Here is a 115,343-nt window from a genome sequence, read left to right as displayed (position 1 = left end):
TGATAACTTCGGTAATGACACCGATACTCGACAGCATGCGTAAGCATAAGCAAAGTCCAAGTTCGCAGTCTTTAGAGAGTATCATGCGTGCTCACTATCTGGTCATGAGTAAGGACCCTGAGTTTCCTCGTATGCTCGCGCGTATCATGATGCAACCTCCCTCAGAGGTTCAGCGCCAAGTGACGGAAAAGATGTTTGATCAACTCGTAGGCACGCTTGGTGATGACCTACTCTTTACCCAAGATAAGCAAAATGTATTCCGCTCGGACTTAGATGTTAAGAAGTGCAAGCTGACCTTCATCAGCATGCTGATGTTTCCCTTCATCTCTCCGCCGGCAATACTGGAAAAGCATCAAATTGAGCTCACACCAACTTTTCTAGAAGAGATGCTACAGCACAATCTCAGTGTCATCGCATCAGGAATGATAAATACCAAGGTTCAGAACCAGGACAACACTTAATGAAACTTAACCGAAAACTGCTGTTTTTTCCCGCGCTGGCTGTCGGGATTATCACCCTAGTTGTGATGATTGAAACTCGACCTGATGTACCTACCAAACCTGCAGGAGACAGAGCAAGACCTGTCGAGGTCATGACCATGACTCCAGTATCAATGGCGCCAGAAGCCATCGGATTTGGACAGGTATCCCCCAAGTTTGAGTGGAAGGCGATTGCTGAGGTTACCGGAAAGGTGGTGTATCGAAACCCTGATCTTGAGCGTGGGCGCATTTTGACGGCGGGCACTGAAGTGCTCAGAATTGATCCGTTAGATTATGAGCTAAAGCTGATTCAAGCCAAAGCGGATTTAGGCTCCAGTGAAACTCAGCTTAAAAAGTTGGCTCTGGAGAATAGCAACAGCAAGAGCAGCTTAAAGATTGAAAAGAACCGACTAAAGCTGGCAGAAACAGAGCTCAAGCGTATTCAAGATTTGAGGAGCAAAAAAGTGGCCTCTCAGTCTGATGTTGATGCGCAGCAACAGACTTACCTTGCGCAGCAGAAGCTCGTTCAAGACATTGAAAATCAGATGGCGCTGTACCCTGATGAGAAAAAAGTGGCAGAAGCCTTGGTAGAAGTTAACCAAGCTAAAGTGCAAGAGGCAGAACGCTCCCTTGAGAAAACCAGTATTGTTCTTCCTCGCGATTTGCGCATTTCTTCTGTGGATATCGAGCTTAATCAGGTGGTAAACCTGCAACAAGAGATGATAGTCGCGCAAGGGCTAGACGTAATGGAGGTTGAGGCTCAGCTTTCCATCCATGATATGCAGCTGTTAGTGCAAAGCCTTGAAACGAAAGAGCGTGATGCAGTGGGCTCTCCACTGCCAAGTTTTTCACGCCTTAATGCCGAGGTCACCTTATCTAGCGGCAATTTGAAAGCGACATGGCCGGCTAAGGTAGCAAGAGTGAGTGATTCTATCGACCCTACCCAAGCCACTGCTGGCGTGATTCTTGAGGTTGAACAAGACTACAGCCAACTCTCTCCTAGCGGTACGCCGCCTATGGTCAGTGGCATGCTGGTTCGAGCAAAGATCGAGGGAACAGAGTCTGCGGCATGGGTGATCCCTGAGCGCGCTTTGCACGGCGATAAGGTGTATTTATTCGAAGACAGTAAGTTAAAAATAATGCCGGTAACCGTACTCTATCGACGAGATCAACAGGTGGTAGTTGATGGGGATTTCTCTGACGGGGATACCTTGATCCTTAACGACCTATTGCCGGCGATACCGGGTATGTTGCTGAAGCTTGAAATGCTTGAAGACGAGCCACAAGCATCGGAGGGTGACGCGTGATTCGTTTCTTTGCAAGACACCCAACAGCGGCCAACTTGCTGATGCTACTTATCTTTTTGGTGGGTGTTCTTACCTTACCCACCATCAAGAGAGAAACCTTTCCCGAGTTTTCGCCTCCCTACATTATGGCGACCATCGTCTATCCTGGTGCCTCACCAATGGAGGTGGAAGAGAGCTTGTGTGTCAGGATGGAAGATGCGGTAGATGGGCTGTCCAATATCGAAGAAACCACCTGTGAGGCTATTGAAGGCAGCGCTCGTCTAACGTTGAAGCTGGATAACTCTGCAGACATTGGTCGTATGCTGGTGGATGTGCAAACGCAGATTAATTCGATCAATGACTTCCCAGACGAGATTGAATCTCCAATGGTGCAAGAGCTGGATTGGAACGAGCCTGTGGTAGATGTGGCAATTACTGCAGATACAAGTTGGCCAGAATTAAAGGCTTATGCAGAGAGCCTGAAGCGTACTATGAAGCTGGACTATGGCGTCTCCTTGGTTGATGTGTCCGGTTTCTCTGACCATCAATATCGTGTCGAACTCAATACCTACATCATGCGTCAACTCGGGCTGAGCGTGAATGACATAGCGTCCCAGATTGGCAAGCAGAACGTAAAATTGCCGAGTGGCAACGTAGAGACGCCAGAAAAGAATCTACTGATTCGCTTTGATGAAAGACGAGTCACCCCGCAACAACTAGAGAGTATCGTAGTGGGCTCGGGGCCTAATGGCTCTATTGTGCGCCTTCGTGACGTGGCCACCATTACCGATCGCTTCGAGTTGGATGAACAGAAGGTACTGTTTGATGAAAAGCCTTCGGCCATACTCAAGATCAGTAAAAACAAAGAAGATGATGCTCTTAGGATTAAAGACAATGTCACCCGTTTTGTTGATGATCAACGCGCGATCGCACCTGATGGCGTCACGATTGAAATGACCAACGATCTCTCATCTGTACTGTGGGATCGATTGAGCATGATGGTGCGCAATGGATGGCAAGGTATCGTATTGGTATTCGCCACTATGTGGCTGTTCTTTAGTTTGCGATATTCATTCTGGGTTGCGGCAGGCCTACCGGTTGCTTTCCTTGGTGGCATTTTTATGATGGCTAATCTGGGTATTTCCATCAACATCATGTCGCTGGTGGGTTTGCTGATGGCCATCGGTATCATGATGGATGACGCCATAGTGATTGCCGAGTCGATAGCCGCGCATCTTGATCGGGGGCAAAGCATTGATGATGCGGTAATAAACGGCGTGAAGAAGGTGCTCCCCGGAGTGGTATCTTCATTTCTAACCACAGTGTGCATCTTTGGTAGCTTGCTGTTCTTAGATGGTGAGATGGGTGCTGTGTTAAAAGCGGTACCGCAGGTGTTGATTCTTGTACTGAGTATCAGTCTTATCGAGGCTTTCTTGATCTTGCCTCATCACTTATCACACTCATTGCACAGTGCTAAGAAAGAGCGCCCAGACCTGCGCTTCAAAACGGCTTTTCTCGAGAAGTTTGAAGAGTTTCGTAACGGTCCTTTAGTGCGAGCGGTGGACAAAGCGGTCGAGTATCGTTATCTCTTTATGGGCTCGGTTATTGCAGCCTTGCTCATTTCTATTTCCCTGCTTGCCGGCGGGCATCTTAAGTTTGTGCCCTTTCCTGAGTTGGATGGGGATATCGCAGAGGCGCGAATTATCCTACCTCCAGGTTCTTCATTGAGCCAAACCGAAAAAGTCGTAGAGCGACTGGTTAAATCTGCTGAGAAACTTGATAAAGAGTGGACCGAAAACGTCGAAAATGGCGTTCCTTTAATTCAGCACATTACCGCAAGCTTTAACAGCAATGCGGATGCCAATGAATCAGGTCCGCACATTGCAACGGTGCGCCTAGACTTGCTTGGCGCAGAAGTGCGAAATACCATCCTTGATGACTTTATTGATGCCTGGCGCGAAGATGCAGGGGAGATGGCTGCGCCTATTTCACTGGTATTTAAACAGCCGACTATGGGGCCGGGCGGGCGCGCAATCGAAATCCGCTTGCAACATGATGATCTAGAGTCTCTCAAGGCGGCCTCAATAGAGATACAGTCTTATCTGAATGAGTTTGATGGCGTGCACGGCGTGCTTGATGACATGCGAATGGGTAAAGAAGAGGTCTTGGTTAAATTGCGCCCTGGGGCTGAAAGCTACGGGGTGAATGGGCAGATGATTGCAAGTCAGTTGCGCGCCGCCTTCTATGGTGAAACGGCAGATGAGATCCAGATTGGCGTTGAGAACATTAAGATTGAGGTGCGTTTAGACAAAGAAGAGGCGGGCAATCTTGAGCGTCTGGCTAACTTCCCAATTATCATGCCTGACGGAGCACAGATCCCTCTTGCAACCCTAGCAAGCTTTGATTTCCAGCGTAACTATGTGCGAATACAACGTATCAACGGTATGCGAACCGTGGCGGTGTTCAGTGATTTAGACACCTCAAAGGTAAGCTCTGGGGAGATTATCAGTAAGTTCAAGACTCAAGAACTTCCCAAGCTTCAGCAGAAGTACCCGGGTATTCGTGTTGATTTTGAAGGGGAGTCAAAGGATACAGCAAAGACAGGCTCATCGATGGGTAAAGGCTTCTTAGTGGGCTTGTTTGGTGTGTTTGCGATTTTGAGTTACCAATTCCGCAGCTATCTCGAACCCTTTGTGGTTATGTTGGCGATCCCGCTGGCCTTTATTGGAGTGATTTGGGGGCACTTCTTGCTAGGGCATAACATGAGTATGCCAAGTATTATGGGGTTTGTGTCTCTTGCTGGGATTGTAGTGAACGATTCTATCCTCTTGGTTCAGTACATACGCTTTCATGTGGATGAAGGAGATACAGTGCATGATGCTGTGGTTAAGGCGAGTCGAGAGCGCTTCCGAGCGGTATTTATCACCTCAATGACAACCGCAGCTGGTTTACTGCCATTGCTTTTGGAAACAAGCCTACAGGCTCAGGTTATTCAGCCTCTGGTGATATCGATAGTGTTTGGTATCTTTGCCTCAACAGTGTTGGTGCTGTTTATGGTGCCTTGCGCGTATTCCATATTGGCTGATTTTGGTAAGGTGTCTAAACATGAGAACCTTAATGCCTAACTATCAATGTCCAACTATCAATGGCTTAGTTTGAATACATCAAAACGTGCTTAAAATGTAATCTCAACTCAAACAAAACGTCACCTTCTTGTCATTGAACTTCCTTAGTTTGGGCATTAACCCTTTGGGTACCCATCTGGGAAGTTGATAAGGAAGGCGACATGAGTAGTTTTGATTTAGAAAATCAGGGTGTACAGCGAATAAACCCTATCGTTCGTTTTGATCTGGCATTTTCATTGTTCTGTCTTGAGCATAGATTTGCTTCTCAGGTTGGCTTATTTAGCAGGGCTGTCTCTCACTCTGGAGACGGCCATCTCTACGCAGCAATTGCTCTAATCGCTTGGGTCGCCGATTCGACTATTGGCAGTCTGTTTCTTGCCTGTGGTCTGATTTCATTTGTTATTGAGCTGCCGATTTACTGGGTTGCCAAGAACAGCTTTCGCCGTCGCCGTCCCCATGATTTGTCCTCTCGATTGACCAACTTTATTGAACCGTCGGATAAGTACAGCATGCCCTCAGGCCACACTGCTGCTGCGACCATTATGGCGGTATTAACTTGCGCCTTCTTCCCGAGCTTAGCCGTGATAGCTGTGGTTTGGGCTAGCCTCATTGCACTTTCTCGAATCCTACTTGGCGTTCATTTCTTTAGCGATATCGTTGCGGGTATGATGCTGGGTTTAGCCAGTTCATTCATCGCAATGGCAATTGTGGGAGTCTAATTTGTGAAGATACTCTATGGCGTGCAAGGCACTGGAAATGGGCATATCGCTCGTGCGAGGGCTATGGCTGAGGCGTTTAAAAATCGAGATGGGATACAAGTAGACTTTGTATTTTCAGGCAGAGAAAGAGAAAAGTACTTCTCGATGGAGTCCTTCAACGGCTATCGCTCTTTTTCTGGGCTCACATTCAACTCTCATTGTGGCAAGGTGGACTACCTAAAGACCGCCACCAATAACAACTTGGTGGAGTTGTTCCAAGACATCAACAGCCTAAATGTCAAAGACTACGATTTAGTACTGAATGACTTTGAGCCTATTTCTGCGTGGGCCGCTAAGAAGCATAAAGTGCCTTGTATTGGCATCAGTCATCAGAACGCGTTTCGCTTTCAGGTTCCAAAGAAGGGCTTTGGCTTGATGGATAAAACCATTATTCATCACTTCGCACCCTCAGATTTTCAATTGGGCCTGCATTGGTATCATTTCGAGCAACCTATCTTGCCACCTATTGTGCATACTTGTGCACAAGGTGCAGTAACCGAAGAAGCATTTATCTTAGTCTATCTGCCTTTTGAGGACTTAAAGCAAGTGGCAGATTTACTGCAACGTTTCTCTGATCACTCTTTTCGCTGCTACCACCCTGATGTAAGGGATGCGGATGACATCGGTAATGTGCAGTTTCGTCCCCTGTCGTTTTCTTCTTTTCAGAGCGACCTTTCTCGCTGTCAGGGAGTGATTGCGAACGGTGGCTTTGAGCTGCCATCGGAGGCGCTCTCTCTAGGTAAAAAACTGCTGCTTAAACCCCTCAATGGACAATTTGAACAGCAAAGCAATGTGGCTACTTTGGAGTACCTAGGCTTGGGTTCTGCAATGCTGGAATTGGAAGCAGGAACAATACGAAAATGGCTAGGTGAACAAAAACCGGATCCGATTCGTTATCCAGATGTTGCCGGAGCTATTTCTGATTGGGTTATCGAAGGAGACTGGCATCAGCAGGAAGCATTAAGCCAAAAACTGTGGAAGCAAGTGGACTTTCCTAGCCATATAACACATCTATTGGATTGATCTGAGCGCCTCGCTCGGTCTCTTTTCTGTAGTGGTAAGCGACCATTTACTACGGGTCTCTTACCACTTTTAGTATATACACCTTTCATTAATGACTGCTTTTTGTCTAATTATTCATCACAAAACCTGATTTAGGTTTTTTTACACCTAAATTAAGTGTTTGTTATTTATGGCTAAAATATTGTTGTTGATAAAACGTACTGATTCTTTATCAATTTGCTTGTTCCTTGGTGATGATTTGAAACATATTAGCGCTATTGAATATTCATCCCGTTGATGATTCGCCGGTTGGTTCGTAGTTTCGTAACTCTATATTTTGATACGAGCTATGCAGTAGTACTGACTCGCGGTTGGCTAAATAGAATAAAGAGAAGAGTATATGTTAACTAGCAATTCACATGATTGGCAGCAAGGATTAGCTCACCAAGGAACAACCCTACGTGGAGTCGACTTAAATCTGCTAACCGTGTTTGATGCAGTTATGCAGGAGCAAAATATCACTCGCGCCGCAAAAAATCTGAACATGTCCCAGCCTGCAGTAAGTAATGCAGTAGCGCGCTTGAAAGTGATGTTTAAAGACGATCTGTTTATGCGTCAAGGTCGTGGTATTTCTCCCACTCTTCGTGCGCGTCAATTGTTTGTCCCTGTTCGTCAGGCACTGCAATTGGTTAAGAATGAACTGCCTGGTGCGGTATTTGATCCAGCAACATCGACCAACACATTTTCTATTGCCATAGGGACACCTAATGATGTTCGCTTTGCGCCTCAGCTTATCAAAACCACCACAGAGAAAGCGCCTAACGTTAAGTTGAATCTGGACTCGCATGGTGGGGTTTCATTACATGAGAAGCTTAAGCAGCAAGAGCTGGATTTTGTCATTGATTATACGCGCTTCGAACAACCTGGCTTTGTAAGCACTGAACTATACAGCGATGAGCTTGTGGTGATTTGTGCAAACGATCATCCCCGTTTAGGGAACAAGCACCAGATCTCTATGGAGCAGCTTTTAGCTGAGCAACATGCACGCTTGTCTCCTGCTAGCGATGTGATGGGTTTGAGCGATCGAATCTACAAGAGCTTAGAGGTGACCTCTTCATACCGAGGTGCAACCTTGGGTAACTTGATCGCGGTTTCTGCGCAATCTGAACTTATTTGTGTTGTGCCTCGCTGGGTAAAAGACTTTTTCCCGACAAACCTAGGTATCCATGCATTGCCATTCCCTGGTGAGCTAGCTGAGATTAAGGCATACCTAACATGGCATGAATCGCGTGAAAACGATGAAGCACATGTGTGGATGAGAGAGCAATTAATGACGGTTTGCGGAGAAGTTGTAACAAAAGATCGTTAGGGATCTTTAGCCAAAAATAGCGCATAAAATCATCAAGCACCAAAAACTAGGTTTTTTGGTGCTTTTTTATTAGCCATATGCAATTAATGACTACTCTTACCAGTAAGTAAAAACCGGATTTATGTCCAATTTTGTATGATGAGAAAGCTATTAGAATTGCGTTTTATTTGCCCGACTGTAAACTATGCGCTCACTCAGCTTACACCTGTAAGCCAAAAGGTAGAGGTTTATGACCAGTTCAGAGTTTCACATTGTAAAAAAGGTTCGCCAACAGGTTGTAGATGGAGGAGATCGCGCGGCACTCAAACATAAGTTTGATGGTGCTTGGCACGATATTTCTTGGTCGCAATTTGGACAGCAAATGGATGCTGTTTCTATGGCACTTTTGGCTCAAGGATTGAGTGTTCAGGATAAGGTCGGTATCTATGCCAACAACATGCCAAAATGGACAATGGCAGATATTGGTGCATTACAAGCACGTGTTGTAACCGTTCCTATTTATCCTACTAATACAGCAGAACAGTCTGCTTATGTTATTCAAAATGCAGACGTGAAGGTGTTGTTCGTTGGTGAACAAGAGCAATATGACGCGTCTGTAGGCATCTTCGAACAATGCGAACAGCTAGAGCTGATTGTTGCCATGTGCGACAGCATTAAACTTGAAGACAATAGCTTCAGCCTTTCTTGGGATGACTTCCTTAAGTCTTCAGAGAAAAACGATACCGAAACGCTCAATACTGAATTTGAGCAGCGTCTTGCTGACGCGAACCTAGATGACCTTGTGACGCTGATTTACACCTCAGGTACCACAGGTCAGCCAAAGGGCGTGATGCTGGACTACACGAACTTTGCCTCTCAATTGGAAGGGCACGTTGAGCGCTTGAACCTAACTAAAGACGATGTGTCTTTGTGTTTCTTGCCTCTTTCGCATGTATTTGAGCGCGCATGGACCATGTTCGTTCTGTATACCGGCGCAACCAATGCCTATTTGGTTGATACCATGCAAGTGAAAGATGCGCTAGGTGAGGTTAAGCCTACAGTGATGTGTGCTGTGCCTCGCTTCTACGAGAAGATTTTCTCTGCAATTCACGAAAAAGTGTCTCGTTCTTCTTTTGTTAAGAAAGCGATGTTCACTTGGGCTGTTAACATGGGTGCACGTGTTGCACTTTGTAAGCAGGAAGAGCGTGAGCCTTCTTACTTACTTAAACGCAGCCATGCCTTAGCGGATAAATTAGTACTGAGTAAGCTCAGAGCTCTATTAGGTGGCAATATTACGATGATGCCATGTGGCGGAGCCAAGCTGGATGAAACCATTGGCCGCTTTTTCCATGCACTTGGCTTGAACGTGAAGCTAGGCTACGGCATGACAGAAACAACGGCGACCGTGTCGTGTTGGGATGAGCCAGCATTTAACCCGGACTCTATCGGTACTTCAATGCCGGGCGCTCAAGTTAAGATCGGTGAAAACAACGAGATCTTAGTGCGTGGCCCTATGGTTATGCGTGGTTACTATAAGTTGCCAGAAGAAACAGCGAAAACCTTCGACGAGCATGGTTTCTTGAAGACGGGAGACGCGGGTCAATTTGATGACAACGGTAACCTGTTTATTACGGACCGAATCAAAGAGTTGATGAAGACCTCTGGTGGTAAGTACATCGCGCCTCAAGTGGTTGAAGGCACCATTGGTAAAGACCACTTTATCGAACAGATTGCCGTTATTGCGGACACACGCAAGTTTGTGTCTGCTTTGATCGTACCAAGCTTTGAGGCGCTAGAAGAGCATGCTAAAGAGCTTAACATCAAATACCACGATAAGGTTGAGCTGTTAAAGCACAGCCAAATCGTTGAAATGCTTGAAGCTCGAGTGGCTGAACTGCAACAAAACTTAGCCAAGTTTGAGCAGGTGAAAAAGTTCAAACTACTGCCTAAAGCCTTCTCTATGGAGAAGGGAGAACTGACTCCAACTCAGAAGCTTCGCCGTAAGGTTATCAATGACCGTTACCAAGACGAAATTGATGAAATGTACGATGAAACGGGCAAGAGCAAATCAAAGCCTAAAAAGTAGTGCATTAACGTAAACAATTAGAGCCCGCCACTTTATTAAGTTGGCGGGCTTTTTTTATTTAACGCTATTAAAAACAGATAGTTAAGAATCATGAGTCATATGGGTGTGCTTTTTTGTGATTTTTGTTAATGAAATGTGGTTTTTGCGTGGACAGCTGTAGGTCAAAAACGGTATGGTGGGCAGGTTATCCCACGCCTGCTATGGCCTGTGTGGGGACATAGTTGAATTGTTATTGAGGTACTTAAACGCTCAGTAATGATAAGGATACTTTTAGGCTACGAATAAGCCCTAGCTATGTAAAACCTAGCGGATAAGTGGACCAAACCTATTCGCAATCGGTAAGGAGAGATTTAATGAAAATGTTATCTGGCGCAGAAATGATCGTCCAGTCATTGATCGAAGAAGAAGTAGAGCAGATCTTTGGCTACCCCGGCGGTTCGGTACTTGATATCTACGATGCCCTTCATGCAAAGACTGATAAGATCAAACACGTCTTAGTGCGCCATGAACAAGCAGCAACGCATATGGCCGACGGTTATGCCCGCTCAACGGGTAAGCCTGGTGTCGTGCTCGTGTGTTCTGGCCCTGGTGCGACGAATACCGTTACTGGTATTGCGACAGCGTATATGGATTCGATCCCAATGATCGTCATTTCAGGAAACGTACCCAATAGCCTGATTGGTAATGATGCGTTTCAAGAGTGTGACATTGTCGGCGTATCGCGCCCGATCGTTAAACATAGCTTTTTAGTAAAGCGCGCTGAAGATATCGCCGAAACGGTTAAAAAAGCATTTTTCATCGCCTCGACTGGTCGTCCCGGTCCTGTGGTTATTGATGTGCCGAAAGATGTCATGAATCCTCAGATTAAACTCCCTTACGAGTATCCTGAAAGCATCAAAATGCGTTCTTACAACCCAACCACATCTGGACATAAAGGACAGATCAAAAAGGCGTTGAAGGCGCTTTTAGAGGCGAAAAAGCCTGTGTTGTATGTGGGTGGCGGCGCGGTTATCTCAGAATCAGACCAATATCTAATTAGTTTGGCTGAGAAGCTGAACTTGCCTGTGGTGAGTACCCTTATGGGCTTAGGCGCTTTCCCTGGGATGCATAGCAACTCTTTGGGTATGCTGGGCATGCACGGTACTTACGAAGCCAACATGGCGATGCACAATGCCGATCTTATTTTTGGTGTGGGCGTACGATTTGATGACCGTACCACCAATAACCTAGAGAAGTACTGTCCTGACGCTAAGATCATCCATGTGGATATTGACCCGTCTTCAGTCTCTAAGAATGTCCGAGCAGACCTACCAATTGTGGGTTCTGCCGATAAGGTTCTTGAGTGCATGGTGTCACTGCTGGAAAATCAAAATAGTGACAACGATAAAGAAGCCTTAGACCACTGGTGGAGTGAGATTGCGACTTGGCGTGAGCGTCAATGTTTAGCTTACGAGAAATCGCCAGACAAAATTAAACCGCAACAGGTTATTGAAACCCTGCACAAACTGACAGATGGTGATGCGTATGTGGCCTCTGACGTAGGTCAGCATCAAATGTTTGCGGCGCTTTACTACCCATTCAAACAGTCTCGCCGTTGGATTAACTCAGGCGGTCTAGGAACTATGGGCTTTGGTCTTCCTGCGGGAATGGGGGTTAAGTTCGCACACCCTGAAGAAGAAGTAGTGGTTGTGACTGGTGATGGCAGTATTCAAATGAATATCCAAGAGCTGTCTACGGCGCTCCAATACGGCATTCCAGTAAAAATCATTAACCTAAATAACCGCTTCCTAGGAATGGTTAAGCAGTGGCAAGACATCATCTACGAAGGACGTCACTCTAATTCCTACATGACTTCTGTACCTGATTTCGCAGCTATTGCTGAGGCTTATGGACATGTGGGTATTCGTATTTCCTCGCCAGATGAGCTCGAATCAGGCCTGCAAAAAGCATTAGATATGAAAGACCGCTTGGTATTTGTCGATATCAGCGTAGATGAAACCGAGCACGTGTATCCAATGCAAGTCAAAGGCGAAGGCATGGACAATATGTGGCTAAGCAAGACGGAGAGAACCTAACTATGAGACATATCATTTCCCTACTAATGGAAAACCAACCAGGTTCACTGTCTCGAGTAGTGGGTCTGTTCTCACAGCGTGGCTACAACATTGAATCTCTGACGGTATCACCAACAGACGATGAGACCCTTTCACGTCTGAATATCACAACAGAAACCAATGAACTGCAACTAGAGCAAATTCAGAAGCAACTGCACAAGTTGATTGATGTACTCAAGGTGCAAGAAGTGACTGAGTTTGATCACATTGAGCGTGAGCTTATGATGGTGAAACTAAAGGCATCGGGATTTGCTCGTGCTGAAGTGAAGCGCACCGCTGATATCTTCCGTGGGCAGATCGTTGATGTCACCGCCTCTCAGTACACCGTACAACTGGCGGGCACCAGTGAAAAGCTCGATGCTTTTATTCAAGCGGTATCTGAAATTACCGATGTGATTGAGGTAGCTCGAAGCGGAGTCGTGGGTATTGCCCGTGGCGAAAGAGCGCTGAAAGCATAGTTTTCATTTCAGGTGTGTTGAAAAGCGAACGCTTGCTCACTGGTTTTTTACCTAGCTTAAGCTACTGAAAAATTAAAACTTTGTGCTAATTGTTAAAGTCATCCTTGTCACAGGGATGGCTTTTTTATTGCCTAGAACTTTGAGTTAGTGCAAATAGTATGATTATTGTGATTGCGTGGTGCTTTTTTGAACGATACACTGCGCCCAGTTTGAATGAACACAGCATCGCTGAGTGGGATAGGGATAGCGCAACTCTGTGATCATATCGAGGCGAAGTATGTTAAAGAATGCATTTGTAAGATTAGTGGTTGGTGGTTTATTGATGATGGCGGTGACATTTAACGCTGTTTACTTTTTACCACTAGTGTTGTTGATGAACACACATCGAAGTGAACTGTTCTCCTACTAAAACTTACTAAGAAATAGACATAAAAAAAGAGAGCCGATTGGCTCTCTTTTTTGTATCTGTATCGAACTACAAATTATAGTACGTGTACAGATGCAGTGTTAGTAGTACCTGAAGCAACTAGAGCGCCAGAAACCATAACTACGATGTCGCCTTTCTTACCAAAACCAGCTTCTAGAGCGTACTCTTTGCCGTTTTTGTAGAACTCATCAGTGCTGTCGATAGAATCAACAAGAACTGGACGAACACCTTTAGTAAGAACTAGCTGTGCAGCAGTCTTAGGGTTAGTTGTTAGAGCAACGATGCTTGCAGTTGGGAAGTACTTACGTACAGAACGTGCAGACTTGCCGCCTTCAGTAGCAACGATGATTAGTGGAGCAGCTAGCTTCTCAGCTGTGTCTACTGCGCCTTTACATACTGCTTCAGTGATGCGTAGACGTGGGCTGTCAAGACGAGAACCTAGTTCTGCTTTTAGCGCGCTGTCAGTACGGTTAGCGATTTGAGCCATGATAGCTACTGATTCTACTGGGTACTTACCTTTAGCAGTTTCACCAGAAAGCATTACTGCGTCAGTACCATCCATGATTGCGTTTGCAACGTCACCCGCTTCTGCGCGAGTTGGACGTGGGTTGCTGATCATAGAATCAAGCATTTGAGTTGCAGTGATAACAACTTTACGTGCACGGTTACACTTCTCGATCATCATCTTCTGAGCGAAGATTACTTCTTCAGCTGGGATCTCAACACCTAGGTCGCCACGAGCAACCATGATGCCGTCAGAAGCTTCAAGGATAGCGTCAAAGTTATCAACACCTTCTTGGTTCTCGATCTTAGAGATGATGTGGATGTTTTCGCCACCGTTAGCGTTTAGAAGCTCACGGATTTCTTTAACGTCTTCTTCTTTACGAATGAAAGAAGCAGCAACGAAATCAACGCCTTGCTCACAACCGAACTTAAGGTCAGCTTTATCTTTCTCAGAAAGAGCAGGAAGTTGAACAGAAACGCCAGGAAGGTTAACACCTTTGTTTTCGCCTAGTGCGCCGTTGTTAAGAACTTTACACTTAACTTCAGTTTCAGAAGTAGAGATAACTTCCATTTCGATTAGACCGTCGTCTACTAGGATAGTGTTACCAGCAGTTAGGTCGTTCGCGAAACCAAGGTAAGTTACAGCAACGATGTCTTTGTTACCAACTACAGCAGCATCTGTAGTGAAAGTGAATTCTTGACCAGCTACTAGATCAACGTCATTGCCGTCTTCTAGTTTGATTGTACGGATTTCTGGACCTTTAGTATCTAGAAGGATAGCTAGCTGCTTGCCTACTTTAGACATAACTTCGCGGTAGTTTTCGATACGCGCAGCGTGCTCTTCAAAGTTACCGTGAGAGAAGTTCAGGCGCATTACGTTCATGCCTGCATTTACTAGTTCAGTTAGCTTCTCTACAGATTCAGTTTTAGGGCCAATCGTACATACGATTTTGGTCTTTTTCATGGAAAATACTCTCCGGTAAGTATTACGTAAGTTTAAATAGGGTACTGGCGGCCATATTACTTCATTTGTAATTAAATTACAAAATTTACAGCGAGTCGTTAATTTGTGACTCAAAAAGCATTTATTGGCAACCACGACGACCAATCACACATTATCAGTCAATTTAAGAGCGATAATTGGATTATTTTTCGTCTAATCCGCCGTTAAAGTCTGAATGAACGCTTTAGTCATTCAGGCACTATCAGCAAAAATTCTGTAATAAAGTTTCTTTCTGGTGTCGGATTCTAACACCGAACTTAATGAAGTTCACGATTTAGAATTGTCTTAGAACAAGGTTTTAGCGCAAAATTATTATTTTTAACATTGAAATAAATCCACAGAGCTAAAACTAGGCCGGATCAGGCCTCAGCTGTGTTGTTGTTATCTAAATCTGGCGTTTCGGAACGTGTTATATTCTTCAACTATTGACTGATAGATCATCTGAAACGTTCAAAGAGGAATTGAGATGTTGAAACTGGGTGTTATAGGCTCAAACTGGATTACAGAGCGCTTTATTGATGCAGCAAAGGCAAGCGACTCGTTTACATTGCAGGCTGTCTATTCAAGGAAGATAGAGAACGCGAAGCAATTTGCCGAAAAACATCAAGCAAGTGATTGCTTTGACTCTTTAGAAGCCCTTGCCAACAGCAATGTTGATGCTGTCTATATCGCTAGCCCTAATTCATTGCATGCCCCTCAAGCGATTCAAATGATGAAAGCGGGTAAACACGTTATTGTGGAGAAACCGATTGCTTCAAACTTTGCACTGGCAGAGCAGATGTATCAGGTCGCTGAAGAGCAAGGTGTCATTCTCTTTGAAGCCTACATGTCTAGTTATCTTCCCAACTTCGATATTGTTCGGCAGTCTATCCCCAAGCTAGGAAAGCTTCGTAAGGCGAATATTAACTACTGCCAGTATTCTTCTCGCTATCAAAAGTACTTGGACGGAGAGAACCCTAACACCTTCAATCCTGCATTCTCCAATGGCTCTATTATGGATATCGGCTTCTATTGTATTGCGGCCTGCGTTGAACTTTTTGGTGAGCCTCAATCTATAAAAGCGCACGCCGCTTTGTTGGAATCGGGTGTTGATGGCCATGGCAGTGTCATCCTTAACTATGGGGATTTTGATGCGGTGGTTACTCATTCAAAGGTGAATGATTCTTACCTGCCTTGCGAAATACAAGGAGAGGATGCTGCACTACAAATTGACATGATTTCTTTGTGCCAAAGTGTGGAATGGCATCAAAGGGGGCTGTCGCCTCGGTCTATTGCAATAGAGCAACACGCAAATCCTATGTACTACGAAGCCAAAGCCTTTGCCAAAGTCATAAAAAGCGGGCGAATTCACTCAGCAGACAAAAAAAGAGCCTTGATAACCTCAAAGGTCATTACTGAGATTCGAGCGCAAACTGGGGTGGTTTTTCCTGCCGACCAGTAATTCAATAAATCGAGATATCGATAAATATCAGAGTTTTACACCTAGATGACTGTTGGTAGCGGTATCTTGGTTTATTCTTAGAACTGAGCAAATCTTTGTGGGACAGCATCTTATATGCGAACTAAAAATAAACGCTTCGACCTCAACTTATTAAGAGTCTTTGTGATTGCTTATCGCAGTCAATCTGTCACTAAGGCTGCTGATGAGTTAGATATGACTCAATCCGCGGTCAGTAATGCATTGGCACGGTTAAAAGACAATGCAGGGCAGGAGCTGTTTGCAAGAACGGGCAGGGGAATTAAGCCTACTCGATTTGCTCAGGATCTTTACGAGAGGTTAGCAAGTCCATTATTAGATATAGAGGCTTGCTTGTCTGGTCTTGAGAGCTTCGAGCCTGAACAAAGCCAGCGAACGTTTGTTGTCTATGTGCACGAAGGGCTCATTTATACCTTGCAGCGCGCGCTAGTGAATACCGCGATGCCACCGGGTATTGATGTGGTGACTAAAGAGCTGCCAGCAACTGAAGAAGCGATCTACGATGATCTTAGTAATGAAAAGGTCGATCTTGTTATCGACGTGGTGAAGTCCACCTCTCGAGTGTATACCACCCAACCACTGACCGAAAATAAACTCTGTTGTGTGGTGCGAAAAGGGCACCCGAGGTTTTCTAGTCATTCGATCAGTAAAGATCAATACCTGAGTGAAAAGCACGCCATACTTAACCTGCGTAGAAGAAGCCTGCCGTTCGTGGGTTGGTTCGTTGATGAAGTCTTACCACAGCGAGCAGTGCATTCTCAGCACTCTTCATTAATGGGCATAATGAGTGCGGTGTCATTTAGTGATGCGATCGCGACGGTTCCCTATCATCTTGCGCAGCAGTATCAAGATACCTTTGGGCTTGAGGTGTTGGACTTTCCCTTTGATGTGGATACCTACCAGTCTTACCTGGTTTGGAATAGCCGAATGAATCAAAACAAGGCTAATGTGTGGTTACGTGAGTTGGTCTCTAATCTACTTGCCAAAGATGAGCCGATAGTAAGTACTAACTGATGAGTAGGCTATGAGCATCGTTGGGTAGGTGTAAGATGCCCAAGTCTACAGCTTGCGTTGCGTTTATTTGCTTACTCACAATAGCGCTTAACACATCGACATCAATGATAATGGACTCTTCACTTTCCCCTTGTGGGACTTCATGTTGCTTGATGCTGATCCTAGAATCTGACGCTATGATCTTGTAGTAATGTCCTTTGCTCGATTCAAATAAGAACCACTCTCCCTCATTTTCAGAACTGAGTTGTTGTTGAAGTTGAAACATCAGCATCATCATTCTTTGCTCATAACGGCCACCAACAGCCACCTTTATCTTGCCAGCATTAATCGCTTGAGCGGTTGCTAATTGAAGACTAAAGGTTTGTTTTGGCACCTGATAAAGCGCGCCACTTCCAATGCCATCCATGACACACGCTGTTGCTAGTGATGGAACGAGCAATGTCGCAGATAAAAGCACAGCTATGGTTTTGTTGATAAGGGTAGGCATCTTGAACTCCAATCATAAAAGACATTAGGGTCAACAGACCCTAAGCACTTCCGTGTGCTTAGCTTATCGAGATAAGCTTGCCTCCTAGGACTTTAGCCAACGCGTGTTTTTATTTGATTATCGGTTAATCGGAGACTCACCTGAGGCAGAGTAGCCCACGCTATACTTTGAGTGATCTTGTGGCTCTATCACGTTGAAATACATCTCGAAGTTGTCCAGATAACCCGTTAGTTCACCCAGTTTATCCAGACTGCCTTCCGCCTTAATCTCACCTGATTTGATCAACTCTTGCATGGTCGATTGCTGAGTCAGCAATTGATCGAAGGCTGAGCGTTGCATAGTCAATGTGAAGTTTGGATTGTTGACATCAAAGCCTTCAATCGAGCTCATGCGGCCGTTCTTCACCTCGATGGCAAACTTCTCATTCTCATCGGTAATGATTAAGTTGGCGCGCATTTCAAAGTTGTCTTGCGCTGCCTTTGGTCCATTTAGGCGCACGCCCATGTAGTTCAGAAAATCTGCCGTTGGCATGTTTTGAATCATGTCTGCAGAGGCGGTCTTAGTGGATGCGCCTTTGACAATACCTCGGCGCAGTTCATCAGCGCCCACAAGAAATACGTTACGCTCTCCAGATGATTCACTCTGGTAGCCTAATTGCTCAAGACAGTCTGCTTGCAGGTATCGAGCTTGCTTGTTTTCAGGTTCAGCAAAGACCACCTTATTGACGATCTCAGCACACCAGCGGTAGTCACCTCGATCAAAGGCTTTGCTACCGGCAGCAATAATGTTGTCGGCACCAAAGTCTTCTACATAGCGTTTCGCTGATTCAGTCGTGCTGAGCGGAATCAGACTCGCTGGGTTCATGTCAAAGTAGCCTAGGTACTTATTTAATACCGCTTTTGCATTGCGATGATAAGAACCGTGGTAGCCACGCAAATACCATTCATTCGCTAAGGTTTCTGGGACTTTAAATTCATCTTGGATGTCATTGATGTTGACGCCATGATTTGCCAGACGCAGAGATTCATCGTGCAGGTAGCCATACATATCACGCTGCTTCTCGAGGAAGTTAACCACGTTGTCGTTACCCCAGCGAGGCCAGCTGTGAGAGGCGATCAGCACCTCGGAGTGATGACCAAACTCATACAAGGCTTCGTTGATCACATCTGCCCATTGCAAAGAGTCACGAACAAATGCGCCGCGAAGTGTGTACAGGTTATGAAGGCCGCCCACGGTGGTTTCCGCGCCCCAGTACGTCTTGTACTCTGGGATATAGGTGTTCATTTCTGATGGTGCTTCGGTTTCTGGAGCGTTCTGCATTACCAACTCCAGGCCATCTACAGTCACGCTTTGAATGTCGTCTTGAACCTCTAGAGTAGGAATGATCAAAGACAGTTCTCCAGAAGCCACGGATTTACCAATGGCCGCATCCACTTGTCCTTGAGCGCCTTTGTCTAGTGATGTGCCGTATTGGTACAGCACGCGCCTTGCCATTGCCGTTCCTGCCAGAACGTTTTCTGAGATCGAGTGTTTGGTAAAGCCACGAGGTGCAATGATCTCAACCTCACCAGCATCAACCTGTTGCTGCGAGACAATGCCTTTTACGCCACCAAAGTGGTCAGCATGAGAGTGGGAATAGACCACCGCTTTTATCGGTAGATCGCCATTTGGAACATGCTTCTTAAACAGCTCATAAGCAGCTTCAGCGGTCTCAGGGATGGTCAAAGGATCGAAGACAATCCAACCATTTTCACTGCGCACGAAGGTAATGTTGGCTAGGTCATAGCCACGTACCTGATAAACACCGTCTCGTACTTGGTAAAGACCGTGCTTCATGTTTAGGACGGCTTGACGCTGCATACTAGGGTGAATGCTGTCAAAGTCTTTGCCTTGCAATAGGAAGTCATAGCTACCTAGTTCCCAAGCAACACTTTTGCCATCTTTGTTCATGATCTTAAGGTTGTCTTCACGAGCGATAAATCCTTTATCAGCCAACTCAAAATCCGTTGTATCAGAGAAGTTCAATTGTGAGCGCAGTGAGTTATTAAAGTCAGCGGTGTACTTAGTTGCATTTTTTGACTCAGCATTAAATGCGGGTAGCGCTTCGTTTGCACTGGCACCAGCAAAAGACGCTGTTGCGGTCAAAGCGCTAACAATGACTAAAGATAAAGGAAGAAGGTTCGCTTTCATAATGTCTCTCATAAGTGGGCAAAGTGCCGATGTGGGGTAGCTTATGAGAACTGAATGATTCAATCATTATGGGGAACTTGCTTTCAGATATTTTCAATATAAATATCTAGAGAGGTTGAATTCAGATGTCTGAGAAAATGCAGTTCTCCCTCAGCATGAATAGTTGAAAGATTAGATGTTTTTAATGGAAATATCAGATTTACTGCTTCGGCTATTTTTTGAATGGTTAGATTTGGTTAAATTATCAGCGTTCCCAAACAACACTGACTACTGAGGTTGCCATGACAATGCGTACTAAATCTACTCTACTACTTCTGATTGCTTCTCTGTTTACTGTAACAGGCTGTGCATCAAACGAGGCAATGGATGCTGAGAATAAAAATGCGGGTCGTAACCGTGGTGCTATTGGTGGTGCCTTGCTGGGTGCAACGGCAGGTGCGTTAACTGGCGATGCTAGCTTAGCGGCTAAAGGTGCGGTAGCCGGCGGTGTTGCTGGTGGTGTTGCGGGCTCAATGAAAGATGTGGATGATGCTCGCTCTAAAGATAGAACAGAGATCCAGGCTGATGGCTTAAAGCAGGATAATCGCTCTGATGCTGAGAAGCGCCTTGCGGAGCTAGAGGCTGAGGTGAAAATCAAAGAGCTAGAATCCAAACTGGCTGATATGGAAGAGCAAAAAGACGGCTCTGAAGAGAGCTAATGGTTGGGGCAACTTTGTATTCCATATTAACGCCAAGCAATGCTTGGCGTTTTTGCGTCTATCCGAGTTTTGTTGCTAATCTAAACGCATGTTTATCGTGTGAGCAATTTTATAGTGCTATTTCCAGAGCAGCCTCAATGGTTAGAGGTAGAGCAGGGTAGGCTCTATTACGACCCTAAATTCATGCTACCTAACGAGGCCAATGAGTTATTTCAGTCTTTGCACAATCAACTCCCTTGGGAGCAGCGAGCTATTAAGATGTACGGACGCTCGGTGATGCAGCCAAGGCTACACGTATTGTGTGGCACGCACGCCTATCGATACTCCGGCATTACCCTTGAGCCCTTGCCTTGGCCAGCACTAATACAGCCTATCAAGCAAAGAGTGGAAAGCATTGCCCAGCAAAGCTTTAATACTGCTCTGATCAATCTCTATCGTGATGGGCAAGACCATATGGGGTGGCATAGTGATGATGAAAAATCATTGGGAGATTCCCCCATCATTGCTTCATTAAGCCTAGGTGCTAGTCGGCGTTTCATTCTTAAGCACAAACAGACCAAGCAAAAGATAGAGTACATATTAGAGGATGGCGCTTTACTGGTAATGGCGGGCGATTTGCAAGCGCATTGGCAACACTGTATCCCAAAAACCACAAAAGTCTCACAACCGCGTATTAATCTTACCTTTCGGAGTGTGATAGGCTAGCTCGCATACTCATCTAGAATGGACCACGAGCATGCAACAAACACACACTTATCCAATTGGAACACCCGGTCAAAAGTGGACTCAAAAAGAAGTTCAACAATGGCGTGAGAGTCGCACTTTACAGCGTTCTTATAAAGACGAAGTGCTTTCTAAGATGGATGAAATCGGTGATAGCTTCGAGCGTGTTCAATATGGAGAGCTGGATTACCCATCAGGGCCTTACCCACTGTTTGGCTTTAAATCTAAGCAATGGCATAGCGATAAGCCAACGGTACTTGTCACCGGTGGTGTACATGGTTACGAGACCAGTGGCGTACAAGGCGCACTGCTGTTTTTGAAAGAAGCAGCCTCTCAGTATCAAAGCGACTTCAATCTCATTGTTGCACCCTGTGTGTCTCCTTGGGGCTATGAAATCATTAATCGCTGGAACCCAGAGGCAGTAGACCCAAATCGCTCATTTGTAGAGAACAGCTCAGCCCCTGAGTCTGCGCTAGTGATGCAGTTTGTCAAAGACCTAGGTGTTGAAGTCTTTGCACATATCGATCTGCATGAGACCACAAACAGTGATGAAGAAGAATTTAGACCGGCCTTAGCGGCGCGCGATGGGCTGGAGTACTTTGAGGGTTCAATTCCTGATGGTTTTTATACTGTGGGCGACACTGAAAATCCATGTGAAGAGATGCAGACAGCCATTATTGCTTCCGTGGAAAAAGTCACTCATATTGCCCCTGCAGACCCAGATGGCACCATCATTGGTTCACCGGTAGTACAGCATGGCGTAATTAACTATCCGCTAGAAAAACTGGGCTTATGCGCTGGCTTTAGCAAGGCCAAATACACCACGACAACCGAAGTGTATCCAGACAGTGCTAAAGCGACAGCCGAGGAGTGTAACCGCGCCCAAGTAGCGGCGATTACCGGAATGTTGGATTACCTTAAAGCGCTGTAATTGACGTTAAGAGGTGGCGACGACCGCGTCGGAAATAACCACCTCTTTATTAGTCAGGGCTTGGATATCTTTCCACAACATTGGGGCTACGATCATTGTCAACGCAAGGTTTGACAATGGCACGGCCACCCAGACACCCTCAACACCAAACCATTGAGGAACAAAGAACAGAAACGGTAATTGCACCAGCATGTTGCCCACAGAAACGAACATCGCCTTTCCTGCTTTGCCCACCGCCATAAAGTACACCGAAGCCAAGAATAAGAAACCATCTAGAAATAGTGCTGCTAAGTGCAGTCGCATTCCCGCAACTGTAGTGGCTATCAATTCTGCATTTGAATCCGAGAACCAAGAGATAAAGAACTCAGGAAACAGATTCAATAGCACGACCGTTGCGATGCCCGATATCAATACCACCTTAAGTGCTAATGCCACAGTCCCCTTGATACGGCTATAACGTTTTTCGCCAAAATCGTAGCTCACGGGAGGCTGCATGCCTGATGCTATGCCCTCCGCAAACAAATAGTACATCGTCGCTATATAGCCGATGATGGCAAAGGCACCGACGTGAACCTCAGTGCCGTAGTGCATCAATAAGCGATTGTGTAGCGCGATAACAAAAGAGAAATAAGCAAACATCAGCATGCTGGACGCGCCTAACTGACAGATACGAAACGCTTTTTGAAAATCAAACGCTAGGCTTGTTAAGCGAATCTCGGCTTTATTAGAGACAAAATAGACAAGGCCAAGCACAGTCACAACGAGTTGTGATATTGCCGTAGCAATGGCAGCCCCTTGCAGTCCTTGCTCAAGAACGCCTATGTACAGGTAGTCCAAGATTATATTGAGTACAGCACCAATAATGGTTAATACCGTCGCCACCTTTGGGCTATTGTCGTTGCGGACAAGCATTGGAATAACAGTGGCTGAAATCGCCATAGGTGCACTGTAAACAAAGATACTGATGTAATTGAAACCGTGAGTAAGAGACTCGCCCGCAGCGCCCTGCAGTACCAATAGGTCTCGGCCCCATACACCAATAATTGGCATAGAGATGAGGGAGAACAAGACAGTTAAGCCAATGGCGGTTTGTAAAACATTGGTCGCTTGCTGAGGCTGTCTCTCACCGCGATACATGGAAACAAGGCTTCCTGCCCCCATACCCACGAGGATGCCAAATCCCATAATGGTTGCAATGATAGGCCACGCCATATTGATACCGGCAAGACCCGAATAGCCCACATAATGACCAACAAAAATACCGTCGATGATTTGATACAAGCCACTGATCAGCATTGCCGCTACAGAAGGTATGGCAAAGCGCCAGAATACTTGGCTAACTGATTCGTCTTGTTTTATCGCTTCGGTGGTCATGCTTTTCTATCTGGCTAAATAATTTGGCCCCATTATCTAGTAAAATATGATATATAAAAGTTAGTTACTATCCGTTTAGCGTATAGGTGAAACCATGAACTGGACCCTAGATCAACTGCAGTCATTTGTATATTCAGCTCAATTGGGCTCCTTTTCGGCTGCTGCCCGTAAATTAGGCAAGGCGCAATCTCGAGTCAGTACCGCGGTCGCAAACTTAGAGGCGGACCTAGGCTTTGAGCTGTTTGATCGCTCTCGTAAATTACCTGAGCTCACTCCTCTTGGAAAAGAGATGCTGGTGGAGGCAAAAGGCGTGCTTGAGCAAGCTCAGCGCCTGCAATCACGCGCGTTAAGTGCCTCTAAAAAGGAAGAGATTGAGCTGGTGTTAGCGGTAGATGAGGCGATTCAGGTCATGGCATTTGCCCCAATATTTGTGGAGTTGGGTGAGGCTTTTCCAAATCTAAAGCTCACTATTATCAATGGGTCTAGAGAAGATATTTCGCTGTATATAGAGCAAGGAAAAGCGGACCTTGGGGTATTGTTTAAGTCACGTCAAATTGATGAAGAGTTAGAGTTTACATCCATTGGCCAGTATCGACTGCGACTCATTGCAGGGCAAAACCATCCCCTTACTCGCGTAAAGTCACCGACTATAGTGGACCTGCAGCAATACCGGCAGTTTGTTATCTGCGATCGCAACGGAGAAGGTCGCGATGAACCCTTAGTCGCTCATCATTGGTACATAGACAGCTATTTTGTCATCGGTGATTTAGTGGGAAATGGAATGGGGTGGGCGCTCATTCCTGATCATATTGCTTCAGCTCAGTGGTATCGTGATAGTTTGGTGCAGTTACCCGCAGACAACTTGCCGGTTAGCCTTACCGCTGAGGTGGGGTTGATACGTCGACGAGAAAATGGGATCGGTGTGGTGAGTGAGTGGCTACATCACGCATTGAAGAATATCTTTATTCAACCATCCAGCAATTAGGCCGTGCGCTGGTAAAAGGGACTTTACTGTGTTTTCGGCAGACCTTGCGCGGTAATGCAGTCATCATGTGTTAAATAGGCCACAGTAACCGCCATAAGGGCAAGTATCCCTGTCGGTATCAAATAGAGTGGGGTTTGATAGTTGTAAAAATAAAAGCTCATGCCCGCAAAGATAACGTTCATGCCTACCGCTGACATAGAGGCGGTATTTTTTTTGAGAATGCCCATCGCCATTAGCATTTCTAACACAGCAATAAAGTAGCCGTACCAAGTCGATAAGCACATTTCGCCAAATGGTCGGTGAATCAGTTCCATTCCCGAAAATTTGGCGATACTCGATATCGCAAAAACGAGCGATAATATGATGCTGAATACCTTTATCAGCCTCTTTTCTTTCTGATCCATAGATTTCCCTAGATAGCTCTCACAGTTAACGGCCACTAGACTCAATCTCGGGGGGCGGGAAAGTGATATACAACTGAGTGCTTAGTGTGTGGTGTGAATTGAAACAAATTGTGAACAACAATTATACCGTACAGCTCACAGAATAGTAACATCATGATACAAAAAGATTTTTTGTTGTAGCCAAGATGGAAGCGTTGACGTTGTTAATTGCGCTATTAGGTAAAAGGTAACGCGAACTTACATTTCCTGACATTTCCTTTTTTAGATTATAGAGTAATAGATCTAATTTTAAGTTCTTTTAAAACAATAGGTTAGTGGTGGTTGTTTGAATTGAAATAGTACGGTCATGTTTGTGTCATCGTTTGCTTAAAAAACTGAAACCAGAATGTAATGCAAGCCTCTTAGTTTCCCTAGCCATTAATAACCTAGTAGGGAAACACAACAATGTTACTGTCAAAAAAATCCTTTCTCGCAACTCTAGTTGCCTTAACCTTGGCTGGCTGTAATAGCGGCAGTACCGATTCAGGTAATGATACGCAAAAACCTGATGAGCCGAATATTCCAGAAGCCCAAGCAGAGCTAACCATAGGTTTGCTTCCTGATACCCAGGCTGATGGTATTAAGGTTGCTGAGCATCCAATGAGAGCAGTGCTCGATAAGCATCTTGAGCAAGGGGTTAACATTGTTATTCCTGTTGGTGACCTAACAGATAAAGGCACAACGACCGAGTGGGAAAGCTGGGTTGGAATTGCTCGTGAGTACAAAGCTCAAGGAATGGAGTTTTTACCCTTGATGGGCAACCACGAAGATAGCTTTGCCTATACCACTGAGTGGATTGACTACATGAAGGAGTTCATTCCCGAGGACGCGGTGCACATGCCTAAGCGTGAGTGGTTGAACTACTACGTGATTCGTAAGAACACCCTGATCATCCCACTCGCGTATTGGAACCTGCCAATTGCTTTCCCGTGGATAAAAGAAGTAGTCGCCGAGCATCGTAACAATATCGATCATGTTGTCATTGCCAGCCATGATGGCTTAGTGGGTGCGAAATATGGTGAGACACGCGAGCTTATCGTAGAAGGCACTGAGGGTGGCTACCGCGATGATAAACTGCACAGCCAGTGGGACCAGATCCGTGACTTCTTCTATGAGAATGATGTGGTGTGGGTTCAGGGACATGAGCATCTTTACCAACGTTCAGTGATTAAAGCGCCAGTCGGCACTGAGACTCAATCTTGGACTCCGACTGGGGGCAATTATCGCCTTCCTCAATACACTCAGATCGTCAGCGGTAACGCCTCATACAAGGGCTATGAATTCCGATACGGTGAGCGTGAGTTGGTGCAAAACGTAATTCAGATGAAGATGGGTACATACAACGAGGGACATGACTCGTACGCCTATGATGTGAATGCGGCGCAACTTGCTATTAAGGGTGATCGCATAGATTACACTGCATTCTCTGCGCCACATACCGTCAAGCACAATGACGATGGGGCAAAAGAGCTTGCTGATCCAGAGTGGGTACTAATGGATAAGTTTTCTCGTACTAATAATCGCTGTGAAAAGATCATTTACGCAAACAGCCTACCGGAAGATATGCGCCCAGTGCTGGAGTATACCGCTAGCTACCGCACCAACGAGTGTGTTGCTGATGATGGCTCTCGAGTGAGGGTTCTAGCCGGTGAAAACAACACCTTTAACCGTGTTGATTCAACAGAAAGAACACTAAGCTGGACAGAGGGTTACAGTAAGGCGCAAAGCCAAAATGAGTTGATGCGTATGGCTTATCAGTTCTTATTCCAAAAGCATGCCGCTTGGACACCGAACCTAAATGGTGATGAGCGCATCTATGCAAACGAAGAAAATGAGAACGTTACTGTTCGTGCTACCACAATTGATATGAAGAAACTCTTATCACTGAGTTGGTCTGAGGCAAGCAAAGAAACGGCATCGGACATTGTGATTATCTCTGGCACTCAAAACCAATCAGGTATTTACCAAAATGCTTACGGCGGTGAAAAGGATATTCAGACTGAGCAAGGCATGCCAGGAAGCCAACCTGATGGCTCAGCAAAAGCGCCGCATCCTTTACCTAGCTACGCAACGGCAGACTGGGATTTATTAAAGCAATCATCAGACCCGTATGCCTTCCAATTTGAGGTGGCACCAGGGGTAGACCTTGAGAAGCATCAGCTGGCATGGAAAAAAGGGTGGGGAGAATGGCAGACCATTACCTCTGATGAGTGTGTATTCGAAGGGCGTTTTGAAGACGAGTACCTAGATACACCGCCAAACCGAGTTCCAGGATGCCATGCCGAGCCTTTGGTCGGTAAAGATGCTGCGGAGAATAACTTCTGGGTTGTCCTTCATGGTGATGCAGAAATTGCTCTGATCAAGTAATTCGAAATTAGAGTTATAGGGGTGGCAGAGTCCCACCCCTTATCCTTTCCCCAAACAAGTTTGTACCTTATTTATGTTAAACCGTATCTGTTTACTGTTATCCGCTGTTCTGTTGGTTTGGTTTGTCAGTGGCTGCTCCGAATCAATTACTGAAACCAAGCTACAAAGCCAACAGATTGATTGGCTGGATCTTATTCCTGAAGAGGAGCGACTAGCCCTTTCACAGCAAATTCAAACCTTGCAAGCAATGCCATTACACAATGAAGAAGCACCCGGATTAGACCAGCAATATGGATTGGGAGAGGTAAATTATGCCACTTCTTTAGCGGGTGAGAATATTCGCCTAGCTGGCTTCATGGTCCCACTTGAAGGGGAAAATGGCATGGTGACTGAATTCATCTTGGTGCCCTTCTTTGGCGCATGTATTCATGTGCCTCCACCACCAGCGAATCAAATGATTGTTGTACGTTACGAGACTGGCATTCCAGCGAGCTACTTCTTCGATTCCATTGTGATTGAGGGAGCTTTGGAGATGACAGAATTTGAAAGCAACGGTATTGGCATCGGATACCAAATGACAGCAACATATGTAGGACCCAACGTATAGAATTAGTTAATTATTGAAGGTATTTGACCTATGATGATCAAATAGATCATCATAGGTCAAATACCCTTTAAGCTGTACAACTATAAAAATGCTGCTTGCCATAAATTCAATATAAAGTTGCATAAACACAGCTATGCAATAGGACTGATGAGGAGTAGATTCTGCGTACTCTTTAACCTTTATCTATGTGTGAAATTGCGTAATGGCAGATACAACCCCCACTCCTTTTGAATCTCTTCTTCCTCCAGAAATGGCCGTACGTGCCGCTGATGTAGGTGAAAGCAAAGCAACTAAAAAGCCAATAAAATCATTTATGTTAGCGATTGCTGCTGGCATGCACATTGGCATCGCATTCGTTTTTTATACTGTGGTGACGACGGGCGCAGCGGAAATGCCCTATGGTATGGCGAAGTTGATGGGCGGGTTGGCGTTCAGCCTTGGCTTGATACTTGTGGTTATCACAGGCGGTGAGCTGTTTACCAGCACAGTGCTGACGCTCGTTGCTAAGGTGAGTGGTCGAATAACATGGGGTCAACTGGCCAAGAACTGGTGCGTTGTCTACTTCGGTAATTTTGTTGGGGCCATGATGCTGGTGGGTATCATGATGGTCACTAAAGAATATATGAGTGATGGCGGGCTGATGGGGCTCAATGCCATGGCCATTTCACAGCATAAGCTTCACCATACTTTCTGGCAGGCCGTTGCGTTGGGCTTGATGTGTAACCTTTTGGTTTGTTTGGCTATTTGGATGACATACAGTGCCCGCTCTCTTACAGATAAAGTGATTATCTTGATTTTGCCAGTGGCAATGTTTGTGGCGTCGGGCTTTGAGCACAGCATCGCAAACATGTTCCAGGTGCCTATGGCGATTGCCATTAAAAACTTCGCACCAGCAGAATTTTGGCAAATGACAGGGGCAAACATTGCTAACTATGCCGATCTCAACGTTCTGGATTTTGTTATAAACAACCTAATCCCTGTCACTATTGGCAATATCATTGGTGGTGGTTTGTTTGTGGGTATCTACTTTTGGATGATCTATCTAAAAGACTAAGGGGTTATTTTTCCTCGAATATTGTGCCTATCACCTTTCCATAGGCGCAATATGTTGTATGGATTTAAGTGATTGGTCATAATGATGAGAGCATTATTAGGACTTATCGCTTTTTATGACGCAAACCCCAAAGAAGAACAGACCCACGCTACAGGACGTAGCCGATCTGGTTGGCGTAACCAAGATGACGGTATCGCGTTATTTACGTAATCCAGATTCCGTAGCCGAAAAGACACGCCACAAGATATCAGCAGTATTAGAAGAGGTCGGTTATATCGAAAACCGAGCTCCGGCCATGCTTTCAAAATCGTCTAGTAAAGCTATCGGGGTATTGCTTCCATCTCTCTCCAACCAAATCTTTGCCTCTTTCGTTCAAGGAATTGAAGCGGTTACAAAAGAACACGGTTATGAAATTCTCATTGCCCACTTTAGCTATGATGAACAGGAAGAAGAGCGCAAGATAGCGTCTTTGCTTGCCTATCAAGTTGACGGCTTAATTCTAACCGAAAGCCATCACACCAAGCGCACTTTGCAGATGATAAAGAACGCCAATGTGCCTGTCGTTGAAACTATGGAGCTTCCCGAGAATCCGATTGATATAGCCGTTGGTCTCGATCATGTTGAGGCTTCTTATGTCGCGGTCAAAAAACTGATTGCTGCGGGTAAAACCTCCATCGCCTATTTTGGTGCTCGTCTTGATACTCGTACTAAATTGCGTATGCAGGGCTACGATAAAGCATTGCTAGAAGCTGGATTGGAACTAAAACACATACTGACCTCAGAGCACTCAAGCTCGTCGCTGGGGCATGCGTTGTTAGACAAAGCCTTGCAAACCTATCCTGATCTCGATGGTGTATTTTGTACCAACGATGATATTGCAATCGGTACTGTATTAAGCGCTCAGCAACGCGGTATAGAAGTGCCTAAGCAGATTTCGGTGATTGGTTACAATGCCTTGGAAATGGGGCAAACCATCCGCCCAATATTGACCAGCATTGATACCCCTAGATACGACATTGGTGCGAAAAGTGCGGACCTTCTTATTCAGCGCTTGCAGGGTACATTGACGACTAGCCCACAAGTCGACATGGGTTATAGCTTTACTCAAGGCGAGAGTGTATAGGGATAAAAAAGGCCAACGAACGTTCGCTGGCCTTAGATTCCTCACATCTATTTGTAAGATGTAAAATAGATTAGATGATAAAGCTTGCGCCTTCTTCTGCGCTGGTGACAGTCTGGCGAATCGTCTTAAACAAGTTACGTCCCCAAGTCATTTGATCCGCTTCAGTATCGATCTCTAGCATCGTTCGACCGCTAGAGTCAGTAAGGTTGTTCAGCTCTGATGTTTGACAGTCCAAACGAATCATATCGCCGTCTCTAACTAAACCAATGGCGCCACCGCGAATCGCTTCAGGAGAAATGTGGATTGCTGATGGGATCTTGCCTGATGCGCCAGATAAGCGGCCATCAGTGACCAGTGCCACCTTATGGCCAGCCTTTTGGATATTCCCGAGAATTGGCATGAGCTTGTGAAGTTCAGGCATGCCGTTTGCCGCTGGACCATTGTGGGTGACCACCACAACGCAGTCTTTATTCAGCTCTCCGCGCTGGTACGCCGCTTCAACATCGTGCTGAGACTGAAAGACAATTGCAGGTGCTTCAATCACGCGTTGATCTTCTTTTACTGCAGACACTTTCACCACAGAACGGCCTAGGTTGCCATCTAACACTCGAGTGCCACCAGTCGCCTGGAATACCTCATCGGTTGTTGAGATAACTTCTGCATCGACACTGCCTTGGCAGTGATGCCAAACCAATTCTCCATCACTCAAGCTTGGCAGTGTCATCTGCTCTTCGAAGCTTCCAAAGGTTGGGGTTACATCACGATGCAATAGGTTGGATTGATCCAATCTATGTAGCAGAGCAGGAACGCCACCGGCTTCTTGGAAGGCATTCATGTCCGCAGGGCCATTTGGATAGACTCGAGCCAGCAAAGGAACAGTATTAGAAAGATCGCTGATGTCTTGCCAGGTGAGTTGAATACCTGCCGCGCGTGCCACAGCCAACATATGAATGGTGTGGTTGGTACTGCCACCAGAAGCGAGCAAGGCAATAACGCCATTGATAAGGTTCTTCTCGGTCACAACATCAGAAAGAGGGCGGAAGTTACTTGAACCTGCGGTCATTGACGCAACCTTCTTAGCCGCAAAGTCTGTTAGCGCGTGTCGAAGTGCAGAGTTTGGTTGGATAAACGCTGAACCCGGCAACATCAAGCCCATAGCTTCAAACACCAGTTGATTGGTGTTTGCAGTGCCATAGAAAGTACAAGTGCCCGGTGAGTGGTATGCCTGACATTCCATTTCAAGAAGGGCATCTTTACCGACTTCACCCGCAGCATATTGCTGACGAACGCTGACCTTCTCTTCGTTGCTGATGCCCGTTGGCATTAGCCCGGCTGGTACGAATGCCGTTGGTAGGTGCGCGTAGGCGAGCGCACCCATCAGTTGTCCTGGGGCAATTTTGTCACAAATACCCAGTAGCAAAGTGGCATCAAACATATTGTGGCTTAGAGAAAGGGCCGTGGATTGCGCGATTAAATCACGAGAAAACAAAGACATATCCATGCCAGCCTGGCCTTGGGTCACTCCATCACACATAGCAGGGACGCCGCCGGCTACTTGCGCTGTGTGGCCTAGCTCGGCAAGAGATTTCTTTATTTGATCTGGGTAATGCTGATAAGGCTGATGCGCACTTAGCATGTCATTGTAAGAGGTAATCAGCGCCACATTTGAGCGTGTAAAATCTAGAATCTGGCTCTTTTCAGATGAGCATGACGCAGCGACAGCATGGGCGAGGTTGCCACAGGACAAATGAGCACGCACCTTGCCTTGCTCGGCTTGTTGCTGAGTTTGCGCCATAAAGGCAGCACGACTTTCAAGGCTGCGTTCAATCAAACGTTCTGTTACTGCTTGGACGGTTGGATGAATCATGCAAGGTTCTCACTTTTTTCTGTAATGGCAGCGGCAGAGCGCTCAACAACTTCTGCGATACTGCAGTCAATATCAACGACAATGGTCTTTGGTTCAGCGTCTGGTCTTTCTAAGGCTTCAAATTGACTGGTAACCATATTCAGTTTCATAAAGTGGCCTTTACGTTGCTTCATACGCTCCATGATGAGGTCCATGCTACCGTCCAAGAATAAGAAGGTAACGTTGCCATTGCCTTCACGAATTTGATCGCGATATTTCTTTTTCAGAGCCGAACACACGATAACCCCATGTTCATTTTTGCTCTCTAGGCTATAGGCAGCATCACGAATTCGTTCTAGCCAAGGTGTACGATCGTCATCATCTAATGGCATTCCTGACGCCATTTTCTGAATATTTGCTCTAGGGTGAAGGTCATCACCATCGATGAACTTGTACCCTAATTTCTGTGCTAACTGAGCGCCGATAGTGCTTTTTCCACTCGCACATACACCCATTACGATAATGCTACTGCCCGCCATAATTGTTCCTTTCGATAAAGTTTGCGCGTGATCTCAATTTTCGACACCACTTCAAAATATAGGTTTATCTTATTATTGTTACGGGTAACATGTTACCCGTAACTTAGTTAGATGTGAACCAACACACAAATATTTTAATTCTAAAGGTGAGACCATGGAGCAGATCGCTCAAGCCGCAGATCCTACATTTCTGTTAACTATTGCGGGGTTAGCTATAGCAGCATTGCTAATCCTAATCATTAAATTAAAAGTTCATGCTTTTGCTTCTCTGACCCTTGTGAGTCTGGGTACCGCGATTGCAACAGGCGTTAGCACAGACCAAGTGGTGCCTACCATGATGGGCGGCTTCGGAGGCACACTAGCCTCAGTGGCTTTGCTTGTTGGTCTTGGCGCTATGATAGGTAAAATACTTGAGGTAACCGGCGGTGCTAAGGTGCTTGCGGATACCTTGATAGGGCGCTTTGGTAAAGAGCGCGCACCTTTAGCTCTGGGTATCGCCTCCTTGCTATTTGGTTTCCCTATCTTCTTTGATGCTGGCCTTGTGGTCATGATGCCAATCATCTTTAGCGTCGCTAAGCGCTTTGGTGGCTCTCCACTTAAATATGCTCTGCCTTCAGCAGGTGCGTTCGCGGTTATGCATGCCTTTGTACCACCACATCCAGGTCCAGTAGCCGCGGCTGATTTGCTTGGCGCAAACATCGGTTTACTGCTGTTTGTTGGTATCCTAGTGGCGATTCCGACGTGGTACTTTGGTGCTTACCTATTTGGTTTGTACGCTGGTAAGAAATTTGATATTCCACTATCAAAGGCCTTCTTTAATAGTGACGCGATTGTTGATGAATCTAAGTTACCTAAGTTTGGTACGGTAATGGCGATCTTGGTGTTGCCTGTTGTCCTTATCTGTCTTGATACTGGTCTGAATACACTAGCGGTTGCGGGGGTGATTGACGGTAAATCAGCGGTGGTAGAATTCCTGCGTATGCTAGGTAAAACCCCGATTGCACTTCTGATTACCTTGCTAGTTTGCTTGTGGGTATTTGCCAAAGATTACGGCATGGCAAAACTTGAAAAACTGTGTGGCGACTCCCTTGCTCCTATTTGTGCCGTGATTCTAGTAACCGGTGCTGGTGGTATGTTTGGCGGCGTACTTCGCGCAAGTGGTATTGGTGATGCACTAGCGGGAGTATTGGCTGATACGGGCATGCCAATTGTGGTAGCCGCGTTTGTTATCTCTACGTGTCTGCGTGTAGCGCAGGGTTCTGCAACGGTCGCTTTGACTACAACTGCTGCATTGATTGCTCCAACAGTTGCTGCGACAACCGGCCTTTCTGAGCTAGACCTATGTTTCATCGTTATCTCTATCGCAGGTGGTGCAACAGTACTGTCTCACTTCAACGATTCTGGTTTCTGGCTTGTTTCTCGTCTTATGGAAATGGATGAGAAAACCACACTTAAAACTTGGACAGTAATGGAGACGCTACTAGGTAGTATTGCCTTCATTATTGTGGCAACTCTTAGCTTCATTCTTTAGAGGTCGACATGTCGAATATTGAACAGCAACTACGTGAGATTAAGGTAGTTCCGGTCATTACTATTAACAACGCGCAGCAAGCCGTGCCTTTGGCAAAAGTGCTGGTAGAAAATGGCTTACCGTGCGCTGAGGTTACCTTCCGCACCGAGGCAGGTGCAGAGTCCATTCGTCTTATGCGCGAAGCCTACTCTGAGTTGCTTATTGGTGCAGGTACAGTGTTAAGCACTGCGCAAGTTGACCAAGCAATAGAAGCGGGCGCCGACTTTGTAGTAAGTCCTGGCTTAAACCCTAAAGTCGTGACCTACTGTCAGCAGCGCGGCATGCCGATTGTTCCTGGGGTAAATAACCCAAGTTTGGTGGAACAAGCAATGGAACTGGGCTTGAAGACATTGAAGTTCTTCCCTGCTGAGCCATCTGGTGGTGTACCTATGCTCAAGGCACTCACGGCGGTTTATCCAGTGAGCTTTATGCCTACGGGTGGGGTCAGCCCTAACAACCTACAAGACTACCTTGCGATTGATGCGGTAGTGGCTTGTGGTGGTACTTGGATTGTTCCAACTAAGCTTGTCGATGAACAGGATTGGGATGCAATAGCGCAGTTGATCAAAGCTTTATAACTCAATGACTTATAAATAGTGAAAAGCCGATAGGGAAACCTATCGGCTTTTTTTGTGTGAAAAGCGGTTAGTGCGTTGCTATTTTCAGAGTGTCATCGGGTGTGTCGCTTTTTTCACCCTTATTAGCTTTGATGATGAATAGTAAGCCAATAAGTGGCACAACCGCCGCTGCGTAGGGGATCATGCTCGCACCAAGGTGCCCATCTAACACCATGCCACCAAGGAAGCCGCCAAACGCATTCGCTAGGTTAAACGCTGAGATATTGGCTGTAGCTGCCAGCTCTTGACCCTCACCACCGTGATTCATCACACGCAATTGCATTGCTGGCACGTTAGCAAACGAAGCAATACCAAAGATAAACAGTGAACCGACGAACAGTATTTTGCTACCTGTAAACATACCCACTAATAGTAGCGATGCAATGAGAGCAACAGCCCAGAACAAAGAAGCCTTGGTTAAGCTTTTATCTGAAGAGCGACCACCTAATGTGTTACCGATTATTAAGCCAACGCCAACCAATACCAGAATCCAAGTAACCGAATCTTGTTCAAAGCCAGTCACATGCATCGCGATAGGAGCAATGTAGCCGTACAGCGTCATAAAGCCTGACCATGCAAAGGCGGTAATGGCTAGACTTATCAATAGCATAGGGTTCTTGAAGGCTTGTAGCTGGGTCTTGATATCTTTTGCCTCACTGTGTCCTGAAGAGTGGATAGCGAGCATGATAAACACAAGTGCAACCGCGCCAAACGCTGCCACAGTAAAAAAGGTATTACTCCAACCAAAGGTTAGGCTTATCCAAGTACCTGCTGGCACACCCAGTACGTTTGCTAGGGTTAGGCCTGCAAACATTTGCCCTACCGCTCTACCTGCCATCTTTTCAGAAACAAGGTTTGTCGCAACCACCGCACCAATGCCGTAGAAAGGTCCCTGCACAAGACCGGCGATTACGCGACTCGCGAGTAGTAAAGTGTAGTTAGGTGCCAGTGCTGAGAGTACGTTGCCCAAGATAAACAGCCCCATTAAGCTAATAAGCACGTTCTTCTTATTAAATTTTGCAAGATAGATGGTTAGGATGGGGCCGCCGACAACGATAGCCAGTGCATACGCACTGATTAGGTATCCCGCTTGTCCTTCAGTGATTGAGAGTGACGTGGCAATCTGTGGAAGAATACCTGCGATAACAAATTCTGCAGTCCCTATGGCAAACGCGGCTAGCGTTAATATCCAAACCTGCATTGGCATTTTTTGTTGAGTCATAATGTTTTCCATTGATTCGTTTCAATGACGCTATTATTATCCTCTATTCATATTTTGATAATTGACTGAAAATTGAATACATTATTTACTTGAAGTTAATGGTGGGGTGATTATGGATAAACTGTCTGATATGGCTATGTTTGTTTCGATAGTGAAGCAGAAAAGCATGGCAGGCACAGCGCGAGAGCTTGGGGTTTCAGCCGCCTCCATAACCACTCGACTGCAAGCGCTAGAAGAGCGCTATGGGGTTAAACTGCTAAATCGTACCACGCGACATCTGTCACTTACTGAGGCAGGAGAGCTCTATTATCGCTCTTGCTTAGATATTCTGGACAGTGTGAACGAAACTGAAAGCCTGATTAAACAAGGCACTCGGCTTACCCAAGGGCCAATAAAGATAGTGGCACCCAAGGACATCAGTAAGCAGATGCTTCTGCCGATCATCTCTGAGTTTACTGAGCGCTACCCTGAAATCACGCCATCCCTTTACCTCAATGATCACGTGCACAACATCGCAGACAGTGGCGTCGATCTGGTGATTCGCTATGGGGAACTGCATGACAGCAACATCATATCCAAAAGACTGGGTAAGAGTGAGCGAGTATTGTGTGCCTCACCTCAGTACTTAAAAGATCATGGTGTTCCAAATGCTCCAAGGGATCTCATGGAGCACAATGCCTTGGTCATGTTAAGCGGCGAACAAGAACTCAAAACTTGGTATTTCAGAAAGAATTCAAAGCTAGAATCGGTAACCGTCAAGCCAAAGATGTTATCCGATGATGGTGAGATAATTAAACAACTTGCATTAAACGGGCAAGGAATTGCCATGAAATCGCGCTTAGATGTGCAATCTGAGATTAACAGTGGGCAGTTGGTGACAGTGCTGGGTGACTACACAGTAAACTTCAATTCAGCGACCACAGACACCAGTACAGACTTGAAGGTGTATTACCTAGATAAGAAGTATCAGCCCAAGCGTATTCGCCTGTTTTTGGACTTTTTGTATGAGAGGTTTGCGGAAATCTAGCAACAAAAAGGCCTGATAACATCAAATGCTATCAGGCCTTCGATTGTAAGAAGAAGAAAAAACTAGCTCGCCTTTATTTCTTCTTTCTCGTCTTTTTCTTCTTTATCAGAGAAGATATCTGCAACTTTCTCTTTTTCGAGGGTGCCTTCTAATTCACCGTCTTCGTTGATTACTGGTAGAGAGTAGTCAGATGAAATGGCTTCGGTGAGAACCTCTTCAATTGCAGACTCCGAAGAGATGGTTGGCACGTCTTCATACAAGCTAGGCTCTATGTTATCGATAGCATCATCTTGTGAGGCTTCTTCTAGAGTCTCCTCCGTGATCAGGCCTTGGTAGCCATCTTCGGTAACATGGTAGCCGTAGTCGTGTTCGGACTTTCTCATCTGTCTTAACGCACCCTCGATAGTGCTGGTGGTAATACGCAAAGAAGGCTTTTGCATTACGGTTTCAACAGTCAGAGCGCGGGCGCGGTTCACATCTTTAACGAAAGCTTCAACGTAATCGGTCGCAGGGTGCAATAGGATCTCGTCTGGCGTACCTTGCTGTACCAATTCACCGTCTTTCAAGATAGCGATCTTATCACCAATGCGTAGCGCTTCATCTAAATCGTGGGTGATGAAGATGATGGTCTTGTGCAGTTTCTCTTGAAGCTCAATTAACTGATCCTGCATTTCACTGCGAATCAATGGATCGAGGGCGGAAAAGGCTTCATCCATTAATAGGATTTCGGCATCTGTACACAGGGCGCGAGCCAAGCCAACACGCTGCTGCTGTCCGCCAGAAAGCTGTGATGGGTATTGGTCTTCGTAGCCTTTCAGGCCTACGGTTTCTACCCATTCGGTGGCCTTTGCAAGACGCTCGGTTTTATCAAGGCCTTGGATCTCTAAACCATAGGCGACGTTGTCGATCACCTTGCGGTGAGGGAGCAGGCCGAAGCGTTGGAATACCATCGACATCTTATGTCGGCGGAACTCTTCGAGCTCTTTTGGGGCGAACTGCATGACATCAGTGCCTTCGACGTCTATTCGACCTTCTGTTGGGTCGATAAGGCGGTTGAAGTGACGAATCAAGGTGGATTTTCCTGAGCCAGATAAGCCCATGATTACAAAAATCTCACCGTTATTGATCTCTAGGTTGATGTCTTTCAAGCCCACTGTGTGACCGGTTTTGGCCAGCACTTCGTCCTTGCTAAGCCCTTCTTTTACCAGTGGCAATACAGACTGTGGCTTAGGGCCAAATATCTTATACAGGCCAGAGATTTTGATCAGAGGTTTAATCATGTCTTAAATCTCCTAGGTGAGCCTGAGTCCGCTTAGCGTAAGCTTGAGTCGAACGGTCGATAAGAATGGCCAATACCACAATCGCCAAGCCATTGAGTAGGCCCAATGTGAAGTATTGGTTGGTGATGGATTTAAGTACCGGTTGGCCAAGGCCTTTCACGCCGATCATCGATGCGATAACGACCATAGATAGCGCCATCATTACGGTTTGGTTAATACCAGCCATGATAGTCGGCATTGCTAAAGGCAGCTGCACGCCAAATAAGCGCTGGCTGCGGCTTGCGCCAAAGGCTGTGGCGGCTTCCATCACCTCTTTATCAACTAACCTGATACCTAGGTTGGTCAGGCGAATAACCGGTGGGATAGCATAGATAACAACGGCGATTAACCCTGGGATCTTACCGATGCCTAACAGCATGACCACAGGTATCAAATAAACGAATGCGGGCATGGTTTGCATGATATCGAGAATGGGTGTCACGACACTCTGAACTCGATTAGAGCGTGCCATTGCGATGCCAATAGGGATGCCGACAACGATGGCGAGTAGGGTACAGACGGTAATGATACTGAGCGTACGCATCGTATCTTCCCACATGCCTAAATACCCAATAAAAATAAGCGCAATTACTCCGCCAATAGTCAGTTTAATTGAGCGACTGGCAAGGTAAATAAGGGCGGTAATAACGGCTAAAACAATAAACCAAGGAGTGGCGAGTAGTAATTTCTCAAACCACACCAAGAATGAAAGAAGTGGATCAAATAGGGATTCGATTAAGTCGCCATATTCTCTCGAAAAATCTTTGTAAGCACCGTCTAACGATTTGCGAATATTTCGCATAGTAGAGCGGTCTATTTCGGGAAAACTGGACAACCAACTGCTATCGAACATATATATTCCTTTATATAGTCGAAAGGGCAACTGGCTAGCTGCCCTTAATTAATGGTTTAGATGGGGTTATAGATTGGCAGTGATTTTTTCTGCAATTTCAGGCGATACCCATTGCTTCCAAATTTCTGGTGAGGTTTCAAAGAAGTGGTACATAGTGTCTTCTGAGCTTGCTTGCTCATCTTCCATCCATGCTAGCAACTTGTTCATATCGCTGTTCTTGAAGCCACGCTTAGAAAGGTACTCCATAGCCATTGGGTTCTTATCCGCAAAGGTTGCAGCAACCACAGTGTTCACTGGCGATGGTGGGTACATAGATACGGTTGGGTTTTCACAGCTCTCTAGAGCGATACAGTTAACGAACTCTTCTTCGTTAACACCGCTACCAAAGTCAACCTTAACCATCTCATACTTACCAAGAACGGCAGTTGGTGCCCAGTAGTAACCGAACCAACCTTCTTTGCGCTCATAGGCTTTTGCAATAGAGCCGGATAGACCTGCGCTTGAGCCTGAATCAATAAGCTCGAATCCTGCTTCTTCTAGCTCAAGTGCTTCAAATAGGTTGCCACCTGAGATTTGACAGCCCCAACCTGCAGGACAGCCGTAGAAGCCTGCCATATCTGGGTCTTCAGGGTGTTTAAATAGTTTCGCGTGTTTTTTAACGCCTTCGATTGTTGCTAGCTCTGGATACTCTTCAACAAGGTAGGATGGCACCCAGAAACCTTCTTCACCGCCATCAACAAGGGCTTTACCTGCGTAGGCTAGACGGCCTTCTTCAACGCCTTTTTCAACGGCGTCTTTAACAGAGTTTGTCCAAAGCTCTGGAGCGATATCAGGTTGGCCTTTTTCAATCATTGAGGTTGCGGTTGGCATGGTATCGCCAGGAGTAAGTTCTGCGTCACAACCGTAGCCATGCTCTAGTATGAAGCGGTCAATGTTGGCAATGACACTGGCTGAGTTCCAGTTCATATCTGCAATGGTAACAGTGCCACATTCTTCTGCTTGAACGTGAGTTGAAACACTAGCGATGAATGCTAGTGAGGCTAGTTTCCATTTCATCATAAATCCTTTTATATGGTTTAGTCTCCATTTAAGGTTACATTATATCGGATAGTTATTGTACCCCCGTCTCTTTAGAACCAAAAATAAGCACTTGAAAACTAACTTATTTCTCTTTTTTAATGCAAAATGACGCCTGAATATAAAAGTTAAAAACGCACTGAATTGAAGTGCATATTCAGTATTTAATTCTTATATATCAGGAACTAAGCAGTAATTTAATTTGGTGAATTAAGTTATCTCTTATTTTGTTTGGTTATTATAATTTTTTTATTCTACGATTTTGCTATAAGCGTAGAGAGAAGAGAGTCACAGGCTTATTTACGTGAGATTAAGTAAAGTATTGCGTATAACAGCAAAGAAAATAAGGATACTAATTGCGATGTTATTTCCTTTATATCAAAAAAGGCATCGAAATTTATATGTATCGATGCCAATATTTTAGTGCGTTAAAATTAGAGTTTTTCGGAAACCCCAAAAAATTGCTCAGGAGTTTTTTCTCGACCATTTTTGACCACGTATTCCAGTTCCTCCGCCAAAGGTGAACCCATCTGTATGAGTGTTTGGTAATCTTTTAAAGCACGCTGTTTATCACCCATTTGCACATACAGTACACCTCGATACATATAGGGTTCGGGCAATTTCGAATCGAGATAAATCGCCTTATTGTAATGGGTAAGCGCAGCTTTGTAGTTTTCCGACCCTTGCTTCCTCAAGGTGTAGGCGAGGTTATTGTGTGCCTCAGCTAGTTCAGTATCCTTCTTAATAGCGCTGCGAAACTTCTTCTCTGCCTTAGCATACTTCTTGTCCATCATCAGTTTGACGCCTTGATTGTAGAGCTTCTCTGCACTGCTAGAGGAATTAGAATGGTATGAGCCAGAGCCCGCAGCAAAGGCCGAAGAGACAACAAGCGACGAACTAAGTAGCAAGGTGAGTAGAGAACCCAATACCTTTGACATAACGAACTCCTGTTCTAAATTTGTGATGATGTGTCAGTTACCTACGAACAAAGTTAGAGTTAGGTTCAATGTACGAGTGCAGGTACTTGGCTACTTGAGAACTATTGCTTTAAATTGTCATCAAATGACCTATCTCTTGAGTTCCTCAATCCTTACTTTTGAATCTTTTCTCAAGGGGTAAGATTATGCATTCAGTACTCAGTAGATTATCCAATAATCAGCTGTGTTTATGGTCACAAATCAGAGTGTCTGTCATGTGGCTCAATGTGATTCTATATGCCGTTATTATGGCCGGATGGAAGGTCTATCAACAGGAACTCTTTGTTTACAATGAAGACGCTGTGCACTTCACGCCAATTGGAATCAGCTTATTAATTTGGGCGCTTTCTTTGGTGGTAATCAATGTGCTTGTGTCGAAGGAAACCGTAAGGCGTATAGACATGCATGCCTTGTCAAAGGCTGAGCTAAATGAAATGGCTAAACCATTGAGCCTTCGCTCAATGTTAAAGAAGATGGCTGAGTAGCCGATTTTTAATCTGCTAGAAACGACAAAGGCTCGTAGATTTCTCTACGAGCCTTTTGTATATGGTGGCCCCTCGCAGACTTGAACTGCGGACCAATCGATTATGAGTCGACTGCTCTAACCACTGAGCTAAGGGGCCATATAGGGTGAAGATTATATGAGAAGGATAGGGGAGTGTCTAGGTGAAGAGCGAGGAATGCTACTGATTTGCGTATAGTTTTTATGCGATCAAACCACTAGATACAAAAAAGGTGAGCTAGTGCTCACCTTTTAAACTCAATTGCTGCCGATTACTCGTCTAGGAAGCTGCGCAGAGTTTCTGAGCGGCTTGGGTGACGTAGTTTACGTAGTGCTTTTGCTTCGATCTGACGGATACGCTCACGAGTAACGTCGAACTGCTTACCTACCTCTTCTAGAGTGTGGTCAGTGTTCATGTCGATACCAAAGCGCATGCGCAGTACTTTCGCTTCACGAGGTGTTAGGCCCGCTAGAACGTCTTTAGTTGCAAACTTAAGGCTAGTTGCCGTTGCAGAGTCTAAAGGCAGCTCTAGAGTCGTATCCTCGATGAAATCACCTAGATGCGAATCTTCGTCGTCACCGATTGGTGTCTCCATAGAGATTGGCTCTTTAGCGATCTTAAGTACTTTACGAATCTTATCTTCAGGCATTTGCATGCGTTCTGCCAATTCTTCTGGCAGAGGCTCGCGACCCATCTCCTGAAGCATCTGACGAGAGATACGGTTCAGTTTGTTGATGGTCTCGATCATGTGCACAGGGATACGAATAGTACGCGCCTGGTCAGCGATAGAACGAGTAATGGCCTGACGAATCCACCAAGTCGCATAAGTAGAGAACTTGTAACCACGACGGTATTCGAACTTATCAACCGCTTTCATCAGACCAATGTTACCTTCCTGGATAAGGTCCAAGAACTGTAGGCCACGGTTGGTGTATTTCTTCGCGATAGAGATAACAAGACGTAAGTTCGCTTCTACCATCTCTTTCTTCGCACGGCGAGCTTTAGCTTCACCGATAGACATACGACGGCTGATGTCTTTAATAGACTGAACCGTTAGTGATGTCTCTTGCTCAATGCTCTTAAGCTTCTGGATAGAGCGACGGATGTCTTCTTCGTTACGACGGATCTTCTCTTTGTAAGGTGCGTCTGAAGATAGAGTTTGGTCTACCCATGCATCGTTTGATTCGTTGCCGGTAAAGAGCTTAACGAATTCTTTCTTCGGCATGCCACCGTATTCTACGGTTTGGCGCATGATCAAACGTTCTTGTGTACGAACGCGCTCCATAGAGGTGCGAAGTTGCGTTACCAGATGGTCAAACTGCTTTGGCGTAAGACGGAATTCACGGAATACGTCATTGACCTTAGAGGTTGCAACCTTAAAGGCTTTGCTATCGCGCCCTTCAGTGTTAGAAACCAACTGCAGATCTTGGTACGTTTTGCGAAGTTCAGTAAATCGTTCTAGAGCAAGCTCTGGATCGATGCCTGTATCTTCTTCTTCGTCTTCATCATCATCTGCATCATTTGAATCTTCTTCTTTAAGATCAGTTTCAGCTAGCTCTGAACCAACGTGTGTTGCTGTTGGTGCTGTTGTACCGTCATCATCTGGGTCAACAAAACCAGAAATGATGTCTGTTAGGCGAAGTTCTTCAGCTTGAACTTTATCGAACTGCTCTAAAACATACGGGATTGTGCCAGGAAATTCAGCAACTGATGCTTGAACTTGATTGATGCCATCTTCGATACGCTTAGCGATATCGATCTCGCCTTCACGAGTTAGAAGCTCAACAGTACCCATCTCACGCATGTACATGCGGACTGGATCGGTTGTACGGCCAATTTCACTTTCAACGGTACTAAGAGCGGCAACGGCAGCTTCTGCTGCATCCTCATCGACTTCTTCATTTTCGTCGTTGATAGTGTCGTCATCAATTTCAGTAGCATTTTCAACTACTTTAATGCCCATGTCGTTGATCATCTGAATGATATCTTCAACCTGTTCAGAGTCGACAATCTCAGGTGGAAGATGGTCGTTCACTTCAGCATATGTGAGATAGCCTTGCTCTTTGCCTTTTAGAACAAGTGCTTTAAGCTGTGACTGCTTATTTTGATCCATAGATGGTATCCAAATCCTGGTCTGGTGAAGTAACTAGTTTGCGAAATGCAGACCGCTAATTATAGCAAAGTTTTTACAATACAAGCGTTGAGGGTCTCATGCTTTTAATTCTAGCATTAAAGCCAGTAGCTCCCTTTTCTCATCGACTGATAAGCCGATACTTCTTTCTTTCGCTTGTAGGGTTTCAATTTGCCTTTCGATACACTGATAAATCACCTTATCGAGTGAATCGCAAAAAATATCGTCATGATTGTCTTCTTCTTTATAAGTGGGAAGATCCCAACTTGCGAGAAGTGACAAAATTCTTTCTTCTTTCTGATCACGCCAGTGCTCTAATAACTGGCCTGTGGTGATATGGGGATGATTTATACACTTATCAACCACATCGAGTAATAAACTTAGTCCAGGCAGATTAGTTTGCCTAATTGAATCTAAGTTTGGCATTAACTCTACGTAATGCGGGTTTTGTAGCAATAATGCTATGACCACTCGCATAGGGGTTCGCTCAATCTTTTTATGTGGTGCAGGGCGTGTTGCTTGTTCATCTGATTTTGCTATCAGCTGCTGCAACTGCCTTTCGTCAACTAAGCCGAGTTTTCGCCCTAGCAATTCACGTAAATACATACGAAGCGTGCCGCCGGGTACCTTGCTAATCAGAGGGATAGCTAAGGTACTTAGCTTGGCCATGCCCTCTTTACTGCTGGTATCTACCTGCTGCATCAAGGTTTGGAACATAAACTCAGATAAGGTTGTTGCGCTGGCAACTTGTTCTTCAAAGGCCTGTTTACCGTGTTGACGAATATAGGTATCAGGGTCTTCACCATCAGGTAAGAACATAAACTTAAGCTGGCGGCCATCGTTCAGATAAGGAAGCGCATTTTCCATCGCTCTCCATGCTGCATCACGACCGGCTCGGTCACCATCATAACAACAGACAATACTGCTGGTTTGACGGAACAGCATTTGCAGATGATCGCCAGTGGTAGATGTACCAAGGGAAGCAACCGCATAATCGACGCCAAATTGAGCCAGTGCCACGACGTCCATATACCCTTCGACCACCAGAATGTGTTCTGGTGAGCGGTGAGTTTGCAACACTTCATATAAACCATACAGCTCTTTGCCTTTATGGAATACAGGGGTTTCCGGTGAGTTGAGGTACTTAGGGGTACCGTCACCTAAGACGCGGCCACCAAAGCCAATCACTCGACCTCGTCGATCACGAATTGGGAACATGACACGACCACGGAAGCGGTCATATCGGTTACCCTTATCGTTTTCGATAAGCATGCCTGCGCTGACTAGCGCATCTTCTGTTGGCTTTTGTTGCCCAAATTGTTTTCGTACCGAATCCCATTCATCCGGTACGAAACCAATCTCAAATTTTTGTGCTATTTCGCCACTAAGACCACGATTTTTCAGGTACTCAATAGCGGTTTTTCCCGCACTTGTTTTTAATTGCGAGCGATAGAAATTCGCAATACTACCTAGTAGGTCGTATAGGCTACGTTTCTGCTCTGTATTCGCAGTTGGGCCTTTGCTAAATCCACCCTGACGTTGCTCTCGAGGCACCTCAATACCAAGGTGTGAGGCAAGTTCTTCGATCGCTTCAACAAACTCAAGACGTTCGTATTCCATCATAAAGTCGATGGCATTACCGTGCACACCACAGCCAAAGCAATGGTAGAACTGTTTTTCTTGGCTAACGCTGAAAGAAGGGGTTTTTTCGTTATGGAATGGGCAGCAAGCGCCGTAGTTCTTGCCTTGTTTCTTTAGTTTTACTCGTGCGTCAACGATATCGACAATATCGAGTCGAGCAAGTAGATCATCAATGAAGGTACGTGGGATATGTCCAGCCATAGATCCTAAAGAAAGTGCAAGTTGCGAGATACAAACAAGCCGTGCATTCAGAGAATAGCACGGCTTGCTTTAATTTTTATGTGGGATTAAGCCAGTTTAGAACGAACTAAACCACTTACTTTACCCATATCTGCGCGCCCTTGAATTTGCGGCTTAAGAACGCCCATTACTTTACCCATGTCTTGCATGCCCGCCGCTTCAGATTCGGTAATTGCACTATCAACTAATGCAGCAACTTCTTCTTCAGTCAGTGGTTGAGGCATAAAATCCTCAAGTACTGTAATTTCAACTTTCTCAGCATCAGCAAGGTCTTGACGACCAGCAGATTCAAATTGAGCGACAGAATCGCGACGTTGTTTAACCATTTTAGTCAGCACAGCAATGATATCGTCGTCTGTGAGAGTAATTCTCTCGTCAACTTCACGTTGCTTAATTGCTGCTAGAGCTAAACGGATAGTGCCAAGGCGCGCTTTGTCCTTGGCTCTCATCGCAGATTTTTGCTCTTCTTTGAGATTATCAATAAGAGCCATTACTAATACCTAATTAAATCGGTTATTAGTAAAGACGAACGCGACGTGCGTTTTCGCGAGATAGCTTCTTAGCGTGACGCTTTTGAGCTGCTGCTTTAGCGCGTTTGCGAACTGTTGTTGGTTTCTCGTAGTGCTCACGACGACGCACTTCAGAAAGAATACCTGCTTTTTCGCAAGAGCGCTTAAAGCGACGTAGAGCTACGTCGAACGGTTCGTTTTCACGTACTTTAACTACTGGCATATGCCTTTCACCTCAGGGGTTATTCGTTAATACTGGATTCCACTTTCCGGGCAAATAAACTTGCAGGGGGAAATACCAGTTTGATCAAAAATGGTGCGGAATTTTAATCCGAAGTGACTGTGTTTGTAAAGCACTTTATTGCGGAGAAAACGATCAATTATTTGTTTGAACAAATAGGACAAGGTAAACTTGCCGCACATTAAAGAAGTCGCGAGAAATTTATGCGTATTTTAGGTATTGAGACCTCCTGTGATGAGACAGGAGTTGCTATTTATGATGATGAGAAAGGCCTACTGTCACATCAACTGTATAGCCAAGTGAAGCTGCACGCCGATTACGGTGGCGTCGTTCCAGAATTAGCTTCTCGCGATCATGTAAAGAAAACCATTCCTTTGATTAAAGAAGCACTGAAAGAGGCTGATTTAACCTCAGATGATATCGATGGTATTGCTTATACAGCTGGCCCTGGTCTTGTGGGCGCACTTTTGGTTGGTGCAACCATAGGCCGCAGTATCGCTTACGCGTGGGATGTACCCGCTGTGCCTGTTCACCATATGGAAGGGCATCTACTAGCGCCTATGTTAGAGGACAATCCACCGCCGTTTCCGTTTGTTGCCCTGTTGGTTTCTGGTGGTCACACCATGCTAGTGGAAGTTAAAGGCATTGGTGAGTATCAGATTCTAGGTGAATCTATCGATGATGCCGCTGGTGAGGCCTTTGATAAGACCGCTAAGCTAATGGGTTTAGACTACCCTGGCGGTCCATTGCTTTCTCGTTTAGCAGAAAAGGGTACTCCAGGCCGATTTAAGTTCCCGCGTCCAATGACAGATAGACCAGGGCTGGATATGAGCTTTTCAGGCTTGAAGACCTTTGCGGCAAACACTATTTCTGGTAATGATAACGATGACCAGACTCGTGCTGATATCGCGTATGCCTTCCAAGAAGCGGTTTGCGCTACCTTGGTTATTAAGTGTAAGCGAGCGCTGCTACAAACGGGTATGAAGCGTATTGTTATTGCTGGCGGTGTCAGTGCCAATAAGCAGCTAAGAGTTGAGTTAGAAGCTCTAGCTAAGAAAATGGGTGGCGAGGTTTACTATCCGCGTACAGAGTTTTGTACCGACAACGGTGCCATGATTGCTTATGCAGGAATGCAGCGCCTGAAAAATGGTGAAACCTCGGATCTAGGTGTTAAGGCTCAGCCTCGCTGGCCGATCGATCAGCTAAAGCCTATCGCTAGCTGATTGCCCGCTAAGGGAAGAAACTAAGCGTCCTCATCGTAGGACGTTTTTTTATGTCTGGATGGTGGGATTAAAATATATTTTAAAGATTAAAATTAATTTTAATTAAAGCTTGATCTAGATCAATTAAGTTGTATATTGAATGTATCTTATTTATGAGAAAGGCGAACACCACATGACGGGATTCAAGATCACTCATCGAACTGCAACAAAAGCCAGTGACTACATTGCTTATAAGATCACTCAGGTCTTAAAGTTTACGCTGAACATTTTCTATGGCAACAAATACGCGAAGCGTGCGGTTATCCTTGAGACCATTGCAGCAGTACCAGGAATGGTTGCAGGTATGTTTAACCACCTTAAAGCGCTGCGTCGCATGAAAGATGATGAGGGCTGGATTCGAGAGTTGTTGGACGAGGCTGAAAACGAACGTATGCACTTGATGATCTTTCTCGATATTGCCAAACCTAGCTGGATCGAGCGTTTGCTTGTGTTGCTTGGGCAAGGTGCATTCATTGTGGTGTATGGAGTACTTTACCTTTTATCGTCAAAAATCGCCCATCGCATTGTGGGTTACTTTGAAGAAGAAGCCTGTAAAAGCTATACCGAGTACCTAGAAAAAATTGACAGTGGAGCCGTCGAAAACGTTGCCGCTCCAGAGATAGCCATTAAGTACTACAACTTGCCTACGGATGCGCGATTAAGAGATGTGATCTTGTTGATTCGTGAAGATGAAGCAAAACACAGAGATAGAAACCATGAATTTGCCGATTCCTATCAAGCCAAAGAGTTACCTGCTCATCAAAGCTAATCAGCATTAACTTATCAAAAACCAGCCTAAAGGGGCTGGTTTTTTGCTTCAATGGTTACTTTTTTTTTGAGCCAACCTTAGGTTCATTCCCCGCCATCAAGCGCTTGATATTCTCCTGATGACGCCAAATGATAAGGCAACACAACATAGCTACAGGTAAGGTGTACTGTGGTTTGATAAGCCAGGTATAGAACGGAGCGACCAGTGCAGTCACAAGTGCAGCTAACGATGAATATCGCGAGATAACAGCGGTAACCAGCCAAGTCCCCATTAACATGCCCGTTAAATCAAAGCCGATGGGTGCAATAGCGCCAACAGCGGTTGCTACGCCTTTGCCCCCTTTAAAGTGAAAAAAGATGGGGTAGATATGGCCAATACAAGCGGATATACCGATTAGTCCCAGCATAACGGGTTCTATGTCCAAGTAATAAGCAGACCAGACCGGGATGGTTCCCTTAGCCATGTCACTCACGAGTACCAGTGCGGCAGGTAGCTTCCCGCCAATTCGCAGCACATTGGTAGCGCCTGGGTTATTGGAGCCGGCAGTGCGGGGATCTGGAAGCTTAAATACACGGCAAATCAAGACGGCACTCGACACCGAGCCTAACAGATAGGCCAAGATGATCATGAGTAGAACCGTTGCAGACATAGAGATCCTTTACACTTTGTAGCGATTACCGCTTTATTCAGGATGATAGTTGGGTATTTGATGTAGTATATTACGTTTTTTTATACTTTTGGCTTATCCGACCTCAATCTTTGCAATTGCGCTAAGTTTACGTGCATAAGTTGCAGAAAGAGGCACTAAAGGAATCGAAATCATGAATCAGGACAGAGTCTTCATTGAACAGCTTGAGGTAATTACTACCATTGGCGTGTATGACTGGGAGCAAGAGATCAAGCAGAAGCTAGTGCTTGATATAGAGATGGCCCATAACAATCAGCCCGCTGGTAATAGTGATAATGTTGAAGACGCTCTGGATTACTTTTCGGTAAGCCAAGCGGTGCTCGCTCATATTCAAAATGGCCGCTTTCTATTAGTAGAGAGAGTTGCAGAAGAAGTCGCTGCATTAATCATGAATCAATTTAATGTACCTTGGCTGAGAATCAAGCTGCGTAAGCCTGGCGCGGTTCCACAAGCGAGTAGCGTTGGTGTGGTTATTGAGCGAGGCACGCTGTGACCCAAACCTACTTAGGTATTGGGACAAACATAGAGCGTGATAAACACGCTCATGCGGCGATCATAGAGTTGCAACGTTTAGGTGCTAACCTTCAAGTCTCAACGATTTACCGATGCCCAGCCGCCGGTTTTGAAGGGGCGGAGTTTTATAACTTCGTGATCGGCATTGATACAGATTTGGCATTGCCTGAATTCTCACGTCGATTGCGAGCCTTAGAAGTGGCCTATGGCCGACCGGAAAATGCGGCAAAAAAGCAAGATCGTACACTTGATATCGATATTCTTTTATTTGGCGAGGAGACATCACAACAGTCTCCTCAGTTGCCAAGGTGCGATATCTTCAAGTTCAATTTTGTACTTCAGCCCCTATATGAGCTTTGCCCTGACCTGATCGTTCCTTGTGATGGACGTTCTGTAAGGCAAATTTGGCAACAAGAATTTAAATCTATAGGCGGTATGTCCAATCTTACCGCTACATCTTTAAACCTAAGTGATGATTATCAATGAGTTATTTTGAAGCCTTTGCGCTGGCCTTAATTCAGGGCCTAACTGAATTTTTACCAATCTCGAGCTCTGCTCACCTTATTTTGCCTTCAGCGGTCTTAGGCTGGGAAGATCAAGGGTTAGCCTTTGACGTAGCGGTGCACGTGGGTACCTTGTTGGCTGTGGTTCTTTACTTTAGAAATGAAGTGGTGACTCTGTTACGTGCATTCTTTGGTTCGGTGTTTAAGCAGCAACACAACAAGGAGTCTAAGCTCGCATGGATGATCATCCTTGCCACTATCCCTGCAGGTCTTGCCGGATTATTCCTAAACGATCTTATTGAGCTTTACCTGCGCAGTGCTTGGGTTATTGCTTGTACCACGATTATCTTTGGTCTTTTACTGTGGCACGCTGACAAATCATCAAGCTTTGAGATTGATGAGTACCAAGCGACCTGGAAGAAAACGCTGGTTATTGGTATCGCTCAGGCGATGGCGATGATCCCGGGTACTTCTCGTTCAGGGGCAACGATTACCGCAGCTCTATACCTTGGCTTTACTCGTGAGGCTGCCGCTCGTTTCTCTTTCTTGATGTCTATTCCTATCATCACCTTGGCGGGTGGATACCTTGGTACTAAGCTAGCGCTTAGCCCTGAGCCAATGCACTTAGGTGTACTGGGTACTGGTATTCTGGTGTCGTTTATTAGTGCTTATATCTGTATCCACTACTTCTTGAAGCTGATTTCTCGTATGGGTATGACCCCATTTGTGATTTACCGATTGCTATTGGGTGCAGGCCTGTTTGCATTCCTGCTAAGTCAGTAGACTCTGATTTCATTATGAAAATCCCCGCTTTGAGCGGGGATTTCTTTGTCTGTGTTTTGTGGTTGGAAGAAGAGAACTAATCCCAAAGCCAGCCTTGTTTTATCTCATCAATAGCATCCACTCTGCGCCTGTTAAGCTCCTCACGAATCTCTTTTCCTGAAAAACCACCCTGAATTACTTGCTGCACGTTAACCGATATAGCGGATTGATAGGCCGCCTTAACGTAATCTCGCTGCGGATACGGCGTAGATTCATGCCCTAGGCGGCCTTGTGAGTCTGCTTGGCAGGTAATCAATACTTGCTCGAGTACAGCGGGTTTGCGCCACACATCAAAGCTATCCAGTACTCGAAGCAGGGTCGAGGCCTTGAGCTCTTGAGCTCTATGGATATTGGAGTGTTGCTTGCAGACATGCAGTGCCAGTTCTTTATATTGATTGGGAACTCGAAGGCGCTTGCTGAGTTTCTCTATGATCTTTAACCCAGTATGGCAATGCATTTTGTGGCTTGGCCACTCCTGCTCTGGTGTCACGCCCTTGCCCAGGTCATGCATTTGAGCGGCAAAGCGGATCTCTGGCTCTGCGGTGAGCTCAGAGGCGCGCTTGGCCACCATGATGGTATGAATGCCCGTATCAATCTCAGGGTGCCATTTTTCTGTTTGCGGAACCCCAAACAAGCGGCTCAACTCTGGAATGACAACCTCTAGTGCGCCGCAATCTTGTAGAACCTGAACAAATATTTGAGGGTTTCGGGTCAGCAACGATTTTTGCCACTCTTGCCATACCCGTTCAGCAGTCAGGGTTTCCAGCTCTCCAGATTTTACAATCTCGCTCATGAGCGTTTGTGTTTCCTCGGCAACGCTAAATCCAAGATGATGCAGTTTTGCGGCAAAACGAGCCACTCTAAGCACTCGCAGAGGGTCTTCTACAAAGGCATCAGATACATGGCGAAGCAGTTTGTTTTGAATATCTTGTTGCCCACCATAAGGGTCATAGAGCTCGCCACTGCTATCTTGCGCCATGGCATTGATAGTGAGGTCACGGCGAATTAGGTCTTCTTCAAGGGTGACGTCCTCGGCAAAATGGCAATCAAAGCCCGTGTAGCCAGTACCTGATTTTCGCTCGGTTCTAGCGAGCGCGTACTCTTCATTGGTTTTTGGGTGTAAGAAGACGGGAAAGTCTTTGCCCACCGCTTGATAGCCTAGGCTCAACAGCGTTTGTGGTGTAGCACCAACCACCACCCAGTCTTGGTCGTAGTTGTCGATATTCAGTAGCTTATCTCGGACAGCGCCACCCACTAGATAGGTTTGCAATTGATTTCCCTCTTTTTACGGCATATTCGAGCAAATGATGTGAATAGTATATCTAGAACCCAATACACCGTCATTGGTATCACTTGCCTACAAAGGTTTACTTTACTTTCTTTGTTTCAATGGTAGCTTGGCCGTAATAGAAAAAGAAGTGTCGATAGAAGTTCTGAATGTATAAGGATTATTTTGGCTTTGTAGAAGAGCCGTTTTCAATTGTTCCCAGCTCAAAGTACCTGTTTTTGAGTGCACGTCACCGTGAGGCTTTGTCTCACCTGCAGATTGGCCTCAATAGTGGAGGCGGTTTTGCTATGCTGACGGGCGAGGTTGGAACAGGGAAAACTACTGTATCTAAGGCGATGTTAGCCAACCTTGAGGGTAACTGGGTCGCAGGCCTAATCCTTAACCCCACCTTTTCTGAAATAGAGCTCCTTGAAGCGATTTGTGATGAGTTCTCGCTTTCTTATGAGCAGCCCACAAGCCTCAAACAGCTTTCTCAAATCATCAATCACTACCTTTTAGATAATCATCAGAAAGGCTTACAGACTTTGGTGCTAATTGATGAAGCGCAACACCTGTCTCGGCAAGTGCTGGAGCAATTGCGTTTGCTGACCAACCTAGAAACGGACAGCCATAAATTACTCAAGGTGTTGCTGGTGGGGCAACCTGAGCTGCAGCATAAGCTGCAAACCATAGAACTGAGACAGTTGGCGCAGCGTATTACCGGGCGCTATCACTTGCTACCGCTAGTCGAGAAAGAAATAGCGGATTACATTGGATTTCGCCTGCGCATATCCGGCGTGAACGATGCACTATTCTCTGATAAGGCGATTCGAATTATCGCCTCTCACTCACAAGGCATTCCGCGCCTTATTAATTTAATCTGTGATAAAGCCCTGCATTACGCGATGCTGACTCAGCAGCGATCTGTTGACCATAAGGTAGCGATAAAAGCGAGTGAGGATGTGTTGGCTTATCAGGCCCCTGCGCTTCATCAATCACAGCCTATAAAATCAAGTTCGAATAACTGGCTATCAGCGACTTTACTCGCGCTAATAGTAGCGGGTAGCTCTTATGTCGGTCTAACGGCTTGGCAACAGTGGCAGGATTTGCAGACTGAGCATCAAGCGCAACAACTACAGGCTCAGCAAGTGCAAAGCGAGATGAACGAGCTAAATCAGCTAGCCAATGCAAAACAGCAACGTTTTGTTCAGTTGATAGAGCAGAGCCGCTCTCCAATGAGCGCCATGCAGTCCCTGTATCGCTTGTGGGGGTACAATGCCTCAATTGTTGATGCAGATTGCGAGTATGGTACTCAGCCTCCATTTCATTGCTTTCAGGGCGCAGCAGACCTTCCAGAAATCGTCGCGTCCAACAGACCCGTTGTGCTGACCCTATATGAACAGCAGCAGCCTTACTTTGCGGTATTAAGAAGTATTAATAGTGACAGTGTGGAACTGTTGCTTGCCGGAGAGCGAGTCCAGTTGCCGATCACATGGTTAGATGAGCACTGGAAAGGGCAGTTTAGGTATTTGTGGTACAGCGAAATACTGCAAACTCTAAAACTGAATAGCTCAGGGGAGCAAGTTCAGATTCTTGATGAGCTTCTGGCCAAAGTGTTAAATGCAAAACCTTTAAACACGGCAGTCTACAACGATGCTATGCAAAAGCGAGTTTCAGCATTTCAATCCTGGCAGGGGCTTGATGCTGACGGAGTTGCAGGAAATCGAACCTTGCGTCAACTCGATAGATTGACCAGTGAAAATGCTCCTAGGTTACTGGGTGATGTCAGGGAGGGATTGTAATGTCACAAGTATTGAAGGCTCTTGAGCAATCTCAAAAGCAATTTGAACAGACTTCTACATTGACGAATATGCCTAACGTTACGCTGAGAACCCAATCGGGTCTCGGCAAAGCACGATTGGTGGTTGCGATAGTCGCTGGGCTAGGTTTAGGTGCCACAGGGCATGCTATGTTAGCAGATTCTTCACTGACTCAAGGGTTGGCAGAGAGTCTGACACCATCTCTTAGTCGCTTCATTGGTGATGACCGCTCTTTGGACAGCGAGGTAACCCGAGTTATCGAGCCTAGTTTGGATGTGACCTTTCTTCCGGCAACAGCGCCAATTGCGCTTATGCCTTTGCCTAGAGTTGAGCTACAAACTCAGGTAGGAGCATCTCGCCCTGCGCCTCAGCCAGTAATGACAGTAGATAATACGCCCCTACCAGAGCCTGTGAGGACAGAAGGGGAGTGGAGCTTACCTGAGTTAGACCTTTCCGGGTTATCTCCAGAGCTTGCCAGCAGCGTCGCCAGTGTGCTTGATAATCCTTCCAACTATCAAGTGGATGAAATTAATGACGATGAGCTGAGCAATGTTCGAGTGACAGAGCTAGACAAAGACAGTGAGCGCTTTAGAGGACGCTTACCTGCGCTGAACCTACAAACTCACATGTACGCCAGTAATCCAAAGCATCGCTGGGTGAAAGTGAATGGTAGTGAAGTTCAAGAAGGGGATTCCATTGATGGTGGTATCAAGATAGTAGAGATAGCACCACGTTATATCGTGGTTGAGTTCTCTGGGGAGAAGATAGAGATCCCCGCCCTTTACGATTGGCAAGGGTAAGCAAAAATAAAAAAAGCTGCCAATGGCAGCTTTTTTTGTGTGATTGGGTTTATACCAATCACACTAAGTAAGTGTTCAGAAATAGCGAAGGAAAAATACTCGAGAACAAGGCAGAATTTTTCTATAAGTAGTTATTCTACAATCAAAAATTCTAACGCAGTTATCGAGTGTTTTAACCAGCTAGGGTGATCAGTTATTTAGTACGATTGGTATTATGCCCAGCCGTTAGGAGACTTCTTACGACGAGGAATAACGTGTGGAAGCAATAGACCAAACAGTAGACCTAGGCCGGCTACACCGCCACCGTACATGAAGTATTTCAACAGAAGGTCTTCTTTTTGAGTGTCTAAGCGAGCGCGAAGTTCGCGAACTTCAGTTTGCGCAGAAAGCAGCTGATCACTCACCTTTTTGTAATTCACTTCCATTTCAGAAATCTGCGAGTTACGCGTTTCTAGAGAGCGCACTAAGCCTTCTTGCTCTTGCTCTGCTTGCTCATTAAAGCCTGCCAGCTCAGCTTTCACTTGTGCAAGCTCTTTCTCTAGACGAGGCATACGTGTTGCCATGCCTTCTGTGTTGGTTACGTACTTTGATTCTACCCAGCCTTTACGACCACGCTGATCAACGACTTCAGTGTAACCACTGTTCTTATTAGTTTGAACTAGAGTGACTGCTGCACCCGCATCTACGCTACCAATGATTCGGTACTGTGCATTCGGGCCCGAGTGCATGTAGGTAAATAGGTTGTCAGAGATATAGCGAGTCTGAGCCCACGCCGCTGGTGCTGTCATCACAGCAGCAAGAGCGATTAAAAAAAGTTTTTTCACTGTGCGTCCTTCAGAAAATCAAATTCAGGTGAGGAATGGCATTCCGTCAATGCCTAAATAGTAAGTAGATTCGAGGTTGCCTGCAACTAAAAGAGGGGGCAATGCCCCCTCTCTAACGTAAGTTTGTCAAAATATGACAGACACTTGACATTTTTCCTAGACGAAAATCATCAACATGATTTCGTAGAAGACGATAGCAAGCAATGCACCGGCTGGAAGCGTCACTACCCAAGACACTACGATGTTGCGAACAACGCCAAGGTTAAGGGCTGCGATACCACGAGCAAAGCCAACACCTAGTACCGCACCCACTAAGGTTTGTGTGGTTGAAATAGGTAAGCCGGTACCTGAAGCCAGTACTACAGTACTTGCAGTTGCAAGCTGAGCTGCAAAGCCGCGGCTAGGGGTAAGTTCAGTGATACCTGTACCTACCGTTGACATTACCTTGTGACCCATAGTCGCAAGACCTACCACGATACCAACGCCACCCAGTGGTAGAATCCACCAAGCGATTGTCGTCTTCTCTGCAATTTCGCCCATGTTTTCAATGGTAGAAACGATAGCCGATAGTGGACCAATCGCATTTGCAACGTCGTTTGAACCGTGAGCAAATGCCATCGCACAAGCGGTGATTACCATTAGTGTGCTAAATACCTTCTCTACACCCGTAAAGCTGTGTTCATGATTTTCATCATCAAGCTGGAAGCGTTTTTGAATGTATAGATAACCGATGAACATAACCAACAAGGATACCGCAACTGACCAGAACCAAGCTTCACCATTTGATAGGTGTAAGCCCACGTGTTTTAGGCCTTTCTTGATCGTAACTAGTGCAATAACGATCGTGGTTAGGAACATGTATACAGGCACATATTTCTTCGCGTTTTGCAGAGGTTTATCGGTGTTAAATATGAATTTCTGCGCACTGATAAAAATAAAGTAGGCAAATAAACCTGAGATAAATGGTGTAATAACCCAGCTACCCACAATACCTTGTACTGATCCCCAATCTACCGCTTCAGAGCCCACTGAAACCATAGCAAAACCAATAATGGCACCAATGATGGAGTGAGTAGTTGATACAGGCCAGCCCATGTAAGAGGCAAGTAATAGCCAAGTACCTGCTGCCAGCAACGCTGACATCATACCAAATACCAGTAAATCAGGACTATTGACGAATAGAGTGGTATCAATAACACCTTTTCGAATAGTGTCAGTTACTTCACCACCGGCAAGATAGGCACCGGCGAACTCGAAAATCATTGCGATGATGATGGCTTGTTTTACGGTTAACGCCTTAGAACCTACCGAGGTACCCATTGCGTTAGCGACATCGTTGGCACCGATACCGATAGCCATCATAAAACCGAATACGGCAGCAGCAATCAAAAGTATTGTGCCGTAGTTAGCTAGAATATCCATTAAATATCCTTTGATATTAATTAGTTAAATGGGGTGGAGAATGATTAGCTACGCGCAATCATCAATTCTAGACGAGCACAAACACGCTGTGCTTGGTCCGCTATTCCACCAACCCACTCGAGGATTTTGTACAAGAACATCACATCAATTGGATTGTATTGATCTTCAATATCTCTGAGGCTTCGGCGCAAATCTATTTGCATTTGGTCGGTATCGTCTTCAATACGATCGAGTTCATCGATCATAGACTCTACCAAATCCACTTCACGTCCCTTGAAGCCTGTCTCTAGCAATTCATCTAACTCGTTAATTACCTTGTGCATTTGCCCTACAGCATCCAAGCAACGTTTTACGTACACTAAGAATTCTTCGTGCAAAGCTTCAGGTATAAGTAGATTTCGGCCTAGAACACGGCCACAGATGTCTTTAGCAATGTTGGCTACTTTGTCTTGTTGGGTTAACAACTCCAACAGGTCACCCCTATCAAATGCCATGAATAGGCCAGTAGGTAGGTGCAAACGAATCTGACGCTTGAGGGTGTCAGCTTCTTTTTCTAATGTAGATATTTGTTGACGGTAATCGGCCGCCTTTTCCCAATTATTGGCATTAGAGGCAGCAAAGAATTCAGGCAAAAGTGAAGCACACTCGTAAACCTTCGCTCCGTGTTGTTGCAACGGTTTTATTGGCGATTTTGCGAATAAACCCATGATGGTATTGACTGGCATATTTGTATTGTCATGTGATTGTCATGCTGGGGTGTAACTATAATAGGTTTTTTTCGTATTAAAAGGGTTTCCGTGACTTAAAAGTGCACAAATGTGCTTTTTTTCGTGATTTAGATCAGGGGAATGTCACTTGCTGATAAACTCTTTTCGACTTAATCTGCAATAGACAGTCGATTATGAGTGAATTATGGAAACTGAAATAGAGCTGAAATTTTTTGTTTCACCACAATTCTCAGAAGTTCTGAGAGAGAAAATTCCGCACAACAAAATTCTTCAACATAGTAGCCGAGAACTCGGCAATATCTATTTTGATACTCCAGATAACTGGTTGCGTGAACACGACATAGGAATGCGCATTCGCCGCTTTGATGATGTCTATGTGCAAACGGTGAAAACCTCAGGCCGAGTCGTGGCCGGTTTGCATCAGCGCCCCGAGTATAACGCAGAGCACACCAGTGATGATCCTGACGTATCCTTACACCCAGAAGAGATCTGGCCTGAAGGCCGCAGTGTGCAAGAGCTTGGCGAACAGCTACAGCCTTTATTTGCGACCAATTTTACCCGTGAGCTATGGCTGGTGGGTATGGCTGATGGTAGCCAGGTAGAGGTTGCATTTGACCAAGGTGTCGTTGTAGCTGGCGAAAAGCGATCTCCTATCTGTGAGGTAGAGCTTGAGCTTAAGTCAGGTCAAACCGATGCTTTGTTTACTTTAGCAAGACAGCTGTGTGAAGACGGCGGTATGCGTCTTGGTAACCTCAGCAAGGCCGCTCGCGGCTATCGTCTCGCTCAAGGGTTTACCGGTAGTGAAACTAAGGCTCTGGGCTTGGTAGAGGTGACTCTGCAAGACAATGTAGAAAGTTGCTTCATTAAATCGTTGGAATACGCGCTGGCACATTGGCTCTATCATGAACAAGCTTATGTAGAATCGCCTTCTATGGATTGTCTGCATGAGATTTGTTATTCATTGAGCTTTGTGAGACAAACCCTTGCTGTGTTTGGTGGCATCGTTCCGAGGCGCGCCAGTGCCATTTTGAGGCAAGAACTCAAGTGGCTAGAGCAAGAGCTGGATTGGATAAAGTCGGCAGATTATCTGGATGACCTAACAGAAGACAGAGGCCATGCCCTGCGTAAACTGGATGCTCAAAAGGCACTGGTTAAGCAACTAAAAGTTATGCGCAATGACTTGCCGTCTGAGGACGAGGTTTTACAGCTACTAGAGTCGGCTCGTTATACGGGCATTATTCTCGACTTAAGCCGATGGGTATTAACCAAGGGCTGGCAGCCGTTCTTGGATGAGAAGGCGAGCAATGCGATGTCTGGCAATCTAGTGAGCTTTTCTCAAAACCAACTGGATCGCACCTGGGCTGAATTAGTCAGTGCTTTCCCAGTTGAGCAAACTCTTACACCAGAAGACTATATCGATGAGCACTACCATCTCAATAGAAGCCTGTTTTCGGGGATCTGCTTTGCAGCGCTCTACGATCAGGAAATGCGTCAAGCCTTTCGCTTACCATGGGCGGACCTATCACAAGGGATAGATGAACTTCTTACTCTAGCGCCAGTGCGTGAGTTGGTAGGTCAACTTGAGGGTGAAGAGCAAGAGCAGTTGCAGCGTTGGTTAGAGCGTCAGCAAGCTTCTATATTGCATGCCATGGAGCAAACCAGAGCCATGTGTATGGAAGTTCAGCCTTACTGGAAGTCATAGATTCCACAGTTTCCTATGTATTGAAACACATTTCAGTGTCACAGCGCTTGCTCTAGGGTAAGCGCTTTTTTATGCTCTAGTTAATATTGCTTGGACGCAACAATGGAGCCCTCATGCATTCCCATCTAGAACCAGTCGAAATAAATAGATATCAACAGCTTAGCGAGAAGTATCCTTCTGTTATGGAACAGTGGTCATCGCAAAGGCTAGAAGAATTGCAAAGGGTGGTTGAGTTTAGCTCGTTTATCTATGAACGACTGCTGTGTGATGAGTCCTTACTGCAGCTACTTCCTGAGATGCTCGATAGTGATGAGCGATGCGATCACTATCGAGATGACCTTCAACAACGCTTGGCCGAATGCCATGATGAAAATGCGGTGATGAAGGTGCTTAGATTCTTTCGTAATCATGAGCTTATCACTATTGCTTGGCGCGATATTGTGGCAAGTTGGTCGGTTGAGCAAAGCCTTTCCCATGTCTCTATGTTGGCAGAAGCGATGATCTTCGAGAGTTACGCTTGGCATTATGCAGACTGCGCTCGCCTATGGGGCACGCCCAAAAATGCACAAGGCATTGAGCAACCTATGCTGATCATCGGTATGGGTAAACTCGGTGGAGGAGAGCTGAATTTCTCTTCCGATATCGATCTTATCTTTACCTATCCCGAAAATGGAGAAACTGAAGGAGCTAGGCGCTCAATTGCCAACGCACAATTCTTTACTCGCCTTGGGCAACGCCTGATCAAGTCTTTGGATCAAATCACTATTGATGGTTTTTGTTATCGCGTAGATATGCGACTGCGCCCCTTTGGTGAGAGTGGTCCACTAGTGATGAGCTTTGCCGCTTTGGAAGACTACTACCAAGAGCAAGGGCGTGATTGGGAACGTTACGCTATGGTCAAAGCTAGGGTCATGGGCCGTGAGATGTATCCTCAGTATCAGGAACTAAGACAGATGTTGCGTCCATTTGTGTTTCGCCGATATATCGACTTTAGCGCTATCCAATCACTACGCCGCATGAAGGCGATGATTCGCAGCGAAGTACGCAGACGTGGCCTCACCAACAATATCAAGCTAGGGCCTGGTGGCATTCGTGAAATTGAGTTTATTGCTCAGGTCTTCCAGTTAATTCGTGGAGGACGAGAGCCAAGCCTGCGCGGTAGAGGCCTACTTGAAACCTTGGAAGCAATAAAGATACAACACCTACTTGAGCCAAGCGATGTCGATGGCATGACGTCGGCCTACAAGTTCTTGCGTCGCCTTGAGAACCTCATCCAAGCGATGGAAGATAAGCAAACGCAAACCCTTCCTGATGATGAAGAGAGCCAGAAACAATTAGCGGTTGTGATGGGCTTTAGTAGTTATCTTGAAATGCAGACCGAATTGAATGCGCACATGGCAAATGTCCACCAAGTATTCGAGTCGTTAATTGGCGATGAAGAAGAGCAGGGTCAGGAAGTAGACTCTGTTTACGCGGAAATGTGGAGCTTAGCGAAAGAGCCGGAGCAGGTAATCAACATCTTGCAAGAGCTGTCTATCGATGTAAAAGAAAAGCAGTTTTCTGAGCTTTCTACTAGCTTGTGCAACTTTAAAACCGACCTTGGTAAAAAGACCTTAGGCCCTAGAGGGCGAGAAGTCCTAGGGCATCTAATGCCTAAGTTACTGCACGCAGTATTGAATCACCCTGAGGGGGAGTTCGGTTTAGAGCGGGTATTGACTGTACTGTCTAAGATCGTCACTCGAACTACCTACCTCGAGCTACTTGATGAGCATTCAGCGGCCCTTGACCAATTAGTGAGGCTTTGTACGGCAAGCCCAATGATCACAGAGTTATTAGGCCGTTATCCTATATTGCTTGATGAACTGCTAGATCCTCAGCAGTTGTATAAGCCTGTTGAGCTAAGTAGCTATAAATCAGAACTAAGAGATTATCTTGCCCGTATCCCCGAAGAGGATATGGAGCAACAAATGGAGGCGTTGCGCCAGTTTAAGCAAACCTGCATTTTGCGCATTGCTGCCGCAGATATTGCCGGTGTATTACCGGTTATGCAGGTGAGTGATCACTTAACCTATCTAGCCGAGGCGATTGTTGAGCAAGTTGTCAATCAAGCGTGGCATCAGATGTCGGCAAAATATGGCGAACCCAATCACTTACAAAATCGTGATGGTCGTGGGTTTGCAGTACTTGGCTACGGAAAGGTCGGCGGATGGGAGCTAGGGTACAACTCTGATCTTGATATTGTGTTTGTCCACGACTGCCCACTGTCCGCTTATACCGATGGAGAAAAGTCTATTGATGGCAGACAGTTCTATCTTCGCCTTGCGCAGCGCATAACCCATCTGTTCTCAACTCGAACCGCTTCAGGAATCCTCTATGAAGTGGATACGCGTTTAAGACCTTCAGGAGCATCGGGCTTGATGGTAAGCCCCATAGAGTCTTATGAAGAGTATCAACTTACAGAGGCGTGGACTTGGGAGCATCAAGCCATTGTTCGTGCTCGCCCTATTTATGGTGATGCGACCCTGGTCGATTCCTTTGCTAAAGTTAGAAATAAAGTACTTTGCTTAGCTCGTGAGCAGAGCCAGTTGCGAGACGAGGTGGTCAAAATGCGTGAGAAAATGCGCGATCACTTAGGTGGTAAAAAGAAAGATAGATTCATGCTTAAGCAAGACCCTGGTGGAATCACTGACATTGAATTTTTGGCTCAATATTGGGTGCTCAATTACTCCCATCAGCACCCCAGTTTGGTGAAATGGTCTGATAATGTACGAATCCTTGAGAGCTTGGTTGATGTCGAGATACTTTCACTTGAGCAAGCTAAGTACTTAACTGATGCTTATACGTCGATGCGCAATGAAACTCATCGACGCAATCTTCTGAATCTTGATGCTGATGTTGCTTTAGATAAGTTTGTTGAGCAGCGTCATTGGGTGATTGATATGTGGTGTGAATGGATGAAAGAAGCGCAACAAAGTTAAATCGCTCAAATGGTTAGCGCCACTTTGATATATCCCTAGCTATGCTAGAATTGTAAACAAAAATTCTTAACGGAACCTATATGAAGCCTATTCTTCCCGACTACAGTACATCGGGCGTTCTAATTGTCGGTGATGTCATGTTAGATCGCTATTGGTATGGTCCTACTGGACGTATTTCTCCAGAAGCACCTGTACCTGTGGTTAAAGTCGAAAACAATGAAGAGCGACCTGGTGGTGCTGCGAACGTTGCAATGAATATTGCAGCACTAGGAGGAAGCACTCATCTTGTAGGTTTAACGGGTATCGATGAGCCAGCACGAGTGCTGACTGAGAAACTGAATGCGCTTAAAGTGCAGTGTGACTTTGTTTCTCTTCCTGAATATCCAACGATCACCAAGCTTCGTGTGATGAGTCGTGGTCAGCAGCTGATTCGTTTAGACTTTGAAGATAAATTTGAGCTGGTCGATTCACAGCAGATCTTGTCCCGTATGGACTTATCTTTAAGTACTGTGAAGGCGGTGATCTTGTCTGACTATGCAAAGGGTGCTTTAGAGCATTCACGTGCAATGATAGATAAAGCAAACAATGCAGGCGTACCTGTATTTGTCGACCCTAAAGGCGCTGATTTTGAGCGCTATCGTGGTGCGACTTTGCTTACACCTAATATGTCTGAATTCGAGCACGTTGTCGGCTCGGTGAAAGACGATGAAGAATTGGCTGAAAAAGGGTTAGCGTTGATCGAGCAGTTTGATCTGCAAGCCCTATTGGTTACTCGCAGTGAGCATGGCATGACGCTATTGCGCCGCGGTGAGAAGCCATTCCATCTTCCAACTCAAGCTCAAGAAGTGTATGACGTTACTGGTGCTGGAGATACGGTAATTTCTGTATTGGCTGCTTCTGTAGCAGCAGGTAAGCCTCTAGACGAAGCCTGTGCGCTTGCTAACGCCGCTGCGGGTGTTGTTGTCGGTAAGCTAGGCACTTCAACTCTATCTACTATCGAGCTTGCAGAGGCTGTACATGGCTCGCAGGATACTGACTATGGAGTGATTGGCGAAGCTACGCTGATTAAGGCAGTGAAAAAAGCACAAGCCAAGGGTGAGAAGGTTGTGATGACCAATGGCTGCTTTGATATCTTGCACGCCGGCCACGTTTCATACCTCAACCATGCTGCCGAGCTTGGTCAGCGCCTTATTGTCGCGGTGAACACTGACGATTCAGTTAAACGCTTGAAAGGCCCTGCTAGACCTGTGAATCCAACGGATCGACGCATGGCGGTATTGGCAGGCTTGGGCGCGGTAGACTGGGTGGTCCCATTTTCTGAAGACACTCCACAGCGCATCATCTCAGAGATCCTCCCTGACTTATTGGTTAAGGGCGGCGACTACAAGCCGGAAGAGATTGCGGGTGGCAAAGAAGTGATCGAAGCGGGTGGCCGAGTAGAAGTACTCAACTTTGAAGATGGTTGTTCGACAACGGAAATCATTGAAGCGATTAAAGGTGGGAAGGAATAACTCTTTTTCGTTATAAACTAAAAGGGCTGGTCAATGACCAGCCCTTTTTAATTTCAATCACTTACTAGCGTTAGATTATGATGCTAGTGGATCTTTTTTTGAAGCAATCAAGCCGTTATTTATCTCAAGAATGTCTTGTTCGTTAAGAGTGCCGACTGCTTGTTTTAGCTGCAGAACACTGATGATGTAGTTGTAACGAGCGTCAGATAGGTTACGTTGGGCTTCAAACACACGGCGAGTGAAGTCTAGGACGTCAACGATAGTACGCGAACCAACCTCATAACCAGTTTCAACTGCGGCCAACGCCGATTCAGCAGAGATTAAAGACTGCTCGAATGCACGAATAGAGCCAATTGTCGCATCGATGTTGTTGTTTGATGCACGTACAGTTTTCACTACTGAACGGTAAGAGGCTTCTAGGTCTTCACTGACTGCTACGTAGTTGTACTCAGCTTGTTTAACCTGAGAACTCACGTTGCCACCAGTATAAAGAGGTACAGAAAGGTTAATACCTAGATTGTAGTTAGTATCATCAACATCAACACCACTAATATCGCCATTACCGTATCCAGCATCAGCGTTAAAGGTTAGGGATGGCAAATGACCTGAACTCGCTAAACGAATATCATCACGAGCGATGTCTTGACTGATACGAGCTGCGAGTAAGCTTAGGTTTTGCAGTTGAGCCTGCTCAACAAGTGCATCGGTTGACTTATCTGATTTAGATGCTGAGAAGCGCTCGATATCAAGAATGTCTAGGTTTTTATGGCCGATACCTGTGATTTCACGCAGTGTTTCGTAGCTGTTGACTAGGTTGTTTCGTGCGATAACTTCTTCTGCTAAAACGCTATCGTATTCCGCTTGCGCTTCATGAACGTTTGTAATGGCAGATAGGCCTACTTCAAAACGTTGCTTTTCTTGGTCAAGCTGGCGTTCAACCGCACTTTTTTCGGCTTGAACAAACTCTAGACTGTCTTGGGCACGCAGTACTTCAAAGTAAGCTGTTGCTACTCGTAGAATAAGGTCTTGCTGTTGCGCTGCGTATGCAGAGTCAGACTGGCGTGCATTTTTTTCTGCAGTTTCGAGTGTTACCCAGCTAGAGCGTTGATAAAGCTCTTGGCTAAGGCCGATACCTGCAGTGAAGGCATTGGTTTCAGCGCCAGTGTAGGACTCTCCTACGTTGTATCCTGCTGTAAGGTTAATTTGAGGTAGCAAGGTACTGCGCGATGAGGTGACGGACTCAAAAGCTGCGTCACGTTGAGCTGCAGAACGTAAAAGCGTTGGGTCGCTATTCTTGGCTTGGTTGTATACGTCAGCTAGATTCTCCGCCATGACGGGTAAAGATAACCCACCTAGTGAAGCTGATACTAAAATGGACAGCGCTTTCTTCATTGTCGTAACTCTTCCTGCTACTTAAATTCGTGTTTAATAACTAGATTATAGTTCTGTGTTTCTATGTGAGTCGATTTTACACAGTCTTGTATAGAGTACTACAAAAACGAATAAAAACCCTATTGTTACATGCCTTAGCTCAAAACTTTCATGATCTTATATAAGGCTGCGGTAATCTTTCTGAAGACGTGGGAGTAATTTGATGGTCAACGCTGTCTACACTTGATAGGTTTGTTCAATTACTTACTGCAGAGAACCTTTATGTCCAACGATAGCTCCTATCCTACATTTCACAATGATGACGTTGAAATCCTTGCGACTGACACCTTGTTTAAAGGCTTTTTTAGCCTAGTCAAAGTGAAGTTTCGCCATCGTTTGTTTGCTGGTGGATGGAGTGAAGAGATTGAGCGTGAGCTGTTTGAGCGGGGGCATGCCGTTGCTATGTTGCCTTACGACCCGGTGACTGATCAGGTGGTCATGGTAGAGCAGATTCGAGTGGGCGCTCTGGGAGAGGCAAGACCTTGGCAGTTAGAAATCGTCGCTGGAATGCTAGATAAAGAGGGTGAAGACCCTATAGATGTGGCGAAACGAGAAGCGGTGGAAGAAGCTGGCCTTGATGTGACCCATATACAGCACATTAGTGGCTATTATCCATCCGCCGGTGGATGCTCGGAGCGATTGGAGCTGTTTATCGGGCAGGTCAAAGCACCCACATCAGCAGGTGTGTTTGGATTAGAGTCAGAAGGTGAAGATATTCGTGTTCATATTTTGACCAGAGAGGAAGCTTATGAGATGGTTAAAAATGGTACAATTGAGAACGCAGCATCAATTATTACGATTCAATGGCTGATGCTGAATCACCAACAACTGAGGGCGCAATGGGCAGTTCAAGGCTAGTGGGTTCAAATTATCATGTTGATTTTGCAGGGCTCATGCGACTGTACGAGACCAACTACGCCAAATTAAATGCTCTGCTTCCTCGTCAACCTGAAGTTGGAAACAAGAGAACCTATCAGGTTCAATCTCAGATTTATCAGATAAATGTGCTCGAGATAACGCGCTATACGACCTTAGTTGATGTGTTTCAGTGTGATGAAGCTCCCACTTTTCCACTTCCGCACATGACTGTGCGCTTATATCACGACGCAAGGGTTGCAGAAGTGTGTGCAAGTGAAAAAATGAGGGTAATTCATGCAAGATACGATTACCCCAACAAAAAAATGATGCAGAAGGATGAAAAGCACCAGCTCAATCAATTCCTTGGAGACTGGCTGACATTCTGCCTAAAAATGGGTATCAGTAGAGAGCCCTTACTGTGAGCTCAGGCAAAAATAATATTGGAAAGACAGATTGTGGAACCACAGATAGTTGCGACGGAAGAGACCGTCCAATTAGTACAGATTACAGATACACACTTATTCGCTGATGACGAAGGATGTCTGCTAAGTGTTAATACAGGCCAGAGCTTCATTGCAACTGTAAACGATATCGTCGAACGAAATGTTGAGTTTGACGCGATTGTGGCGACAGGAGATATCTCTCAAGATCACTCTGCAGCTTCCTATACTCGCTTTGCTGATGGAATCAAACCCCTTGAGAAGCAATGCTATTGGCTGCCTGGCAACCATGACCAAAAGTCGAATATGGTCACTGTATTACCGTCACCTCAGATCCAAGAAGTAGGACATGTGCTCGCTGGCGAATACTGGCAAATTATCATGCTAGACAGCCAAGTTGAGGGCCTACCGCACGGCTATCTTGAGACAGATCAGCTCGAATTGCTCGACAATAAACTGGCTGAATTTCCAGAGCGACATACTCTAGTATTGCTGCACCACAACGCACTGCCGATTGGTAGCGCTTGGTTAGATCAGCACAAACTGCAACGCGCTCATCAATTTTGGGAAGTGCTAGGACGACACCAAAATGTTCGTGCAGTATTAGGCGGGCATGTGCATCAAGACTTTGAAAAAGAGCACAATGGTGTTCGAGTGTTGGCGACCCCTTCAACGTGTATCCAATTTAAAGCAAACAACGATGAATTTGCTCTCGATACCTTGTCTCCAGGCTGGCGTCACTTGCAACTGCATAAAGATGGTCAATTAGAGTCACAAGTGCATCGACTTGAAGAGGGGTGTTTTATCCCTGATTTCGAGGCTGAAGGGTACTAAATGCCCATTCAGCCCAAGCCAGCACTACTTCTTTATTTGCACGGCTTCAATAGCTCTCCGCAGTCTTTAAAGGCGCAAGTAATGGCTGAGTTCTGCGCTGAGTATCGGCCAGATATTCGCTTTGTCGCCCCTCAATTGCCCGTTTATCCTGAGTCTTGTGTTCAAATGCTCGAGCAGTTGTGTGATGAACTGACCTTAGACTATCAAGTGGGCCTAGTGGGAAGCTCTATGGGGGGCTACTTATCGACGTGGCTCAACAAAAAGTACGGCTTCAAAGCGGTATTGGTAAACCCAGCAGTTAAGCCTTATGAACTGTTGCAAGATTTTCTTGGACCACAGCTGAACCCATATACTCAAGAAAAGTACCTGTTAGAACCTGTGCATGTTGAGCAGCTTCGAGCTATAGATGTGCCAGAGATCAACAACACGTCTGATTTTTGGTTGCTACAGCAACAAGGGGATGAAGTTCTGAACTACCAGCAGGCGGTAGATAAATACCGCGGGTGCAAACAGACCGTCGAAGAGGGCGGCAATCATAGCTTTGTGGGGTTTGAGCGCTACCCAAGCGCGATAGTAGAGTTTCTTCAACTCTAGGCTAAACCTTAAACTCATTGCATGTGAATTGCCTGAATAGCACACAATCATCATGCTTTTTAATCAGGAAGTCAGTGCAAACTTGACATAACTGCCACAGCGCCAGACTATGTAATGTAGCCAAGTTGTATCGCGGTTTGTGGAAGACTTACGAACACTCCAAACTCAATTCATCTACATTCAACGCTAAACAGCTATTTGCACCCGATGTGGTGCGAGTCAGGGTTTCTGAGTTTCGATACACAGAAACACTCCAACCAAGTAGGTTGCGACTTTTCTCATTGATGAGAAGCGATGTTTAACAACGCCAAGAGTAAATTTTCAAATTATGACTGAACAATATAACGCTGGGGCGATAGAGGTCTTAAATGGCCTAGAGCCAGTCCGCCGTCGCCCGGGCATGTATACCGACACTGTGCGTCCCAACCACCTTGGGCAAGAAGTTATCGATAACAGTGTCGATGAAGCGTTAGCAGGGCATGCGTCTAAGTTACAAGTTATTCTTCATCCTGATCAATCTCTAGAAGTCATTGATGATGGTCGTGGTATGCCGGTAGACATTCACCCGGAAGAAGGCGTGTCGGGTGTTGAACTTATTCTATGTAAGCTGCATGCGGGTGGTAAGTTCTCCAACAAGAACTACCAATTCTCTGGCGGTTTGCACGGCGTGGGTATCTCTGTTGTAAACGCACTCTCTAAGCGCGTTGAAGTGAATGTTCGTCGTGACGGTCAGGTCTATCAGATTGCTTTTGAGCATGGCGACAAAGTACAGGACCTGACCGTGGTTGGCACTTGCGGTAAACGCAACAGTGGTACAAGCGTTCACTTCTGGCCTGACAGCAAATACTTCGACTCGGGCAATTTCTCTGTCACTCGATTGATCAACAATCTAAGAGCGAAAGCGGTTCTGTGCCCAGGTCTTGAAATCACTTTTAGCGACAAAGTGAACGGCAAGGATCATAAGTGGTATTACGAAAGTGGTCTAAAAGATTACCTAGCCGAAGGTGTTAAAGGGTACACACTGCTACCAGAAACCCCATTTACCGGTCAGTTCTCTGCAGAAACTGAGGCCGCGGATTGGGCGATTATCTGGCAACCAGAGGGTGGCGAACTCATCACCGAGAGCTACGTTAACCTGATCCCGACCTCTCAAGGTGGTACTCATGTTAATGGTCTACGTCAGGGACTACTGGATGCGATGCGTGAATTTTGTGAATTCCGCAACCTGCTTCCTCGTGGCGTAAAACTGACCGGTGACGATATCTTTGAGCGCTGTTCTTACGTGCTATCGATCAAGATGCAAGACCCGCAGTTTGCAGGACAAACCAAAGAACGTCTCTCTTCACGTCAATGCGCAGCGTTTGTTTCTGGTGTGATAAAGGACGGATTCAGCCTTTGGTTGAATGAAACTCCGCACATTGCTGAACAGTTAGCTGAGGCGTGTATTGCCAATGCGCATCGCCGCATGCGAGCAAGCAAAAAAGTGGTGCGTAAGAAGGTAGCCTCTGGCCCTGCACTTCCTGGTAAATTGACCGATTGCTCAGTACAAGATTTGGCTCGTACTGAACTCTTCCTGGTGGAGGGTGACTCTGCGGGTGGCTCAGCTAAGCAGGCCCGCGATCGCGAGTTTCAAGCCATTATGCCCCTGCGCGGTAAGATCCTTAATACGTGGGAAGTCAGTGCTGATCAGGTACTGGCCTCGCAAGAGGTACATGATATTTCCGTGGCTCTTGGTATCGACCCAGATACCGAAAGCCTAGATGGTCTGCGTTACGGTAAGATCTGTATCCTAGCGGATGCGGACTCTGATGGACTGCATATCGCAACCTTGCTTTGTGCTCTATTTACTCGTCATTTCAGCTCGCTAGTGCGTGCTGGTCACGTATACGTTGCCATGCCACCGCTATTCAGAATTGATTGTGGTAAAGAAGTATTTTATGCCCTTGATGAAGACGAAAAAGAAGGGGTACTTGAGCGTTTAAGTAAGAAGCGAGCCAAGATCAATGTGCAACGATTTAAAGGCTTGGGTGAAATGAACCCACTGCAACTTCGCGAAACTACGATGGACCCTAATACTCGTCGTCTAGTGCAACTGACGATAGATGATGATGAGCAGACAATGGAAATGCTGGACATGCTGTTGGGCAAGAAACGCGCGGACGATCGCCGTCATTGGCTGCAAAGTAACGGCGATATGGCCGAGGTATAAGAATGTCGAACGAGATTACATACGATGGCGTAGAGCAGCTTCCGCTGCGAAAATTCACCGAAGACGCCTATCTAAATTATTCAATGTACGTGATTATGGATCGTGCATTGCCATACATCGGTGACGGCTTAAAGCCGGTTCAACGCCGTATTATTTATGCGATGTCAGAGCTAGGCTTATCGGCTTCAGCTAAATATAAAAAATCAGCACGTACCGTGGGTGACGTACTCGGTAAATACCACCCACACGGTGATTCAGCGTGTTATGAAGCCATGGTATTGATGGCGCAGCCATTTACCTATCGTTATCCGCTCGTCGACGGGCAGGGTAACTGGGGTGCTCCAGATGACCCGAAATCCTTCGCTGCAATGCGTTACACTGAATCTAAGCTTTCTAAGTTTGCAGAGGTGCTACTTGGCGAATTAGGTCAAGGCACGGTTGAATGGCAGCCGAACTTTGATGGTTCTATGAAAGAGCCGCAAATGTTGCCTGCACGCCTGCCGCATATTCTGCTTAACGGCATTACCGGTATTGCCGTTGGTATGGCAACCGACATACCGCCACACAATGTGCGCGAAGTGGCCGATGCCACCATGGCCTTGATTGATAATCCCAAAGCAGAATTGCCAGATGTTATGCAATTTGTGCAGGGGCCAGATTATCCAACAGAAGCCGAGATCATCACGCCGAAACCGGATATTGAGAAGATCTATCGTACTGGGCGCGGCAGCATTAAGATGCGTGCGGTATGGCATAAAGAAGCCGGTGATGTCGTCATTACCGCTCTGCCACACCAGGTTTCGGGTTCTAAACTGCTTGAGCAAATAGCGAATCAAATGCGTGCGAAGAAGCTGCCTATGGTAGACGATCTTCGTGACGAATCTGATCATGAGAACCCAACCCGAATTGTTATCGTACCTCGCTCAAACCGTGTGGATTGTGATCAGTTAATGAATCACTTATTCGCTTCAACGGATTTAGAGAAGAACTACCGCGTTAACCTGAATATGATTGGTCTAGACAAACGACCACAGGTGAAAGGCCTTGTTCAGATTCTGAAAGAGTGGATTGAGTTTCGTCGTGCAACCGTGCGTCGCCGCTTGCAGTATCGCCTTGATAAGATCATGGCGCGTTTGCATATTCTTGAAGGCTTATTAGTTGCCTACCTGAACATCGATGAAGTGATTGAGATTATCCGTACACAGGATGATCCAAAAGCAGTATTGATGTCTCGCTTTGAGCTTTCTGAGATTCAAGCCGATGCCATCTTGGACACCAAATTACGTCAATTGGCGAAATTGGAAGAGTTTAAGATCCGCGGTGAGCAAGATGAGCTAGAAAAAGAGCGTAAGCAGTTAGAACTATTACTGGGTTCCGAACGACGCATGAATACCCTTCTTAAGAAGGAGCTTCAAGCGGATGCTGATAAATTTGGTGACGATCGCCGCTCTCCAATCGTTGAGCGTGCAGAAGCAAGAGCACTGACAGAGAAAGATCTACTACCAAGTGAACCTATCACTGTAGTCTTGTCAGAGAAGGGCTGGATTCGTCATGCCAAAGGTCATGAAGTTGATGCTTCTACCCTGAACTATAAGTCTGGTGACAAATTCCTTACTTCAGCAAGAGGTAAGAGTAATCAGCAGGCGGTGTTCCTAGGCTCTGATGGGCGAAGCTACTCATTAGAATCGCATTCACTGCCTTCCGCAAGAAGTCAGGGTGAACCGATTACTGGGCGTTTGAATATCTCCACTGGAACGAGTATTCGACAGGTTCTGATGGGGGATGATGACCAGTTATGGCTAGTTGGCTCTGATGCAGGTTATGGATTTGTTTGTCGCGGTAGTGACCTATTGTCGAAAAACCGCAGTGGTAAGGCGTTAGTTAACTTACCGCAGGCCGCAGAGGTCATGTCACCAAGTGCGATATCAGACCTTGATAGTGATGAAATCTTAGCGATCACTAACCTTGGCCGCATGCTGATCTTTGCAATAAAAGATCTGCCGCAACTGGGTAAGGGTAAGGGCAATAAGATCATCAATATCCCTTCTGCAAAAGCGAAGAGCAGAGAAGAGTTCGTTACTCAGCTGATTTCTATACCTGCTGACGCAACCATTACTCTGTACGCAGGCAAACGTAAGCTTGGTTTGAAACCGGCTGACCTTGAAAACTTCAGGGGCGAAAGAGGGCGTCGTGGTGCAATGTTGCCGCGCGGTCTGCAGCGAGTGACCGAGATCGAAGTGCAAACCAAAGAGTAAGCTGCTCTGGTTTTACTTCATTAATAAAAAAACCGCCGAGGCGGTTTTTTTATTGGTTACTGTTTTTGGGGAGTGAAGTTTCTGGTGTCTTCGCCAATCTCAACGGTTAGCTCTATTTGTTTTCCATCTCTCACCACCACCACTTGTACTTCAGCGCCAGGGCGAGCATCCGTCACCGCATCCATCACATTCTGTCTATTGTCTGCAACCATATCACCAATTTTCACTATGATGTCTTGTGCTTTGATGCCGGCTTTATCTGCCGGTCCTCCAGGCTCAACACCAAGGACAATGATTCCACCAGTGAAGTTTCCAGCCAGTAAGCGATTGGTCATAGAGCTGATGTCTTGTCCATCAACACCAATATAACCGCGGATGACTCGGCCATCAGCAATGATTTTATTCATGATCTTCGAAGCAAGTTTTTGCGGAATGGCAAAGGAGATGCCGTAGGTTTCAAGATCGGTGGCTTGCTGGAAGGAAGCGGTATTGATTCCGACGAGCTCGCCTTGAGAGTTCACTAGAGCTCCACCTGAGTTACCTTCATTAATTGCTGCATCGGTTTGAATGAAGGCCTGTCTTCCATCGGTACTAATAGACGAGCGTCCAGTGGCTGAGATAATGCCAAAGGTGGTGGTTTGCCCAAGGTTATAGGGGTTACCTATGGCAAGCACAATATCGCCGACCTTTGCCGTATAGTTTGGATTTAGAGGTATGACGGGGAGATCTGACATAGAGATTTGTAATACCGCAATGTCGGTTCGTCTGTCTTGGCCAATCAATTGAGCACTGGCCACTCGACCATCTTGTAGGGCAACGATTACCTGATCGGCACTGGCGACCACATGGTAATTGGTAATGATATAACCCTTGTCATTCACTATCACGCCGGAGCCCAAGCCTTGGGTTTTTAACTTACTGCGATTGTCTTCAGAGTATTGGCGACTGTAGATATTGACCACCGCAGGGGCAGCACGCCTCACTGCTTGGTTGAATGAAATTGGGCCAGATGCGACTAGCGCTTCATGAGGTTCGGTTGGCGCTGGTATGATTTTACTACGCAGGTCAGGTACTACAGCAATTACCAAGGCGGCTGCAACCAACCCAAGTAAAATAGAGCGTAATAATAATCTCAGCATGTTTCCCTCAAAAGTGCGATGTATTACAGCAAAGCATAACACTCAATTTTGAGTAAAGAAAAGGGAAGCCGTTGGGCTTCCCTAATTAGTTCAATGGTTTGCTTTATCTAACAACAATAACAACCTTACGATCACCACGTTGGATGTTAAGTGCGAGTACACCATCTTGCTTCTCTAAGACATCCCTGAATTCACCGAGGTTAGTCACGACTTGACGGTTAACACCGACAATGATGTCGCCTTGCTCGATCTGATAGGAAGCGGCCGGAGAGCCCTCTGCAACAGAAGTCACTTTCACGCCTTTGTATCCATCAGAATCTTTGGTGTTACTGAGCGCAGCGCCAGTTAATCCAGGATGAAGCTGTTCTGCTTTGGTTTGCTGAAGCTGTGATTCGCCGAGCGTGACATCAAACTCTTTCTTATCACCATCACGGATAACGCCTAGTTTGATCTCTTTACCGGCTCCGAGTGTCGCGACTTTAGCGCGAAGCTCACTAAAGGTATCAATGCGCTTGCCGTCAATTGAGACAATGATGTCTCCCGCTTGCAGACCTGCTTCATCGGCAGCGCTATCTGGCATGACCTGGTTTACGAAGGCGCCACGGCTTGACTCATAGCCTAACGCTTCAGCGAGCTCTGAGGTGATTTCGCCGCCTTGTACCCCTAACATGCCTCGCTTAACCTCACCAAACTCAATGATTTGATCGGTTAGGTTACGCATCATATTAGAAGGGATAGCAAAACCAATACCAACGTTGCCTCCATTCGGTCCCAAAATTGCGGTGTTGATACCAATCAACTCGCCGTTGAGGTTGACCAGTGCACCGCCAGAGTTACCACTATTAATAGCGGCATCGGTTTGAATAAAGTTTTCAAGGTTCTCAAGATTCAGTCCACTGCGACCTAGCGCCGATACAATACCAGAGGTCACGGTTTGACCGAGCCCAAACGGGTTGCCAATGGCCACAGTGAAATCGCCAACGCGCAGCTTATCTGAGTCTGCGAGTTTTATTTCGGTTAGTCCTTTCGCCTTCTTTTCTAGCTTGAGCAGAGCTACATCAGACATCTTGTCGCCGCCGACCAGCTCCGCATCATATTCACGTCCATCGGTCAGTTGCACCTTAATGGTGTCTGCGCCATTGATAACGTGGTAGTTAGTAACGATATGACCTTTGTCAGCATCGATGATAACGCCAGAGCCGAGTCCGCGAAACGGACGCTCTTGAACTTGGTCGGCTGGAAACTCGTCGCCGAAGAAGAAACGAAAGCTTTCAGGAATGCGCTGTGTTGATACTTGAGTTCCTTCAACAGCAATACTGACAACGGCCGGAGAAACGCGCTCAAGCATAGGTGCTAAGCTCGGCAATTCGTTGCCTTCAACCTGAACGGGTAGGGCTGCGCCAGCATACAGTGGCGCAATAATTGAGCCCAGACTCAAGGCTACAACAGACAAGGCAAGCAAAGGTTTCTTCATCGTTAACTCCTTTAAACACTATGAAGCTTGAGACATAAAAAATTTCAGCAAGTTCCGTTTCTAAATAAAAATCCAGAAGGCGTGAGTAGCTTCAAGTTTTTAAATAGAATGAACTATGTTGCCTTGATGGCTTCTGGAGCCTTCAAGATTTCTTTCTGTTCTTCTTTCAGCATACCGGTTGCACCGTTTGCATAATCCTTTGGCGCTTCATTGCTTGAAGTTTTAGCTTCTGAGCTTGCTTCTCTTGCTTCAAGTCGCTCGGCAAAAGGATTGTCTTGGGCCGGGAGATTGGGCAGTAGCTCATTGGAAGTATTCGCCATGTGCTCATAGAGTTTGCGATATTCTTTCCCTATGTTATCTAGAATCTGAGCGGATTCAGAGAAGTGATCATTCAAATCTTGTCGCTGTTGCTCGAGCTCAAACTTTGAGGTTTCTAGTTCTTTTTGTATCTCTTTCTGTTTTTGATATTGCGGGGTGGTGACGCGAGAGATGATCACACCGATGATGATACCCACGAACAGGCCGACGATCGCATAAATCCAAGGCATAGCATTTCCTTTTGTTAATCTGTTAACAATCTAGTTACCGTGTTCTTACACTGCAACATACCTCATGTTACTATGAGAATCTTATCCAATAAAGAATCTAATGTAGTTCATCATTTAAAATGACACCCTTAGAAAAATATCAATACGATATCGAGCATCACGACTTTCAATTTGACCCTCAACAGCAAAAGGCTGTGCAAGCGTTTGAACACTTGTACGAGCGGCTTCAACAATATGCTCAAACTCCTGCTCCTGAGCCCAAAAAAGGTTGGCGTCAATGGTTTAATAAGCCTGAACCCACTAAGCCATTAGCTCCGCAAGGGCTCTACGTATGGGGTGGGGTCGGCCGTGGAAAGACCTATCTTATGGATAGCTTTTACGAGTTGTACCCAAGCGACAAGAAAATGCGCATGCACTTTCATCGCTTTATGTATCGAGTCCATGATGAACTGAAGCAGTTGCAACAGCAAAGCGACCCCTTAGAGATTGTGGCTGATAAGTTTAAGAGTGAAGCCGATATTATCTGCTTTGATGAGTTTTTTGTCTCCGATATCACAGACGCCATGTTGCTCGGCACCTTGTTTCAGGCATTGTTTGCGCGAAACATGATTTTAGTCGCGACCTCCAACATTCCGCCACACCTGTTGTATAGAAATGGCTTACAGCGAGCTCGCTTTTTGCCAGCTATCGAATTGATCGAGAAAAACTGTCAGGTCTTTGAGTTAGACAGTGAGAATGACTTCCGCATGCGTACATTGCAGCAGGCTGAGCTCTATCATTATCCGTTAGACCTGCAAGCTCAGCAGAACCTTGATACTTATTTTGAAACCTTGAGTGCTATAAAGGTAGAAAGTGGCAAAGCGGAATCAGCCATAGAGGTGAATCATCGGCAGTTAGAGGTGCAAAGCGCTTACAATGGTGTGTTGATGGCAAGTTTTGCTCAGTTGTGCCAAACCGCTCGCAGTCAAAACGATTACATTGAGTTGTCGAGGGAGTACCACACGGTATTGTTGTCCGATGTACCTAGACTTGATGCGAGTAACGATGATGCAGCGAGGCGCTTTATTGCCTTAGTGGATGAGTTCTATGAAAGGCGCGTCTGCCTTATTATTGCCGCTGCAGTTCCTTTGAGTGAATTGTATGCGGGTGGACGACTTGAGTTTGAATTTCAGCGCTGTGAATCGCGACTCACTGAGATGCAGAGTAATGACTATTTGGCTGAGGAACACCTTGCCTAGTTCATGCTGTAGCTAGGGTATAGTAGAGACACTCACGCCTTGAGGTCTGGCGTTATGCACTAAAAAGCGTTCAAAAAACTCTCAAATAGGATTGCGTTTTTAGTAGGCTTCGGTATAATCCTGCGACCCACCGTTACTGCAGGTGATTTTCTTTATTGAAACTTACCAAAGAGTGCCACCACTCGAAGGGGTGATGACTGGGCTCTTAGACAGTGGGAGCATTTGCTCCTTTTAGTTTAAATTCAAATTAACGGGTTATTATTAGCATGAAAACTTTCGTTGCTAAACCAGAAACTGTAAAACGTGACTGGTATGTTGTAGACGCTGAAGGTAAAACTCTAGGTCGTCTTGCATCTGAAATCGCTTCTCGCCTACGCGGTAAGCACAAAGCTGAATACACACCTCACTGTGACACTGGTGATTACATCATCGTTGTTAACGCTGAGAAAGTTACTGTAACTGGTAACAAGGCTAAAGGTAAAGTGTATTACCGTCACTCTGAATTCCCAGGTGGTCTTAAATCTATCACTTTTGAAAAGTTGATCGATAAGAAACCAGAAATGGTTATCGAACTAGCTGTTAAAGGTATGTTACCACGTGGTCCTCTAGGCCGCGCAATGTACCGTAAGCTAAAAGTATACGCTGGCGCTGAGCACAACCATGCTGCTCAACAACCACAAGTACTAGACATCTAATCGGGGAAATTGGAAATGGCAGAGAATCAATACTACGGCACTGGTCGCCGCAAGAGCTCAGCTGCTCGTGTTTTCATTAAACCGGGCGCTGGTAACATCGTAATCAACAAGCGTAGCCTTGATGTTTACTTTGGTCGTGAAACTTCTCGTATGGTTGTTCGTCAGCCACTTGAGCTAGTTGAAATGTTAGACAAGCTAGACCTATACATCACTGTTTCTGGCGGTGGTATTTCTGGTCAAGCTGGCGCTATCCGTCACGGCATCACTCGTGCTCTTATGGAATACGATGAAACTCTACGTCCTGCTCTACGCGCAGCTGGCTACGTTACACGTGACGCACGTCAGGTTGAACGTAAGAAAGTTGGTCTACGTAAAGCACGTCGTAAGCCACAGTTCTCGAAGCGTTAATCTTTCTTTTCAGAAAGAGCAATGCTCCAGCCTTTTGGTTGGAATTGTGTCAAAAAAGCTCGGTTTTATACCGGGCTTTTTGTTTTTTTACCGCTTCAAAAACTCCTTTCTACTTAGTATCTTCCGCAGTGAATGTTTCACTTTCACCTCTTTTGTGACCTATGCTCTGATTTGCTTCAGATATGTTGTAAAAAAGTAGCTTTATCTTGTCTTAAAGTAGCGTTTTCTTTATCATTTCCCTCATAAAAATAGAATCAAAGTTTGAATTTTTAAGCCGTGCTCTGTTGAAGGAGTAATTCTATCCAAAGGAGCAAATGGGAGAATGTTGGATGAGCAATGCGCCACTAAATAATGGACGTCGCAAGTTTCTAACCGCCACCACAGCCGTGGTTGGGGGATTAGGAGCAGCAGCTGTCGCTGTACCCTTTATCAAATCTTGGAATCCAAGTGCTAGAGCTAAATCAGCTGGCGCTCCAGTTGAGTTCGATATCAGCAAGCTAGAAGAAGGGCAGATGGCCCGTGTAATCTGGCGTGGTCAACCTGTTTGGGTTGTTAAGCGTGGACAAGGTACCCTGGATGAACTTGGTCAGCTTGCTGATCAATTACGAGATCCAGACTCAGTTGAGGAACAACAACCGTCTTACGCACAAAACCCTTATCGTTCCTTGAAGCCAGAAATCTTTATCGCAGTAGGCCTATGTACTCACTTAGGTTGTTCTCCAACCTATCTGCCTAACAGCTTTGGCGAGCAAGTGAGCGGCGTGAAGTCAGGATTCTTCTGCCCATGTCATGGTTCTAAATTTGATATGGCTGGACGCGTTTTCCAAGGTGTTCCTGCACCTTATAACCTAGCCGTACCGCCACATATGTATCTGGATGATAATCTAATTTTAATCGGCGAAGACCAAGGAGAGGCGTAATGGAGGCTTTACTCGGCTGGATTGAAAAACGCATCCCGGCTATGAATACCTACCGCAAGCACATGTCGGAGTATCCACAGCCAAAGAACTCAAACTTTTGGTATATCTTTGGTGCGCTAGCAATGCTGGTTTTGGTCAACCAGATCGTTACTGGTATTTGGCTAACCATGAACTATGTGCCATCGGCAGAGGGCGCATTCGCTTCTGTTGAATACATCATGCGTGACGTAGAATACGGTTGGCTTCTTCGCTACATGCACTCTACTGGCGCATCGTTCTTCTTTATTGTTGTTTATCTGCACATGTACCGCGGCCTCATCTACGGTTCATACCAAAAACCACGTGAACTCGTGTGGTTATTTGGTATGTTGTTGTTTGTGGTTCTGATGGCTGAGGCCTTCATGGGCTACATGCTACCTTGGGGGCAAATGTCTTACTGGGGTGCTCAGGTAATCATAGGTCTATTTGGTGCAATTCCAGTTATTGGTGATGACCTAACGCTATGGATTCGTGGCGATTACGTTATCTCTGGTGCGACTCTAAACCGCTTCTTCGCCTTGCACGTTATTGCTCTGCCAATCGTTCTGTTGCTGCTTGTTGCTTTGCATATCTTGGCGCTGCACGAAGTAGGCTCTAACAACCCTGATGGTATCGATACTAAGCTGCCACAAGGTTCTATGGGCGATGGCTACGAGCCGGAATTCAAGTTCCATGAAGACTACAGCAAGAAGTACGACATAATAGACTCAATGCCGTTCCACCCTTACGGTACGGTAAAAGATCTGTTCTATGTCGGCGTATTCTTATTGTTCTTTAGCTATGTGTTGTTCTATGCACCAGCGATGGGCGGTTTGTTCCTTGAGCCACCTAACTTCGAGGTTGCTAACCCACTTAAGACCCCTGAGCATATTGCGCCAGTTTGGTATTTCTCTCCGAACTATGCCATTTTGCGTGCTATCCCAGATAAGCTGATTGGCTTCGTCTTCTTTGGTGGTTCAATCGTGGTGTTGTTCTTACTGCCTTGGCTAGATCGCTGTAATGTTCGCTCGTTCCGCTACCGCAGTAAGCTGCACCTAGTGAACTTGATCCAGTTTACGATATCGTTTGTTGGTCTAGGTGTGCTAGGTACACTGCCTGCAACTGAGCTGTACACGAACCTATCTCGTCTATTCAGTGTGGGTTACTTCATGTTCTTCGTTGTGTTGTTTATCTACAGCAAGAATGAAAAGACTAAGACACTACCGACAAGGATCACCAAATAATGAAAAAGTTATTCGTATTGTTATTTGCGCTAGTGCCTGCTCTTGGATTCGCAGCGGGCGGTAACTTCGCTCTGGATAAAGCAAACAATGATATTCGTGACAAAGCGTCTTTGCAGCGTGGTGCTCAGACGTTTATGAACTACTGTTTTGCTTGTCACTCAACGCAGTACCAGCGCTATGAACGCGTCGCAACAGACCTCGATATTCCTATCGACCTGATGCGTGACAATCTGATGTTTGATTCAGAGGCGGCTGTTGGCGAATTAATGGTTAACAACATGCCAGCAGAGGATGCCGCTAAATGGTTTGGTGTTGCGCCACCTGATCTAACGCTAACGGCTCGCGTCCGCGGTGTAGATTGGTTATACACTTACCTGCGCTCTTTCTATGAAGATCCAAGTCGCCCGTTTGGTGTGAACAACGTGATCTTCCCAAGCGTGGGTATGCCTCACGTGTTGCAAGAGATGCAAGGTGTGCCTAAGCCTGTTTTTGAAACACACATGGTGGGTGGTCAAGAGCAGCAAGTGGTTGTCGGCGTTAAAGCTGATGGCACTGGTGAGCTAAGTCAAAGTGAATATGATGACGCAGTGCGCGACCTTGTGAACTTCCTTGAATATGCGGGTGACCCTGTTCAGGTAGAACGTGAGAGCTTGGGTATTTGGGTGTTGTTATTCCTAGTGATTTTCACTGGTGTTGGCTATCTTCTATATAAAGAGTATTGGCGTGACATTCACTGATTGTGATATCATATCGTGCTGATTTCTGTAATGGAGGCGTGTTGCCTCCATTCTTCTATTTAAAATTACTATACCGGAGGGCTCATGGCTGTAGCTGCCAATAAACGTTCTGTGATGACTCTATTCTCAAGTGCTACTGATATGGCTAGCCATCAGGTACGTATCGTTTTGGCTGAGAAAGGCGTAGCCGTCGAAGTTGAACTTGTTGACGAGGCGAACCTACCTGCTGAACTTGCAGAATTGAACCCATACAAATCTGTTCCAACTCTCGTTGATCGTGAACTTACACTGTACGATTCAAAGATCATCATGGAATACCTAGACGAGCGTTTCCCGCATCCGCCACTAATGCCTGTATACCCTGTCGATCGTGGTAAGAATCGTCTTATGATGTACCGCATTCAGCGTAACTGGTACAGCGTTGCAGAGAAAATCATCGCTACAACTGGCGAAGAACAAGAAAAAGCACGTCAAAAACTGCGTAATGACCTACTAATGCTTGGTCCTCTATTTGCAGAAAGCGAGTACTTCATGAGTGAAGACTTTAGCTTGATTGATTGCTACCTTGCTCCACTATTGTGGCGCTTGCCTACGTTCGGTATCGAGCTGACAGGTCCTGGTTCAAAAGAGCTTAAGATCTACATGAACCGCGTATTTGAGCGTGATTCATTCCTAGCTTCTTTGACTGAAGCAGAACGTGAGATGCGTCTAGTTCGTTAATGGATATTTCTGCAATGACTCCCCGTCGACCGTATCTGCTTCGCGCATTTTATGACTGGTTGGCGGAGAATGAACTGACTCCTCACTTAGTGGTTGACGCTACTATGCCAGGAGTACGCGTACCGGAAGAGTATGTACAAGATGGACAAATCATCTTGAACGTTGCTCCTCGTGCTGTAGGCAACCTAGAGATTGGCAACGAAGCGTTAACGTTTCATGCTCGTTTCGGTGGTCGACCTCATTCAGTTATCGTTCCTATCTACGCTGTGCAGGCTATCTATGCTCGCGAAAATGGCGCAGGAACTATGTTTGAGCCTGAAGAGGCTTATGACGATAACTTAGAGATGGAAGAAGAGAATCACTTGGCTTCTGCTGACTCTTTAACCGCGGTTGAAGATACAGTAGAAGTTGAAGTAGAGCCTTCTCCAGACCCTGATGATGAACCGCCAAGACCTAAAGGTCGTCCAAGCCTTCGCGTGGTGAAATAACACCAAAGAAAACAAAAAGAGGAGCCCTAGGGCTCCTCTTTTATATTCTAAAGCTAACGCTAATAAAACAGCAATTAGTTTTCAATGGACTCTTCGACGATATCTCCAGAGCGGTCAATAACCACATCGCCTTCCATGATGTCACTCTCATCTGCTGCGCTATCGACTAGCGGTGCTTGTTCAAGTGCTGCATCTTCTACGCTAGCATCAACCACAGGGGCTTCTGCTGCAGGTGCCTTAGCATCGCTGGTTGGAGCTGGAGCTTTTTTCGCTTCCAAGGTGGCAAGGTCGGCAATCTCAAAACCACGAATCACCAATTTTACGCCACTAACATTGCGAGCTGTATCCGTGGCAATATCAGCGCTTTCAGGTGTGACGTAACCGAACAGGAATACTTCACTGTTCTCGGTAATCACTTTAACCGATACGCCTTTCAGCTTGTCTACTCTCATTAGAGCGGATTTAACCTTAGCGGTGATCCAGCTGTCACGGCTCATCTGAGAGACGTTGATAACCGGTTGTATGCGCAGTTGGTTATAGACCTTTTTAACACCAGCTATTTTTTCAACATGTTCTTCGACTTGAGTACTAAGTTCTTCCGTGGGCGCCTGACCAATCAAGACCACTTTACCTCTAAAGGAGCTAGCCGCTACACGAACTTTACCTGAGAATGGCGGTTTGTTACCTAAAGCAGCAGCTTCAAATTCGATATTATTATCGCTCCAGATCTCTCGCGTAGAGCGATCATCAGTCACGATATCAGAGGAGTCACTGACAAACATGCCCGCGCAACCAGAGAGAAGCAGCGATGCAAGTATTGTCGCTACGTATAAAGAAAGCTTGCGAGTGTACAACATGGATCTAAATCCTCACTACGGGTAATTTTTATTCGACGTGTTCTGGAAATAATACCTGATCAATTAGGTCACAAAGACAGTGCAGAGTCAGCATATGAACTTCATGGATACGCGCGGTGCGATTGGATGGAATGCGGATTTCTACGTCGTGTTCACCTAAAAGGCCTGCCATTTCGCCACCATCTTTCCCCGTTAGGGCTATGATGGTCATGTCTCTTGTTACCGCAGCTTCCATCGCTTTGATGATGTTCTTGCTGTTACCACTGGTTGAGATCGCCAGTAAGATATCGCCTTGTTGGCCAATGGCTCTCACTTGTTTTGAAAACACTTCTTGGTAATGATAATCGTTGGCTACCGCCGTTAATGTGGCAATATCTGAGGTTAACGTCATCGCCGGTAGGCTAGGGCGTTCTGTCTCAAAGCGGTTTAAAAGACAAGAAACGAACTGCTGTGAGTTGGCGCTAGAACCGCCATTACCACAACAAAGAATCTTCTTACCATTTAGCAGAGTACTCACCATCGCTTGAGCGGCATGTGTGATGGCGTCTGGCAACTCTTCAGCGGCCGCGATTTGAATCTGTATGCTCTCTGTAAAGCTGGCTTTTATGCTATCGTGCATTTCTATCCTTCGACAATTGCGTTTTGTATCCACTCGACTTGGCTAGGCTCACTGCTCAGAGCCACCACATCGAATCGAAAATAGGTGTGATCAGGGGAGAGGTTGTTCTTACTCAACCACAACAAAGCGGTTTTTTTGAGTTTTGATTGCTTAGCTTTGGTAACGGCTTCTACGCCGCTACCGTAGTGATGCTGTTTTCGGTATTTCACCTCAACAAAAACAATCTCTCGTTGATCGCGCATTATTAGGTCAATTTCACCACATTTTGCGCGAAAATTCTTTTCCAAAAATATGAGGCCTTGCTTCGCGAGATAACGCTGCGCTTTGGCCTCATATTTGTGCCCAATGGCAAGTCTACTTAGTAGACTCATACTCTGCCCAGCTAAGCTGGCGCTGCACTACACATTGCTCATCGATGCTCAACACGCCGGTTTGTCCTTGCAGTGAATGTCCAGGACTGACTTTCATGTTTGGCAAGGCATTGATGAGGCTGTAAGCATCCATACCCAGTGCACGTAGGCGTTTTTGCTGGTTGCTCGACTTCTCCCAGATGCCTTGCATCTGCGTGTCTAACTCCTCGTTCGGCTCTACCAACATTGGAATATCGCTGTAGATAACACCAGAAAGATCTTGAGACGCACGCTTCACGCCCGTGTTGCTGCGCGAGTTTGCATACAGCTTAGGCGGTGTTGCCTCTGGGTTGATTGCTACGTTAATAAACGGCTTGATAAGGTTAAGCTCAGAATCACCCGCAATGATGTAGACGGCATCGATGTCTCTACGAGAACGCTGCTCCGACTCCATCTCCATTTCCATCAGCTTGTCCATCTGTGCGATACGTTTTTGGCTATCTTGTAGGCCAAATACGGTGTTGATAGCAAACTGCAGTTGGTTTTTAGAGCGGAAGTAGGAAACGGCACTCTTGGTTTCGTTGTTCTTGTTCCATTCTTCATTGAACGCGTCAGCCATACGTTGGCCGTAGCTTCCACGTGGTGCAATGATCAATGGGTATTTAGCGCCAGTATCCGCTAGGTGTCTTGCTGCCTCAGCCGCTTCTTGCTCTGGAGATAAGGTTACGTAACAGAAGTCAGAGCCTTCTAGAATCTCTTTCGGGAAGTTAAGGGCCAGCATAGGGATTGGGTTGTCGCTGTCTTGCTGAACGTCTTGCAGCTCTTCAATGGTAGTGCGCATCAAAGGACCCACTACAAAGTCAACATTCTGCTCTTCCAGTTGTTGCTGGATTTGAGCCGTGTCGTTCTTGTTACTATCAATAACAACGTACTCTGCTTCTGGAAGCCTAGCTTCATCACTCATCATAGCGAAAACAAAGCCATCTCTGATGACTTCAGCTTGCTTCGCAAACTTGCCACTTAGAGGAAGAACCAGTGCGGTCTTATTTGGCTGAACGATCTCTAAAGCTAAAGTGTCTTTTATTTCCTGCGGCGTATAGAGCGATGCAGGATGGCTAAAGTTCTCGTCAATCCAAGCTTGCAATGATTTTTGCAGCTTAGGAAGGTTGTGGCTGTATGACTGGTTGGCGATAGCCAACTCTTGCCACCCTTTAAGCTCATGCTCGTTTTCAGCAATCTGCATTGCCTTGAGTTCGTCGACAGTGACGCTGTTCATTAATGCCCAGATTTGGTCAACGTTCTCTTGCTGTTGCTCTTCCGATAGAAAGTCTGCGCGCAGTACTTGCTCTCTTGCAGCATCTAATGGCTGGTAAAGATCTTGATAGATCTCAGAGCGCAATTCGTAGTAGCGTTGCCACTGTGTGCGTTCTAGTCGCCATTCATTGCGAAAGTTAAGTTGCTTTAAGGCATCGGTTGGCTGTTCTTCATTAAGAAGTAGTTGAGCTCGTGCTAATTGCCATTCAGCCTGTTGTGTCTCTGACATGTTTTGCTGTGCTAGACGCTGGATAATGCGATTTGCTAGGCCAGCATTATCTTCTTCAACCGCGGCTTTTAAAGATAAAATTAACCAATCAATTTGTTCGGAACCGTCAGAAGAATCAGCCTTGATCAGGTAGTATTCTGAGGTTTGAGTTGGCTGATTGAGAATATTGGATTGTTGCGCAGCTTCTGGATCAGAAGAGGGACTTGAACAAGCCGCAAGAAGTACAGACAATGCAATGGGAGTAAGAATGCGTGATACACTGTATCCAGATCGATTTTTTTGCGCCATGAGTTCTTTAATAATTGTGGATTAATTACCTCTATATTAATCCCTCAAGTGACGGTAAACAAATGACAGATAACAATTCTTTTGATTCTTCGACAGCGACCCTCTATATCGTCCCTACTCCAATAGGGAATTTAGGCGATATTACGCAGCGCGCTATTGAAGTTTTGAACGGTGTAGACTTGATTGCAGCGGAAGATACACGTCACACAGGACGACTGCTTTCACACCTAAATGTAGGCACGCGTACCTTTGCTCTGCACGACCACAATGAGCAACAGAAATCTCAAGTTCTCGTTGAAAAACTCCTTGAAGGTCAATCAATTGCGTTGGTTTCCGATGCAGGGACTCCTCTAATCAGCGACCCTGGCTATCACTTGGTTAATCAGTGTCGTCAGGCTGGCGTTCGCGTTGTGCCTTTACCGGGAGCTTGCGCGGTCATCACAGCATTGAGCGCGGCAGGCTTGCCGTCGGATCGCTTTAGCTTCGAAGGTTTCTTACCTCCAAAGAGTAAAGGAAGAAAAGATCGCTTCTTGGAGCTCGCTAAGGTCGAACGCACCTGTATTTTCTATGAATCGCCGCACCGCATCATGGATTCTCTCGCGGATATGCTTCAAGTATTAGGCCCAGATCGCCAAGTAGTGTTAGCTCGCGAGTTAACTAAGACGTTTGAAACCATACAAGGTATGCCTTTGGGTGAACTCATTCCTTGGCTTGAAGAAGACGCTAACCGTATTCGCGGCGAAATGGTGTTGCTGGTTCACGGTTACCGTGAAGAAAGCAGTGATGAATTGCCAGAAGAAGCGCGACGTACTTTGGCTATATTGACCAAAGAACTGCCGTTGAAGAAAGCGGCAGCTCTAACCGCAGAGATCTATAGTTTGAAAAAGAATGCGCTATATAAGTGGGGACTTGAGCACATAGAGTAGCGGATAGGCGGTTAAGCCTTTATTTGATTAGACATCTGTGATCTTTGTCAGTACAATCCGCCCCGGAGCTAACCAGATAGTCGCTGCTTCGTTGATGTCCTTCGGGAGACTGACGGAGGGGAGGAAAGTCCGGGCTTCACAGAGCAGGGTGCCAGGTAACGCCTGGGGGGCGCAAGCCCACGACAAGTGCAGCAGAGAGAAGACCGCCGATGACCTTCGGGTACAGGTAAGGGTGAAAGGGTGCGGTAAGAGCGCACCGTGCGACTGGCAACAGTTCGTAGCAGGGTAAACTCCACCCGAAGCAAGACCAAATAGGCTCTCACATTGCGTTGCTCGCGTAAGAGGGCGGGTAGGTTGCTCGAGCCAGTGAGCGATTGCTGGCCTAGACGAATGGCTATCACCGCGCAAGCGGATACAGAACCCGGCTTATAGGTAAGCTCCACCTATTAAAAAAGCCCCGCCTTGGCGGGGCTTTTTGCTATTCAAAATCTATCAAAATGCTCTTTGCTTCTTTATATACGGAGCTTTCCCTTCGAGTGAAGTACATCAAAGGTGCAACCCCTTGCACTGTTTAAGTAATTATTTGGTGATTTTACTTACTAACGCTGACTAAACCAGACTATTTCAGTACACTAAGCTAATAGTTATCTAAATTAAATCGAGCTTTTGTAATGAGCGAATCCTTTAAACACGTCTCCGTTTTACTCGACGAATCCGTTGATGGTCTAAACATCAAACCCGATGGTACTTATATCGATGGTACCTTTGGACGCGGTGGTCACAGCCGAGTTATTTTGTCTAAATTGGGCGAAAATGGTCGACTGTTTAGTATTGATAGAGATCCACAAGCCATCGCTGAAGCTGCGAAGATTGATGACCCTAGGTTTACCATTATCCATGGTCCGTTTTCAGGTATGGAAGGCTATGCTCAAGAGCGAGACCTTGTAGGCAAGGTCGATGGTGTGCTTCTTGATCTTGGTGTTTCTTCTCCACAGTTAGATGACGCAGAACGCGGTTTCAGCTTTATGAAGGATGGCCCGCTCGATATGCGTATGGACCCAACATCAGGGATCCCTGTATCAAAGTGGCTACAAGATGCCGATGTTGAAGACATTACTTGGGTGATTCGTGAGTTTGGTGAAGATAAGCATGCATGGCGCATCGCCAAAGCTATCGTTGCCTATCGTGAGAATGAAGAAAACGAACCACTTGTTCGTACGGGACAACTAGCGAAGCTTATCTCTGACGCAGCCCCGAAAAGCTTTAAAGAGAAAAAGCACCCAGCGACTCGCTCATTTCAGGCATTTCGCATCTACATCAACAGTGAGTTGGATGAGATTGCCACAGCCTTGAACGGGGCGAAGAATATTCTCGCGGAAGAGGGGCGCTTGTCTGTGATTAGTTTCCATTCTCTAGAAGATAGAATGGTAAAACAGTTCATGCGCAAAGAAAGCCGTGGTCCGCAGGTTCCGCATGGTATTCCTATGACTGAAGTGCAGATTCAAGCGCTTGGCAGCGCCGCAATGAAAACAGTGGGTAAGGCAATTAAGCCATCACTTTCAGAATTAGACGTCAATATTAGAGCAAGAAGCTCAGTATTAAGGATTGCCGAAAAGCTATGAGTGAATCAGGGAAGTTGATTCAAACTGAAGTGCCATTATTAGGGAAGATCATTGTACGCGATCTGTTTACCGCAGGTCGTGTGCCACTTTTTTTGTTGATTCTTCTCTTTTTTAGCGCAATTACCGTAGTGCTTACCACGCATATGACGCGACAAGCGATCTCTCAAAAAGATGTCGCTCTGGAAGGTCGTGAGCAGTTAGATGAAGAGTGGCGCAATCTTATCCTCGAGGAGAATGCTCTTTCCGAACACAGTCGTGTCCAGAAAATGGCAACCTCAGAACTCGAAATGAAGCGACCAGACTCTGATAAGGAAGTCATAGTTAAACTGTAATGAAACCGACTAAAAAGAAACCTGCCAAGACAACCAAAAAGCGCACCCCTAAAAAGGTAGAACCCAGCAAAGTGGTTCCTGCTGACACCAGTATCATTAATTGGCGCTATCTAACGGTACTGGGCTTTATTCTCTTGCTACTTGGTGCGTTGCTCGCAAGGGTAGCTTACATCCAAGTTATTGAACCAGATACATTAATTGAACGTGGTGATATGCGTTCGGTTAGGGTGAAAGCAATGCCTTCTGCACGTGGGATCATCTCAGATCGCAATGGCGAGCAGATAGCAGTCAGTGTTCCGGTAGAAGCGGTTTATGCCGATCCTCGAAATATTTTCACTAAGGGTGATGCATTAACCGATGTGGCTCGCTGGCATGCTCTGGCAGATGTACTGCAGCTCGATAGAGAGGCATTAATAGAGCGAATTGAGAAAAATAAAAATCGCCGTTTTATCTATCTACAACGCCAAGTTAGCCCTGCAATGGCTAAGTACATCAAAGAGTTAAAATTAAAAGGCATCGGTCTGAGAGATGAATCTCGTCGCTATTACCCAACGGGAGAGATTAGTGCTCACGTTGTGGGAGTGACAGGTATTGATAGCCACGGACTTGAAGGTGTTGAACGTAGCTACGATGAATACTTATCCGGTCAAGCGGGCTCGCGTAAGGTTCGTAAAGACCGCGATGGCCGAGTGGTAGAGAACATCTCTATGACCGAGAGCAAGCAAGGTAACCCGCTGCAGCTCACTATAGATCAGCGCTTACAGGCCATTGCGTATCGCGCGATCAAACAAGCGGTAGCGGATCATAGGGCGACATCGGGCAGTGTTGTCTTACTAGATGTGAAAACCGGTGGGATATTGGCTATGGTCAACTCCCCATCGTATAACCCGAATACTCGCGATCAGTTACAATCTTTCCGCATGCGAAATCGAGCTATTACTGATTCACTAGAGCCTGGTTCGTCGGTGAAGCCATTTGTAGTCTTGGCAGCATTAGATAATGGTACTGCTGATCTGAATACGGTTATCGATACCGGTAATGGTGTCATGCGTGTTGGAGGAAGCCGAGTACGAGATACCTCTAAAGTGGGTAAGGCCGATCTAAAAACCATCCTTAAGAAGTCGAGCAACATTGGTGTTGCTACCTTGGCTTTGGATATGCCGCTAGATTCCCTTTTAGGCATGTATCAGTCTATTGGCTTTGGCTCTACGTCTGGAATTAACCTTGTCGGTGAAACAACGGGCTTGTTCCCTAATCGTCGACGTTGGTCTCAGTTTGAAATCGCGACACTCGCCTTTGGTTATGGCTTATCCGTCACGCCGCTTCAACTTGCTCATGCCTATGCGACCTTAGGGAGCTACGGGAGCTTCAAACCTCTGCACATTATTAAAGACGCCAAGAACCTTGATGCTAAGCAGGTTGCAGATCCTGAGCATGCTCGTGAAGTGCTGGAAATGTTGGAAGCTGTGACGCTTAAAGGAGGCACCGCGACACGTGCTGCCGTACCTGGTTATCGTGTAGGTGCTAAAACGGGTACCTCGCGTAAGGCTAAGGCGGGTGGCTACAGTGATGAGTACGTCACCATTACTGCCGGTGTAGCACCGATCAGCAACCCTCGAGTGGCTCTGGTTGTCGTGGTGAATGAGCCACAAGGTGATGATTATTACGGTGGCTCAGTAGCTGCCCCTGTTTTTTCCGAAGTTTTGAAGGGAGCACTGCAGATCTTGAATGTGCCGCCCGATGCTAATAAAAGTTAAGAAATAGTATGAATGTTCAATGCACACTGCAGCACCTTGTTCAGCCTTGGCTGAATAATCTAAGTGAGAAACTGGGTCAGATCTCTGTGTCGGACTTAGAGCTAGATAGCAGGCAAATAGAGCCGGGTTCTACCTTCGTAGCCATTAAAGGGCATACCGTTGACGGTAGACGCTTCATCTCAAATGCGGTAAAAGCCGGAGCGAGCCTGGTGATAGCTGAAAGTGATGACGATTATCCTCATGGCAGTACCGTATGGATGGGTGAAACCCCTGTATTGTATTTGGATAGCCTGAGCTTGAACCTGTCTGCGATAGCGAGCCGATTATATCGCTTTGATAACATGGATCTTATTGCTGTTACTGGCACAAATGGCAAAACCACGATTACGCAAATTATCGCCCAGTGGCTAGATAGTGTAGGCAAGCAAGCTGCGGTTATGGGCACTACGGGTAATGGTTTTCTTTCTTCTCTCAAAGAGGCAAAAAATACCACAGGCAGTGCGATTGAAGTGTGCAAAACGCTATCGCAATTGAGTGAACTAGGCGCTGATATTACTGCTCTAGAAACCTCGTCACATGGCTTGGTTCAGCATCGTATCAAGGCGTTAAAATTTGTGGCGGCGGTGTTTACCAATCTAAGTCGAGACCACCTTGATTATCACGGAAGTATGGCGGAATACGCTAAGGCAAAACTGAGCCTATTTACCGAGCATTCGTGCAAACATAAGGTGATCAATGCCGATGATTCTGTAGGTCAGGAGTGGTTAGAACTATTGCCTGATGCGATAGCGGTATCTTTGCTAGAAAAACCTCAAACTAAACAATATATGTACGCGAGCAATGTTCGTTACTCAGAGCAGGGTATCGAGATTAGCTTTGAGAGTAGTTGGGGGAAAGGAGTACTAAAGGCACCACTTATCGGTGAGTTTAATGCAAGTAACCTGCTACTTGGCTTTACCACCCTTCTTAGTTTGGGCTTTGATATCAGGGCTTTACAAAAGGCAGCAACACAATTGCAGCCGGTCATTGGCCGAATGGAACTCTTTCAAACGGCTGACAAAGCTAAAGTAGTGGTGGACTATGCTCATACTCCAGATGCATTGGAAAAAGCATTGTGCGCCTTGCGAGTGCATTGTGAAGGACAGTTGTGGGCGATCTTTGGTTGTGGTGGCGACAGAGACAGTGGCAAGCGTCCTATGATGGCTCAGATCGGTGAACGATTCGCAGACCGCGTTATTCTTGCTGACGACAACCCGCGTAGCGAAGATCCCGCTCTCATTATCCAAGACATGCTAAAAGGCGTTTCAAATCAACAATCTGTGACTGTTGAACATGATAGATTCAAAGCCTTGTCCTATGCTATTGAACAGGCAACGTCTAAAGACATTATTTTACTGGCCGGTAAAGGGCACGAGGATTATCAAATCTTAGGAGATGACACCATTCATTACTCTGATCGTGAATCGGCAATGACCTTGTTGGAGCTAATTTAATGATAAGCACTCAATTATCGGATATGGCCCTCGCTGTAGACGGACGTTTGCTTGGAAGCAACTTAGCAATTGAGTCAGTTTCCACGGACAGTCGCAACATAGGCTGCAATGGATTGTTTGTGGCTTTAGTTGGAGAGCGCTTTGATGCTCATAACTTTTGCGAACAAGCGGTAGAGCAGGGCGCCGTTGCGTTATTAGTAGAAAAAGAACTGCCATTGCCCGTTCCACAGCTCATTGTCGACGATACTAAGTTGGCCTTAGGAAAATTAGGCGCTTGGAATTTTGCTAAAGCTGATATGCCTAAGGTGGCGATCACTGGCAGTTGTGGCAAAACCACAGTCAAAGAGATGCTAGCCTCAATTTTATCTTTGCGAGGCGAGGTTTTAGCCACCGCAGGAAACTTCAATAACGATATTGGCGCTCCACTTACTCTGCTGCGTGCCACAGAGCAACACGATTTTTCTGTGATTGAATTGGGCGCAAACCATGAGCACGAAATTGAATATACAGTGAACTTAGTCCAGCCCGATATTGCTCTAGTGAATAATGTTGCCGCCGCTCACCTTGAGGGGTTTGGCTCTATGCAGGGCATTATGAAAGCGAAGGGAGAGATATTCTCCACCTTAGATGAAGGCGGTCTTGCACTGTATAACTTAGAGAGCCAAGGCGGAGAGTTATGGCAAGCCTTACTTGAAAATAAACGAGTACAAACCTTCTCTTTAGATAATTCGCTGGCTGAGTACTATGCAGGCAATATTGCTATAGATAGCAATGGCTTAGCGAGTTTCCATCTGCATACCCCATTTGGTATGGCAGAGGTGAAATTAGGGGTTGTTGGTCGCCATAATGTAGCGAATGCAGTAGCGGCAGCAGCGATAGCCTTAAATTTGGGAACTGACCTGCCAACGGTAGTTCGTGGGCTTGAATCGGTGGCTCAAGTTAAGGGACGGGTTGCAGTTGAGCAACTCACAGACAAAATACGTCTTATTGATGACAGTTATAATGCCAGCGTACCGGCGATGAAGGCTGCTGCTGACTTGCTTGGCATGTTTGAAGGGAGCCGCTGGCTTATCTTGGGATTTATGGCTGAATTAGGCAAAGAAAGTCTTGAACTTCATCGGCAAGTCGGTGAATATGCAGCAAAATTTGGGTTTGAGCATGTACTGACTTATGGGGATGACACTAAGGTAATTAGTGATGTGACTCATGGGCGTCATTTTGAAGATCACCAAAGCCTGATGGCTTTCATTGAACAACAACTCTCTACTCAACCACACACTCAACATACTTTGCTCGTTAAGGGCGCAAACAGTGCGCAGATGAGCAAGATTGCCGCTGCTTTGAAGGAGAAGCTTAAATGATTATCTGGCTAGCGGATTTATTACAGCCTTATTTTTCGTTCTTTCGTCTTTTTGATTATCTTTCTTTTCGTTCGATACTCAGTGTTATAACTGCTTTATGTCTATCCCTGTGGATGGGGCCTAAGTTGATCCGACGTTTGCAGTTGCTGCAGATCGGTCAGGTAGTTCGTCATGACGGTCCAGAATCACACCTAAGCAAGCATGGTACACCGACCATGGGCGGTGTAATGATTCTCGCCGCGATTACTATTACAGTATTGCTGTGGGCAAATCTTTCTAACCCCTATGTATGGGCGGTGCTCGCTGTACTGCTTGGCTATGGCGCGGTAGGCTTTGTGGATGACTACCGTAAGGTCGTGCGCAAAAACACCGATGGCTTGATAGCGCGTTGGAAATATTTCTGGCAATCGGCCATCGCTATAGTAGTGGCTTTTGCACTGTATGCTCATGGTAAAGATACAGCCGCCACTCAGCTGGTGGTGCCATTTTTCAAAGACATCATGCCGCAATTAGGCCTGCTTTATATTGTTCTCACCTACTTTGTTATTGTCGGTACCAGTAATGCAGTAAACCTAACCGATGGCTTGGATGGTCTCGCTATTATGCCGACCATTTTGGTGGCGGCAGGTTTTGCGGTTATTGCGTATGCGACGGGTAACGTCAACTTCGCACAATACCTGCATATTCCCTATATTCCTTACACCAGTGAGTTAGTGATCTTCTGTACCGCTATTGTCGGTGCTGGTCTTGGGTTCTTGTGGTTTAACACCTATCCAGCTCAAGTATTTATGGGCGATGTAGGTTCTCTTGCGTTAGGCGGTGCCTTGGGCACAATCGCAGTTCTTGTACGCCAAGAGTTTGTATTGGTCATTATGGGTGGTGTATTTGTAATGGAGACCCTGTCGGTAATTCTTCAGGTAGGCTCTTACAAATTGCGTGGACAACGAGTGTTCCGCATGGCACCTATCCACCACCACTATGAGCTAAAAGGCTGGCCTGAGCCGCGCGTTATTGTTCGTTTTTGGATCATCTCTATCGTGCTAGTACTGATTGGTCTGGCTACGCTGAAGGTGCGTTAATCCATGGCTCAATGGCAAGGTATTCGTGAGGTCGTTGTAGTAGGGCTTGGGATCACAGGTTTATCTGTGGTTAAGCACCTGCAAAAGGTTTCTGCGCAATTGGATGTGCCACTGAATATTCGAGTGATTGATACTCGGGCTGTAGCGCCAGGTGCTGATCAGTTGTCTGATGATGTTTCATTGCACAGTGGCGGTTGGGATCAGCAATGGCTTAATGAGGCAGACCTCATCGTGGCAAGTCCAGGCATAGCGCTTGCTACGCCGCAGTTAGCTCAGGCTATTGACTTGGGTGTACCTGTAGTCGGTGACATTGAGTTATTTGCGTGGGCAGTGAATAAGCCTGTGCTAGCGATCACGGGTTCTAATGGCAAGAGCACGGTGACTGATCTTACCGGTGTTATGGCTAACGCTGCTGGAGTGAAAACAGCGGTTGGTGGCAACATTGGCGTACCGGCACTTGAATTGCTCAACAGCGATGCGGACTTATACGTGCTTGAGCTATCAAGCTTTCAGCTCGAAACGACCTCAAGCCTAAAATTGCGAGCGGCCGCGTTTCTCAATCTATCTGAAGACCACATGGATAGATATGAGGGCATGCATGATTATCGTCAGGCTAAGCTGCGTATTTTTGAGCATACCGAAGTTAAGATCGTCAACGCTGATGATAAGGCAACCTATCCAGAAGATATCGAAGGACTGATAGAATTTGGGGTTGCTACTGGCGAATATAAGTTGTCTGATTATCAAGGGCAGACGTGGCTAACTGGCCATGAACAGCGCCTACTCGCAGCAAATGAGCTCTCTATTGTCGGTCAGCATAATATGCTCAATGCAATTGTGGCTATTGCATTATTGGAATCTGCGGGCATTAAAGTCGAATCTTCGCTCGACGCACTAAAGACTTACACAGGCCTGACGCACCGCTGTCAGGTGGTGAGTCGTGAAAACGATATTATCTGGGTCAACGACTCTAAGGCGACCAATGTTGCTAGTACATTAGCGGCGTTAAAGGGGCTGAAAATTGCCGGTCGTTTGTATTTACTCGTTGGCGGTGATGGCAAAGGGGCTGATTTTAGTGAACTAAAACCGGCGCTTGCCTCTTTGGATGTTGAGCTTTGTTGCTTTGGTGCCGATGGTAAGCAGTTGATTTCATTATCTGAAAACAGTGTTTACTTTGATAGCATGCAAGAAGCGGTTACTGCCATTCGACAGAAAGCTAAAGCAGGTGATATGGTGATGTTATCTCCGGCCTGTGCCAGTTTCGATCAGTTTGCAAATTTTATGCAGCGCGGAGAAGTGTTTACTCAGCTCGCTCAGACGCAGGATGCTTAGCATCTGCTATGCGTAGCAGGATGCAAATCAATCTAGAGATTAGGACAAAGTGAGAAATATGCGTTGGCTCTCTCGTTTCCATGGAAAGGAATCGACTCCCACATTAAGCCCTGAGCAAGAATCCTCTGAAGAGTCGCTAGACGACGTTCAGCAATACTCTGCATTGCCAGTGCTATTTGATAGACAGTTAGTGTGGCTATCACTGATCCTTATGCTGATAGGTTTAGTGATGGTGACGTCTGCGTCGCTACCTGTTAGTTACTCCCATTATGGTTATCCGTTCCATTATGCGATTCGTCACGCCTTTTATCTGTGCCTAGCGCTCGGTGTGATGGGGGTTGTCATACATGTTCCTACTGAGTATTGGTTAAAGCACAGCTCTAAGTTGCTGTTTACCAGTATGATCTTACTCGTTGTGGTGCTGTTGGCTGGTAAGTCAGTAAACGGTGCATCGCGCTGGATTCCTCTCGGTCCCATTAACTTCCAGCCAGCAGAGTTGGCTAAGCTCGCGCTGTTTGTTTTTATGGCAAGCTACCTATACCGCAAGCAGCAGGAAGTAAGATCGAGCTTTAAGAGTGGCTTCTTCAAGCCCTTTATTGTCTTTGCCTTATCGGCTCTCTTACTCTTAGGGCAGCCAGACCTTGGTACCGTAGTGGTAATGTTGGTGACTATCTTCGGTATGCTGTTTATCGCAGGTGCCAAGCTGTGGCAGTTCCTTGCCTTGGTGTTTGCTGGTGTCATGGGGATTGGCGTTCTGATCCTAATTGAGCCATACCGAATGAAGCGTGTCACTTCGTTTCTCGACCCGTGGGAAGACCCCTTTGGTAGTGGCTACCAGCTGACTCAATCATTAATGGCATTTGGTCGAGGTGAATGGTTTGGTCAAGGGTTAGGAAACTCAATTCAAAAGCTCGCTTATCTTCCTGAGGCACATACCGACTTTGTATTTGCGGTGATGGGGGAGGAGCTGGGCTTTATTGGTGTGACGGGGATTCTACTGCTGATATTTGCCTTGGTGTTTAAATCGGTATTTATCGGCAAGCGAGCCTTTGATGCCGGTGATGTGTTTAGTGGCTATCTGGCGTTAGGCTTTGGTATCTGGTTTGCCTTTCAGACTGTGGTTAACGTTGGCGCAGCTGCAGGTATGGTACCCACCAAAGGTTTAACTCTACCCCTGATCAGCTATGGTGGCTCGAGTCTTATCATAATGTCCATCGCGGTAGCTATCGTGATACGAATCGATCATGAGCATCGAGTATTAGATTATAAAGAGTCGTTACAAGCAGACGACGTGAAACAAGATGAAGTAAAGCAAGGTGTAGCCGAACAATGACAAACAATAAAAAGCGACTCTTGGTGATGGCAGGAGGCACTGGCGGCCACGTTTTTCCTGGGCTTGCAGTAGCGAAATATCTGCAGCAACAAGGATGGGAAATCCGTTGGTTAGGTACGGCTGATCGCATGGAAGCCGACCTTGTACCAAAGCACGGTATCGAGATAGATTTCATTAAGGTCAAAGGGCTGCGAGGCCAAGGCTTAGGTAAATTAATCAAAGCACCTTTTCAAATTATTAATGCCATTGCCCAGGCGAAAGCGCACATTAAACGCTACAACCCTGATGTGGTTTTAGGAATGGGTGGCTATGTTAGCGGCCCGGGTGGTATCGCTGCACGTCAGTGCGGTATTCCATTGGTGTTGCATGAACAAAATGCTGTGGCAGGGCTGACTAATGGTTGGCTGGCTAAGGTAGCAAGCAAGGTATTCCAAGCCTTTCCTGGTGCATTCCCTAATGCCGAGGTCGTGGGAAATCCAGTTAGAACTGATGTGGTCGCGCTTGAGTCGCCACAGACAAGGCTAGAATCTCGCGAGGGTGATATTCGAATCTTGGTGATGGGCGGCAGCCAAGGTGCGCGCATTTTAAATCACACATTGCCTGAAACCATTGCAGAGCTAGGCAGTGGCTATACGGTTTGGCATCAAGTGGGTAAAGATAACTTTGAAGACGTCGAGTCTCGTTATCAACAAGCGGGCGTTCAGCAAGCGAAGGTCACCGAGTTCATTGATGACGTAGCGGCTGCGTATGAATGGGCCGACTTGATCGTTTGCCGCTCTGGTGCGTTGACAGTCTCTGAGGTTTCAGCGGCGGGCTTGGCGGCGATATTCATCCCGTACCCGCATAAAGATAGACAACAAGCGCTCAATGGCGACTACCTAGTCGACGCTGACGCTGCCAAAATGATTGAGCAGCAGAACCTTTCTGCCGCCAAATTAACACAAACCATTCAGGGGCTAGATAGAGCCTCATTGCTCGAGATGGCAATTAAGTCACGTCAAGCGGCTAAGCTTGATGCAGATAAAGTGGTTGCAGAGGCAATAGTCGCTCTAAGCAACCGCAGTGATAAATAATCTCGAACAATACTGAGCAAGAGAACAATTATGGTAATCGAACACAAACAAGATTTGGCGCACATCCGAGCGATGATCCCTGAGATGCGACGCGTTAAAAGCATTCACTTCGTTGGCATCGGTGGCGCGGGTATGAGCGGCATTGCAGAGGTTTTGCTAAATGAAGGCTACGCCATCTCTGGCTCAGACATTAGTCAAAATGCCGTTACAGACCGACTGCAAAGCAAGGGCGCGACCATCTTTATTGGTCATGACCAAACTAATGTAGAAAACGCCAGCGTGGTCGTGGTATCTACGGCCATTGATCAGGGTAACCCTGAGCTTGTAGCGGCTAAAGCTTTACGAATTCCTGTTGTGCGTCGTGCAGAGATGCTCGCTGAGATTATGCGCTACCGCCATGGTATTGCCGTCGCGGGTACTCACGGTAAAACCACAACTACTGCCTTAGTGACTCAAATCTATTCTGAGGCGGGCTTAGATCCTACGTTTGTTAACGGTGGCCTAGTAAAGAGCGCGGGAACTAATGCGCGCTTGGGTTCAAGTCGAATCCTTATTGCTGAAGCAGATGAGAGCGATGCCTCCTTCTTGCACCTTCAGCCTATGGTCGCCATTGTAACTAACATTGAAGCTGACCATATGGATACTTACGGCGGTGACTTTGAAGTACTCAAGCAAACCTTTGCTGACTTCCTACATAAACTGCCATTCTATGGCCAAGCCATCATGTGCATTGATGATCCTGTTATTCGTGAGATGCTTCCGACCATCAGTCGCCAAGTTATTACCTACGGCTTTTCTGATGATGCGGACGTGAAGATCGTGAATTACCGCCAGCAAGGCCAGCAGAGCTTCTTTACGGTAGAGCGTGAAGGGCGAAATGACCTAGCGATTACGCTCAACATGCCAGGTAAGCACAATGCATTGAATGCGTCAGCTGCGATTGCGGTTGCCACCGAAGACGACATCTCTGATGAGGCAATTCTTTCGGCACTATTAGCAACTCAAGGCACGGGACGTCGATTTGAGCACTTGGGCGAGTTTGAAACCGGTAATGGTACTGCCATGCTGGTGGATGATTACGGTCATCACCCTAGTGAGGTTGATGTCACCATCGATGCTGCGCGTGCAGGTTGGCCAGATAAGCGTCTGGTTATGGTGTTTCAACCACACCGTTACAGCCGTACTCGCGATCTTTACGATGATTTTGCCAATGTCTTGGACAAAGTTGACGTACTACTGATGTTAGACGTTTATTCTGCGGGTGAAGCACCTATTGCCGGGGCTGATGGACGTTCTTTATGTCGTACTATCCGTAGCCGAGGTCGCATTGATCCTATCTTTGTTAAAGAGCAAGATGATCTACCTAAGGTACTGGCCAACTTGTTGCAAGAAGGTGATCTTGTTCTCACTCAGGGCGCTGGTGATGTAGGAAAGGTTGCTAAAAGGTTGGAAAAGTTAGAACTTAACATCAGAGCAATGCAAAAAAGCTAGTTTCCTTATCGAAATATCCGTTATTGCTATGGAAAGATAATGCCGGGCAAGTATAATCAGTCAATAGATATACTTGCCTGTAAAGGGTTATGTGCCGTTAATTAGGAAGTCGACGACATTATAAAAATGGAATCTACATTAGACGTCGAAACCGAATATAAACAAAGGCCTAGGTTCAAATTTTCTTGGGTTGATGCGAGTTTTTTATTGTTCGTAGTCGCTTTGATTGTGTTTGGTATTTTTTCCACAGTTGCATGGATGCGAGACAGTGGACGACTACCCCTTTCTCAATTTGTCCTTGAAGGTGACCTTGAATATGTGCACAGCACTGATGTGCAGAGTGTGTTATCGCATATTCATCCATTCGGCACATTTATGACTCAGGATGTTAATCAATTGCAAACAGCTGTTGAATCTCTTCCTTGGGTTGCGAGTGCCGCCATTCGTAAGCAATGGCCAAACACCATTAAGGTGTTTTTGATGGAACATCACCCAGCCGCAATCTGGAATGGTAATGCGCTTCTAAACAGTAACGGCCAGATATTTTATGCCGATGTTGGGCAGTTGCATCAGCAAGACCAAGAAATCGTTAAGCTTTACGGCCCTGAAACTGAAAGTGAAAGGGTGTTAGATACTTGGCGAGAGATTGAGCCGCAATTTGCGAGTCTCGGTTTGCAGATCACTTCAGTAGTACTGAATGACCGACATGCTTGGCAGCTGATATTAGACAATGGCATCCGCCTTGAATTGGGTAAAGATGCCTTAGAAGAAAGAATTCAGAGGTTTGTTGACCTATATCACCACATGGATGAGAGAGTTCAACAGATCAGTTATATAGATTTAAGATATGACACCGGAGCCGCCATCGGCTGGCTAACGGAAGACCAAAGGCAAGAGAGTAGTAATGACCAAGGGCACGGATGACAACCTGATTGTTGGTCTGGATATCGGTACAGCGGCTGTTTCAGCGTTAGTAGGCGAAATTCTTCCAGACGGACAGATCAATATAATTGGCGCTGGTAGCAGTCCATCCCGTGGAATGGATAAGGGTGGGGTGAATGACCTCGACTCTGTGATCAAATCAGTGGAGCGTGCAGTGAATCAAGCTGAGCTTATGGCTGAGCACAAGATCACCAACGTATATTTATCCATCTCAGGTCAGCACATTACCAGTCGCATTGAAAAGGGCATGGGCACCATCTCTGATGAAGAGGTATCTCAAGAAGATATGGATCGCGCGATCCATACCGCTCGCTCTATCAAGATTGGTGAAGAAGAGCGCATCCTGCATGTTATTCCGCAAGAGTTCAAAATCGATCACCTTGGTGGGATCAAGAACCCGCTAGGGCTTTCTGGCGTGCGCATGGAAGTGAGCGTTCATATGATCTCTTGCCATAACGATATGGCTCGTAATGTTATCAAGGCAGTAGAGCGCTGTGGCCTATCGGTTGAGCAGTTGGTCTTCTCTGGCCTTGCAGCAAGTGATGCGGTTATTACAGAAGACGAAAAAGAGCTGGGTGTGTGTGTTGTCGATATCGGCGCAGGCACTATGGATGTGGCACTTTGGACTGGCGGCGCACTGCGTCACACCGAAGTGTTTTCCTATGCAGGTAACTCTGTCACCAGTGACATCGCGTTTGCCTTTGGCACGCCAATTAACGATGCCGAAGAGATTAAGGTTAAGTATGGCTGTGCTATGAGTGAATTGGTCAGTAAAGATGACACAGTTAACGTTCCTAGCGTTGGCGGTCGACCATCTCGCAGTTTACAAAGACAAACCTTATCTGAAGTGATAGAACCGCGTTATACTGAGCTTATGGGTTTAATAAACCAAGCGATTGAAAACGCTCAAAACAAGATGCGAGAGAACGGTGTTAAACACCATCACATTGCAGCTGGTATCGTATTAACCGGCGGCGCATCGCAAATAGAAGGTTTAGCCGAATGTGCAGAACGCGTATTTGGCAATCAAGTTAGAATCGGTAAGCCTACGGAAGTAAAAGGCTTAACAGATTACGTAAAGGAGCCGTACCACTCTACGGCAGTTGGTTTATTGCATTATGGCAAGGACAGCAGTTTTAATGATGAAGGCGAGTATTCGGAACCGAAACAGTCCTCTTTAACTGGCTTGTTCAGCAAAATGCGTAATTGGATACAAAAAGAATTTTAACCTGGATAGACAGGAAAACGGAGAAAGCACATGTTTGAACCGATGACGGAAATGAATGACGAAGCCGTAATTAAGGTCGTTGGTGTTGGCGGTGGCGGCGGTAATGCCGTTGAACATATGGTGCGCGAGTCCATCGAGGGCGTAGAATTCATCAGTGTTAATACCGATGCACAGGCGCTACGCAAAACTAGCGTTAGCTCAGTTATTCAAATTGGTACAGATATCACCAAAGGTCTTGGTGCCGGAGCGAACCCACAAGTAGGTCGTGATTCGGCGCTTGAAGATCGTGAAGCGATTAAAGAAATACTAACGGGTGCCGATATGGTATTCATCGCCGCTGGTATGGGTGGCGGTACAGGTACAGGCGCAGCCCCTGTTATTGCAGAAATTGCCAAAGAACTTGGCGTTTTAACAGTAGCAGTAGTGACAAAGCCATTTGGTTTTGAAGGCAAAAAACGCCTATCGTTTGCAGAGCAAGGAATCGAAGAGCTTTCAAAGCATGTTGATTCATTGATTACGATTCCAAATGAAAAGCTACTTAAGGTGTACGGACGCAACGTAACCCTTTTAGAAGCGTTCGGCTATGCAAATGACGTATTAAAAGATGCAGTACAAGGTATTGCAGAATTGATTACTCGTCCTGGCATGATCAACGTCGACTTCGCGGATGTTCGCACCGTGATGTCTGAAATGGGTCAAGCTATGATGGGCAGTGGCGTATCTACTGGTGAAGACCGTGCAGAAGAAGCAGCAGAAGCCGCTATTTCACACTCTCTACTAGAAGATATCGACCTAGCTGGCGCACGTGGTGTTCTTGTTAACATCACTGCTGGCATGGATATGCGTCTGGACGAGTTCGAGATTGTGGGTAACACAGTTAAGGCATTTGCGTCTGACAATGCTACAGTTGTAATCGGTACTTCTCTAGACCCTGATATGTCTGACGAATTCCGTGTAACTGTTGTTGCAACAGGTATCGGCAACGAGAAGAAGCCAGAGATTACTTTGGTTGGAGCAGCGTCTAAGCCAAAAGCGGTTGCGACTCCTGAGCCTCGCGTTGCCGTGGCAACAAAAGTAGAACCAGAGATGAAGATCCAACCAGCAGCGGTTAAGCCAAAAACTGAACCAGCAACATCTCGCCCAGCGAGTGGAGCGGGGCAGCAGGTAGCAAACTCAGGTCAAACTGAGAGCGCATACCTAGATATACCAGCGTTTTTGCGCAACCAAGCCGACTAATTGTTCGTTTTTTTGACAATTGTCAAAAAACTGGTAGGATGTGCGACCAAGCTGATAAACAGCTAGCAACTTTGCTTTAATGAGAGGTATTGCATGATTAGGCAGCGTACTTTAAAAGAGATTGTCAAAACAACTGGAGTGGGTCTGCACTCTGGGCGAAAAGTGACATTAACGCTTCGCCCAGCGGCAACAAACACAGGTGTTATATACCGTAGAACAGATCTAGAACCTGCAGTGGATTTCCCTGCGGACGCTAACTCTGTGCGCGATACAATGCTTTGTACTGCTCTTGTTAACGATGAAGGCGTGCGCATTTCTACCGTTGAGCACTTGAATGCCGCGCTTGCTGGTATGGGTATCGATAATATTATTATCGAGGTAGACGCACCTGAAATCCCTATTATGGATGGTAGTGCTAGCCCATTCGTATACTTGCTACAATCAGCAGGTATCGAGGTGCAAAACGCAGCTAAGCGTTTCATTCGTATCAAGAAACCAGTTCGCGTAGAAGACGGTGATAAGTGGGCAGAACTTGTTCCTTATGACGGTTTCCGCCTGGATTTTGAGATCGAGTTCGAACACCCGGCGATCGATTCAGATGAGCAGCATATGCTATTCGATTTCTCTTCGAAGTCATTCGTAAAAGAGATCTCTCGCGCTCGTACTTTTGGTTTCATGCGTGATATTGAGTACCTTCAGTCTCAAAATCTATGTCTAGGCGGTAGCTTTGACTGTGCAATCGTATTGGACGAATACCGAATTCTTAACGAAGACGGTTTACGTTTCTCTAACGAGTTTGTGACTCACAAAGTACTTGATGCTATTGGTGATATGTATATGTGTGGTTCTCCTATCGTGGGTGAATTACGTGCATTTAAATCAGGCCACGGTCTAAATAACCAACTTCTTCGTGCAGTTCTTGCTGACCAAGAAGCATGGGAATGGGCAACCTTCGAAGAAGAAGCAGGCTCACCAGTGGCATTCGCTGAACCAAACATGGTTCTAGCGTAATCGCTACGTAAAAGCGTTCTAATAAAAAAGCAGCCATTGGCTGCTTTTTTTGTATCTAATTTCCTAGCTGATAGCTGATAGCTGATAGCTGATAGCTGAGAACCTATTTCTCTGCGAGTTTAGCGATATTCTGTAGTCGCTGCCTGATTTTGTCCGGAGCCATTTCGGCCAACATGTTCAGATTATCCGCTGTGGCTTGTGATAGCGGAGGACGAGAAGGGGCTTTTTTTTCTGCGACGAACAATTGATCGCTTTTATAGAGATCGGGACACACCTTTACTTCGATATTTATAAGGCGAGCAAAACCTTGTTGTCTCAATTGAGATAGTAGATACAAACGGTCATAGTTTAGCTTCATCATGATCGATGCATTGGCGACCTCTAAGATTAACTGGCTACCACGACAGTTTGCCACGCGACAATAACGCCTGATTTCCTTTGGTAGCAAATCAAGAATGCTGTTATTTAACTTACTGATGGTAGCAGCATGCTCTTGGATTGAACCAAGCTTGGTATTCTTGATAACGTCTTCAGTAAGTGTAGGTCTATGGTCTCGCACGGCTATGCCTTAATGACAGATAACAGGGTAATTTTATCACGCCTTCGCCTTTGATTCGCTTTATCTTTAGTCAATACAAAGGAAAAAGTAGAAGCTTGTTCAAACTAAACCAGTTTCTAATGGTGGATAACTTCAAAATTTCATACACTAGAACGCATTAAATCTAGCTTGAAGCTTGAAATTGCTTGCTTTGAACTCAATATAATTAGCACTCGCTTAATAGATAGACAAGCTGAACAAGTATTTGGGATCTTGAGATCCCACAACAAGAGAAACGATAACAATGATAACTAAGCTACTGACAAAGGTAATTGGCAGTCGAAACGACCGTACTCTTCGCCGTCTTCGTAAGATCGTTAAAGAGATCAATAGCTACGAACCAGATTACGAAAAGCTAAGTGACGAAGAACTAAAAGCCAAAACGGTTGAGTTCCGTCAGCGTCTAGAGCAAGGAGAAACTCTAGAGCAGTTACTACCTCATGCATTTGCAACCGTACGTGAAGCATCAAAGCGTGTGTACGGCATGCGTCACTTCGACGTACAGCTTATTGGTGGTATGGTACTAAATAACAGTCAGATTGCAGAGATGCGTACTGGTGAGGGTAAGACGCTAACGGCAACACTACCGGCATACCTAAACGCCCTAACTGGCAAAGGCGTTCACATCGTTACTGTGAACGACTACTTGGCGAGCCGTGATGCTGAGACTAACCGTCCACTATTTGAATTCCTTGGAATGACAGTAGGTGTGAACGTGCCAAACATGGCACCTCCAGCGAAGAAAGAAGCCTACCAAGCCGATATCCTATACGGAACAAACAACGAGTTTGGTTTCGATTACCTACGTGACAACATGGCGTTTCGCAGCGAAGACCGCGTGCAACGCGAGCGTTTCTTTGCAGTAGTGGATGAGGTTGACTCCATCCTTATCGATGAAGCTCGAACTCCGCTTATCATTTCTGGTCCTGCAGAAGACAGTTCAGACCTTTACACTCGCATTAACACGCTAATTCCACATCTTGAGATACAAGATAAAGAAGATAGCGAAGAGTACCGTGGCGATGGTCACTACACTCTGGATGAGAAATCTAAGCAAGTTTACCTAACTGAGACCGGCCAAGAGTTCGTCGAAGAACTCATGGTTAAGAACGGTCTGATGGAAGAGGGTGATACCCTTTACTCTCCGACTAACATCAGCCTACTTCACCACGTAAACGCAGCACTTCGCGCGCATGTATTGTTTGAACGCAACGTTGATTACATCGTGAATGAAGAAGGCGAAGTGGTTATCGTTGATGAGCACACGGGTCGTACTATGCCTGGTCGTCGCTGGTCTGAAGGTCTTCACCAAGCTGTTGAAGCAAAAGAAGGTGTTAAGATCCAAAACGAAAACCAGACGTTGGCATCGATTACCTTCCAGAACTACTTCCGTCTATACGACAAACTATCGGGTATGACAGGTACTGCAGATACTGAAGCATTTGAGTTCCAGTCTATCTACGGCCTAGAAACAGTGGTTATCCCAACCAACAAGCCTATGGTTCGTAACGATATGCCTGATGTGGTTTATCGTACAGAGGCAGAGAAATTTGCCGCTATTATCGAAGATATCAAAGAGCGTGTAGAGGCGGGACAGCCATCATTGGTGGGTACTGTCTCTATCGAAAAATCAGAGCTCCTTTCTAATGCTTTGAAAGAAGCGAAGATCAAGCACAACGTTCTGAATGCGAAATTCCACGAACGTGAAGCAGAAATCGTTGCTAGCGCAGGTATGCCAGGTGCGGTAACTATCGCAACCAACATGGCCGGTCGTGGTACCGATATCGTGCTAGGTGGTAACTGGAAAGCGGAAGTTGAAGCGCTAGACAATCCATCTGAAGAGCAAGTTGAGAAGATCCGACAAGAGTGGAAACAAGTTCATGACGCGGTACTAGAGTCTGGTGGCTTGCACATCATTGGTACTGAACGTCACGAATCTCGTCGTATCGATAACCAGCTACGTGGTCGTTCTGGTCGTCAGGGTGATGCAGGTTCATCTCGCTTCTACCTATCAATGGAAGATTCATTGCTACGTATCTTCACTTCAGAGCGTATGGCTGGCTTGATTCAGTCAGGCATGGATGAAGGTGAAGCTATCGAGAGCAAGATGCTTTCTCGCTCCATTGAAAAGGCACAGCGTAAGGTTGAAGGCCGTAACTTTGATATTCGTAAGCAGCTACTTGAGTACGATGATGTTGCCAACGATCAACGTAAAGTGGTTTACGAACTGCGTGACGAGTTGATGGAAGTTGATGACATCAGCGTGATGATTGAGCAGAACCGTGAAGATGTGGTTGATAGCACAATTAACGAATACATTCAGCCTCAGTCTCTAGAAGAGATGTGGGATATCGAAGGCCTAGAGAAGCGTATGAAGTCAGATTTCGATCTAGACCTACCAATTCAAACTTGGCTAGACGAAGACGACAAGCTTTATGAAGAAGCATTGCGTGAGAAGATTCTGAACACTGCAGTTGAAGTGTACAAGCAGAAAGAAGAAGTGGTTGGCGCATCTGTGCTACGTAACTTTGAAAAATCTGTCATGTTGCAGTCTCTTGACGGACTTTGGAAAGAGCACTTGGCGGCGATGGATCATCTACGTCAGGGTATCCACCTACGTGGCTATGCACAGAAGAACCCGAAACAAGAATATAAGCGTGAGTCATTTGAGCTGTTTGAAGGCCTACTAGAGACCCTTAAGACAGACGTGATTACTATCCTTAGTAAGGTTCGAGTACAGCAGCAAGAAGAAGTTGAGCGTATGGAAGCTCAGCGTCAAGCTCAAGCGGAAGCGGCTGCACGTATGGCGCAAGCTCAGCATCAAACAGCTGAAAGCCAGTTAGCGGATGATGAGCAGCCTGAAGCTGCAGCTCAAGCTCCAGTTCGCAATGAGCAAAAGGTGGGTCGTAACGAACCTTGCCCATGTGGTTCTGGTAAGAAGTACAAACAGTGTCACGGTAAAATTGCTTAATTATTCAATTAAGTAATTATGGATACACTAAGAAGAGTCGCGTAAGCGGCTCTTTTTTTGCCTGAAAAGGAGATCAAATGAAAAGAGTACATATCGTTGCTGGAATCATCTTTAATCCAGAAAAGACACAAGTTTATATAACAAAGCGTCCTGATAATGCCCACAAAGGTGGCTTCTGGGAGTTTCCCGGTGGGAAAGTAGAAGATAATGAATCTGTCAGTGACGCAATAGAAAGAGAGCTGTTCGAAGAGATCGGTATTCAAGGTTTACACAGTGAGTCATTCCAGCATTTTGATTTTGACTATACAGACAAGTCGCTGAGCTTTGATTTCCTGTTGATCCATAGCTTTGAAGGCAAGCCTTATGGTAAAGAGGGGCAACTAGGGCAGTGGGTTGCAGTGCCTGACCTAGCTAATTACACCTTCCCAGAAGCAAACGTTCCAGTAGTACAAGCGGTGATCCAACACTTTTGCGAGGAAATGTGAATTGGCTGGATTCCAAAGTGTGATTCAGATACATTAAGTTACCCCCAGCTTTATATAATGGAGACTAGCGTAGTGGTGCGAATAGCAGTTGCCGGAGCGGCAGGCCGTATGGGCCGTAACTTGGTTAAAGCAACAAATGTCATGGAGCAAACAACCCTTGGAGCAGCCAATGAACGTCCACAATCTTCTTTGATTGGTGTTGATGTTGGTGAGTTAAGTGGTGAAGGAAAGCTTGATGTCGCATTAGTGGATGACTTCAGCAAGGTTGTCGATGAATTTGACGTAATTGTTGACTTTACCGCACCAGAAAATACGTTAGCGAACCTAGAGTTGTGTAAAGAGCATGGTAAGGCAATTGTCATTGGAACGACGGGCTTTACAGAGTCTCAAAAGCAACAGATCAGTGAATACGCTAAAGACGTTTCTATTGTTATGGCGCCAAACTTCAGTGTGGGCGTTAACCTAGTCTTTAAGCTTCTTGAAAAAGCAGCCAAGGTTATGGGTGATTACACGGATATTGAAATTGTAGAAGCGCATCACCGTCATAAAGTCGATGCTCCATCAGGCACAGCAATTGGTATGGGTGAAGCTATCGCCAATGCTATGGGCAATGAACTTTCAGATGTTGCAGTCTATGCGCGCGAAGGCATCACGGGCGAAAGAACCCGTGATGAGATTGGCTTTGCCACTATCCGAGCTGGCGATATTGTCGGTGAGCACACTGCGATGTTTGCAGATGTGGGTGAGCGAGTAGAAATCACTCACAAGGCAACCGATAGAATGACATTTGCCAATGGTGCAATAAGAGCAGCCCTTTGGTTAGGGAGCAAACCAGCAGGTTTGTATAGCATGACCGATGTGCTCGATTTGAATAATATCTAAAAAAACGCCAGCATTTGCTGGCGTTTTTTTTGCTTAAATTTTACGGCCGCTTATAAGCGATTTTCTGTAAGGTTTAATTGTGTTTTTGGGTGTTTCGCGTGTAATTGATGTAAAGGTGTGTATTTGTGGTGATTAACTGGCTAGGTTAACGATTGCTATTTTTTTTGGATCGCATTTTCACAGCGATGTGAGCAAAATCAGAGCAACCGATAAAGCTTCTGCTATTTTTACACTAAGAAAGTAGGGTTAAGCTTAAGTTTTACCGGTTTCATATAGTAAATTACATATGATAGTTAAAAAGTTTAGTTTTTATCTGTCATTTATTTGACAATTTTGCGCTGCATCTTTAAAATGCCGCCAATTTGTCTGAGTTCAGCAAATGTGATCTGCCTCTACATAGAGTCAGGTACTTGAAATTTAATTTATTAATTTCGCATATTTATTTGTTTGGAGGTTGTCTTGAATAAGCCAGCAATATTGGTCCTTGAAGATGGGACTGTGTTCCGTGGTGTAGCGATTGGAGCTGAAGGCTCTGCCGTTGGAGAAGTTGTTTTTAATACCTCGATGACGGGGTACCAAGAAATTCTTACTGATCCTTCCTATTCTCAACAGATCGTTACTCTTACTTACCCTCACATTGGCAACACCGGAACCAATTCCGAAGATGAAGAATCTACTTCAATCCACGCTCAAGGCCTTGTGATTCGCGATCTCCCTCTTATAGCTTCTAACTTCCGCAACGAACAAACCCTTTCTGATTACCTTAAGTCTCAAAACATTGTCGGCATTGCAGACATCGATACGCGTAAACTAACGCGTATTCTACGTGAGAAAGGTGCACAGAACGGTTGTGTTGTTGCTGGTAACAACCTTGACGAAGCTCTAGCGCTAGCTAAAGCAAAAGAATTCCCTGGCCTAAAAGGAATGGATCTTGCGAAAGAGGTTACTACAAAAGAAGCGTACCAATGGAAACAAGGTTCGTGGACGCTCACGGGTGGTCTTCCAGAAGCGAAAGATGACTCAGAACTGCCATATCACGTTGTTGCCTACGACTTCGGTGCAAAACGCAACATCCTGCGCATGCTCGTTGACCGTGGCTGCCGCCTAACCGTCGTTCCTGCTGAAACCTCAGCGGAAGAAGTACTGGCAATGAACCCAGATGGCGTATTCCTTTCGAATGGCCCTGGTGACCCTGCACCGTGTACTTACGCCATTGAAGCAACACAGACTTTCCTAGACAAAGGCTTACCTATTTTCGGTATCTGCCTGGGTCACCAAATCCTAGCTTTGGCTTCTGGTGCTAAAACAGTGAAGATGAAGTTTGGTCACCACGGTGCCAACCATCCTGTTAAAGACCTAGATCGCGATGTAGTGATGATTACTTCTCAGAACCACGGCTTTGCTGCTGATGAAGAAACACTACCAGCTAACTTACGCGCAACGCACAAATCACTATTTGATGGCTCTTTGCAGGGTATTCATCGCACTGATAAGCCAGCATTTAGCTTCCAAGGTCACCCAGAAGCGAGCCCAGGTCCACACGACGCAGCGCCGCTATTTGACCATTTCATTGACCTGATTAACCAGTTTGCTTCTAACAAGCAAGACAAAGCGTAAGTTGGAGTAGAGAAAAATGCCAAAACGTAATGACATTAAAAGCATTCTAATTTTAGGTGCTGGCCCGATCGTAATCGGTCAGGCGTGTGAGTTTGACTACTCTGGCGCACAAGCGTGTAAAGCACTTCGTGAAGAAGGCTACCGAGTAATTCTAGTTAACTCAAACCCAGCAACTATCATGACTGACCCGGACATGGCCGATGCAACATACATCGAACCAATCCAGTGGGAAGTAGTACGTAACATCATCGCTAAAGAACGCCCAGATGCAGTCCTACCTACCATGGGTGGCCAGACGGCACTTAACTGTGCACTAGACCTTGAAAAGCATGGCGTACTTGCTGAGTTTGACGTAGAAATGATCGGCGCAACGGCTGATGCGATTGATAAAGCAGAAGACCGCTCTCGCTTCGATAAAGCGATGAAATCAATTGGTCTTGAGTGCCCAACGGCTGATACAGCGAAAACTATGGAAGAAGCTTACAAAGTTTTAGACATGGTAGGCTTCCCTTGTATCATTCGTCCATCGTTCACTATGGGCGGTACTGGTGGCGGTATTGCGTACAACAAAGAAGAATTTGAAGAGATCTGTCGTCGTGGTCTGGACCTATCTCCGACAAACGAGCTTCTTATCGATGAATCTCTAATCGGTTGGAAAGAGTACGAGATGGAAGTGGTTCGCGACAAAGCGGACAACTGCATCATCGTATGTGCGATTGAAAACTTCGACCCAATGGGCATCCACACCGGTGACTCAATCACAGTAGCACCAGCTCAAACCCTAACGGATAAAGAGTACCAATTGATGCGTAACGCGTCTCTTGCAGTACTTCGTGAGATTGGTGTAGAGACAGGTGGTTCAAACGTACAGTTTGGTATCAACCCGAAAGATGGCCGTATGGTTATCATCGAGATGAACCCACGTGTATCTCGCTCTTCAGCTCTAGCATCTAAAGCAACAGGTTTCCCAATCGCTAAGATTGCAGCGAAACTGGCTGTAGGCTTTACTCTGGACGAGCTAATGAATGACATCACTGGTGGCGCAACTCCAGCATCATTCGAACCAACAATCGACTACGTAGTGACTAAGATTCCTCGCTTTAACTTCGAGAAATTTGCAGGTGCTAACGACCGTCTAACCACACAGATGAAGTCTGTTGGTGAGGTTATGGCGATTGGTCGTAACCAACAAGAGTCTCTACAGAAAGCACTGCGTGGCCTAGAAGTTGGCGCGACTGGTTTTGATGAGATGGTTGACCTAGATGCTCCTGACGCATTGACTAAGATCCGTCACGAGCTAAAAGAAGCTGGCGCTGAGCGTATTTGGTACATCGCGGATGCATTCCGTGCTGGTATGTCTGTAGATGGCGTATTTAACCTAACGCAAATTGACCGTTGGTTCCTAGTTCAAATTGAAGACCTAGTGAAACTAGAGCAACAAGTGAAAGCAAACGGCTTTGCTGGCTTGAACAAAGACGCTCTAAACCAATTGAAGCGTAAAGGCTTTGCCGATGCTCGCCTATCTAAGCTACTAGGTGTATCTGAAAGCGAAATTCGTCGCCTACGCGACCAGTATGACATTCACCCTGTTTACAAGCGTGTTGATACTTGTGCTGCTGAATTCTCGTCTGATACTGCTTACATGTACTCGTCTTACGATGAAGAGTGTGAAGCAAACCCAACAGACAAAGACAAGATCATGATTCTAGGCGGCGGTCCAAACCGTATCGGCCAAGGTATTGAATTTGACTACTGCTGTGTTCACGCCTCTCTAGCACTGCGTGAAGATGGCTACGAAACTATCATGGTTAACTGTAACCCTGAGACCGTTTCTACTGACTACGACACATCAGATCGTCTGTACTTCGAACCAGTAACTCTGGAAGACGTATTAGCCATCGCTCGTGTTGAGAAGCCAAAAGGCGTTATCGTTCAGTACGGTGGTCAAACACCATTGAAACTGGCGCGTGCTCTTGAAGCTGCAGGCGTACCTATCATCGGTACTAGCCCTGATGCTATCGACCGTGCAGAAGACCGTGAGCGTTTCCAAGTTGCTGTAGACCGTCTAGGCCTACTTCAGCCAGAAAACGCAACAGTAACAACAATGGAGCAAGCGGTAGAGAAATCTCGTGAAATCGGCTTCCCACTGGTTGTACGTCCTTCTTACGTATTGGGTGGTCGTGCGATGGAAATCGTATACGACGAGCAAGACCTACGTCGCTACTTCAACGAAGCAGTTAGCGTATCAAACGAATCTCCAGTACTGCTTGATAGCTTCCTAGATGACGCTGTTGAAGTAGACGTTGATGCCATCTGTGATGGTGAGCGCGTTGTAATCGGCGGTATCATGGAGCACATCGAGCAAGCGGGTGTTCACTCAGGTGACTCAGCATGTTCACTTCCGGCTTACACCCTAAGCCAAGAAATCCAAGATGTGATGCGTGAGCAAGTAGAAAAGCTAGCGTTTGAGCTAGGTGTTCGTGGCCTAATGAATACTCAGTTTGCGGTTAAGAACAACGAAGTGTACCTAATCGAGGTTAACCCTCGTGCAGCGCGTACTGTACCGTTCGTCTCTAAAGCGACGGGTGCTCCAATTGCTAAAATTGCAGCACGCGTAATGGCGGGTCAATCTCTAGAAGCTCAAGGCTTCACTAAAGAGATCATTCCACCATACTACTCAGTGAAAGAAGTGGTACTACCGTTCAACAAGTTCCCTGGTGTTGACCCACTATTGGGCCCAGAAATGCGCTCTACTGGTGAGGTTATGGGTGTTGGTGCAACGTTTGCCGAGGCTTACGCTAAAGCTGAATTGGGTTGTGGCAATGTGTACCCTGAAGGTGGCCGTGCGCTTCTTTCTGTTCGTGAAGGTGACAAAGAGCGCGTCGTTGACCTAGCCTCTAAGCTAACTAAGCTTGGCTACCAATTAGATGCTACTCACGGCACTGCAGTAATCCTTGGTGAAGCTGGTATTAACCCGCGTCTTGTGAACAAGGTACACGAAGGTCGTCCTCATATTCTTGACCGTATCAAGAACAATGAGTACACCTACATCGTGAACACTGCTGCTGGCCGTCAAGCGATTGAAGACTCTAAGGTACTTCGTCGTGGCGCTCTAGCTGAGAAGGTGAACTACACTACAACGCTAAACGCAGCATTTGCTACTTGCATGGGTCACACTGCGGACGCTAAGACTAGCGTAACCTCAGTACAAGAACTGCATGCAAAGGTTAAATCTAGCCTAGCGTAACAACGATTTAAAAATAATAAATAGGCGGGGGTATAGCCTCTGCCATGACAACCTCATTTGCCCGCTTTATGCGGGCTTTTTTCTGTTTGTCGTTTTTGCCTTGATGAATTATTGCATTGATGAATTCTTGGAATGAGTTGCTTGCGCAGAATTCGCTATTGTGACGTTAGTCACAATGATACTGTAGCGCCCTAACATTATTATATGGTCCCCTAAACATGGAAGTCAGCTTCGAGGTTCTTACATTTCTATTCTTTGTTGCCGGCATAGCGGGGTTTATCGACGCTATGGCAGGGGGGGGCGGGCTTTTGACACTGCCAGCTCTATTGGCGGCAGGTGTACCCCCAACGCAAGCCCTTGCTACGAATAAACTTCAGAGCTCATTTGGCAGTTTCTCTGCTAGCTTTTATTTTGTTCGTAACGGTTTGGTTAACCTAAAAGAGATGCGCCTTGCCATTGGGTGTACCTTTATTGGTGCGGCAATCGGCGCAGAAGCAGTACAGTATATTGATGCTAGCCTTTTAACCAGCCTTATCCCTGCGTTACTGATTTTGATTTCCCTGTATTTTTTACTGGCACCGCAGACGCGTGCATCGGCCGGTAAACAGACAATGTCTGAGGCGATGTTTGCCTTGATGATCGGCGGTGGCGTTGGCTTTTATGATGGTTTCTTCGGACCTGGCACAGGCTCAATCTTTACGGTTTGCTTTGTGGCTATTGGGCATTTCTCATTAGTGGATGCGACCGCTAGAACCAAGGTATTGAACTTTACCTCAAATATTGCCGCGCTGACCTTCTTTATTTTAGCGGGTCTACCTATTTGGGAAATAGGTCTAGTCATGGCTGTTGGCGGATTTATCGGTGCTCGATTTGGCGCTAAGGTGGTGGTATCTAAGGGGCAAAAATGGATTCGCCCATTGGTGATCTTTATGTCAATGACGATGGCTCTGAAGCTGCTCTGGGAACAGCATCAGCAATGGTTTCAATCAGTGTTTTTACTCTTTCATTTTTAAGTGATTTGGCGCGAACACAAAGGTGAACAGGACGCACTAATGACTGCAGTTCTTTAAACTCAAATATGTGTTGCGAGGCAATGTTGAGTGTCTTAATGATTGATTGAGGGATCAGGGCGGGAGCAAGCCCGCCCAGCGCAAGTCTAGCCGCCGCAGTATAAGAGTCCATCTCCATTAATGGGGATACCCCAAGCACACTCAAAAATTCCAATTGATAGGTATTAGCGGGGTTGGTCAGATCGTTGCAGATAAGTCCTGTGGGCAACTCAGTTAAATGATTACCACTGACCACAAAGAAAGGTTCATCAAATAGATGGAAGGTTTTTAAGCCATGGCGTTTGGGTAGGTATCCTGCACACAAGCCTAATGTCGCTCTTCCTGACTGTACATTCTCTACGATTCTTGGGGTATGGTTGGTGGTGA

99 protein-coding genes, 1 tRNA gene and 1 other RNA gene (2 of these 101 running past the window's edge) are annotated in these 115,343 nt (G+C 46.1%); 69 read left to right on the top strand and 32 right to left on the bottom strand.

Features of this window, described 5'->3' with window-relative positions:
- The 9 genes from OCU35_RS11695 to ilvN form a co-directional block, all read left to right on the top strand.
- Positions 1–461 carry the 3' portion of a TetR/AcrR family transcriptional regulator gene (locus OCU35_RS11695; RefSeq protein ID WP_261825401.1) on the top strand. It extends 190 nt beyond the left edge of the window, so only the last 461 of its 651 coding nucleotides appear in the window; its start codon lies beyond the left edge, outside the window; its stop codon occupies positions 459–461.
- Positions 461–1,786: an efflux RND transporter periplasmic adaptor subunit gene (locus OCU35_RS11690; protein WP_261825400.1), complete on the top strand. Its 1,326-nt coding sequence runs from the start codon at positions 461–463 to the stop codon at positions 1,784–1,786. Before OCU35_RS11695 ends, OCU35_RS11690 begins: the two co-directional genes overlap by 1 nt.
- Positions 1,783–4,890: an efflux RND transporter permease subunit gene (locus OCU35_RS11685; RefSeq protein ID WP_261825399.1), complete on the top strand. Its 3,108-nt coding sequence runs from the start codon at positions 1,783–1,785 to the stop codon at positions 4,888–4,890. Before OCU35_RS11690 ends, OCU35_RS11685 begins: the two co-directional genes overlap by 4 nt.
- Positions 4,891–5,051: 161 nt before the next feature.
- Positions 5,052–5,609 (top strand): phosphatase PAP2 family protein, encoded by a 558-nt coding sequence (locus tag OCU35_RS11680; RefSeq protein WP_261825398.1) that lies wholly within the window; start codon positions 5,052–5,054, stop codon positions 5,607–5,609.
- A gap of 3 nt (positions 5,610–5,612) precedes the next feature.
- Positions 5,613–6,671 (top strand): MJ1255/VC2487 family glycosyltransferase, encoded by a 1,059-nt coding sequence (locus tag OCU35_RS11675; protein ID WP_102322519.1) that lies wholly within the window; start codon positions 5,613–5,615, stop codon positions 6,669–6,671.
- Between the two features lie 379 nt (positions 6,672–7,050).
- Positions 7,051–8,019 (top strand): transcriptional regulator LeuO, encoded by a 969-nt coding sequence (gene leuO / locus OCU35_RS11670; protein WP_017028775.1) that lies wholly within the window; start codon positions 7,051–7,053, stop codon positions 8,017–8,019.
- Positions 8,020–8,248: 229 nt separating this feature from the next.
- Positions 8,249–10,084, top strand: a complete 1,836-nt coding sequence (locus OCU35_RS11665) for an AMP-dependent synthetase/ligase (protein WP_261825397.1) — start codon at positions 8,249–8,251, stop codon at positions 10,082–10,084.
- Positions 10,085–10,437: 353 nt separating this feature from the next.
- A complete protein-coding gene (locus tag OCU35_RS11660; protein WP_017028773.1) occupies positions 10,438–12,159 on the top strand; it encodes an acetolactate synthase 3 large subunit in 1,722 nt (573 codons plus the stop codon).
- Positions 12,160–12,161: 2 nt separating this feature from the next.
- Complete coding sequence (gene ilvN / locus OCU35_RS11655; protein WP_026012667.1) at positions 12,162–12,656, top strand: acetolactate synthase small subunit; 495 nt, start codon at positions 12,162–12,164, stop codon at positions 12,654–12,656.
- A 482-nt stretch (positions 12,657–13,138) separates the two neighbouring features.
- Here the strand turns inward: ilvN and pykF are convergent, their stop codons facing one another.
- Positions 13,139–14,551, bottom strand: a complete 1,413-nt coding sequence (pykF, locus tag OCU35_RS11650) for a pyruvate kinase PykF (protein ID WP_017028771.1) — start codon at positions 14,549–14,551, stop codon at positions 13,139–13,141.
- 505 nt (positions 14,552–15,056) lie between these two features.
- Here pykF and OCU35_RS11645 point away from each other — a divergent pair.
- Positions 15,057–16,031, top strand: coding sequence for a Gfo/Idh/MocA family protein (locus OCU35_RS11645; RefSeq protein ID WP_261825396.1), 975 nt, complete (start codon positions 15,057–15,059; stop codon positions 16,029–16,031).
- Positions 16,032–16,145: 114 nt separating this feature from the next.
- Positions 16,146–17,081 (top strand): LysR family transcriptional regulator, encoded by a 936-nt coding sequence (locus OCU35_RS11640; protein ID WP_082961324.1) that lies wholly within the window; start codon positions 16,146–16,148, stop codon positions 17,079–17,081.
- Here OCU35_RS11640 and OCU35_RS11635 read toward each other — a convergent pair.
- Positions 17,074–17,568 carry a hypothetical protein gene (locus OCU35_RS11635; protein WP_261825395.1) on the bottom strand — a complete coding sequence of 165 codons (495 nt, stop codon included), beginning with the start codon at positions 17,566–17,568 and terminating at the stop codon, positions 17,074–17,076. The two genes, OCU35_RS11640 and OCU35_RS11635, sit on opposite strands and share 8 nt — an antisense overlap.
- 117 nt (positions 17,569–17,685) lie before the next feature.
- The gene (locus OCU35_RS11630) at positions 17,686–19,758 is read right to left on the bottom strand and encodes an alkyl/aryl-sulfatase (protein WP_261825394.1); all 2,073 of its coding nucleotides are present in this window, start codon (positions 19,756–19,758) and stop codon (positions 17,686–17,688) included.
- A 281-nt stretch (positions 19,759–20,039) separates the two neighbouring features.
- Here OCU35_RS11630 and OCU35_RS11625 point away from each other — a divergent pair, with 281 nt between their 5' ends.
- From OCU35_RS11625 to OCU35_RS11615, 3 genes are all read left to right on the top strand, one after another.
- On the top strand, positions 20,040–20,456 hold the full coding sequence (locus OCU35_RS11625; RefSeq protein ID WP_261825393.1) for a glycine zipper family protein: 417 nt from the start codon (positions 20,040–20,042) through the stop codon (positions 20,454–20,456).
- A gap of 114 nt (positions 20,457–20,570) precedes the next feature.
- A complete protein-coding gene (locus tag OCU35_RS11620; protein WP_261825924.1) occupies positions 20,571–21,161 on the top strand; it encodes an alpha-ketoglutarate-dependent dioxygenase AlkB family protein in 591 nt (196 codons plus the stop codon).
- A gap of 31 nt (positions 21,162–21,192) precedes the next feature.
- Positions 21,193–22,110 (top strand): M14 family metallopeptidase, encoded by a 918-nt coding sequence (locus OCU35_RS11615; protein WP_261825392.1) that lies wholly within the window; start codon positions 21,193–21,195, stop codon positions 22,108–22,110.
- A gap of 6 nt (positions 22,111–22,116) precedes the next feature.
- Here OCU35_RS11615 and OCU35_RS11610 read toward each other — a convergent pair whose 3' ends face one another.
- Positions 22,117–23,484, bottom strand: a complete 1,368-nt coding sequence (locus tag OCU35_RS11610) for an MATE family efflux transporter (RefSeq protein WP_261825391.1) — start codon at positions 23,482–23,484, stop codon at positions 22,117–22,119.
- A gap of 94 nt (positions 23,485–23,578) precedes the next feature.
- Between OCU35_RS11610 and OCU35_RS11605 the strand changes: the two genes are divergently transcribed.
- Complete coding sequence (locus tag OCU35_RS11605; RefSeq protein ID WP_261825390.1) at positions 23,579–24,469, top strand: LysR family transcriptional regulator; 891 nt, start codon at positions 23,579–23,581, stop codon at positions 24,467–24,469.
- A gap of 23 nt (positions 24,470–24,492) precedes the next feature.
- Here OCU35_RS11605 and OCU35_RS11600 read toward each other — a convergent pair whose 3' ends face one another.
- Complete coding sequence (locus OCU35_RS11600; protein WP_261825389.1) at positions 24,493–24,873, bottom strand: hypothetical protein; 381 nt, start codon at positions 24,871–24,873, stop codon at positions 24,493–24,495.
- A gap of 444 nt (positions 24,874–25,317) precedes the next feature.
- Between OCU35_RS11600 and OCU35_RS11595 the strand changes: the two genes are divergently transcribed.
- The 4 genes from OCU35_RS11595 to OCU35_RS11580 all read left to right on the top strand — a co-directional run bounded on the left by OCU35_RS11595 (position 25,318) and on the right by OCU35_RS11580 (position 30,063).
- Positions 25,318–27,279, top strand: coding sequence for a metallophosphoesterase family protein (locus OCU35_RS11595; protein WP_261825388.1), 1,962 nt, complete (start codon positions 25,318–25,320; stop codon positions 27,277–27,279).
- Positions 27,280–27,352: 73 nt separating this feature from the next.
- Entirely contained in the window at positions 27,353–27,886 is a 534-nt protein-coding gene (locus OCU35_RS11590; RefSeq protein ID WP_102359359.1) for a DUF3299 domain-containing protein, read from the top strand.
- A gap of 202 nt (positions 27,887–28,088) precedes the next feature.
- Positions 28,089–28,940, top strand: coding sequence for a formate transporter FocA (focA, locus tag OCU35_RS11585; protein WP_017028757.1), 852 nt, complete (start codon positions 28,089–28,091; stop codon positions 28,938–28,940).
- A 115-nt stretch (positions 28,941–29,055) separates the two neighbouring features.
- The gene (locus tag OCU35_RS11580; RefSeq protein ID WP_017028756.1) at positions 29,056–30,063 is read left to right on the top strand and encodes a LacI family DNA-binding transcriptional regulator; all 1,008 of its coding nucleotides are present in this window, start codon (positions 29,056–29,058) and stop codon (positions 30,061–30,063) included.
- A gap of 70 nt (positions 30,064–30,133) precedes the next feature.
- Here the strand turns inward: OCU35_RS11580 and edd are convergent, their stop codons facing one another.
- Together edd and OCU35_RS11570 are read right to left on the bottom strand one after the other, a co-directional pair.
- Complete coding sequence (edd, locus tag OCU35_RS11575; protein ID WP_017028755.1) at positions 30,134–31,930, bottom strand: phosphogluconate dehydratase; 1,797 nt, start codon at positions 31,928–31,930, stop codon at positions 30,134–30,136.
- The gene (locus tag OCU35_RS11570; RefSeq protein WP_017028754.1) at positions 31,927–32,448 is read right to left on the bottom strand and encodes a gluconokinase; all 522 of its coding nucleotides are present in this window, start codon (positions 32,446–32,448) and stop codon (positions 31,927–31,929) included. Before OCU35_RS11570 ends, edd begins: the two co-directional genes overlap by 4 nt.
- A 154-nt stretch (positions 32,449–32,602) precedes the next feature.
- Here OCU35_RS11570 and OCU35_RS11565 point away from each other — a divergent pair, with 154 nt between their 5' ends.
- Both OCU35_RS11565 and OCU35_RS11560 read left to right on the top strand, forming a co-directional pair.
- On the top strand, positions 32,603–33,979 hold the full coding sequence (locus OCU35_RS11565) for a GntP family permease (protein WP_017242749.1): 1,377 nt from the start codon (positions 32,603–32,605) through the stop codon (positions 33,977–33,979).
- Between the two features lie 8 nt (positions 33,980–33,987).
- Positions 33,988–34,596, top strand: coding sequence for a bifunctional 4-hydroxy-2-oxoglutarate aldolase/2-dehydro-3-deoxy-phosphogluconate aldolase (locus OCU35_RS11560; RefSeq protein ID WP_017242748.1), 609 nt, complete (start codon positions 33,988–33,990; stop codon positions 34,594–34,596).
- A 67-nt stretch (positions 34,597–34,663) separates the two neighbouring features.
- Here the strand turns inward: OCU35_RS11560 and OCU35_RS11555 are convergent, their stop codons facing one another.
- Entirely contained in the window at positions 34,664–35,857 is a 1,194-nt protein-coding gene (locus OCU35_RS11555) for an MFS transporter (protein ID WP_017028751.1), read from the bottom strand.
- A gap of 112 nt (positions 35,858–35,969) precedes the next feature.
- On the opposite strand from OCU35_RS11555, the gene OCU35_RS11550 reads away from it, so the two are divergent.
- Positions 35,970–36,884 (top strand): LysR family transcriptional regulator, encoded by a 915-nt coding sequence (locus OCU35_RS11550; protein WP_261825387.1) that lies wholly within the window; start codon positions 35,970–35,972, stop codon positions 36,882–36,884.
- Between the two features lie 62 nt (positions 36,885–36,946).
- On the opposite strand, the gene OCU35_RS11545 is transcribed toward OCU35_RS11550, so the two are convergent.
- The 4 genes from OCU35_RS11545 to OCU35_RS11530 all read right to left on the bottom strand — a co-directional run bounded on the left by OCU35_RS11545 (position 36,947) and on the right by OCU35_RS11530 (position 41,071).
- Positions 36,947–38,164 carry a quaternary amine ABC transporter ATP-binding protein gene (locus OCU35_RS11545; RefSeq protein WP_261825386.1) on the bottom strand — a complete coding sequence of 406 codons (1,218 nt, stop codon included), beginning with the start codon at positions 38,162–38,164 and terminating at the stop codon, positions 36,947–36,949.
- On the bottom strand, positions 38,157–39,056 hold the full coding sequence (locus OCU35_RS11540) for an ABC transporter permease (protein WP_017028748.1): 900 nt from the start codon (positions 39,054–39,056) through the stop codon (positions 38,157–38,159). The genes OCU35_RS11545 and OCU35_RS11540 overlap by 8 nt, the downstream gene beginning before the upstream one ends.
- Positions 39,057–39,122: 66 nt before the next feature.
- Complete coding sequence (locus tag OCU35_RS11535; protein ID WP_017028747.1) at positions 39,123–40,112, bottom strand: ABC transporter substrate-binding protein; 990 nt, start codon at positions 40,110–40,112, stop codon at positions 39,123–39,125.
- Between the two features lie 455 nt (positions 40,113–40,567).
- Positions 40,568–41,071, bottom strand: a complete 504-nt coding sequence (locus tag OCU35_RS11530; RefSeq protein WP_102328996.1) for a tetratricopeptide repeat protein — start codon at positions 41,069–41,071, stop codon at positions 40,568–40,570.
- Between the two features lie 185 nt (positions 41,072–41,256).
- On the opposite strand from OCU35_RS11530, the gene OCU35_RS11525 reads away from it, so the two are divergent.
- Complete coding sequence (locus OCU35_RS11525; RefSeq protein WP_261825385.1) at positions 41,257–41,595, top strand: hypothetical protein; 339 nt, start codon at positions 41,257–41,259, stop codon at positions 41,593–41,595.
- A gap of 62 nt (positions 41,596–41,657) precedes the next feature.
- Here the strand turns inward: OCU35_RS11525 and OCU35_RS11520 are convergent.
- From OCU35_RS11520 to rpsU, 5 genes are all read right to left on the bottom strand, one after another.
- Positions 41,658–41,733: transfer RNA gene (locus OCU35_RS11520), tRNA-Ile, on the bottom strand.
- 151 nt (positions 41,734–41,884) lie between these two features.
- Complete coding sequence (rpoD, locus tag OCU35_RS11515; RefSeq protein WP_017031342.1) at positions 41,885–43,726, bottom strand: RNA polymerase sigma factor RpoD; 1,842 nt, start codon at positions 43,724–43,726, stop codon at positions 41,885–41,887.
- Between the two features lie 96 nt (positions 43,727–43,822).
- Entirely contained in the window at positions 43,823–45,586 is a 1,764-nt protein-coding gene (gene dnaG / locus OCU35_RS11510; RefSeq protein ID WP_017031341.1) for a DNA primase, read from the bottom strand.
- Positions 45,587–45,672: 86 nt separating this feature from the next.
- Positions 45,673–46,116, bottom strand: coding sequence for a GatB/YqeY domain-containing protein (locus tag OCU35_RS11505; protein WP_017031340.1), 444 nt, complete (start codon positions 46,114–46,116; stop codon positions 45,673–45,675).
- A 25-nt stretch (positions 46,117–46,141) separates the two neighbouring features.
- Positions 46,142–46,357 (bottom strand): 30S ribosomal protein S21, encoded by a 216-nt coding sequence (rpsU, locus tag OCU35_RS11500; RefSeq protein ID WP_005421025.1) that lies wholly within the window; start codon positions 46,355–46,357, stop codon positions 46,142–46,144.
- A gap of 221 nt (positions 46,358–46,578) precedes the next feature.
- Here rpsU and tsaD point away from each other — a divergent pair, with 221 nt between their 5' ends.
- Positions 46,579–47,598: a tRNA (adenosine(37)-N6)-threonylcarbamoyltransferase complex transferase subunit TsaD gene (gene tsaD, locus OCU35_RS11495; protein ID WP_102427305.1), complete on the top strand. Its 1,020-nt coding sequence runs from the start codon at positions 46,579–46,581 to the stop codon at positions 47,596–47,598.
- Between the two features lie 172 nt (positions 47,599–47,770).
- Entirely contained in the window at positions 47,771–48,406 is a 636-nt protein-coding gene (locus tag OCU35_RS11490) for an alternative oxidase (RefSeq protein ID WP_017026799.1), read from the top strand.
- 55 nt (positions 48,407–48,461) lie between these two features.
- On the opposite strand, the gene plsY is transcribed toward OCU35_RS11490, so the two are convergent.
- Positions 48,462–49,055: a glycerol-3-phosphate 1-O-acyltransferase PlsY gene (gene plsY, locus OCU35_RS11485; protein ID WP_102382096.1), complete on the bottom strand. Its 594-nt coding sequence runs from the start codon at positions 49,053–49,055 to the stop codon at positions 48,462–48,464.
- A 172-nt stretch (positions 49,056–49,227) separates the two neighbouring features.
- Here plsY and folB point away from each other — a divergent pair, with 172 nt between their 5' ends.
- From folB to OCU35_RS11470, 3 genes are read left to right on the top strand one after another with little or no spacing between them, the layout of a single operon-like run.
- Positions 49,228–49,587, top strand: coding sequence for a dihydroneopterin aldolase (folB, locus tag OCU35_RS11480; protein WP_017031336.1), 360 nt, complete (start codon positions 49,228–49,230; stop codon positions 49,585–49,587).
- On the top strand, positions 49,584–50,093 hold the full coding sequence (folK, locus tag OCU35_RS11475; protein WP_017026802.1) for a 2-amino-4-hydroxy-6-hydroxymethyldihydropteridine diphosphokinase: 510 nt from the start codon (positions 49,584–49,586) through the stop codon (positions 50,091–50,093). Before folB ends, folK begins: the two co-directional genes overlap by 4 nt.
- Positions 50,090–50,893, top strand: coding sequence for an undecaprenyl-diphosphate phosphatase (locus OCU35_RS11470; protein ID WP_017026803.1), 804 nt, complete (start codon positions 50,090–50,092; stop codon positions 50,891–50,893). The genes folK and OCU35_RS11470 overlap by 4 nt, the downstream gene beginning before the upstream one ends.
- A 76-nt stretch (positions 50,894–50,969) precedes the next feature.
- Here the strand turns inward: OCU35_RS11470 and OCU35_RS11465 are convergent, their stop codons facing one another.
- Entirely contained in the window at positions 50,970–52,202 is a 1,233-nt protein-coding gene (locus OCU35_RS11465; protein WP_261825384.1) for a multifunctional CCA addition/repair protein, read from the bottom strand.
- Between the two features lie 167 nt (positions 52,203–52,369).
- Between OCU35_RS11465 and OCU35_RS11460 the strand changes: the two genes are divergently transcribed.
- Both OCU35_RS11460 and OCU35_RS11455 read left to right on the top strand, forming a co-directional pair.
- Entirely contained in the window at positions 52,370–54,001 is a 1,632-nt protein-coding gene (locus OCU35_RS11460; protein ID WP_017243607.1) for an ExeA family protein, read from the top strand.
- Positions 54,001–54,819 (top strand): general secretion pathway protein GspB, encoded by an 819-nt coding sequence (locus OCU35_RS11455; RefSeq protein WP_261825383.1) that lies wholly within the window; start codon positions 54,001–54,003, stop codon positions 54,817–54,819. The genes OCU35_RS11460 and OCU35_RS11455 overlap by 1 nt, the downstream gene beginning before the upstream one ends.
- Before the next feature lie 212 nt (positions 54,820–55,031).
- Here OCU35_RS11455 and OCU35_RS11450 read toward each other — a convergent pair whose 3' ends face one another.
- The 3 genes from OCU35_RS11450 to OCU35_RS11440 all read right to left on the bottom strand — a co-directional run bounded on the left by OCU35_RS11450 (position 55,032) and on the right by OCU35_RS11440 (position 57,790).
- Positions 55,032–55,643, bottom strand: a complete 612-nt coding sequence (locus OCU35_RS11450) for a TIGR04211 family SH3 domain-containing protein (protein ID WP_017026807.1) — start codon at positions 55,641–55,643, stop codon at positions 55,032–55,034.
- Between the two features lie 156 nt (positions 55,644–55,799).
- On the bottom strand, positions 55,800–57,065 hold the full coding sequence (locus tag OCU35_RS11445) for an inorganic phosphate transporter (protein WP_017026808.1): 1,266 nt from the start codon (positions 57,063–57,065) through the stop codon (positions 55,800–55,802).
- 44 nt (positions 57,066–57,109) lie between these two features.
- Positions 57,110–57,790 carry a TIGR00153 family protein gene (locus tag OCU35_RS11440; RefSeq protein ID WP_017026809.1) on the bottom strand — a complete coding sequence of 227 codons (681 nt, stop codon included), beginning with the start codon at positions 57,788–57,790 and terminating at the stop codon, positions 57,110–57,112.
- A gap of 187 nt (positions 57,791–57,977) precedes the next feature.
- Here OCU35_RS11440 and OCU35_RS11435 point away from each other — a divergent pair, with 187 nt between their 5' ends.
- From OCU35_RS11435 to hldE, 3 genes are all read left to right on the top strand, one after another.
- Complete coding sequence (locus OCU35_RS11435) at positions 57,978–59,495, top strand: CYTH and CHAD domain-containing protein (protein WP_102376551.1); 1,518 nt, start codon at positions 57,978–57,980, stop codon at positions 59,493–59,495.
- 113 nt (positions 59,496–59,608) lie between these two features.
- On the top strand, positions 59,609–62,473 hold the full coding sequence (gene glnE / locus OCU35_RS11430) for a bifunctional [glutamate--ammonia ligase]-adenylyl-L-tyrosine phosphorylase/[glutamate--ammonia-ligase] adenylyltransferase (RefSeq protein WP_261825382.1): 2,865 nt from the start codon (positions 59,609–59,611) through the stop codon (positions 62,471–62,473).
- 80 nt (positions 62,474–62,553) lie between these two features.
- On the top strand, positions 62,554–63,984 hold the full coding sequence (gene hldE / locus OCU35_RS11425) for a bifunctional D-glycero-beta-D-manno-heptose-7-phosphate kinase/D-glycero-beta-D-manno-heptose 1-phosphate adenylyltransferase HldE (RefSeq protein ID WP_261825381.1): 1,431 nt from the start codon (positions 62,554–62,556) through the stop codon (positions 63,982–63,984).
- 75 nt (positions 63,985–64,059) lie between these two features.
- Here hldE and tolC read toward each other — a convergent pair whose 3' ends face one another.
- The gene (gene tolC, locus OCU35_RS11420) at positions 64,060–65,376 is read right to left on the bottom strand and encodes an outer membrane channel protein TolC (RefSeq protein ID WP_017026813.1); all 1,317 of its coding nucleotides are present in this window, start codon (positions 65,374–65,376) and stop codon (positions 64,060–64,062) included.
- Positions 65,377–65,637: 261 nt separating this feature from the next.
- Between tolC and nudF the strand changes: the two genes are divergently transcribed.
- From nudF to parC, 6 genes are all read left to right on the top strand, one after another.
- Complete coding sequence (gene nudF, locus OCU35_RS11415) at positions 65,638–66,273, top strand: ADP-ribose diphosphatase (RefSeq protein ID WP_017026814.1); 636 nt, start codon at positions 65,638–65,640, stop codon at positions 66,271–66,273.
- Positions 66,255–66,695, top strand: a complete 441-nt coding sequence (locus OCU35_RS11410; RefSeq protein WP_017026815.1) for a DUF1249 family protein — start codon at positions 66,255–66,257, stop codon at positions 66,693–66,695. Before nudF ends, OCU35_RS11410 begins: the two co-directional genes overlap by 19 nt.
- Before the next feature lie 33 nt (positions 66,696–66,728).
- Positions 66,729–67,547 (top strand): 3',5'-cyclic-AMP phosphodiesterase, encoded by an 819-nt coding sequence (gene cpdA, locus OCU35_RS11405; protein WP_017031325.1) that lies wholly within the window; start codon positions 66,729–66,731, stop codon positions 67,545–67,547.
- A gap of 6 nt (positions 67,548–67,553) precedes the next feature.
- Positions 67,554–68,141, top strand: a complete 588-nt coding sequence (gene yqiA / locus OCU35_RS11400; RefSeq protein WP_170961716.1) for an esterase YqiA — start codon at positions 67,554–67,556, stop codon at positions 68,139–68,141.
- A 328-nt stretch (positions 68,142–68,469) separates the two neighbouring features.
- Positions 68,470–70,350 carry a DNA topoisomerase IV subunit B gene (gene parE / locus OCU35_RS11395; protein WP_017031323.1) on the top strand — a complete coding sequence of 627 codons (1,881 nt, stop codon included), beginning with the start codon at positions 68,470–68,472 and terminating at the stop codon, positions 70,348–70,350.
- A gap of 2 nt (positions 70,351–70,352) precedes the next feature.
- Positions 70,353–72,605 carry a DNA topoisomerase IV subunit A gene (gene parC, locus OCU35_RS11390; protein ID WP_261825380.1) on the top strand — a complete coding sequence of 751 codons (2,253 nt, stop codon included), beginning with the start codon at positions 70,353–70,355 and terminating at the stop codon, positions 72,603–72,605.
- Positions 72,606–72,661: 56 nt separating this feature from the next.
- Here parC and degS read toward each other — a convergent pair whose 3' ends face one another.
- From degS to zapG, 3 genes are all read right to left on the bottom strand, one after another.
- The gene (gene degS / locus OCU35_RS11385) at positions 72,662–73,744 is read right to left on the bottom strand and encodes an outer membrane-stress sensor serine endopeptidase DegS (protein WP_102382099.1); all 1,083 of its coding nucleotides are present in this window, start codon (positions 73,742–73,744) and stop codon (positions 72,662–72,664) included.
- Between the two features lie 103 nt (positions 73,745–73,847).
- Positions 73,848–75,218 (bottom strand): Do family serine endopeptidase, encoded by a 1,371-nt coding sequence (locus OCU35_RS11380; RefSeq protein ID WP_261825379.1) that lies wholly within the window; start codon positions 75,216–75,218, stop codon positions 73,848–73,850.
- 113 nt (positions 75,219–75,331) lie between these two features.
- Positions 75,332–75,766, bottom strand: coding sequence for a Z-ring associated protein ZapG (gene zapG, locus OCU35_RS11375; protein WP_017026822.1), 435 nt, complete (start codon positions 75,764–75,766; stop codon positions 75,332–75,334).
- A 119-nt stretch (positions 75,767–75,885) separates the two neighbouring features.
- Here zapG and zapE point away from each other — a divergent pair, with 119 nt between their 5' ends.
- The 8 genes from zapE (at position 75,886) to sspB (ending at position 82,234) form a co-directional block, all read left to right on the top strand.
- Positions 75,886–77,004, top strand: a complete 1,119-nt coding sequence (zapE, locus tag OCU35_RS11370; protein WP_102359368.1) for a cell division protein ZapE — start codon at positions 75,886–75,888, stop codon at positions 77,002–77,004.
- Between the two features lie 266 nt (positions 77,005–77,270).
- Positions 77,271–77,699 carry a 50S ribosomal protein L13 gene (gene rplM, locus OCU35_RS11365; RefSeq protein ID WP_017026824.1) on the top strand — a complete coding sequence of 143 codons (429 nt, stop codon included), beginning with the start codon at positions 77,271–77,273 and terminating at the stop codon, positions 77,697–77,699.
- Between the two features lie 15 nt (positions 77,700–77,714).
- Complete coding sequence (gene rpsI, locus OCU35_RS11360) at positions 77,715–78,107, top strand: 30S ribosomal protein S9 (protein WP_017026825.1); 393 nt, start codon at positions 77,715–77,717, stop codon at positions 78,105–78,107.
- A gap of 329 nt (positions 78,108–78,436) precedes the next feature.
- Positions 78,437–79,027: a ubiquinol-cytochrome c reductase iron-sulfur subunit gene (gene petA / locus OCU35_RS11355; RefSeq protein ID WP_017026826.1), complete on the top strand. Its 591-nt coding sequence runs from the start codon at positions 78,437–78,439 to the stop codon at positions 79,025–79,027.
- Positions 79,027–80,289 carry a cytochrome b gene (locus OCU35_RS11350; protein ID WP_261825378.1) on the top strand — a complete coding sequence of 421 codons (1,263 nt, stop codon included), beginning with the start codon at positions 79,027–79,029 and terminating at the stop codon, positions 80,287–80,289. The genes petA and OCU35_RS11350 overlap by 1 nt, the downstream gene beginning before the upstream one ends.
- The gene (locus OCU35_RS11345) at positions 80,289–81,026 is read left to right on the top strand and encodes a cytochrome c1 (RefSeq protein ID WP_102334368.1); all 738 of its coding nucleotides are present in this window, start codon (positions 80,289–80,291) and stop codon (positions 81,024–81,026) included. The genes OCU35_RS11350 and OCU35_RS11345 overlap by 1 nt, the downstream gene beginning before the upstream one ends.
- Before the next feature lie 84 nt (positions 81,027–81,110).
- Positions 81,111–81,746 carry a stringent starvation protein SspA gene (sspA, locus tag OCU35_RS11340; RefSeq protein WP_017026829.1) on the top strand — a complete coding sequence of 212 codons (636 nt, stop codon included), beginning with the start codon at positions 81,111–81,113 and terminating at the stop codon, positions 81,744–81,746.
- A complete protein-coding gene (gene sspB, locus OCU35_RS11335) occupies positions 81,746–82,234 on the top strand; it encodes a ClpXP protease specificity-enhancing factor (protein ID WP_017031317.1) in 489 nt (162 codons plus the stop codon). Before sspA ends, sspB begins: the two co-directional genes overlap by 1 nt.
- Positions 82,235–82,308: 74 nt before the next feature.
- Here the strand turns inward: sspB and OCU35_RS11330 are convergent, their stop codons facing one another.
- From OCU35_RS11330 to OCU35_RS11315, 4 genes are read right to left on the bottom strand one after another with little or no spacing between them, the layout of a single operon-like run.
- Positions 82,309–83,091: a BON domain-containing protein gene (locus OCU35_RS11330; RefSeq protein WP_102376556.1), complete on the bottom strand. Its 783-nt coding sequence runs from the start codon at positions 83,089–83,091 to the stop codon at positions 82,309–82,311.
- A gap of 28 nt (positions 83,092–83,119) precedes the next feature.
- Positions 83,120–83,710, bottom strand: a complete 591-nt coding sequence (locus OCU35_RS11325) for a phosphoheptose isomerase (RefSeq protein WP_017026832.1) — start codon at positions 83,708–83,710, stop codon at positions 83,120–83,122.
- Positions 83,711–83,712: 2 nt separating this feature from the next.
- A complete protein-coding gene (locus OCU35_RS11320) occupies positions 83,713–84,081 on the bottom strand; it encodes a YraN family protein (protein WP_261825377.1) in 369 nt (122 codons plus the stop codon).
- The gene (locus tag OCU35_RS11315) at positions 84,065–85,891 is read right to left on the bottom strand and encodes a penicillin-binding protein activator (protein ID WP_261825376.1); all 1,827 of its coding nucleotides are present in this window, start codon (positions 85,889–85,891) and stop codon (positions 84,065–84,067) included. Before OCU35_RS11315 ends, OCU35_RS11320 begins: the two co-directional genes overlap by 17 nt.
- Before the next feature lie 62 nt (positions 85,892–85,953).
- On the opposite strand from OCU35_RS11315, the gene rsmI reads away from it, so the two are divergent.
- The 16 genes from rsmI to lpxC all read left to right on the top strand — a co-directional run bounded on the left by rsmI (position 85,954) and on the right by lpxC (position 104,107).
- Positions 85,954–86,817 carry a 16S rRNA (cytidine(1402)-2'-O)-methyltransferase gene (rsmI, locus tag OCU35_RS11310; RefSeq protein WP_017031314.1) on the top strand — a complete coding sequence of 288 codons (864 nt, stop codon included), beginning with the start codon at positions 85,954–85,956 and terminating at the stop codon, positions 86,815–86,817.
- Between the two features lie 64 nt (positions 86,818–86,881).
- An RNA gene (gene rnpB, locus OCU35_RS11305) (RNase P RNA component class A) lies at positions 86,882–87,262 on the top strand.
- Positions 87,263–87,488: 226 nt separating this feature from the next.
- Complete coding sequence (rsmH, locus tag OCU35_RS11300; RefSeq protein ID WP_102483914.1) at positions 87,489–88,439, top strand: 16S rRNA (cytosine(1402)-N(4))-methyltransferase RsmH; 951 nt, start codon at positions 87,489–87,491, stop codon at positions 88,437–88,439.
- On the top strand, positions 88,436–88,771 hold the full coding sequence (gene ftsL, locus OCU35_RS11295; protein WP_017026837.1) for a cell division protein FtsL: 336 nt from the start codon (positions 88,436–88,438) through the stop codon (positions 88,769–88,771). The genes rsmH and ftsL overlap by 4 nt, the downstream gene beginning before the upstream one ends.
- The gene (locus OCU35_RS11290) at positions 88,771–90,528 is read left to right on the top strand and encodes a peptidoglycan glycosyltransferase FtsI (RefSeq protein ID WP_017026838.1); all 1,758 of its coding nucleotides are present in this window, start codon (positions 88,771–88,773) and stop codon (positions 90,526–90,528) included. Before ftsL ends, OCU35_RS11290 begins: the two co-directional genes overlap by 1 nt.
- Positions 90,529–90,536: 8 nt before the next feature.
- Entirely contained in the window at positions 90,537–92,021 is a 1,485-nt protein-coding gene (gene murE / locus OCU35_RS11285) for a UDP-N-acetylmuramoyl-L-alanyl-D-glutamate--2,6-diaminopimelate ligase (protein WP_102483915.1), read from the top strand.
- Positions 92,021–93,382, top strand: coding sequence for a UDP-N-acetylmuramoyl-tripeptide--D-alanyl-D-alanine ligase (locus OCU35_RS11280; RefSeq protein WP_261825375.1), 1,362 nt, complete (start codon positions 92,021–92,023; stop codon positions 93,380–93,382). The genes murE and OCU35_RS11280 overlap by 1 nt, the downstream gene beginning before the upstream one ends.
- The gene (mraY, locus tag OCU35_RS11275) at positions 93,379–94,461 is read left to right on the top strand and encodes a phospho-N-acetylmuramoyl-pentapeptide-transferase (RefSeq protein WP_017026841.1); all 1,083 of its coding nucleotides are present in this window, start codon (positions 93,379–93,381) and stop codon (positions 94,459–94,461) included. The genes OCU35_RS11280 and mraY overlap by 4 nt, the downstream gene beginning before the upstream one ends.
- A gap of 3 nt (positions 94,462–94,464) precedes the next feature.
- Positions 94,465–95,793: a UDP-N-acetylmuramoyl-L-alanine--D-glutamate ligase gene (gene murD / locus OCU35_RS11270; protein ID WP_102430245.1), complete on the top strand. Its 1,329-nt coding sequence runs from the start codon at positions 94,465–94,467 to the stop codon at positions 95,791–95,793.
- Between the two features lie 58 nt (positions 95,794–95,851).
- A complete protein-coding gene (gene ftsW, locus OCU35_RS11265; RefSeq protein ID WP_065209456.1) occupies positions 95,852–97,126 on the top strand; it encodes a cell division protein FtsW in 1,275 nt (424 codons plus the stop codon).
- Positions 97,123–98,199: an undecaprenyldiphospho-muramoylpentapeptide beta-N-acetylglucosaminyltransferase gene (murG, locus tag OCU35_RS11260; RefSeq protein ID WP_017026844.1), complete on the top strand. Its 1,077-nt coding sequence runs from the start codon at positions 97,123–97,125 to the stop codon at positions 98,197–98,199. The genes ftsW and murG overlap by 4 nt, the downstream gene beginning before the upstream one ends.
- Positions 98,200–98,229: 30 nt before the next feature.
- The gene (gene murC / locus OCU35_RS11255) at positions 98,230–99,690 is read left to right on the top strand and encodes a UDP-N-acetylmuramate--L-alanine ligase (RefSeq protein WP_017026845.1); all 1,461 of its coding nucleotides are present in this window, start codon (positions 98,230–98,232) and stop codon (positions 99,688–99,690) included.
- 126 nt (positions 99,691–99,816) lie between these two features.
- Positions 99,817–100,614, top strand: coding sequence for a cell division protein FtsQ/DivIB (locus OCU35_RS11250; protein WP_017026846.1), 798 nt, complete (start codon positions 99,817–99,819; stop codon positions 100,612–100,614).
- Positions 100,595–101,860 carry a cell division protein FtsA gene (gene ftsA / locus OCU35_RS11245; RefSeq protein ID WP_017026847.1) on the top strand — a complete coding sequence of 422 codons (1,266 nt, stop codon included), beginning with the start codon at positions 100,595–100,597 and terminating at the stop codon, positions 101,858–101,860. The genes OCU35_RS11250 and ftsA overlap by 20 nt, the downstream gene beginning before the upstream one ends.
- A gap of 30 nt (positions 101,861–101,890) precedes the next feature.
- On the top strand, positions 101,891–103,096 hold the full coding sequence (ftsZ, locus tag OCU35_RS11240) for a cell division protein FtsZ (RefSeq protein WP_261825374.1): 1,206 nt from the start codon (positions 101,891–101,893) through the stop codon (positions 103,094–103,096).
- 93 nt (positions 103,097–103,189) lie between these two features.
- Positions 103,190–104,107, top strand: coding sequence for a UDP-3-O-acyl-N-acetylglucosamine deacetylase (lpxC, locus tag OCU35_RS11235; RefSeq protein ID WP_017026849.1), 918 nt, complete (start codon positions 103,190–103,192; stop codon positions 104,105–104,107).
- A 103-nt stretch (positions 104,108–104,210) separates the two neighbouring features.
- Here the strand turns inward: lpxC and OCU35_RS11230 are convergent, their stop codons facing one another.
- Positions 104,211–104,666, bottom strand: coding sequence for a DUF721 domain-containing protein (locus tag OCU35_RS11230; RefSeq protein ID WP_261825373.1), 456 nt, complete (start codon positions 104,664–104,666; stop codon positions 104,211–104,213).
- Positions 104,667–104,949: 283 nt separating this feature from the next.
- On the opposite strand from OCU35_RS11230, the gene secA reads away from it, so the two are divergent.
- The 6 genes from secA (at position 104,950) to OCU35_RS11200 (ending at position 114,920) form a co-directional block, all read left to right on the top strand.
- Complete coding sequence (gene secA, locus OCU35_RS11225) at positions 104,950–107,676, top strand: preprotein translocase subunit SecA (protein ID WP_017026851.1); 2,727 nt, start codon at positions 104,950–104,952, stop codon at positions 107,674–107,676.
- 77 nt (positions 107,677–107,753) lie between these two features.
- Positions 107,754–108,161 (top strand): 8-oxo-dGTP diphosphatase MutT, encoded by a 408-nt coding sequence (gene mutT / locus OCU35_RS11220; protein WP_261825372.1) that lies wholly within the window; start codon positions 107,754–107,756, stop codon positions 108,159–108,161.
- Between the two features lie 57 nt (positions 108,162–108,218).
- Positions 108,219–109,043, top strand: a complete 825-nt coding sequence (gene dapB / locus OCU35_RS11215; protein ID WP_261825371.1) for a 4-hydroxy-tetrahydrodipicolinate reductase — start codon at positions 108,219–108,221, stop codon at positions 109,041–109,043.
- 459 nt (positions 109,044–109,502) lie between these two features.
- Positions 109,503–110,660 (top strand): glutamine-hydrolyzing carbamoyl-phosphate synthase small subunit, encoded by a 1,158-nt coding sequence (carA, locus tag OCU35_RS11210; protein ID WP_017026854.1) that lies wholly within the window; start codon positions 109,503–109,505, stop codon positions 110,658–110,660.
- Between the two features lie 16 nt (positions 110,661–110,676).
- Positions 110,677–113,907, top strand: a complete 3,231-nt coding sequence (gene carB, locus OCU35_RS11205) for a carbamoyl-phosphate synthase large subunit (protein ID WP_261825370.1) — start codon at positions 110,677–110,679, stop codon at positions 113,905–113,907.
- 218 nt (positions 113,908–114,125) lie between these two features.
- Complete coding sequence (locus tag OCU35_RS11200; RefSeq protein ID WP_017026856.1) at positions 114,126–114,920, top strand: TSUP family transporter; 795 nt, start codon at positions 114,126–114,128, stop codon at positions 114,918–114,920.
- On the opposite strand, the gene OCU35_RS11195 is transcribed toward OCU35_RS11200, so the two are convergent.
- Positions 114,835–115,343, bottom strand: the 3' portion of a protein-coding gene (locus tag OCU35_RS11195) for a LysR family transcriptional regulator (protein WP_102322195.1). Its footprint extends 358 nt past the window's final position; only the last 509 of its 867 coding nucleotides appear in the window; the start codon falls outside the window, past its right edge — the gene reads right to left on this strand; it ends in the stop codon at positions 114,835–114,837. The two genes, OCU35_RS11200 and OCU35_RS11195, sit on opposite strands and share 86 nt — an antisense overlap.

The organism is Vibrio breoganii (assembly GCF_024346795.1).
GTDB lineage: Bacteria > Pseudomonadota > Gammaproteobacteria > Enterobacterales > Vibrionaceae > Vibrio > Vibrio breoganii.
The sequence above is the reverse complement of the archived record's forward strand: the minus strand, read 5'-3'. Positions and strand labels throughout refer to the sequence as shown.

Bases quoted from the DNA above. Each gene is read 5' to 3' on its own strand.
- OCU35_RS11690 (WP_261825400.1), top strand. From the start codon at position 461: ATGAAACTTAACCGAAAACTGCTGTTTTTTCCCGCGCTGGCTGTCGGG.
- OCU35_RS11680 (WP_261825398.1), top strand. From the start codon at position 5,052: ATGAGTAGTTTTGATTTAGAAAATCAGGGTGTACAGCGAATAAACCCT.
- leuO (WP_017028775.1), top strand. From the start codon at position 7,051: ATGTTAACTAGCAATTCACATGATTGGCAGCAAGGATTAGCTCACCAA.
- OCU35_RS11665 (WP_261825397.1), top strand. From the start codon at position 8,249: ATGACCAGTTCAGAGTTTCACATTGTAAAAAAGGTTCGCCAACAGGTT.
- OCU35_RS11660 (WP_017028773.1), top strand. From the start codon at position 10,438: ATGAAAATGTTATCTGGCGCAGAAATGATCGTCCAGTCATTGATCGAA.
- ilvN (WP_026012667.1), top strand. From the start codon at position 12,162: ATGAGACATATCATTTCCCTACTAATGGAAAACCAACCAGGTTCACTG.
- pykF (WP_017028771.1), bottom strand. From the start codon at position 14,551: ATGAAAAAGACCAAAATCGTATGTACGATTGGCCCTAAAACTGAATCT.
- OCU35_RS11645 (WP_261825396.1), top strand. From the start codon at position 15,057: ATGTTGAAACTGGGTGTTATAGGCTCAAACTGGATTACAGAGCGCTTT.
- OCU35_RS11640 (WP_082961324.1), top strand. From the start codon at position 16,146: ATGCGAACTAAAAATAAACGCTTCGACCTCAACTTATTAAGAGTCTTT.
- OCU35_RS11635 (WP_261825395.1), bottom strand. From the start codon at position 17,568: ATGCCTACCCTTATCAACAAAACCATAGCTGTGCTTTTATCTGCGACA.
- OCU35_RS11630 (WP_261825394.1), bottom strand. From the start codon at position 19,758: ATGAAAGCGAACCTTCTTCCTTTATCTTTAGTCATTGTTAGCGCTTTG.
- OCU35_RS11625 (WP_261825393.1), top strand. From the start codon at position 20,040: ATGACAATGCGTACTAAATCTACTCTACTACTTCTGATTGCTTCTCTG.
- OCU35_RS11615 (WP_261825392.1), top strand. From the start codon at position 21,193: ATGCAACAAACACACACTTATCCAATTGGAACACCCGGTCAAAAGTGG.
- OCU35_RS11610 (WP_261825391.1), bottom strand. From the start codon at position 23,484: ATGACCACCGAAGCGATAAAACAAGACGAATCAGTTAGCCAAGTATTC.
- OCU35_RS11605 (WP_261825390.1), top strand. From the start codon at position 23,579: ATGAACTGGACCCTAGATCAACTGCAGTCATTTGTATATTCAGCTCAA.
- OCU35_RS11600 (WP_261825389.1), bottom strand. From the start codon at position 24,873: ATGGATCAGAAAGAAAAGAGGCTGATAAAGGTATTCAGCATCATATTA.
- OCU35_RS11595 (WP_261825388.1), top strand. From the start codon at position 25,318: ATGTTACTGTCAAAAAAATCCTTTCTCGCAACTCTAGTTGCCTTAACC.
- OCU35_RS11590 (WP_102359359.1), top strand. From the start codon at position 27,353: ATGTTAAACCGTATCTGTTTACTGTTATCCGCTGTTCTGTTGGTTTGG.
- focA (WP_017028757.1), top strand. From the start codon at position 28,089: ATGGCAGATACAACCCCCACTCCTTTTGAATCTCTTCTTCCTCCAGAA.
- OCU35_RS11580 (WP_017028756.1), top strand. From the start codon at position 29,056: ATGACGCAAACCCCAAAGAAGAACAGACCCACGCTACAGGACGTAGCC.
- edd (WP_017028755.1), bottom strand. From the start codon at position 31,930: ATGATTCATCCAACCGTCCAAGCAGTAACAGAACGTTTGATTGAACGC.
- OCU35_RS11570 (WP_017028754.1), bottom strand. From the start codon at position 32,448: ATGGCGGGCAGTAGCATTATCGTAATGGGTGTATGTGCGAGTGGAAAA.
- OCU35_RS11565 (WP_017242749.1), top strand. From the start codon at position 32,603: ATGGAGCAGATCGCTCAAGCCGCAGATCCTACATTTCTGTTAACTATT.
- OCU35_RS11560 (WP_017242748.1), top strand. From the start codon at position 33,988: ATGTCGAATATTGAACAGCAACTACGTGAGATTAAGGTAGTTCCGGTC.
- OCU35_RS11555 (WP_017028751.1), bottom strand. From the start codon at position 35,857: ATGACTCAACAAAAAATGCCAATGCAGGTTTGGATATTAACGCTAGCC.
- OCU35_RS11550 (WP_261825387.1), top strand. From the start codon at position 35,970: ATGGATAAACTGTCTGATATGGCTATGTTTGTTTCGATAGTGAAGCAG.
- OCU35_RS11545 (WP_261825386.1), bottom strand. From the start codon at position 38,164: ATGATTAAACCTCTGATCAAAATCTCTGGCCTGTATAAGATATTTGGC.
- OCU35_RS11540 (WP_017028748.1), bottom strand. From the start codon at position 39,056: ATGTTCGATAGCAGTTGGTTGTCCAGTTTTCCCGAAATAGACCGCTCT.
- OCU35_RS11535 (WP_017028747.1), bottom strand. From the start codon at position 40,112: ATGAAATGGAAACTAGCCTCACTAGCATTCATCGCTAGTGTTTCAACT.
- OCU35_RS11530 (WP_102328996.1), bottom strand. From the start codon at position 41,071: ATGTCAAAGGTATTGGGTTCTCTACTCACCTTGCTACTTAGTTCGTCG.
- OCU35_RS11525 (WP_261825385.1), top strand. From the start codon at position 41,257: ATGCATTCAGTACTCAGTAGATTATCCAATAATCAGCTGTGTTTATGG.
- rpoD (WP_017031342.1), bottom strand. From the start codon at position 43,726: ATGGATCAAAATAAGCAGTCACAGCTTAAAGCACTTGTTCTAAAAGGC.
- dnaG (WP_017031341.1), bottom strand. From the start codon at position 45,586: ATGGCTGGACATATCCCACGTACCTTCATTGATGATCTACTTGCTCGA.
- OCU35_RS11505 (WP_017031340.1), bottom strand. From the start codon at position 46,116: ATGGCTCTTATTGATAATCTCAAAGAAGAGCAAAAATCTGCGATGAGA.
- rpsU (WP_005421025.1), bottom strand. From the start codon at position 46,357: ATGCCAGTAGTTAAAGTACGTGAAAACGAACCGTTCGACGTAGCTCTA.
- tsaD (WP_102427305.1), top strand. From the start codon at position 46,579: ATGCGTATTTTAGGTATTGAGACCTCCTGTGATGAGACAGGAGTTGCT.
- OCU35_RS11490 (WP_017026799.1), top strand. From the start codon at position 47,771: ATGACGGGATTCAAGATCACTCATCGAACTGCAACAAAAGCCAGTGAC.
- plsY (WP_102382096.1), bottom strand. From the start codon at position 49,055: ATGTCTGCAACGGTTCTACTCATGATCATCTTGGCCTATCTGTTAGGC.
- folB (WP_017031336.1), top strand. From the start codon at position 49,228: ATGAATCAGGACAGAGTCTTCATTGAACAGCTTGAGGTAATTACTACC.
- OCU35_RS11470 (WP_017026803.1), top strand. From the start codon at position 50,090: ATGAGTTATTTTGAAGCCTTTGCGCTGGCCTTAATTCAGGGCCTAACT.
- OCU35_RS11460 (WP_017243607.1), top strand. From the start codon at position 52,370: ATGTATAAGGATTATTTTGGCTTTGTAGAAGAGCCGTTTTCAATTGTT.
- OCU35_RS11455 (WP_261825383.1), top strand. From the start codon at position 54,001: ATGTCACAAGTATTGAAGGCTCTTGAGCAATCTCAAAAGCAATTTGAA.
- OCU35_RS11445 (WP_017026808.1), bottom strand. From the start codon at position 57,065: ATGGATATTCTAGCTAACTACGGCACAATACTTTTGATTGCTGCTGCC.
- OCU35_RS11440 (WP_017026809.1), bottom strand. From the start codon at position 57,790: ATGCCAGTCAATACCATCATGGGTTTATTCGCAAAATCGCCAATAAAA.
- OCU35_RS11435 (WP_102376551.1), top strand. From the start codon at position 57,978: ATGGAAACTGAAATAGAGCTGAAATTTTTTGTTTCACCACAATTCTCA.
- glnE (WP_261825382.1), top strand. From the start codon at position 59,609: ATGCATTCCCATCTAGAACCAGTCGAAATAAATAGATATCAACAGCTT.
- hldE (WP_261825381.1), top strand. From the start codon at position 62,554: ATGAAGCCTATTCTTCCCGACTACAGTACATCGGGCGTTCTAATTGTC.
- tolC (WP_017026813.1), bottom strand. From the start codon at position 65,376: ATGAAGAAAGCGCTGTCCATTTTAGTATCAGCTTCACTAGGTGGGTTA.
- nudF (WP_017026814.1), top strand. From the start codon at position 65,638: ATGTCCAACGATAGCTCCTATCCTACATTTCACAATGATGACGTTGAA.
- OCU35_RS11410 (WP_017026815.1), top strand. From the start codon at position 66,255: ATGGGCAGTTCAAGGCTAGTGGGTTCAAATTATCATGTTGATTTTGCA.
- parE (WP_017031323.1), top strand. From the start codon at position 68,470: ATGACTGAACAATATAACGCTGGGGCGATAGAGGTCTTAAATGGCCTA.
- parC (WP_261825380.1), top strand. From the start codon at position 70,353: ATGTCGAACGAGATTACATACGATGGCGTAGAGCAGCTTCCGCTGCGA.
- degS (WP_102382099.1), bottom strand. From the start codon at position 73,744: ATGCTGAGATTATTATTACGCTCTATTTTACTTGGGTTGGTTGCAGCC.
- OCU35_RS11380 (WP_261825379.1), bottom strand. From the start codon at position 75,218: ATGAAGAAACCTTTGCTTGCCTTGTCTGTTGTAGCCTTGAGTCTGGGC.
- zapG (WP_017026822.1), bottom strand. From the start codon at position 75,766: ATGCCTTGGATTTATGCGATCGTCGGCCTGTTCGTGGGTATCATCATC.
- zapE (WP_102359368.1), top strand. From the start codon at position 75,886: ATGACACCCTTAGAAAAATATCAATACGATATCGAGCATCACGACTTT.
- rplM (WP_017026824.1), top strand. From the start codon at position 77,271: ATGAAAACTTTCGTTGCTAAACCAGAAACTGTAAAACGTGACTGGTAT.
- rpsI (WP_017026825.1), top strand. From the start codon at position 77,715: ATGGCAGAGAATCAATACTACGGCACTGGTCGCCGCAAGAGCTCAGCT.
- petA (WP_017026826.1), top strand. From the start codon at position 78,437: ATGAGCAATGCGCCACTAAATAATGGACGTCGCAAGTTTCTAACCGCC.
- OCU35_RS11350 (WP_261825378.1), top strand. From the start codon at position 79,027: ATGGAGGCTTTACTCGGCTGGATTGAAAAACGCATCCCGGCTATGAAT.
- OCU35_RS11345 (WP_102334368.1), top strand. From the start codon at position 80,289: ATGAAAAAGTTATTCGTATTGTTATTTGCGCTAGTGCCTGCTCTTGGA.
- sspA (WP_017026829.1), top strand. From the start codon at position 81,111: ATGGCTGTAGCTGCCAATAAACGTTCTGTGATGACTCTATTCTCAAGT.
- sspB (WP_017031317.1), top strand. From the start codon at position 81,746: ATGGATATTTCTGCAATGACTCCCCGTCGACCGTATCTGCTTCGCGCA.
- OCU35_RS11330 (WP_102376556.1), bottom strand. From the start codon at position 83,091: ATGTTGTACACTCGCAAGCTTTCTTTATACGTAGCGACAATACTTGCA.
- OCU35_RS11325 (WP_017026832.1), bottom strand. From the start codon at position 83,710: ATGCACGATAGCATAAAAGCCAGCTTTACAGAGAGCATACAGATTCAA.
- OCU35_RS11320 (WP_261825377.1), bottom strand. From the start codon at position 84,081: ATGAGTCTACTAAGTAGACTTGCCATTGGGCACAAATATGAGGCCAAA.
- OCU35_RS11315 (WP_261825376.1), bottom strand. From the start codon at position 85,891: ATGGCGCAAAAAAATCGATCTGGATACAGTGTATCACGCATTCTTACT.
- rsmI (WP_017031314.1), top strand. From the start codon at position 85,954: ATGACAGATAACAATTCTTTTGATTCTTCGACAGCGACCCTCTATATC.
- rsmH (WP_102483914.1), top strand. From the start codon at position 87,489: ATGAGCGAATCCTTTAAACACGTCTCCGTTTTACTCGACGAATCCGTT.
- ftsL (WP_017026837.1), top strand. From the start codon at position 88,436: ATGAGTGAATCAGGGAAGTTGATTCAAACTGAAGTGCCATTATTAGGG.
- OCU35_RS11290 (WP_017026838.1), top strand. From the start codon at position 88,771: ATGAAACCGACTAAAAAGAAACCTGCCAAGACAACCAAAAAGCGCACC.
- murE (WP_102483915.1), top strand. From the start codon at position 90,537: ATGAATGTTCAATGCACACTGCAGCACCTTGTTCAGCCTTGGCTGAAT.
- OCU35_RS11280 (WP_261825375.1), top strand. From the start codon at position 92,021: ATGATAAGCACTCAATTATCGGATATGGCCCTCGCTGTAGACGGACGT.
- mraY (WP_017026841.1), top strand. From the start codon at position 93,379: ATGATTATCTGGCTAGCGGATTTATTACAGCCTTATTTTTCGTTCTTT.
- murD (WP_102430245.1), top strand. From the start codon at position 94,465: ATGGCTCAATGGCAAGGTATTCGTGAGGTCGTTGTAGTAGGGCTTGGG.
- ftsW (WP_065209456.1), top strand. From the start codon at position 95,852: ATGCGTTGGCTCTCTCGTTTCCATGGAAAGGAATCGACTCCCACATTA.
- murG (WP_017026844.1), top strand. From the start codon at position 97,123: ATGACAAACAATAAAAAGCGACTCTTGGTGATGGCAGGAGGCACTGGC.
- murC (WP_017026845.1), top strand. From the start codon at position 98,230: ATGGTAATCGAACACAAACAAGATTTGGCGCACATCCGAGCGATGATC.
- OCU35_RS11250 (WP_017026846.1), top strand. From the start codon at position 99,817: ATGGAATCTACATTAGACGTCGAAACCGAATATAAACAAAGGCCTAGG.
- ftsA (WP_017026847.1), top strand. From the start codon at position 100,595: ATGACCAAGGGCACGGATGACAACCTGATTGTTGGTCTGGATATCGGT.
- ftsZ (WP_261825374.1), top strand. From the start codon at position 101,891: ATGTTTGAACCGATGACGGAAATGAATGACGAAGCCGTAATTAAGGTC.
- lpxC (WP_017026849.1), top strand. From the start codon at position 103,190: ATGATTAGGCAGCGTACTTTAAAAGAGATTGTCAAAACAACTGGAGTG.
- secA (WP_017026851.1), top strand. From the start codon at position 104,950: ATGATAACTAAGCTACTGACAAAGGTAATTGGCAGTCGAAACGACCGT.
- mutT (WP_261825372.1), top strand. From the start codon at position 107,754: ATGAAAAGAGTACATATCGTTGCTGGAATCATCTTTAATCCAGAAAAG.
- dapB (WP_261825371.1), top strand. From the start codon at position 108,219: ATGGAGACTAGCGTAGTGGTGCGAATAGCAGTTGCCGGAGCGGCAGGC.
- carB (WP_261825370.1), top strand. From the start codon at position 110,677: ATGCCAAAACGTAATGACATTAAAAGCATTCTAATTTTAGGTGCTGGC.
- OCU35_RS11200 (WP_017026856.1), top strand. From the start codon at position 114,126: ATGGAAGTCAGCTTCGAGGTTCTTACATTTCTATTCTTTGTTGCCGGC.